This window comes from Streptomyces sp. NPDC007205 (assembly GCF_040634095.1).
In the GTDB taxonomy this organism is placed as follows: domain Bacteria; phylum Actinomycetota; class Actinomycetes; order Streptomycetales; family Streptomycetaceae; genus Streptomyces.
The window spans coordinates 338,049-450,696 of the sequence record NZ_JBEYEW010000001.1 but is presented as its reverse complement, the minus strand read 5'-3'; the positions used below and the strand labels follow the sequence as shown (position 1 = coordinate 450,696).

Genomic DNA, 112,648 nt, shown 5'->3' with positions numbered 1-112,648 from the left:
GGCGACGAGCGTGCCGGCCAGGGTGGTGACGTAGGCGATCGCCAGGGTCCGGGCCCGGCCCAGGACCAGTTCGGCGAGTGCGAAGGCGAGGAACAGCGAGGTGATGCCCGCCCACACGGGCAGGTCGAGCGCGGGGACGTACAGCGACACGGGTGTGCGCAGCAGCGCCAGCCACAGCGGGAGGTCACCGGTGACGCCCCCGAGCCGCTGGACCCACAGCCGGCCGAGCGGGTGCTGGGCGATGTCGTGGAAGAAGATCACACCGAACGCGGCGGCGAAGCCCAGCAGGAGGGCGGACAGTCCGCGCCGCGTGAGGCGGTGCACCGGGTCGACGACGATGGCGTGCCACTCGGCCCGCACCGTCCGCCCGGTGAACCGGACGAGCCGTGCGAGCAGTAAGCGGCACCGGTCGACGCGCCCTTCAGTGGTCATGAGGCACGGCAGCCCATCGCCTTCGGCTCCCCCGTCATGTCCCTCGCCCCCTTCACCCCGCTTCCGGCGGTCAGACCGTGCGGCGTTTTACCGACATTCGACCTGATCGGTGACAGTTCAGCGAGCCGGAAGACGGGCGTCAAGATCCGTTAGGGGGACGCGCGGGTGTGGGAAGACCCACAGGCCCGTGCGGCCGTGAATCCGGCGCCGCGAGGCAACCTCCGCTCCCGCGGACCCGTCCTCCGTAACAAGGCTCCTGCGCCACTCGGCAGGATGCGCTGGCCGGGCCGCCCGAGTCGTCCTCTTCCCGACCAACGACCCGTTCGAGCTGCCCGTACGGCTGGATGCATGGCCCAGCCCGCAGCGCGCCTTGACTTCGAGAGCGCTCCAACTCGTAGCGTCGCGGACGTCCGGCACGTGCCCGAACCCGGCTCCCCCCACGAGATGCCGGGTGCCGCGATCCGTCGCTAGATGGAACCAGGGCCGACCAGGGCCCCGTGCCGTACGGAACGGCGATCGAGTGTGCAGGAAAGGCTGGAACATCACATGCAGAAGCGCAGTCTGCGGGACCTCCAGGTATCGGCCATCGGCCTCGGATGCATGGGGATGTCCGCCTTCTACGGCTCCGCCGACCAGGAGGAGGGCATCGCGACCATCCGGCGGGCCCTGGAACTGGGCGTCACCTTCCTCGACACGGCCCAGGTGTACGGCCCGCTGACCAACGAGTCGCTGGTCGGCGAGGCGATACGGGGACATCGCGACGAGTACGTGATCGCGACCAAGTTCAACTACCGCATGGACGACGCGGTACCCGGCGACATGAGCACGATCGGCCGGCAGGACGGCTCGGCCGAGCACGTGCGCAGCTCGGTGCACGGCTCGCTGGAGCGGCTGGGCACCGACCACATCGACCTGTACTACCAGCACCGGGTCGACCCGAACGTGCCCATCGAGGAGACGGTCGGCGCGCTGGGCGAGCTGGTCGCCGAGGGCAAGGTGCGGTACATCGGGCTGAGCGAGGCGAGCGCGGAGACCATCCGCCGGGCGCACGCCGTACACCCGGTCACCGCGATGCAGAGCGAGTACTCGCTGTGGACGCGGGACGTGGAGGCCGAGGTGCTGCCCGCGTGCCGGGAGCTGGGCATCGGCTTCGTGCCGTACTCCCCGCTCGGCCGCGGCTTCCTCGCGGGCCGCTTCAGCTCGCCGGACGAGCTGGACGAGAACGACTTCCGCCGCGCCAACCCGCGCTTCACGGACGCCAACCTGGAGGCCAACCTGCGGCTGGCCGCGAAGGTGAAGGAGATCGCCGCCGAGAAGGACGTGACCCCGGCCCAGCTGGCCATCGCCTGGGTCCTGGCCCAGGGCGAGGACCTGGTCCCGATCCCGGGCACCAAGCGCCGCACCTACCTGGAGCAGAACGCCGCCGCGGTCGCCGTCCAGCTGACCAAGGAGGACCTGGCCCGCATCGACGCGGAGTTGCCCGCGGCGGCGGGCGAGCGGTACGACGAGGCGGGGATGCGGGCCGTCAATCGCTGAGCGTCTCAGCGGGTGCTCCCGGCATCGCGGCGGGCACGGTCGCGGACGCGGACGCGGACCGCGGTGACGAAGAACGCACCGCGCCTGCCGAAGGATCGGAAGCGGCACACCCGGCGGCCCAGCCCCGCCACCGCCGCAGCACGGTCACGCAGCGAGCGGCGGTGAGGCGCGTCACGTATGCCCGCCTCCTTCCACCGGGGCCTGTGAGGAAGCACACGCGAGGCCCAACAGCTCTACGAATGAGGGGGTTTGGGGCTCGCGGCGCCGCAGCGGCGAGTGCCGTGGCGACCACTGTGCCCTCCCGTCTGCCAGCATGGTCGGCGCCCTGACCGGGGATGGCCCGGCCGCGCAACGCAGCCGGCCCGACGGGTTCCGCCGGTCCCTCTCCCCTCCCTGGTTGTCGAGTACCCCGCCGTGCCCTCTGCTCCTGCCCTGCCCACGTCCGTGCCCTGCTCCGCTCCCGCCTCGCGTTCGCCCTGGCGTTCCTTGCGCCATCGCGGCATGCGCTGGTGGTCGGCCGCGAACTTCGTCTCGAACGCCGGCACCTGGATGCAGCTCACCGTGCAGAACCTGCTCGTGCTGCAGATCACCGGTTCCGCCGCGGCGACCGGCCTGTCGATCTCCGTACAGGCGGCCCCGGCGCTGTTCGTGAGCCTGCTGGGCGGCGCGGCCGTGGACCGCTGGCCCCGGAAGCTGACCGTCGCGGTGAGCCAGGCGCTGCTCGGCGCGGTCGCGTTCACCACGGCGCTGCTGGTGGCGCTGGACCGGATCGACATGCCGGTCCTGCTGGTGCTGGCCGCCGTGACCGGCATCATCGCCACCGTCGACGGGCCGGCCTGTGCGCTGCTCGGCAACGATCTCGTGCCGAGGGAGGACGTGCCGTCGGCGATCGGTGTGGGCGCCCTCGTGCACAGCGCGGGCCGGCTGGCCGGCACCGCGCTCGCCGGTGTGACCGTCGGTTTCCTCGGCACGGCCTCCGCGTACGCCGCCAACGGGCTGTCGTTCCTGTTCGTGGCGTCCGTCGTGCCGTTCCTGCGGCCGGTGCACGGGGCCGTGGCCGAGCCGGCGGGCGAGGCACGGGCCGTTCCGCCGCCCGTGGAGATGAGCGTGCGTGAGGGGCTGAAGTTCTTCGTGCGCCGGCCCCGGCTGGTGGCCCTCGCCGGGATCACCGGGATCAGCTCGGTCTTCGGCCGCAATTACGGCCTCACGCTCGCCGTCCTCGTCACCGGACCGCTCGCGGGCGGTGCCGCGTCCTTCGGCACCGTCTCCACGGTGCTGGCGGTCGGCGGCATCATCGGTGCGGTGCTCGGCGCCCGGCTGCGTAAGCCCTCGGTGCGGACCGTGGGTCTGCTGGCGGCCGTCGGCGCTCTCCTCCAGGTCGTCGCCGGCCTGTCGCCGTCGCTGGCCGTGCTGATGGTGCTGGTGCTGCCCATGGCCGTGGTGGAGTCCGTCTCCGACACCGCCGGTACGGCGGTCCTGCAGACCGACCCTCCCGCCCATCTGCGCGGCCGGGTGCTCGGGGTGTGGAGCAGCGTCGGCACGGTGTGGGGCCTCGGTGGGCCGCCGCTGCTGGGCCTGCTCATGGAGTGGGCCGGTGCGCGCGGCGCCCTGGTCGCCGGCGGTCTGCTGATCGCCGGGTCGATCGGCGCGGGCCTGCTGGTCCGGCGGCGCGGCGGGCTGATGCCGGTGACCGTGACCGCGAAGGACGGCGACATGACCGGCCGCGCGGCCCTGGGCACGGCCGCCTGACGCCCGGCCCGAGCGAGGAAGGGCTCACTCCTGCGTGTGCTGCTCCCCGCCCGGCAGGTGGTACACGTGGAAGGCCTGTCCGATGACCGGCTGGGCCACGTTCCGCACCCGGACGCCGCCACTGGTCATGCCGTGTTCGGAGCCTGCGTGTGCGTGGCCGTGCACGGCGAGGTCGGCGCCGCCGGTGTCGATCGCCTCCGCGAGCAGATAGCTGCCGAGGAAGGGGTAGATCTCCGGCGGCTCGCCGGCGAGCGTGTCCGGCACGGGCGCGAAGTGGGTCAGGGCGATCCGCACGTCGCAGTCGGCCAGCTCCTTCAGGGCGGTGTGCAGACCGTCGGCGCACCGGCGGCTGTAGCGGACGAACTCCTTCATGAGCGGTTCGCCGAACTCCCCGGCACAGCGTCCGACGAAGCCACCGCCGAAGCCCTTCGTCCCGGCGACCCCGATCCGGCTCCCGCCCGCGCCGCTGACGACGGTGGCCTCCCCCTCCAGGACATGGGCGCCGGCGTCCCGCAGGATGGTGGTGACCTCCTCGGGCCGCTCGTCGTGGTGGTCGTGGTTGCCGAGTACGGCGACGACCGGCACCCCGAGATCCTTGATCTCCCGTGCGACGACCGCGGCCTCCTCCGGGGTGCCGTGCCGGGTGAGGTCGCCGGCGAGCAGCAGGACGTCGGCGCACTCGGGCAGCGTCTCGAAGGAGGGGCGCAGCGTGCCCTGGCTCTCGGGGCCCATGTGGATATCCCCGACCGCCGCGACGCGGATCATGTCAGGTCCTCTCCGTGGTCGGGCGAGGAGGTCCCGGCGACGAGGATGTCGCAGTGGACGGGATGCCCCGCCAGTTCCTCCCGGGCCAGGTGGCAGATGTCGTCCCGGCACTGGGCGGACGGCACGGTGCCGGTGAGCAGGACGGCGTCGCCGCGCATCTCCAGTCGTACGCCGAGTTCCCCGAGCGGTCCGGCGGCCAGGTGCTCGGCGAGGTGGGCGACGCGGTAGTCCAGGTTGCCGGCCGTCGGCGGGGGCGGCGGGCTGGTGTCGGTCATGACTGCCCCTCCTGGGGGTCGATCACGTGCAGCCGTTCGAGGAGGAAGAGGAAGGCGGCCGGCATGGGCTCGTCGCCGCAGGTCGCCCGGACCTCCTTCCAGTCGACCTTCTCGCGGACGGCCCGGGCGACCGGCAGTACGGCCCCGAAGTCGCAGTAGTGCTCGGAGAAGGCGCTGAGCAGGCTGCGGATCAGGTCGGTCGGGGCCAGGACGGGCATCAGGACCGAGTCGACCGGCAGGACATGCGCACGCTCGAGCAGGTCCTTGGTGACGGGCTGGTGCGCGAGGGCGAAGATGATGTCGACGTTCTGCCCCCGGCAGGTGGTCTTCAGCAGCCAGTCCTCGGGCGGGGTGCGGACGGCGAGGCCGGCCTCGCGCAGGGTGGCGGCGACCGTCTCGGCGTCGTCGGGCAGGACGCAGAAGTCGGCGTCGTGCTGGAGGTAGCGGCTGCCGCCGTGGGCGTAGACGGCGACGCTCCCGGCGAGCGCGAAGGGGTGGCCGGCGCGTTTGAACAGGGCGCCGATCTCCTTGGCGGCCTCCAGGATCGCCTGGCTGCGGTCGTGCGGCAGGTCGGGCTGTCCCGGTGCGGAGGCGGCAGACCGTTCCGGTCCCTCCTGCGCGAGGTGCAGTTCGGTGACCTCCGGTCGCCGGAGGGGCGCGGCGTCCTCCCGGTTGTGTGTCATGACCTCTCCTTCACGGCACCCGGCGCCCCCGGGGCGGCCGGTCCGGCCCCGGGGTCGTACGGGTACCCGGCGCGACCGCAGCGACACGGCGCACCACCAGGCGGTTGGGGAGGCCGCAGCGGAAGCGCAGGGAGCGGACGCCTTCCCGTGCGACATGCGTCAGGTCCGGGCCGGGAGCACGCTGTAGGAATGAAACCCCGGCTCAGGGTGGCTTCGCGGCAGCCGTGGCAGTCGGCGCACCCGCTCCTGTTGCTCCCGATCGCGCTCATCGTGGTGATCACGGTCGTGGACACGCAGACCCCCTACAGCGTCCACCTGGGGCCGGCCCTGGTGATCGCACCGGCGCTGACGCCCTCCATCGCCGGTCCGCGGACCACCGCGGCCATCGGGGCGCTCGCACTGGCCGCCCAGCTCATCATCGCGGTCACCCACGGCGGCATCGGCACCACGAACCACATCGTGCAGATCATCACCCTCGCCGTGCTCTCGGTGCTGGTGGTGCTCTACAGCGCGCTGCGTGAGCGTCGGCAGGCCCAGCTGGCCCAGGTCCGCACGGTCGCCGAGGCCGCCCAGCACGTGCTGATGTGGCCGCTGCCCGAGCAGATCGGGCCACTGCGGATCGCCTCGCTGTATCTGGCCGCCGAGGACGAGGCACAGATCGGTGGCGACCTGTACGCGGCGACCCGGTGCGACGGCGGGGTACGCGTCCTGATCGGCGACGTCCGCGGCAAGGGTCTGGCCGCCATCGGCGAGGCCGCCCTGCTGCTCGGGGCGTTCCGGGAGAGCGCGCACCGGCACATCCCGCTGGCAGAGCTGGCGGCCGTCCTGGAGCAGAGCATCGCCCGGCACGCCGCGGACCTGGAGCCGCCGGAGGAGGCGGGCGAGCGGTTCGCCACCGCGCTGCTGGTGGAGATCCCGGACCGGGATCCGGTCACGCGGATGACCAGCTGCGGCCATCCGCCGCCGCTGCTGCTGAGTCCCGGCCACTCCGTCACCGTCCCGAGCCTGCACCCGTCACCGCCGCTCGGGGTGCAGGGCGGCAGCGAGCACACCCTGGACGTGTTCTCCTTCGAGCCGGGTGACACCCTGCTCCTCTACACCGACGGCGTGGTGGAGGCCAGGGACGCGCGGGGCCGGTTCTATCCGCTCTCCGAGCGGGCCGTGCGCTGGACCGACGACAGCCCCGAGGCGCTGATGCACCATCTGCGGCGCGACCTGCTCGTCCACGCCGGGGGCCGGCTGGACGACGACGCCGCGCTCATCGCGCTGCACCGCACGGCCGTGGACCGGCGCCGCCACCACGGCCGGGTCTCCGGCACGGACGCCTTCCGGCACGGCTGAGCACGACCGGCATGCGGTATCCGCCGCGAACCCGGACTGTCACGGCAGGCGTGAGTCCCGCCCCGAGTGGGGCGGGGTGGGACCGCACGCCCCCGGTCAGCGGACCGACTTGAGGCCGGTGATCTTGAGGGTCTTCAGGTCGGACTGCACGTCGATGGTGCTGACCTCGGCGTGCGGCCCGTCGCTCCAGGTGAGCGTGACCCGGCTGGTGGCGTGGCCGGCACCGGAACCGGTGTAGGTCACCTTCCACTTCACCGGCACGTTCTGCGCGAAGAGGATGCCGTCGGCGTGCTCCTTCTTCTCGAAGGCCGCCACGTTCTTCTGCGCGGCGGCGGAGAGGTAGAAGGCCCGCAGCGCCTTGGCGGCGTCGCCCGCGGACTTGTCGTCGGTGGACCAGACGGCGTCGATGTAGGCGCCGTAGAAGTCGGCCACGTGCTGGGTGACGTTGCGCGGGTCGCCCTGGCCGGAGGACACGGCGGCGGCGCGGTGGGTGTGGTTCGCGCCGGTGCCCGCGAGTGCGGGCGCCACGGCGGCCAGGGTGAGGCCTCCGGCGAGGGCCACTGCGGTGAGGAGGGTCTTGCGGCTGTGAACGGACATGTGTGTGATTCCCCCGGTTTCGTACGTCCGGGCTGATCCCGGCCGTCGACGGACTTTAAGACCTCATTTCCCTCGCACCGGTTCCGCTTCTCCCGGCATTTTTCCCACTCCCGTCACGGAACATGAGGCAGCCGGAAGGTTGTGCCGGATTCCGGTCGGGTTTCCGCGCCCTTTCGGTCATTCCGCCTCGGGCGGGCGGGAGTTGCGCGCGTCAGGGTGCCGCGCACGCCACCGGCCGGGGGGCCGCCCGTCCCGCCGTGCGCGCGGAGGCGGGGCCGGGGTCCGGGAGGTGGGTGCGGACCCCGGCCCCTGGTCTGTCGGGGCCTGCCGGTCGCCCTGGCAGGGCTTGCCCGATGGCTGGTCAGGGCTTGCGGGCGACGGCTCCGTACATCGCGATGTCCTCGTCGCGGATACCCTTTTCGCCGGTGCCGTCGGGGTGCCACTTGTGCACCTGGACGATGCCCGGTTCGGCCAGATCCAGCCCCTCGAAGAACGCGTGGGCCTCGTCGAGGGTGCGCAGCCGCATCGGCATGTTGCGGGCCGCGTACTCGCGGGCGACCCGGCCCACCTCCTCGGGGGCGAACTCGGCGGTGCCGATGGACATCGCGAGGTGGCTGCCGGACGGCAGCGGCTCCAGCAGCCGGCGTACGACACCGACCGCGTCGTCCTCGTCGAGCATGAAGTGGACGATGGCGATGACCGTGAGCGCGACCGGCTTGTCCAGGTCCAGCGTCTCGCGCAGCTCCGGGGCGTCCAGGATGGCCGCCGGGTCGCGGAAGTCGGCCTCGATGTACGACGTCCGGCCCTCGGGCGCGCTGGCGAGCAGGCCCTGGGAGAGGGTGAGGACGATCGGGTCGTTGTCGACGTAGACGACCCGGGACTCGGGGGCCACGGCCTGGGCGATCTCGTGCAGGTTGGGGGAGGTCGGGATGCCGGTGCCGATGTCCAGGAACTGGCGCATGCCCGCCTCCTCGGCCAGCCAGCGCACGGCGCGGTTCATCCAGTCGCGGTTGGCGCGCATGTGGACCGGGAGCGCGGGCCACTCCCGGGCCATGGCGTCACCCGCCTCCTTGTCGGCGGGGTAGTAGTCCTTGCCGCCGAGGATGTAGTCGTAGATGCGGGCCGAGTGGGCGTTCTCGGTGTCGATCCGGTCGGCCGGCCATCCGTTGTCGGGCAACGCCTTGTCTCCCATTCGGGTCGGAGGGTGGGGGCTTGCGTAGGCACAGGTGGGTGTGTCACAGCTCCTTGCGGATCGCGCCGAGCAGGGCCTCCGTCTTCCTGGCGGGCGCGGCCTGGGCGCCGAGCCGGTCCAGCGCCTCCCGGTACACCACCACGTCGTCGGCCTTGTCGAGGTAGACGGCCCCGACCAGACCGTTGAGGTAGACGATGTCGGGCAGTTCGCGGGCCCGGAAGCGGAAGAGGTGGTAGGCGCCCGCCCGAAGCGCCGGGTGCGGGCCGTTGGCGAACGGCATGAGCTGCAGGGTGACGTGGGGCAGCCGGTTGACCTCGACGAGGTGGTCGATCTGCGCGCGCATCACCTGCGGTCCGCCGACCGGCCAGCGCAGCACGGTCTCGTCCATCAGCACCCACACCCGCGGCGGCGCCTCGCGGGCCAGCAGCTCCTGGCGGCGCATGCGCAGTGCGACCCGGCGTTCGGTGGCCTCCGCGGAGGCGTGCGGATGGTCCGCGGCGAGCAGGGCGCGGGCGTAGTCCTCGGTCTGCAGCAGGCCGTGCACGAACTGGTTCTCGTACGCGCGGATCTGCAACGCGGCCTGTTCCAGGCTGAGATAGGCGGCGAACCAGTCGGGCATCACATCGCGGTAGGTGTGCCACCAGCCGCGCTTGTTGGCCTCGCGCACGGACTGCAGGAAGGTGTCGATCTCGTCCTGGTCGGTGACGCCGTAGACCTGGAGCAGCTTCTCGACGTCCGCGAGCCGCAGCCGGGCCACCTTGGCGGCCTCCATACGGCGGATCGTGGAGTGGCTGACCCCGATGGCGGCGCCCGCCTGTGCGTAGCCGAGGCCGGCCCGGGTGCGCAGGTCCTCCAGCTGCCGGCCCAGGATCATGCGCAGGACGGAGGGGGCGCCGCCCCAGTCGGTCTCCTCGGTCACGCCCCACACCCCCTCAGCAGGTCACAGGGACACCGTCGCACACGATCGCTTCCCCGACCCATTCGATCACGTTCTGGCCGAAGCAGCATGCACTTGGCTACTTGCAAATTTCAACTTGCCGGTTGCGGAGTGTTGTTGGCGGGTGCCACAGTGGACTCACTGCTCCGGCTGACCAAGGAGCGGGCGGCGCGGCCGGGTTGGGGAGACCGGGCCGCACCACGGCCTCGTGGGAGGCGGTGTGTCGTCTGCTGTGCGAACGGCCGGCCACAGGTCCGACACCCCCACGCGAAGCCGGACGAAAGGCGTACGGCGATGGCTCCGCCCTCCCTCCCCCCACGGCTCCACCGACCACCCGGGGACCGGAGACCGCCCCTGGCGTCAAGCCCGCTGCGCCTGCCCCCGGTACACCCCCAGCACCGGCTCACGGCCAGCCCGGTCCACATCCCGCCCCCGGAATTCATGAAGCACCCGCACCGGGACCCTGCCGACGCGCAGCAGACCCACCGGGCCCGGAACGTCACCGACCCGGTACACCGGCTCCCGGCCACGCCCGACGCCCCGCACCACAGCCCTGACACCGCCGACCGGCCACACCACACTCCGGACTCCCTCAACAGGGCACACGCCGTTGCGGACACGGCCGGCCCGGCGCACGAGACTCCACCAAGGGGCGACAGGGCACGCTCCGTTGCGGACGGCGCCGACGCGACACACCGGGCGCCGGACAGCGTCGGTCGGCCAGATCCCGTTCCGGACACCGGCGGCCGGTGGCCGCGTCGGGGTCCGGACCGTGCGGAACAGCGGGGCCGGCGGGCGGACGCGGCGGTTGCCGCGCCGCGACGGGCCCCGGACACCGGGGATCACCCGCTCCCCGCGGCGGACGCCGTGGGACTTCCGCACCGGCCGCCGGCCCCGGCCGGTGTCCACAGACCGCCCGGAGGCGAGCGCCTCGGTCGACTCCCTGGGCCCCTCGGCCCCGACCGGCTCGCCTCCAGGGCCCCGCTGTCCCGCTGCACCGCCGCCTTCGACCTCCCGGCCCAGCCGGCGGCCGTCGGCACGGCCCGCCGTGTCGTGCAGGATCTGCTGACGGCCTGGGACCTGCCCGGAGACCTCCGGGATGACGCGGTCCTGGTGACCTCGGAGCTGGTCACGAACGCCCTGGTGCACACGGCCGGTCAGCGGATCTCCTGCCGGCTGCACGGTACGGCGGCCCGGATACGGATCGAGGTCGAGGACTGGGAAGGCGGCCCCGCGCTACCGGTGGTGCGCCGCCCCGGACCCGACGACCAGCACGGGCGCGGACTGCTGCTGGTCGGCGCACTGAGCCTCGACTGGGGCGTGACGCCGCTGTCCGGCCGGCCCGCCCGAGTCGTCTGGGCGGAGCTACCGTCCGACCACGACTGACCCCACGCCCGTCCCGGACCGTCCCCCACTCGTCCCAAGGATTCCCATGCGCCACACCGCACCCTCGCCCACCCCGTCCGCCGACCCCTCCTGGACCCGCACCCGCCCCAAGCCCGGCTCCCAGGAACACGCCGGCTGAACCCGAACGCCCCACACGTCAGGGCGCTCCACCCAGCCCCGCCCATCTCAACACCCCTGCGGGAGAAGGGCTGTGGACATGGGCGCCGCGCACGACCTTGCCCACCACCCCGACACCGCCGCCCTGGGGCCGAAACACACCCGCCCCTGCCCCGCCCACCCCCGAAGCCCGGTAAATTCACCGCCGGTGCGGGGCGTCCGCATCCGTAGGGGCTCGGGGCCGTGCGGGTTCCGGGTCCGCCACGCGGAGCGTTCCGTCGGGAGTGTGCATGGTCTGGTCGGTGATCCGCCGGAGGCGGGCCTCATCCGGGCTGCCCGCGCCCGGGCGGTGCGAGCCCGAATGCGGCCGGCACGCCCTGGCCACCGAACGGCTGTTGCTGTTCACACCCCGGACCCGGCTCGACGTGGCGGCGGCGCTCGCCGCCAGCGCCGACGCCGAGGCACAGCGCTGGCTCGGCACGCAGGCGGACCAGGTCCTCCCGGATCCCGGGACCCGCAGGGCCCTGCTCGCCTGGCGGCCGGCGGGCGACGACGGCCGCCGGGTGCCCCCGAGGCTGGCGCAGCCGTACGTACCCGGCCCGGACGATCCGCTGCTCCTGGTCTGTGTGCGCCGATCCGACCTCGCCTATGCCGGTGCTCTCGAACTGGAGCACCGCACGGGCGAGATGGGCGGCTGGCTGGCGCCGGCCTGCCGCGGCCAGGGCCTGGGCGCGGAGCTGTTCCGCGCCGGCGCGGCGCTCGCCCACACTCATGCCGGACTGACCACGGTCCGGGCGGGCGCGGAGCCCGGGAACACCGCGAGCCGACGGGCCCTGGCCCGCGCCGGCTTCGTGGCGGACGAGGGACCGCCCCGGCACACCCTGCCCGACGGCCGTGTGATCGACGCCGTCTGGCACCGCCACGACAGCACGGCGGCCTCCCGCTGCCGCTGACCACCCGCTGACCACGCGCTCGCCCGCCCGTCCGGCGTCGCGAGCCATCCACCCCCCACTTTCATGGAGAGCCGACGTGACAGACACCGGATTCAGCCCGGAGCGCATCGACACCGGCAAGCCGCACTCCGCCCGGATGTACGACTGGTACCTGGACGGCAAGGACCACTACCCCGTCGACGCCGAAGCCGCGCAGCGGGTGCTGGAGTTGTTCCCGGGTGTCAAGGACACGGCCTGGGCCAACCGCGAGTTCATGCACCGGGCCGTCCGCTTCGTCGCCCGCCAGGGCATCGACCAGTTCCTGGACGTGGGCACCGGGATCCCCACCGAGCCGAACCTGCACCAGATCGTCCAGACCGTCACGCCGAGCGCCCGCGTGGTCTACGCGGACAACGACCCGATCGTGCTGCGGCACGCCGAAGCCCTGCTCCACGGCACACCCGAGGGCCGTACCGCCTATGTGCACGCCGACGTCCGGGAACCGGAGCGGATCGTGGAGTACGCCCGCGAGCATCTGGACCTCACCCGGCCCGTCGGCGTGTCACTGATCGCGCTGCTGCCGTTCGTCACCGACGAGCAGGACCCGCACGGCGTCGTCCGTACGCTGCTGGACCCCCTGCCGTCCGGCAGCCACCTGGTGCTGTCCCACGGCAGCGGCGAGATCGACCCGGAGGTCCGGGAGCGGGTCGAGGCGGTCTACCGCGCCGGCGGCACCCCGGTCCAGGCACGCTCGCTCGCCGAGGTGACCCGCTTCTTCGACGGCCTGGAGCTGTACGAGCCGGGGATCGTGCCCGCCCCGCACTGGCACCCGGAGCCGGGAATGCGGGTCCTCGGGGAGCAGCCGGTGTACGTCGGGGTCGCCCGCAAACCCTGAGTGAACTCGCGCGCGGAGCTCCAACGCCTGGGCACGCGCGCGCCGTTGTGCCGCGTCGTACGACGGCTTCGGCGCCGCGCCGGAGGGACGCGACCCCCGTCCCCTCACCGGCCGGCGCCACCGGCCCGCACCTTCATCCGTCCGGGCAGAGGATGCTGACGGGCCCGTCCGGCCCTCACGCCTGCGGCATCAGACCCGCCGCGACCGTCGCCCCCAGCTCCCAGCACGCCTGCGTGCCGGCCTTGCCGGGCTCGCCGGTGACGGTCACCGCGTCGGCCGCGCGGCGCCAGCCGAGGCCGGTGGTGACGGCCTCGATGGCGCGGACGGCACCGGTGACGTCATTGCCGCCGTGGACGTAGTAACCGAACGGCCTGCCCCGGGTCTCGTCCAGGCAGGGGTAGTAGATCTGGTCGAAGAAATGCTTCAGCGCGCCGGACATGTAGCCCAGGTTCGCCGGGGTGCCGAGCAGATAGCCGTCGGCTTCCAGGACGTCGGAGGCGGTCGCGGACAGGGCCGCCCGCCGGACGACCCGGACGCCCTCGATCTCCGGTGTGGTGGCACCGGAGACGACGGCCTCGAACAGCGCCTGGCAGTGCGGCGACGGGGTGTGATGGACGATCAGCAAGGTAGGCACACCCGCACCCTGCCGTGCGCCCGTGCCGCTTCGCAAACCGGAGCATGGCAGGCGGCGCGGCGGGGTAGAGGCTGTGCACGGGAAGGACGGGAGGGGCTGCCGTGACCGGTACGGACGCGCTCATGTCCGGTCCTCTCCCGGAGCGGCTGCCGGGCGGCTACCGGTGCCGGCCGGCCGTCCTCGCTGACGCGGACGCGATCCACCGTCTGGCCGCCGCGTGCGAGCGGGAGCGGGACGGCCGCGCCGTGACCGGCGCCGACCGGATCTCCGCAGAACTCACCCTGCCCGGTGTGCGGCCGGAGTCCGACACGCTGATCGTGTACGACGGCGCGGGCGGGGCCGCCGGCTTCGGCTGGGTGCGGGGGCAGCGGGCCAGGGTCCAGGTGCATCCCGCTCACCAGGGGCGGGGCCTCGGCGGTGTGCTGCTCGCCTGGGCCGAGACCCGGGCCCGGGAACAGGGCAGTGACCGGATCGCACAGACCGTCTCCGACACCGATCGCGCCGCCGCCGCGCTCCTGCGGGCCTGCGGGTACTCCCGGCTGGTCATGGAATGGCTGCTGGAGATCGCGCTGCCGGACGAGCCGGAGGTGCCCGATCCACCGGCGGGCATCACCGTACGACCGTTCCGGCACGGCGACGAGCAGGCCGCGTACCGGCTCACCGAGGACGCGTTCGACGAGTGGCAGCCTCGGCGGAAGAGCTACGCGGAGTGGGCCCGGCACACCGTCGAACGCGTCACGTTCCTGCCGGCGGCCTCACCGGTGGCCCTCGCCGGTGACCAGATGGTCGGGGCGGTGCTGTCCCTGGACGCGCCGGGCCATGACGAGGGGTACGTCGAGCGGGTCGCGGTACGGCACGACCACCGCGGCCGGGGCATCGCCCGCACGCTGCTGTGGGAGGCGTTCCGCACCTTCCACCAGCGGGGCAGGCCGGCCTGCACCCTGTGGACACACTCCGGCACCGGCGCGCTTTCGCTCTACGAGCGCCTCGGCATGACGGTCCGGCGCAGCTCCACGGTCTACTGCAAGGCACTCGTCACCGACTGAGGGGGCCGGCCGGTGCGGGAAACGGCGTTCGGCGTTGTCAGTGCCCTCGGTTACAGTGACGCCTCCTGAACAGGGGGGAGAGGGACGTGCAGGTCGGGGTGGGGTCCGTGCGGGGCAGAGTGGTCGTGGCGGTCGCGCTGGCGGCGGTGCTCGGCGGGTGCGCGGAGTCGGCGGACGGTGCCGGGAAGAGCGCTTCCGGCGCGTCGCCGAGCGACCGGAGCGAGGGCGCGACGAGCGGAGGGACCAGGGGCGAGGGGGCCAAGGGGGCGGCGACGGCGAGCGGCGGTTCGATCGGCGCGGCCGGTTCGAGCTGCGAACTGCCCGTCCGTTTCGACATCGCCCAGGGCTGGAAGGCCAAGCCGATCGACGCCGAGAAGGAGCTGTCGAAGTCCTCAAAGTCCTCGAAGGGCTCCGACGGCGACCTGAACGGAGCGCTGGCCGACGCCTTCCTGCGCCAGGGACCGGTCACCACGGCCTGCGAGATCGACGCCAAGCCGGCGGGCCACATCGGCTTCCTGCGCGTGTGGACCGGCAAGCCCGGGGACGCCGACGCGGGCAGCGTGCTGCGCCGGTTCGTCGCCGCGGAGAACAACGTCAGCAAGGAGAAGTACCACTCCGTCAAGACCGGCGGCGGACTGGACGGCGTGGAGGTGGAGTACCTCTACACCAGCAAGCTGCTGGAAGAGACGAAGAAGGAGACCGCCCTCGCCGTCAGCACGCCCGACGGTCCGGTCGTCCTGCACCTCGGTGGCATGGACAGCGAGGAGCACGACGCGATGCGGCCCGCGTACGAACTCGCCAAGCAGACACTCAAGCCGGCCTGATGACACCCGCCGGGCGACGGTGCTGACGGCGGCGGTCAGTGGCGCAGGCGCCTGGCCCGGAGCAGCATGATCAGGCCCGAGAGGGCGAGCAGGGCGCCGAGGGCCGCGGGCCACACATGCACCCCGGTCTCCGCGAGAACGCCCTGCCTGCCCTGCGGTTGGGGCTGCGGCTGCGCGGAGGCGGGCGGAACCTGTCCGGCCGGGGTGGCCTGTGCGGGCGCGGACTGGGTGGGCGGGGACTGGACGGGCGTGGGCTGGACGGGCGTGGGCTGGACGGGCATGGTCGGTGCCGGCTCGGTGGAGCTGCCCTGCTTGGAGGGGATGTGCTGCGTGGTGCCGCCGTTCTGCTGGGAGCGGTGGTCCTGTCGGGCGGACCGGTCCCCCTTGGTGGGCTGACCCGGCTTGGTGGGCTGTTCCTGCCGGGTGGAGCGGTGCGGTGTGGTCGTCGCGTCGGTCCTCGGCTGCTCGGCGGGCTGGGCCGCCGAGGATGCCGGTGCGGAGGTGGCGGTGCCGCCGGGCTGCTCCGTCGCACCGCCGCTCGGGGCAGCCGTAGCACCGTCACCCGGGGCGGCCGTAGCACCGTCGCCCGGGGCGGCCGTAGCGCCACCGCTCGGGGCGGCCGTGGCACCGGAGCCGGAACTCGCCGTGGGTGCCGGCGTCGTACCGGAGCCGTCGCCGCCGTGGCCGCAGGTACGGCCGGAGTTGATGCAGTCGACCATCGCACGCATCAGTTCCTCGTCGAAGACGTTGATGAAGTCGCCGTGATCGGTGACGGGCTTGTGCAGCTGCTCGGGGAAGGAGTCGACCGCGAAGAGCGGCACCGTACGGCCGCCGTCCTGGAGGCTCGGTGCCTTGACGTCGTAGACGATGCGCTGCACCAGCTGCGGAATGGCGCGGAAGCCGGCCGGACAGGAGCCGTCGGGGGCGGTGAAGGCCACATGGGTGCGGTGGTTGGCACTGTCGATGTTGCGGCCGTCCCAGCAGCTCTGGAACCGGAAGGTGCGCACCACGTCGCTGCCCGGCGGACACAGCGGGTACTTGTCCTTCAGCTGCCGGCTCTCGTAACCGGTGCAGCTCCAGGACGCGTTGGCGTTACCGGGCCCGTTGACGAAGGCCTTGGCGTCGCCGGTGATGATGCGCAGGAACCGCGGCATGGCGGTGACCTTGCCGCGCGGGTTGCCCACGAACGTCAGCGTGACCTGCTTGGGCGTGACGATCCGGCCCGCGTTGCCCTCCGTGCCGCCGCCCGGGGACCCGGCGTCGCGTTCCTGAGTGCCGTTCTGCAGGCGCAGCACCGGCCAGTAGTACGTGGACCTGTCACCCTGGTCGGCACAGCTCGTCCCGGCCTTCGCCAGGTCGTCGTCGCTGGCGAAGGCGTTGTTGCCCTGGTTGCCGACGTAGTCGTGGAAGTGGTGGGCGCCGTTGGAGACGCCGGGAGCGACGATGACGTTGTCGGAGTTGAACAGGCCGTTCGCGTTGACGCCGCAGTCGGAGGAGAAGGTGCCGCGCGAGGCGTCGGCCTGCTGGGGCGGGGTCGGCATGTCGGGCTCTGCGGAGGTGATGTCCGCGTAGTCGGAGACGACCGGTCCGTTGCCGCCCTGGCCGGCTCCGGTCTGCTGGGCGCCCCCGGTCGGGGTGGCGGTCGGCTGAGCGCCGTCACCCGCGCCGCCGGCGGGGCGCAGGGTGCAGGCGGCCAGGGCGTCCAGACCCTGCGGGCGCTCCCCCACCCGGTCGATGGCGTCGGCGATCCGTCCGATCGCCGCGGCCCGCTGCTCCTTCAGCGGGTTCATGATCGTGTCCTCGATCGAACCGGAGGCCTGACCCGACGCCTGACCCGAGGCTTGGCCCGACGCCTGACCCGACGCCTGCCCCGTGGCCTGCCCGGTGAACTGCCCCGACTGCTGCTGAAGCTGCCGGTACGCCGCCGCCGTCTGCCGGTCCAGCAGGGCGAGTTCATGGTCCACGTCGGGACGGGCCGCGTCCGGTACGGCGGTCAGCCGGCTGCCGACATCGGGGCAGTAGATCGTCGCCATGCCCGCGGACAGGACGTGGCCGGTTCCGTTCGCGCCGGATCCGTCGCCCCAGCCCTCGGTCGCCGAGGCGTAGACATTCGCCGCGACGAGGCCGCCTCCGCCCAGCATCAGGGCGACCGCTGCGAAGGTCGCGCGTCGTGCGCCGGTCGGGCGTCTGCGAGTGTTGCGTACCAAGGTCGTCCCCTGTGTGGTGTGTGCGCCGGTCGGGCATGGAGCTCCCCGGCCTCATACGCAGAACGGCGGCGTCGTGTTCAACGGCCTCGCGAATTCACCAGTACCTCACAGGAAATTGCGGGCACCTCCCCTTCCCCTCCGAACGTCACCGCGAACATCACAAATACGTATCGGACATTCCACGCCTCAACCTTCACACGAGGTACACACGTTGGCTAGGTTGACGCGAGGCCGCCCGGCGCTCGACGGAGCCGGACGAGACGGCCCAACTGCCCTGCGGGGCAAGGAAGGAGCATGTCTTCCATGGCGCCGGAGAGCCGCGACGAGGTTCCGCAGCGGGACGAGGTCCGGCAGCGGATCAACTCCCTCTACGACCAGGCCGAGAACGCGACCGGGAACTACAACGCGACCCGGGCCATGGCCTCGGTGACGCGCTCGCGGGGCGTTCCGCTGGCCAAACGGTCGGGGCGGCAGCCGGATCCCGCCCTCGACGAGGTCGCCCGGCCGTGGTTCGACCTGGCACGTGCCAGGTTCGGGCCGACCGTCCCCGCCGTACTGCCCGCCGACCGGCTTCCCGCCGGCCCGGCTGGTGCGCGTTCCCGGGAGCGCAGGGGCGGCGGTCTTCCGGACGGCACACCGGACGCACTGGGAACGGGCCTGTCGGCTCGGCCGCCCGAGGCCCTGGAGCGGGCCGCCGACCGCGCGGTGGCCGAGCTGACGGCCGGCCCGGCGCCGGACCCCGAGCAACTGGCCCTGACCGCGCGAGAGGGCGGACGCGCGGCCCTGCCCGCCCCTCGCCGTCCCGAACTACCGGGCGTGGCCGGGGTGACGCCGCCGGGCCCCGCGGCCCTGGTGGGTGCGGAAGCGCAGTCAGTGCCGGCCGACCTCGATGCGCCGCGAGGGATGCCGGGGATTCCCGGGCTCGGTCTTCCGGTGGAACCGGCCGGCCCAGGGCCCGTCGAGACGGCGGCCTTCCCGGTGACCGGGCTGTCCGCGCCCCGGGGCGTCCCGGCCCAGGAACCCTGGACGCTCCCCGGCCCCGCCGCGCCGGGCCGCCCCTCCCCCGCCGCGTCCAAGGCCGGCAACCAGCGCAAGCTCGCCGCCGCCAGCGACGTGATCTCCCGGTACGCCGCCCGACTCGTCGGTTCCCTGGCCGTATCCCCCGCGTCCGCTACGACCGTGCCGCCCACGCCCGCCACCGCCGCACCGCCCGCTGCCGTTTCGGTCGCACCGCCCCCGCCGGTTACGGCCGCACCGCCGACGCCCATGACACCCACACCGGCAGCACCGGTCTCGGCCGCACCGCTCGCGCCCCTCGCGGCCGAGCCGCCCGCTTCCGTCTCGCCCGCACCGCCAAACGCCCTCGCTGCCACGCCCGTCGAGACCGCGCCGCCCGCGCAGCCCCTCTCGGACCCCGGAACCGGTCAGTGGCAGCAGCCGCAGTGGGAGTCACCAGGCGGGGCGGTGACCGCGATGCCGGCCGAGGACACCTGGTCCATGTGGTCCACCACCGGGACCTCCGCGACCGGTACCGGCTCCTTCGCGCCCCTCCCCGAGTCACCCCGGGCCGTGCGGGCCGCCAAAGCCATCGCGTTCGCCCGGGCGCAGATCGGGAAGCCGTGTGTGTGGGGTGCGACGGGGCCGGACTCGTACGACTGCTCCAGTCTCACCCAGGCCGCCTGGAGGGCCGCCGGGGTCACGCTGCCGCGGGCCGCGCACCAGCAGGCGCTCGCCGGTGACCCGGTCACCCTCGCCAGGATCGAGCCCGGTGATCTGGTCTTCTTCTTCGACGGCGACCGGCACGTGGGTCTCCATGTCGGCGACGGCATGATGGTGCACGCGCCGGGCCCGGGATCGTCGATACGGGAGGAGTCGATCTACGGCGCCGGCGAGTCGGCGATCCACCGGATCGTGCGGCCCGCCTGACCGGCCCACGGGCCGGAACAGGGGTCGGCTGCGGCACCGGTGTGCGCGGGAGCCCGGTGCGGGGCAGCCGCGGGCCGCGGGGACGGCGGGTGAGGATGATGCGGGCCATCTCGTGGAACGACGTCATCGTCTCGGCGGCGGCGATGTGCGCGTCGGCCACGTTCCGGACGCCGTCACCGCCAGGCCTCCCCGCATGTCCGTCCGCGCCCGCCATGCCGCTCGAAGGGGCCCCGGGCCATAAGGCGGCACTGGACAAGCCATAAGATCACCTTATGAGGTCATAGACCGGACCCGCGTACCGACTTAGGTCTGCCTTAGTTTAGGCTACTTGATCGAGTCGCCGTTCACGCTCGAAGGGAACCTGATCATGCCGCGCCCCCTGCGGGTAGCCATCGTCGGAGCCGGCCCCGCCGGGATCTACGCCGCCGACGCCCTGCTCAAGTCCGAGGTGGCCGCCGACCCCGGTGTGTCCATCGACCTCTTCGAGCGGATGCCCGCCCCGTTCGGCCTGATCCGGTACGGCGTCGCCCCCGACCACCCGCGCATCAAGGGCATCATCACCGCCCTGCACCAGGTGCTCGACAAGCCGCAGGTCCGCCTGTTCGGCAACGTCGACTACCCGACCGACATCGGCCTGGACGACCTGCGCGCCTTCTACGACGCGGTGATCTTCTCCACCGGCGCGATGGCCGACCGCGAGCTGTCCATACCCGGCATCGACCTGGACGGCTCCCACGGCGCCGCCGACTTCGTCTCCTGGTACGACGGCCACCCGGACGTCCCGCGCACCTGGCCGCTGGAGGCCGAGAAGGTCGCCGTGCTCGGCGTCGGCAACGTCGCGCTCGACGTGGCCCGCATCCTCGCCAAGACCGCGGACGAACTGCTGCCGACCGAGATCCCGCCGAACGTCTACGACGGCCTGAAGGCCAACAAGGCCGTGGAGATCCACGTCTTCGGCCGCCGCGGCCCCGCCCAGGCGAAGTTCAGCCCGATGGAACTGCGCGAGCTGGACCACTCGCCGAACATCGAGGTCATCGTCGACCCCGAGGACATCGACTACGACGAGGGCTCGATCGAGACCCGGCGCGGCAACAAGCAGGCCGACATGGTCGCCAAGACGCTGGAGAACTGGGCGATCCGGGACGTCGGCGACCGGCCGCACAAGCTCTTCCTGCACTTCTTCGAGTCCCCGGCGGAGATCCTCGGCGAGGACGGCAAGGTCGTCGGCCTGCGCACCGAGCGCACCGCCCTGGACGGCACCGGCAACGTCAAGGGCACCGGTGAGTTCAAGGACTGGGACGTCACGGCGGTCTACCGCGCGGTCGGCTACCTCTCCGAGAAGCTGCCCAAGCTGCCCTGGGACCTCGGGACGGGCACGGTCCCGGACGAGGGCGGCCGGGTCATCGAGGAGGGCGGCACCCCGCTGCAGTCCACCTACGTCACCGGCTGGATCCGGCGCGGCCCCATCGGTCTGATCGGCCACACCAAGGGTGACGCCAACGAGACCGTCGCCAACCTGCTGGACGACTACGCGAACGGCCGGCTGCACACCCCCGCCTCGCCCGGCCCGGAGGCCGTGGACGCCTTCCTCGCCGAGCGCGAGGTCCGCTTCACCACCTGGGAGGGCTGGTACAAGCTGGACGCCGCCGAGCGGGCCCTGGGCGAGCCGCAGGGCCGCGAGCGCGTGAAGCTCGTCGAGCGTGAGGACATGCTGCGGGAGAGCGGGGCGTAGGTCCGGGATTCCGCAGGGCTCGCGAGGTAGCGGGCCTCCAGCAGCGTGGTCATGCGTAACCTCACGCGAGTCCGGGTGCGGTGGGGGGTTCGGACCCGGCCGGGCCTTCGGCGGCAGGGCGGACGGCCGCACCGGCCCCGGCGGCCGTCCGCTCGGCCTCCGCGTCCAGGGCCGCGACGCCGCCGTCGGTGAGCCGGTCCAGCACTCAGTAGAACGGGGTCCGCCCCTGAGCGGATGGACGGGCGGGCCCCGTTCGCCGGACCATTCTGGGCGCCGTACGACGGCACGACCACGTGTGAACGACGGCCGGCCGACGCATGCCCCACGCGCCCCGTGTGTACGGCGCGCGTCCCGCGCGCGAGGGCGCGCGAAGTCCGCCACGCGCCGTCTCCCGGCCCCGGACGACGTGACGCACGGGCGAGCGGTGATACTGGGATACGCACCCGCCCCCATCAGCAGATTGGCTCATGTCGAACTCCGCCACCGACCGCGCCACCATCCCGCAGACCCTCTGGGCGGCCCGCGGTCGCCACACCGGTCCCGCCCCCGAGGAGGTCGTCCGCCGCACCCTGCGCCGGCACAAGGAGAACGGGGACATCGACGACTTCGCCGAACCCCCCGCAGGCGAATCCCCGGCAGCCGCATCCCCCGTGGTCCAGGACTCGGACCGGCGGATCTTCGAGGCGCGCTGGCGGGCCGGCGGCACGGTCACCGTGCGGGCCCGGCTCACCCTTGTGGCGCGCGAGGGCCGGCCCCAGGGACACGAGTGGCGGCTCGTCGCGGAGGCCGAGCGCCCGTGGGACGAGGCGTGGCCCTCACCGGCGACGCTGTTCTGGCCCGCCGACGGTGCCGGCGAGGACGGCTCCTGGGACCATCACGCCGCGCTCGCCGGGGTGCGCTTCCAGCAGGTCAACGCGCTGCCCGGGGACGACAAGGAGATGCGGCGCAGACTGCGGGAAGCGGCGCGCGAGGCGTGGTGCGTCAACGTCGTCGTGCACGAGGCGATGACCCCGGACGAGCAGGGCCGCCTGCCGTTGGCCCGGCTGCTGCCGCCGGGCCTCCGGCACCGGGTCGTCGAGCACCGGGCCGCGCCGCACCAGTTCCGTGCCGTCAACTGGGCGCTGAAGGACCTCGGCGTCGAGGTGCCGCGCGGCGGCGCCGTGCTGCTGCCTCCGGATCCGGCTCCGGAGGGCTACGACGGCCGCGAGCACCGCGTGCGCAGCGTCTTCCTGGACGGTTCCGAGCCGGCCGAACTCGTCGCGGCGCTGCGGCACTTCGTCGCTCTGCCCCGGCCGCTGCCGGGCGGGGTGGAGGAGGCGCTGACCGATCTGCGGGAGAACTGGACCCTGCTGACACTCCAGGAGGAGCTGGAGCGTGAGCGGCGGCTGGTCGCCGTGTACGCCGAGGCGCTGGAGGCGATGACGAAGTCCCGGGACCTGTACAAGGAGGCCGCCGAGCAGGCCCTGGAGGCCCTCGCCGCCTACCGTGACGTCCCCGCCCCCGCCCTGCCGCAGCAGCAGCGGCCCGAGTCCCGGACGCCGGGCGCGCTGCAGCCGCTGACGCGGACGTTCGAGCGGCTGAAGTCCGCGGCCAAGGCCCGCCGTCTGCCGCCGTCGGCCCCCCAGGGCCCCGCCGAGGACTCGGCGAGCCACCGCGCCGTGGAGGCCCCGGTGCCGGCCGGGCCCTCGGCGGAGAGCGGCGGCACGGAGACCGCCGACGGAACGGAGCGGCGGTCGTGACCGTCGCTCACGCCGACCGGCGGCTGCCAGGGGGACGGTCAGGACGACGCCCGGGCTCCCCTGGCACGGCACGGTTTGGGGTCGGCAGCCGGCGTACACCCTCTCCGTAGGAGCCGTAAGTCGTCGCAGCCGTCTCTTCGGAGCCGGAAGGAGGAGGCCGGATGGATTCCGCCACCACCCTGCTGGTGATCGGCGCCGTCGTCGCGGCCGTGCTGTTCGTCGTCGCCCTCGGACTGCTCGTACGGCTGGTGCGCGCCCGGCGGACGCTGCGGCGGGCCGGGCTCCCGACGGGACCGCGCTGGGTGTTCTGGGGCGCGGTCGCCTATCTGCTGCTCCCCACCGACCTGCTGCCCGACCCCGTCTACCTGGACGACATCGCCGTCCTGCTGCTGGCGCTGCGCAGCCTGCGCGCCGCCCGGCCGCTGCCGCCCGGTCCGACCGAGCCCTGAACAGCCGCCGTGGGCCTCCATGGTGTCCGGCGCGACCGCGGAGGGGCTGCGGTGGGCCGGCCATCTGTCTCGAGCGGGCCCGGCGGTCGGACGTCGCCGCGCGCCTCGCGGACGGCGTGCGGCGGGGCTGGGCCGGTGTCCACGCCGAGGATGTGGCGATGTGCCTGGAGGCGGACGCCTTTCCGTTCGCCATGGCGGCCGCCCGGGTGGACGGTCGTCCGGTGCTGGGTCCGGTGGACGGTCGTTCGGTGCTGGGTCCGATGGACGCCCGCAGCGTGGTGCCGGGCCGTACCGGACCGGTACGGCCCGGCGGTCTGAGTCAGCCCGCGCCCGCACGGCGGGTGTTGCCCGCTACCAGGGTGCCCAGCAGCACCGCCAAGGCCGCGAGCGCGGCCACCGCTGCCGCCGTGTCGGCGAGCCACGGCGGGGCCAGGGTCGCCTCCCAGGGCCGGGACGGATCGGGCCCGCCGGACCACCTGCCGAGCACCTGTCCGGCGGCGAGCGCCGCCGTGACACCGAGCGCGGCGGTCGCCGTGACGAGCCGGGTCTGCGGCGACCGGGCGGGCAGCGCGAGGGCCAGCAGGACGCACAGGACAGAGGCGAGGACGGCGGCCGGGAGGACACCGTGGGACGGTCCGGGCCAGGAGCGCGGGACGTGGGCCACTCCGCACAGGAAGACCAGCAGCGCGGCGCCACGGACACCCCATGGGGGAGCCACGGCGCTCCAGGCGTCCAGGTCCCGGCCCTTCGCCGGGCGAAGCTGCACCGGCCGGCCGTTGGCGGGCCCGCCCTTCACCGGCCGGTCCGTCCCCGGCCCGCCCCTCGCGCCGGTGGCCGCGGCCGTGTCGTCGGGCGCGGCCACCGGTTCGGCGGCCACGGGTTCGGCCGACGCCGGTTCGGCGGACGCGAGGGCGGCGGGATCGGAGGGCGACGGCTCGGGAATCGGCGTCTCACGCAGCGAGGTGCCGGGCAGCGGGGCGTCGGGCAGTGGTGTCTCGGGCAGCGGGGTCTGGAACAGGAGAGTCTCTTGGCCGGGGCGGTCCGCGGCCAGCCGGGCGATCAGCTCGGCGAGTTCCTCGACGGGCCGGTTGGCGGCCGCGGCCCGCAGCGCTGCCTGACCGCAGTGGGGTTGGACGGATGCGCGGTGCAGCAGCTGCACGAGCCGCGCGACCTCGTCCAGGGGCCGGCGTGCGGCGGCGGCGCGGATCACCTCGTCGGCGCTGTCGGTGTCCCGCGGCGGCTCGGTCAGGAGTGCCACCAGGCGGGCGAGGTCCTCCACGGGCCGGTCGACTCCGATGGCGCGCAGCGCGTCGGCTGTGGCCCGGGGGTGCTCGGGCGAGTTCTCCAGCAGCGTGACGAGCCGGACGACGTCCTCGAGCGGGCGGTCGGCGACGGCCGCGCGGACCAGGCCCTGCAACGGGTCGTCGTACGGAAGATCACCACGGCGCGGCGCGTCGTCGTGCGGGGTGTCAGCGGGCGCGGTGCCGGCGGGCGCGGTGCCGGCGGACAGCTCGCGGGGGCCGTCGGGAGGACTCTCGTCGGGGGATGGGGGGATCGGCTCCGGGGGCGTTGCCGGCCACGTCAGGAGCTGGGGGGACGGGGTGAGGACCGGCACGGAGGGTATGAGGGCGGCGTCCTCGGGACGGGGGGACGGAGAGCGGGTCGTCATCTCGGCTCCAGTCGCAGGGTGCGGGCGCGGCTGCGCCCCCGCACACGGCCGCGGCATTACGCAGTCCATTACTAGGAGCCGGTCGGCGGGCCCGCCACTCCGGTGAGGCACTGGTGTGAGACGGTCCGGCGAGCGGCGCGCTCCCCCGGTTCACCGCTCCCTCCCCCGGTTCACCGCTCCCTCCCAGGTGCGTCGCGCGGTCCTCCAGGCGCATTCTTGCTGTGTCATCCACCCGAAGGCGCACGGGACGAGGCAGGGCGATGGCTGGGAGCGGTGGCGAGCAGGTGGTCCGCACGCGGACCCGGCTGGCCGCGCTGCTGGCCGAGGCCTCGACCGGCGCGCTCGGCGCGGCCGGCGGCCGGGTGGCGGGTGTGTATCTGCGGTCCGGCACCCCCGGCCTGCTGCGTCTGGCGGTGCTCACGGGACTGCCCGGTCCGCTGTTCCGCCCCTGGTGGCGGCTGCACGTCGGCCGTCCCTTCCCCGTCGCCGACGCCTATCGCCTCGGCGTGCAGGTGGTGCTGCCGAACGCCGCCGAGACGGTGCGCCGGTATCCGCAGTTCGCCGCGGGTCTGCCCTTCCCGTTCGGGTCGGTGCACGTCCCGGTGCCGGGCGGGAGCGAACCGCTCGGCGTGCTCACGGTGCTGCGCCCTGCGGTCGCGGACACGGCGGACGAGCTGCTGGACCCCGAGCTGCTCGCCCGGCTGGCCGAAGGACTGGGCGCCGAGCTGCTCGCACTCGCCGACGGGGACGCCGGCGCGGTCGTCTGGGACGGTGAGCCGCTGTGCGTACGGCCGCCCCCGAGCCGGCCCGCGCAGGCGGTCCTGGCGCGGTTCGAATGGGATCCCGGGAGCTGCGCGGTACGCGCGGACGAGCGGTTGTACGGCCTCCTCGGCCTGCGCCCCGGTGCCGTCGTGGCAAGTGACGAGGCACTCGCGGACGCCGTGGCCCCGCACGACGCGCACCGGATCCTGGCCGCGCTGCGCGACACCGCCGCCGGGAAGCCGCCCGCCGCGCCCCTGTGCCTGCGGGGGCGGGACGGCACACCGCGGCTGCTGCACCTGTGGCCGGCCGCCGGGGAAGGGCCGGCGGAGCGGGTCGGCGGGATGGTGTTCGAGCCCGGTCCCGCCGCCTCCGCGGAGGGCGCGGCCGACCTGCTGCCGCAGGGCGTGTTCTGCCTGGACCGGGTGGGTCTGATCGTGTACGCCAACCAGGCCGCGGCCCGGCTCGCCGGCCGGGAGCGCGCGTGGCTGCTCGGGCAGCCGCTGTGGGAGGCGATGCCGTGGCTGGCCGGTCCGCCGTACGACGACCATCTGCGCGGCGTCCTGCTGGCCATGGAGCCCGTGCACTTCCATGCGCGCCGACCGGCCGGCGACCGCGCCGAACCGGGGGCGGGCGACTGGCTCGCCGTGTCGGTGCATCCCGGTGAAGACCTGCTGACCTGCACGCTCGTCCCGGCCAGCCGCATGGACACACCGGTCGAACCGGTCGTCGAGGAGCATGTCCCGGAGGACGCATCGGCGGCCGACCACTCGATGGCCCCGCTGTACCGGCCGATCGCCCTGGCCATCGCGCTGACGGACGCGGTGACCGCCCGGCAGGTGTCGGCCGTGGTGATGCAGGAGCTGCTGCCCGCGTTCGGCGGCCGGCACCTCGCCATCTACCTGCTGCAGGAGCGGCATCTGTACCTCGCCTGGGAGACCGGCTTCCCGCAGGGATTCCTGGCCTCGTTCGAGGGAATCGGACTGGACGCGCGCGTGCCGGGCGTGGAGACCCTCACCACGGGCCGGCCGCTGTTCTTCGAGTCGATGCAGCAGATCGCGGCCGCCTACCCGGGCATCCCGCTGGACGCCGACGAGGGCGCCCGCGCCTTCCTGCCGCTGATCGCGTCCGGCCGGCCGGTCGGCTCCTGCATCCTCGGTTTCGAACGGCAGCGCAGCTTCAGCACCGAGGAGCGTACGGTCCTCACCGCGCTCGCCGGGCTGATCGCGCACGCCATGGAGCGGGCACAGCGCTACGACAGCGAGGCGGCCCTCGCCCGCGGCCTGCAGCAGGCTCTGCTGCCCCGCCGGCTGTCGGCGCATCCGCAGGTGGAGACCGCGGGCCGGTATCTGCCCGGCACACAGGGCATGGACGTGGGCGGCGACTGGTACGACGTGGTCGAGGCCGGTGACGGGCTCGCGCTGGTGATCGGTGATGTGCAGGGGCACGGGGTGCAGGCAGCGGCCACGATGGGGCAGCTGCGCAGCGCGGTGCGCGCGTTCGCGCTGGGCGACCGGCCGCCCGACGAGGTGCTGAGCGGCACCAATCACCTGCTGATCGACCTCGACCCCGGTCAGTTCGCCAGCTGCTGCTATCTGCGGCTGGACCCCGCCACCGGCCGGGCCCGGATCGCACGGGCGGGCCATCCGCCGCCGCTGCTGCGCCCGCCCGGCGGACCGGCCCGGGTGCTGGACATCCCGGGCGGTGTGGTCCTCGGTGTGGACCCGCGGGCCCGGTACCCGGTGACCGAGCTGGTGGTGGAGCCGGACGCGATCCTCGCCCTGTACACGGACGGGCTGGTGGAGCGGCCGGGCGCGGACATCGACGACGGCATCACGGCGCTGCGGCTGGCGCTGAACCGGGCCGGGGCCGCGGCCGGGCGGCGGGGCGGCCGGGCGCTGGCCGGGGTCGCCGACCGGCTCACGGCCACCGCCCGGCATGCCACCGACCGCCCCGACGACGTGGCGCTGCTGCTCGCCGCCCGCCGTTCGGCTCCCCCGCGTCAGCGATGACCCACCGGATCGGGCCGCGCCCATCGGCGGGTGGACCGCAGTCTCGCCTGACGGCGCCGGGCAGTGTAGACATGGGCACATGGTGCGACTGCCCGGCAGGCCTGCGACTCGGCCGCCCCGTCCTTTCGGGCACCCGCGCGCACCGCAGGACCCGCGGCCCGACGGCCCGGCCGGGGACGGCAGCCGGCCCGGGATGCTCCGGTCGGCGGTGACCGGGCGCAGCGTCGCCGGACAGGTGTTCGTCCTGCAAGTGGTGATCGTGCTGCTGCTGGTCGTCTCGGCAGTGGTGGCGCAGGTGCTGCAGGTGCGGCACGACACGGATCTGGAGGCGCGGAACCGGTCGCTCGCCGTCGCCGAGACGTTCGCGAACGCGCCCGGCACGGTCGCCGCGCTGCGCTCGCCCGATCCCACGGCCGTGCTGCAGCCGCGCGCGGAGGCGGCCCGCACGGCCACCGGCGTGGACTTCATCGTCGTGATGAACACCGACGGCATCCGTTACACGCACCCCAAGCCCGACCGCATCGGCAAGAAGTTCGTCGGCACGATCGCTCCGGCGGTGGCCGGGGGCACGGTCACCGAGCACGTCAACGGCACGATAGGCCCGCTGGTGCAGGTCGTGGTACCGGTGAAGGACGCGGGCGGCACGGTGGTGGGCCTGGTGTCGGCCGGGATCACCACCGCGCACGTGGGCGGGGCCGCCGCCCAGCAGCTGCCCCTGCTGCTCGCGGCGGCAGCGGCGGCGCTCGCGCTGGCCACCGCGGGCACGGCCCTGGTCAGCAGACGGCTGCTGCGCCAGACGCACGGCCTCGGACCGTACGAGATGACGCGGATGTACGAGCACCACGACGCGGTGCTGCACGCGGTGCGGGAGGGTGTGCTGATCGTCGGCGGCGACGGCCGGCTGCTGCTCGCGAACGACGAGGCGCACCGGCTGCTGGACCTGCCCGAGGATGCCGAGCTGCGCAGCGTGCTGGAACTGGGGCTGGACAAGGAGACGGCGGCGCTGCTGGCCTCGGGCCGGGTGGCCACGGACGAGGTACACCTGGTCAAGGACCGGCTGCTGGCCATCAACCAGCGCCCCACCGACCTGCGCGGCGGCCCGGCCGGCAGTGTGACCACCCTGCGCGACTCCACCGAACTGCGCGCCCTGTCCGGCCGTGCGGAGGTGGCACGGGAACGGCTGAACATGCTGTACGACGCCGGGGTGGGCATCGGCACCAGCCTGGACGTGGGCCGTACCGCCGAGGAGCTGGCCGAGCTGGCGGTGCCCCGGTTCGCGGACTTCGCGACCGTCGACCTGTTCGACGCGGTGCTGCAGGGTGAGGAGCCGAGGCCGGGCACGGCGCTGCGCCGCGCCGCGTGCGCCGGGATCCGCAAGGACGAGCCCCTGTACCCGGTCGGCGAGCGGATCCGGTTCGTGGCCACCTCGCCGCAGGCGCGCAGCCTGACCACCGGACAGTCGGTGCTGGTGCCCCGGCTGCGCGAGGCGCCCGGCTGGCGCGCGCAGGACCTGGAGCGCACCGACCAGGTCCTGGCGTACGGCATCCACTCGCTGATCACGGTGCCGCTGCGGGCGGGCAGTCTGGTGCTGGGCGTGGCGAACTTCTGGCGGGCGGAGAAGCCGCAGCCGTTCGACGCCGAGGAGCTGGCCCTCGCCGAGGAACTGGTCGCGCGGGCGGCGGTGTCCATCGACAATGCCCGCCGGTACACGCGCGAGCACAGCATGGCGGTCACCCTGCAGCGCAGTCTGCTGCCGCGCAGCCTGCCCGAGCAGGGCGCGCTGGAGATCGCCTACCGTTATCTGCCGGCGCAGGCCGGGGTGGGCGGCGACTGGTTCGACGTGCTGCCGTTGTCCGGTGCGCGGGTCGCGCTGGTGGTGGGGGACGTGGTGGGACACGGGCTGCACGCGGCGGCCACCATGGGCCGGCTGCGGACGGCGGTGCACAACTTCTCCGCGCTGGACCTGCCGCCCGACGAACTCCTCGGGCTGCTGGACGAGCTGGTCGGCCGCATCGACCAGGACGAGACCGCCGCGGACGGCGCCGCCGCGATCACCGGCGCGACCTGTCTGTACGCGGTCTACGACCCGGTCGCGCGGGTCTGCACCCTGGCCCGGGCCGGCCATCCGCCGCCCGCGCTGGTGCACCCCGACGGCCGGGTGGAGTTCCCCGAGGTGCCGGCGGGGCCGCCGCTGGGGCTGGGCGGGCTGCCGTTCGAGACCGCCGAACTGGAGCTGGCCGAGGGCAGCAGGCTGGTGCTGTACACGGACGGGCTGGTGGAGGACCGCGAGCGGGACATCGACGTGGGGCTCGATCTGCTGAGCGACGCCCTGCGCGGCACGCCGGGCGGCTCGCCGGAGGAGACCTGCCGCGCCGTGCTGGACCGGCTGCCGGCCCGGCCGAGCGACGACGTCGCGCTGATCGTCGCCCGTACCCGGGTGCTGGGCGCCGACCGGGTCGCCGAGTGGCAGGTGCCGTCCGAGCCGGCGGCGGTGTCTGAGGTCCGGTCGTCGGTGACACGGCGGCTCGCCGAATGGGGTCTGACGGAGCTGGACTTCACGACGGAGCTGATCCTGAGCGAGCTGGTCACCAACGCCATCCGCTACGCGCGCGGCCCGATCGGTGTACGGCTGCTGCGCGAGCGGACGCTGATCTGCGAGGTCTCCGACCGGAGCACGACCTCACCGCATCTGCGGTACGCGGCGAGCACCGACGAGGGCGGCCGGGGCCTGTTCCTGGTCGCGCAGCTCGCCGAGCGCTGGGGCACCCGGTACACCCCGGACGGCAAGATCATCTGGGCGGAACAGCCCCTGCCCTGACGGTGAGGGTCCGGGGGCGACGGCGCGCAGGGCGCGTGTCGCTCCGCCGGACCCGTTCCGAGTTCTCGGTTCGCCTGAGCGGAGGAGGCGGTCAGGCGCTCAACCGCGAGCGCAGCAGCTGCTTCCCCATCTCGGCGCCCTTGCGGCTGTCGGCCTGTGCCTTGTGGAACAGGTCCACGAGCTCGTTGTCATGCTCCCGTTCGGCGTCCTGGATGTACGTCTCCAGGCGCAGGGCGTTGTCCAGGCACGCCTCGACGTACCAGATCAGGTCGTAGTTCTTGTCGCGCGTGCCGGTGACGCCACCGGTCTCGCTGGTGCTGGTCATCGGGCCTCCTCCTTCTGCGGACCCTGTGTGGATGTAGTCCTTGGCACGCACCGGGTACCCGAGCGACCTGACGGTACACAGCCGAGTCAGCCGAGGGCGCGGTCGAGGTTGAACGCGGCGCTGATCAGGGACAGATGGGTGAACGCCTGGGGGAAGTTGCCCCGTTGCTCGCCGGTGCGGCCGATCTCCTCCGCGTACAGGCCGAGGTGGTTGGCGTAGGTGAGCATCTTCTCGAAGGCCAGCCGGGCTTCGTCGAGCCGCCCGGCCCGCACCAGGGCCTCGACGTACCAGAAGGAGCAGATGGAGAAGGTGCCCTCGTCGCCGCGCAGTCCGTCGGGGCTGGCCTGCGGGTCGTAGCGGTAGACGAGGGAGTCGGAGACCAGGTCCTCGGTGAGGGCGTCCAGGGTGGACAGCCACTTGGGGTCGGTGGGGGCGATGAACTTGGCGAGCGGCATCATCAGCAGGGAGGCGTCCAGCACGTCGCCGCCCTCGTACTGCACGAAGGCGCCGCGCCGCTCCGACCAGCCGCGGTCCATGATCCGCCGGTAGATCGTGTCGCGGGCCTGCCGCCAGCGGGGCAGCTCGGCGGGCAGTCCGCGCCGGTTGGCGAGGCGGATGGCGCGCTCGATCGCGACCCAGCACATCAGCCGCGAGTACGTGAAGTTCTTGCGGCCGCCGCGGGTCTCCCACACGCCCTCGTCGGGCTGGTCCCAGTGGTCGCACACCCAGTCGACCAGGTCGCACACGTCGTCCCACTGGCCGCTGGAGATCGGCTGGGCCCACTTGTCGTACAGGTAGATCGAGTCGATCAGGGCGCCGTAGATGTCCAGCTGGAGCTGGCCGGCGGCGGCGTTGCCGACCCGGACCGGGGCGGAGCCGAGATGGCCCTCCAGATGCGGCAGCACGCGCTCGGGCAGATCGGAGCGGCCGTCGATGCCGTACATGATCTGCAGCGGGGCTGCGGCGGAGCCGTAGCAGGGCGTGATGTTCGTCGTGAGGAACCGCATGAAGGCCTCGGCCTCGCCGGCGAAGCCGAGCCGCAGCAGCGCGTAGACGGCGAAGGCGGCGTCGCGCACCCACACATACCGGTAGTCCCAGTTGCGCTCGCCGCCGAGCTGCTCGGGCAGGCTGGTGGTGGGGGCGGCGACGATGGCGCCGGTGGGGGCGTAGGTGAGCAGCTTCAGGGTGAGCGCGGAGCGGTGCACCATCTCGCGCCAGCGGCCCCGGTAGCGGGACTGGTGCAGCCAGCGGCGCCAGTAGGTGACCGTGGCGTTGAACTCGGACTCGGCCTCTGCGTGGGCGCAGCCGCGGGGGGACACCGCGGCGCCGAGCTGGTCCAGTGCGAACACCGCGGTCTCGCCCTCGGCGAGCTTGAAGTCGGCGCGCGCGTCCCGGGCGTCGCACTCCAGGACGACCGTGGAGGTGAGCGCGAGGGACCGCTCGGCGGACTCGAAGACGACGGTGCCGGCGACGGTGCTCAGGGTGTGCGGGACGGCTCCGTAGCCGAAACGGGGGGCGACCAGCGCCCGGAACGGCACGGTGCCGCGGACGCAGACCACGCGCCGGATCAGCCGGTGCCGCCCCGCCTCGCCCGTGCCGGCCACGCTGTCGGAGGTCACCGGCATGAAGTCCTGCACCTCGCCCACGCCGTCCTCGGTGAAGAACCGGGTGATCAGTACGTTGGTGTCGGGGAAGTAGAACTGCTTGGTGCGCGCGGGTACGGTGGCGGCCAGCTCGAAGCAGCCGCCGCGCTCGGCGTCGAGGATCGCCGCGAAGATGCTGGGAGCGTCGAAGGACGGACAGCAGTACCAGTCGATCGTGCCGTTCGTACCGACCAGGGCCACACTGCGCAGATCACCGATGAGTCCGTGCTCGGCGATCGGCAGATAGCGGGGGCTGGTGCGGAAGTCCTCGGGAAACGGGGTCTCGGCCATCGGCGGCCTCCCGGTGAGCGGTGCGAGATGTTTTCCAGCTTAGGAGCGAGTGCTTCGCGGTGGGCTGGGAAGGCGCTCCTCACCTGCTTCCCGGGCGCCTGAAGATGCAGGGTGCGCGGATGCGGGCAATGGTGAGAGTGTGCCCCGTTCGGCGGCACCGGCACGGATGCGGTCATCCGGACCGAGGAGGAGGCATCATGTCGACATCCGCACCTGACGAGTCCCGGTCGTCCGACGACCACTGCACCCCGGACGCCCTGCTCCACTCCGCTCCCTCCCGGGACATCACCCTGGAGGACCTGGTGATGGCGGCGGGCAGGGACGTCAATCCGAGGAACCTCGCCTGGGCACGCCGCAAGATGGAGAAGGAGGGCCCGACAGCCATCGAGAGGCTGCTGCCGTAGGGCGGTCCGGGGAATACAGAGGGAACTCATCAAACGGGGGCAGAACAGCCGGCCTCAAGGGGCGCGGGGCCGTACTCGACATACGGCTCCGCGCCTCTGGGTGGGACCACTGCCCCGGCCGGCAACTGCCCCCGGGCGGAAACTCAGGTTTCTTCCTCCACCACATGTACGGCCGCCTCTTCGGCGCCCGCCGCTCCCCCGTCGATGCCCACGTCCCTCGCGACCTCCTCCTTGACGGTCTCGGGGTGGGCGCCCTCGTCGGGGGCGACCAGGCGGCCGGCGCGGGACCCGCCGGCCTCGGGGTCGACGGGCTCCCCCTCGCCACCGGGCAGGTCGCCGATCTCGTCGCCGGCTGCCGGCTGGGCGTCCGGCACCTCCTGGGCGAGCCGTTCGTCCAGGGTCTCCCCGGAGTGCTGCTCGGCGGCGGTGGTGCCGTGCTTGGTGACGCCGAGGGGGCGTTCGGGCGGGGAGTAGCCCTCGTCGAGGACGTCGTCGTAGGTGCGCTCGTCAAGGGCGTCCTGGAGGTCCAGGGGGCCGGCGTCCTCCTGTTCCTCGTTGGTGCCGGTGGGCTGGTAGGCGTCGTCCGCCATCGGGGTCTGTTCGGGCTGCCGGTCGCTCATGGTCGCCTCCTCCGGGGCTCGCGGGCGGTCCTCGTCCGCGTTTCCCGCAGCCGGGCCGTTAACCCCGCCGGCGCGCGATCGAGCCGGCGTCAGGCGGAGAGCATGCCCCGGCCCAGCCAGTCCCCGGTGTCCCGGACGCCGGGGAGGGCGAAGAAGTAGCCGCCGCCCGTCGGGGAGATGTAGTCGACCAGGGGCTCGTCGATCAGCCGGGTCTGCACGGCCTCGAACTGGCGCTTGACGTCCTGGTTGTAGCAGCAGAAGACCAGGCCCATGTCGAGGTTGCCGACGTTGTCCACGCCCCGGTCGTAGTTGTAGCCGCGGCGCAGGATGCGGGAGCCGTCGGTCTGCGCCTTGCGCGGGTTGGCGAGGCGGATGTGGGAGTCGAGCGGGATCGCGGTGCCGTGCGGATCCTTGGCGTAGTTGGGGATGTCGGTCTCCAGGGCGCCGTCGAGCGGCGCGCCGGTGTCCTTGCGGCGGCCGAACATCTTCTCCTGCTCGGTGAGCGAGACCCGGTCCCAGAACTCGACCAGCATCCGGATGATCCGGATGACCTGGTAGCTGCCGCCCTTGGTCCAGGCCGGCTCGCCCTGGCCGTCGCCGACCCAGATCAGCTTGTCCGTCTCGCGGGCGGAGGTGACGTCGGGGTTGGCGATGCCGTCCTTGAAGCCGAGCAGGTTGCGCTGGGCACCGGTGGGGCGCGGGGCGTTCTGGAAGCCGTCGATGCGCCACTTGATCTGCATGGCGCCCCGGGTGTGCCGGGCTATGTCGCGCAGGGCGTGCAGCACGGTGTCCTGGCTCTGGGCGCAGATCTGCAGGGAGAGGTCGCCGTGGCACTCGGCGGCGTTCAGGTTGTCGTTGGGGAAGGTCCGCATCGGGGTGAGCCGGGCGGGCCTGGCCTTGGCGAGGCCGTAGCGGTCGTCGAAGAGGGAGGCGCCGACGCCGACGGTCACGGTGAGGTCGTCCGAGGGGACCTCGGGGCCGAGGATGCCGTTGTCGGAGGGCGGCGCGCCGACGCCCAGGTCGGTGGGTGCGCCGCCGGAGGTGAGGAAGCGGGCCCGCTCGGTGATGGTCCTCAGCAGGTCGGTGAGGCCCTTGCGGTCGTCGGCGATGACGTCGAGGGACACGAAGGTGGCTGCGGCGGGTGCCGGGGTGATGATCCCGGCCTGGTGGGCGCCGTGGAAGGGGACCTTGGCGCCGCTGTCCGCGTGGGTGGTCCCGGCCTGGGCCGTGCCGCCGCTCTCGCCGAGGGCGAAGCCGCCGCCGGCCAGGACCGCTCCGGCGGCACCGGCGCCCAGGGCGGTCCGCACGAAGGAGCGGCGGGCGGGGCCTGCGGGGCAGGTCGGCGTGTCGGCGGTCGGCATCGACGGGTTCCCTTCGGGGTGCTCGGGGTGCGGGTGCGCGGTGGTCATCAGGCGGACTTCCGGATCTCGAGGAGGTCCGGGATCGGGGCGAGGTCTTCCAGCAGCTGCCCGGTGGCACCGTCGAGGTGCTGCTTGTCGGCGGCGGCGAGCCTGTCGACGGGGGTCCATTCGGTGCCGTGGTGGGCGGCGTCCAGGAGCTTCTGCAGGCGGGCGATGTCCGTGTCGACCGTCGGGAGCACCCGGGGTGCGCGGGTGGTGAGCAGCGGCTTGAGGACGGTGAGCAGTTCACGGGTGCCGGCGAGGTTGGCGTCGGCGGTGGCGAGGCCGGTGCCGCTGCCCTCGTCGGTGTCGCCGGTCAGCTCGAACTGGAGGGTGTTCTCCAGGATCTCGTGCGCGCGCAGCGGCAGGTCGCCGGGGTCGAAGTCCTGGCTCGGGAAGGCCGTGCGCAGCCCTGCGGCGTCGGCGGCGAGCTGCCGGGCGGGGGCGGTCAGGTCCTTGGCGGACTGTCCGTGCCACAGGCCGTACTCGATGCGCAGGAAGCCGGTGAAGTCCTCGTCCCGCTCGCCGTCCGGGAGCCCGTCGGCGCGGCCGTCGATCTTCTTGTCGTAGTCCTCGAAGGTGCCGTAGGCGGCGCCGAGGGAGGCGTAGGTGCGGTGGGCGGTGAGCCAGTCGGTGCGGGCCTTGTCCAGGTGCCCGTGCTCGATGTCGTCGTCGAGGGTGTGCGTCTGGGTGACGAGGGTGCTCAGGCCCTGCTCGACGTACGTCTTGTACGCCTTCAGGGGTGCGGCGAGGTCCTGCTCGGAGACGGGGACGACCGGCTTGCCCGCGCCGCCGCCGCTCACGGTGACCGACTCGGAGGTGACGGCCTTGCCGCCGGTCGGGACGCAGCGCCAGGCGTAGGTGCCGCCGGCGACGGTGGCGACGAGGTCACGGGTGGTGCCCGGGGCCAGGCCCTCGATCTCGCCGTAGACGGCGTTGCTGGACGGGTCGACCAGGTACACCTCGGAGGTCTTGCCGCCGGTGTTGTGCATCTGGAAGGTCTGCCGGCCCGGCTTGGGCGCGGTGAAGCCCTTGCCGCACTCGGTCTCGGAGACGGCGACCGTCTGGTCGCCGGCGGGCTTGGGGCGGGCGAGGACGACGACGAGTCCGGCGATCACGGCCGGTACGGCGACCACGGCGGCCGGCACCACCCAGGCCGGCCGGCGCCGCTCGGACCGGGCGGCCTCCGGCTCCCGCTCGGCGTGTTCCTTCGCCGGCTTCGGGGCCGTGGCCCGTACGCCGCGCACGAACAGGGTCATCACGACGGCCAGGTAGGCGACGTAGGCCACCACCTGCAGCCAGGTCATGGTCGGGGTGAGGTTGAGGACGCCCTGGACGAGGGTGCTGTACCAGGAGCCGGCGTCGACGCTGCTCGCGAGGTCGACCGCGTAGGCGGTCCTGCCGGGCAGCACGCCGCCCTCCTGGAGGTCGCGCAGGCCGTAGCCGAGGACGCCGGCGGCGATGACGATCAGGACGACGCCGGTGGCGGTGAAGAACTTCGTCAGGTTGATCTTCAGGACGCGCCGGTACAGGCCCCAGCACAGGCCCGCCGCGAGGACGAGGCCGATGCCGGCTCCGGTCAGCGGTCCTGCCGACTCGCCGGCCGCCTGCGCGGTGGTCCACAGGAACAGGGCCGTCTCCAGGCCCTCTCGGCCGACCGCGAGGAAGGAGGTGAGGATCAGCATGCCGGAGCCCATGGCGAGGGCGCCGGTCACCTTCTGCTTCAGCTCGCCGGAGAGGTTGCGGGCCGAGCGGCGCATCCAGAACACCATGGCGGTGACGAACGCGACGGCGATCACACTGAGGGTGCCGCCGAACGCCTCCTGGGCGGTCTGCGGCATGGACGCGGCGGTGAAGGTGAGCACCGCGCCGAAGCTCATCGCCACGGCGACGGCGGCCAGCACACCGGTCCACACCTGGGGCAGCCGGGAGCGCGCCTCGGCCCTCACCAGGGTGGCGACCAGGATGGAGACGATCAGTCCGGCTTCGAGTCCCTCCCTGAGTCCGATCAGGAAACTCGGAAACGCGTCGTCCCACATGCCCTGCTGCCCTCCCTGGCACTTAGTGAAGGCATACCTTACCTTCGCGGACCATCATGACGACGGCCGTGTAGTCAGCCGGTCATAAAGCGGCAATGGACAGGCAAAGGCCGGGGACTATCGCCACTCTCGGTTCGTCTGTAGCCCGGTACAACGTCTACAAATGTGTAGTCGTATCTTGTCGCAGTCGAAGGAAAGGGCGTACGGCGATGACCGCTTCCCCCCACCTGGCGTCGCAGCTCGCGGTCAACGTGCTCGACGCCCACTCCCTGCTCGCCGCCTTCGGCGTGCTCGGCGTCGGCGTGGTGCTCTTCGCGGAGACGGGCCTGCTGATCGGGTTCTTCCTGCCCGGAGACTCCCTCCTGTTCACGGCGGGGCTGCTCTGCACGGGAGCGTCCGACCAGGGGTTGCACCTGTCGCTCGGGCCGCTGCTCGTCGCGGCGGCCGTGGGCGCCCTGGCCGGTTCGCAGTGCGGATTCCTGCTCGGCCGTAAGGCGGGCGGCGCGCTGCTGGCCCGCAGCCGGTCGGCGAAGCTGCGCGAGGGCGCGCGCCGGGCCGAGGAACTGCTGGAGCGGTACGGCCACGCGAAGGCGATCGTGCTGGCCCGGTTCGTCCCGGTGGTGCGCACGGTGCTGAACCCGATGGCGGGCGCGCTCGGCGTCCCGGCGCGGACCTTCACTCTCTGGCAGGTGGCGGGCGGGCTCGTCTGGAGCCTCGGCCTGACGCTCGCCGGATACGCGCTCGGCTCCTCGGTCCCGAACATCGACAAGTACCTGCTGCCGGTGATCGCACTGATCGTCCTCGTGTCCCTGCTCCCGGTCGCCGCCGAGGTGCTGCGCTCCCGCAGGGCGGCCAAGGAGGAGGCTCGCGGATGACGTACGCCCTGTCGGGCTCGTCGGTCGACGGGTCGCTCTACACCGACGTGGTGGATCTCGCCCACCGCTCCCCCGCCTGGCTGGACGACACGGTCTCCGTCTGGTCGGCGTACGGTCTCGCGGTGTTCGCGCTGCTCATGGTGGTGGGCTGGTGGCGGGCCCGCCGGGACGGGGCGGCCGCGGCGCTGACGGCGTTCACGGTGCCGTTGGCGGTGGTGGTGGCGTTCGGGGTGAACAGCGCCGTCAAGCCGCTGGTGGCCGAGGACCGGCCGTGCCGCCGGCTGGCCTTCCGCACGCTGGAGGCGTGTCCCGCGCGGGGCGACTGGTCGTTCCCCAGCAACCACACCGCGATAGCGTTCGCCGCCGCGGTCGCCCTGTTCTTCGTCTCCCGGCGCCTGGGCACAGTGGCATCGGTGTGCGCGGTCGCCATGGCAGCCTCCCGGGTGTGGGTCGGGGTGCACTATCCGCACGACGTCGTCGCGGGGGCGGCGCTCGGCGGGCTGGCGGGTCACCTCGCGATGACCGTCCTGGGGCGGTGGCCGACGGGTCTCGCGGACCGGCTCTCGGGCACCTGGCTGCGTCCGCTGCTGGTGTCGGGACCGGCATGAGGCCCGGCAGGCTCGCGGACGCGGCCGGCACGGCGGCCCTCGGCGCCTGGATGGCGTTCGCGGTGCTGACCGCGCTGGTGGTGAGCCATCAGGGCGGCCCGCTGTATCCGGACCGGGCACTGCTGTCCTGGTCCGTCGGGCACCGCCCGCCGGGGGCGGTGGCCGTGGGGCGTGCGCTGACCGCCACCGGCACCGGGGCCGTGCCGTACGTCCTGGTGGTCCTGGCGGGGCTGATCGCGGGCCGCTCCGCGCGGCAGCGGCTGGTGACCGTGCCGCTCGGCGCCCTCTGCCTCGGCGCGGGCCAGGCGGTCCGGTACGGCGTGATGGACCTGGTCGCACGGGCCCGGCCGCCGAGCCGGGACTGGCGGACCCACGCCTCCGGCTGGTCGTTCCCCTCCGGTCACACCACCACGGCCGCCCTGACGGCCGGACTGCTGATCCTCGCCCTGTGCCTGCGCGCCCCGCGCGGCCGTATCCTCCTGTGTCCGCTGGTCGCCTGCTGGGGAGCGGGCGTCGGGCTGACCCGGGTCTACCTCGGTGTGCACTGGTTCACCGACGTGGTCGGCGGCTGGCTGTTCGCCGTCGGCTGGCTCGGCGTTCTCGTCTGCGCGGCGGCCCGGTGGCCGGCCGAGCGATACATCCCCCGTGCCCCCGAGCACGGCACGTCCCACCCGAGCGATACGGCCGACGGGCCGGTGGAGAGACATGCGCCCCAGGATCCTCATCGTCGAGGACGATCACGCCCTGCGTGACGTGCTCCGCCGTGGACTGCACGACGAGGAATTCGACACGGTCTGCGCCGGCGACGGCGCCACCGCCCTGCGGCTGGCGACACCGGACGTGTCCGCGGTCGTACTGGACGTCGGACTGCCCGACGCCGACGGCCGCGATGTCTGCCAGGCGATGCGCGCGGGCGGCTTCCTCGCCCCGGTCGTCTTCCTGACCGCGCGGCAGGGACTCACGGACCGGCTGTCGGGCTTCTCGGCCGGCGGCGACGACTATCTCCCCAAGCCCTTCCACCTAGCCGAGCTGGCCGCCCGGCTGCGCGCCGCCCTGCGCCGGACCGCTCCTGCCGCCTCCGCCGCCTCCGTCGCAGCGGGCGGACTGGTGCTGGACGCCGTCCGGCACGGCGCCACCGTGCACGGCAGGCGCATCGACCTCACCCCGACCGAGTTCCGGCTGCTGGCGGCGCTCACCGCGGCCGGCGGGGATCTGGTACGGCGCCGCGATCTGCTGCGCGCGGGCTGGCCCGAGGGAGCGCAGGTCAGCGACAACACGCTGGACCAGTACCTGACCCGGCTGCGCCGTAAGCTGCGCACGGCGGGAAGCGAACGGACGATCGCCACGGCACGCGGGATCGGCCACCGCCTGACATGACCTTCACCGACCACACCCGGCCGCTGCCCGGACCCGGGAGGCCGCCGCTGCCCCGCACCCGTCCTGCCGCCCTTCTCGCGCCCCGCACCCTGCGCGGCCGGCTCTCCCTGGTCGCGCTGACCACCGCCGCGCTGCTGATGGTGATCCTCACCGTGGTGTTCAACACGGTGGTCCGCCACCGCCTCCAGCGGGAGGCGGACGACGAGCTGCGCACCCGCGCCGCGGCCGTCGCCACGACGGTCGACACCCGCCACGGCCGGGTGCGGGTGCTGGAGACCTCCGGTGACCGGCTGCTGGACACCAACGCGTGGATCTACGCGGGCGGCCGGCTGCTGGAACAGCCTCCGTCCGGGGGCGGCGCGCTCACCCGCGCCGCCGGTGCCCTGGCCGGCCGCGGCCGACGGGGCTGTGCCGTGGTGCACGGCCCCGACACGGTACGGCTGTGCGCGGAGCCGGTACCCGGTGCCGGGTCGCGGGCCACCGTCGTCACGGCGCTGGACCTCGCGCCGTACCGGAACTCGGCCGAAACACTGCTGCTGGGCTCGTTCGCGCTGGACGCGGTGATGCTCGCCTGCACCTATGCGCTCACCCGGCTCGCGGTGGGGCGGGCGCTGCGTCCGGTGCGCGCGATGACGGAGCAGGCGACGCAGTGGAGTGCCGTGGGCTCCGAGGAGCGGTTCACGGGCCGCGGCCGGCCGGCCGAACTGGCCGCGCTCGGCGCCTCGTTGGACGCCCTGCTGGACCGGATCCGGGCGGTGCTGCGGCACGAGCGGCAGCTGACCGGCGAGCTGTCGCACGAGCTGCGCACCCCGCTCAGCCGGATCGTCGCCGAGCTGGACTGGTGGTGCTCCCGACCGCGGTCCGCCGCCGAGACCCGGGCCTCGCACGAGGTCATGGCCGAGGCCGCGCAGTCGATGCGCACCATCTGCGACACCCTGCTCGACGAAGCCCGCGAGGGGGTTCCGACGGCACCCGGCACCGCCGACGTACCGGCGGTGCTGCACCACCTGTCCGCAGCCCAGGACGCCCCGGATGCGGTGCGGATCGTCGTCGCGGGCGCACCCGCGCCGCTCACGGCCGGGGTCCAGCCCGCGCTTCTCGAACGGATGGTCAGCCCTCTGCTGGCCAACGCCGTGCGCTATGCCCGTACGACGGTCACGCTCACCGCGTGCCGGACGGACGCCGGTGTACGGATCGACGTCACCGACGACGGCCCGGGCGTGCCCGGCTCCTTCACGGACCAGCTGTTCCAGCCCGGCAGGCGGGCCGATCCCGGGGACGGGCACGGCGGGGCGGGCCTCGGGCTGCCGCTCGCGCGGCGCCTGGCCCGCTCCGCGGGCGGCGAGGTGTGCCACGACCCCGGGCACGGGACCGGGGCGCGGTTCGTGGTCACCGTGCCCGCCGGATGACCGCCGTCAGCGCGTCCGCCGGTCCGGCCCCTCGTCGGTGACGTCCTTGCGGGTCACGATCAGGAGCACAGCACCTTGATCACCCAGAAGTAGACGGTGACCTCGGGCACCTTGTTCCAGCGCGTGCGACGGCCCGGCGTGCCGGCGCCGGTGACGGCGACCGTGGTCGCAGAGGTCTCTGATGTAACGGGGAAGATGCGGCGGTTCAGGTCGGGTCCGCCGGTGGCCGAGTCGTCGTACAGCGCCTGGAGCGCGGCGAGGGCGGCCTCGCGGCGGGTGAGGCCGGGCCGGTACAGCTTCTCGGAGCCGCACCATGTCGACGGCGAAGGCGACGGCCGTGAAGTCGTCGGCGGGATGCACCTTCTCCAGGTCGCGCTGGGCGATGAGGTTGCCCATGGTGGCCCGGCGGTCGCCGGCTATGAGCGCACACCGTCGCGGTAGGTGAGGGCGGGCACGGTGGTGCCGTGCGGGAACCGGTCGGGGGCCATGCGTACGCCGTCGGGCAGCGAGCGCGCGGTGGGCAGCAGCCCGGGCCGGTGCGCGGCCAGGAACTCGGCGAAGGAAGACGTCCCCGGCGTGAAGAACGCCTCGCCCGGCAGCCCTGCGGTGTCGTTCCCCAGCATGTTCCTCCCCCTCGTGTGACGGCACGTGACATCGACTCCTGCCTGCGGCGGGCGCGCGGGAAACTCGCCGTGGCTCACAGGGCCTTGCGCCGCACCAGCACCCCCAGCACGCACAGTCCCGGCAGCAGCGGCAACCACGCGGTCAGCAGCCGGTAGCCGAGCACGGCGGAGGCGGCGGCCACCGTGGGGGCGCCGGAGACGGTGAGGGCGAGGGCGAGCGCCGCGTCGAGGGAACCCAGGCCGCCCGGGGTGGGCAGCAGTGCGGCGGCGCTGCTCGCGGCGAGGTACAGCAGGGCCACCTGAAGCGGGGGCAGCGGCAGTGCGACCGCCCGGGTGACGGCGATGAGGACCAGACAGTGCAGCGCGGCGAAGGCGAGGGAGCCGCCCCACAGGGCCGCGGCTCGTACGGGGCTGATGTGCACGGCACGGATGTCGGCCAGGACGGCCGACAGGCCCCGTCGGCAGCGTCCCCACCAGGGGCTCGCCGGCAGGGCCGCGAGCAGGACGAGGACGCCGACGGTGACGGCGAGGGCGGTGGGGCTGATGCGCAGCAGACGCAACAGGCGCAGCAGGCCCGGGCAGGCCGGGGTGAGCACGGCGATCAGCGCCAGGCGGCCGGTGGCCCCGGCGGTGGCCTTGACGACGAGGGCGCTGGCCGCGCGGCCCGCGGGCAGTCCGCAGCGCATCAGGAACCGCAGGTTGACCGCCCCCGCACCGAGCCCGGCGGGCAGCAGGTGTCCCGCGGCGGAGGCGGCGAACTGGGCGGCGACCAGCCGGCCTCGGGGCAGCCGGCGTACGACCGCGCCCTGCTGGGCGAGTGCCGAGGCCGCCCAGGTTCCGACGGCCGCCGCCGCACCGGCCAGCAGCCAGCCCCGGTCGGCGCCGGCCAGCCGCCAGGCCCCGTTCTCGAGTGCGGGCCAGTGCCGGCGGACCAGGTACAGCCCGCCGAGCAGGACGGCGAGCAGCACGCCCGCGTGCCAGCAGGCGCGACGCCGGCCGAAGGAGACGGCGAGGTGCGCCGGTGAGGTCATCGGCCGCTCTCCGGCACGGTGAAGTACAGACGCCCGCCGTCGAAGGGCTCGGCCGGCCAGTCGCGGGCGTACCCGGGCGGCCCGGAGCCGGCGGGCACCAGTGCGGCGACCGGGATCCTCCGGGCGGTGCCGGCGATGCCGTTCTCGGTGGTGTTGGCGTTGTGCCCGCTCGTCGCGGCCGAGGCGCAGCCGGCGTAGAACGCGATCGGAATGGCCTCGTTCCCGGTGAGCAGACAGGGCGGGCGGACACCGAGCCGGTGCAGAGCGGCGGCCGTGCGGGACCAGCCGCGGTGCTGCGCGGTGGTGGTGTCCACCGTGTGCGCCAGGACGGCCAGTTGCACGGTGAGGTGGACGGCGAGCCCCAGGGCGACAAGCGTGGCGACGACCGGACGCCAGGGCCGGCGCGGTGCGCTGACCAGGTGGGCCAGAGCGTCGGCGACCGGCAGCGCCAGCATGGCGTAGGCGGGCAGCAGGAAGCGCGGGGCCGCGTAGTCGATGAGGAACAGGTAGGGGAACGCGGCGGTCGCCGCACAGGCGAACGGCAGCAGCGTGGCCGCCGTACGCCGGGCGCGGACGGCGACGGTGAGCCCGAGCACGGCGAGCAGGGGCAGGACGAACCACCAGACGACGACCACCGGGTGGGGCAGGTCGCCGGTGCAGGGCCGGCACAGGGTCCGGCCGCCGAGGCTGCGCAGCTGGTCGATGACGGCGAAGTGCGCCCCCAGGCCGCCCTGGATCGCCGAGGCGTCGGCCAGGCGGCGCAGCAGGCCGCCGTAGCCGACATAGGCCTCGATGATCCACTCGGCGGCACCGGCCGCGAGTCCGGCGAGCAGTACCGCGAGTGGCCGCCAGTGGCGGCGGGCGAGGCCGAGGGCGAGCAGCGGCAGCACCGCCCAGACGGCGTCCATGGGCCGCATCCAGGCCATGAGCGCGGCACTCGCCGCCAGGCCCCAGTACGGGGAACGCCCCTGGCCCGCGCGGGCACGCAGGAAGCAGGCGACGGCGGCCAGGGCACCCACGGCCACCCAGTAGTTGGGCATGGCCTGCGGGCCGTAGAACAGGGTCACCCACAGGGAGGCGAACAGGGCGCCGGCGAGGGCGAGGACGCGGGCCGGGAACAGGCCGCGCCAGGCGCGCAGGGCCAGGAACAGCGCGAGCCCGGACAGCACCGCGAGGTAGATCCGCAGCAGGGGCGTCGAGGACGACCAGGAGGCGACGGGCGCGACGAGCAGGGAGACACCCCGGGCGCGGGGTGCGCTGAAGAAGGCAGCGGGGGCGTGTGCGCCGACCTGGCTGACGTAGACCGTCTCGTCCCAGCCGAGGCCCATACCGGGCCGGACGAGGAGCAGTTGGGCCAGGGTGAAGGCCGCCGCCACGGCCGCGAGCGCACCCGTGCACCGCGTCCGCCGGGCGCCGCCGGACGTACGGTGCGAGCGCTCGCGCCGCAGCCCCCCGAGTGTGGCGTGCGCGCTGCCGGCCATCTTCACCCCTGTCCCTCGGCGTGCGGAACTCTGTCACTCCGCAGGGAAAACACCGCCAAACTATCCCAAAACCGAGGGGTAAGCCGGGCAGACGACGCCATCCGGCCGACGGCACTACGCGCTGTAAGGTTGGGGCATGGCTGGCACAGGGTCCCGCGGCAGGGCGGAGCGGCGCAGCGCCGGTGCGCTGGAGAACGAGGTGCTCGCCGCGCTCTGGGCCACCGAGCGGCCGTTGACCCCGGCGGAGATCCAGGCCGGGATCGACGGCGCACTCGCCTACAACACCGTGCACACGATCCTCAAACGCCTCTACGACAAGGGGCTGGTGCTGCGGGACGCCGACGGGCGGCGCGGCGCGTACCGTCCGGCGAAGAACGCGGCCGAGCTGACCGCCGAGGCGATGCACGAGGCCCTGGACCGGGGCCCGGACCCGATCGCCGCGCTCCGGCAGTTCGTCACCGGCCTGAGTCCCGAGGAGGAGCGGGCGCTGCGCGAGCTGCTCGCCGGAGGCGGCGTCTGACGTTCGACGGGTACGGCCCGCCGGTGCTGTCCCTGCGGGTCGCTCCCGCGCGCGCCGCGCGTGCTCCCCGCGAGGACGGGCGCCCGCTCACCGACCGGGTGCCCGAGGCGATCGGGCTCGCCGCGTGTCTCGCGCCGGTGCCGATCGCCCTCTGCTGCGGCGGGCCGCACGCCCGCACCGCGCACCCGGCGGGCGAGCCGATCGCCGACGCCGCCGAAAAAGGCGTTCGCGATCCCGGGCCGTTCGGACCGCTGGTGACGGCGGCCAACCCGCTGCCGGATGGGGTGAGTTCGGCCATCACCCTGCTCGGGGAGCGTGGGGCGTCGAGCGCCTGGCTCAGCCCCCGTTCGGGGCGCGATGCGGCGGCTGCTCCGGCGTCGGGCGGCGGACCACCGGTGGTACGGCCCGCACCGCCGGCCCGTCCGTGCTCACGGTGAGCGGCTCGCCATGATGCCGCAGGCTCAACGGCGGCCCGTCCAGCAGCGCGTACGTCGCCTTGTCCGCGCCGATCTCCACCCGCAGCCGCCGGCCGCGGAACTCCACGTTGAAGGCGAGCCGGCTCAGCCGCTCGGGCAGGCGCGGCGCGAACCGCAGCCGCTCGCCGTCGCGCCGCATCCCGCCGAAACCCGCCACCAGCGCCATCCAGGTACCGGCGAGCGAGGCGATGTGCAGCCCGTCACGGGTGTTGTGCTCCAGGTCCTGCAGATCCATCAGCGCCGCCTCGCTGGTGTAGGCGTAGGCGAGGTCCAGATGGCCCACCTGGGCGGCGATGACAGCCTGGCAGCAGGCCGACAGGGACGAGTCCCGGACGGTCAGCGGCTCGTAGTAGGCGAAGTTCCGGGCGACCTGCTCCGCGCCCTCCGCGCCGTCCTCCCCGTACTCCTTCTCGAAGAAGTCGCCGCACGTGTACAGGGCCAGGATCAGGTCGGCCTGCTTGACGACCTGCTTGCGGTAGAGGTCGAAGTAGGGGAAGTGCAGCAGCAGCGGGTACTGGTCGGCGCGGGTGCCGGCGAAGTCCCAGCGCTGGTAGCGGGTGAACCCGGCGTGCTGTTCATGGACGCGCAGTTCGTCGTTGTACGGGATGTGCATGGCCTCCGCGGCATCCCGCCAGGACGCGGTCTCCTCCTCGTCCACGCCGAGCCGGGCCGCCTCGCGCGGGTGCCGTTCGGCGGCGTCGGCCGCGGCGAGCAGGTTCTGCCGGGCCATGAGGTTGGTGTACGTGTTGTCGTCGGCGACCGCGCTGTACTCGTCGGGGCCGGTGACGCCGTCGACGTGGAAGACGCCGCGGGTGTCGTGGTGGCCCAGCGAACGCCACAGCCGGGCCGTCTCCACCAGCAGCTCCACGCCCACCTCGCGCTCGAAGACGGTGTCGCCGGTGGCCTCGGCGTAGCGGACCACGGCGTCGGCTATGCCGGCGTTCACATGGAAGGCGGCGGTGCCGGCCGGCCAGTACGCCGAGCCCTCCGGTCCCGCGATGGTCCGCCAGGGGAACGCGGCGCCGCCGAGGCCCAGTTGGGCGGCGCGCTCACGGGCCTCGTCGAGGGTGTTGTACCGCCAGCGCAGCGCCTCGGCGACGGCCGCGGGTGCGGTGTGGATGAGCACTGGCAGCACGAACATCTCGGTGTCCCAGAAGGCGTGCCCGTCGTAGCCGGAGCCGGTCAGGCCTTTGGCGGGTATCGCGCGCTGCTCGGCGCGCGCCCCTGCCTGCAGCACGTGGAACAGCGCGAAGCGGACGGCCTGCTGGACCTCCCCGTCGCCCTCCACCTCGACGTCGGCGCGGGCCCAGAAGTCGTCCAGGCAGGCCCGCTGGTCCGCCAGCAGGCCCTGCCAGCCGTCGTGCGCGGCGGCGGCGAGCGCGGCGTCGACCTGGTCGGCCATCGCGGGCAGCGAACGGGCGCCGGACCAGCCGTGGGCGACCAGCTTCTCGACCCGCAGCGTCTGCCCGGGTTCCAGCACCGAGGTGACGGTCAGCCGGGCCACGTCGCCGCCGCTCTCACTGCGGGTGGTGGTGCGCTCCGGGCCGCTGACGACGTGGTCGGCGGCCACGGCCACCCTCAGGCCGCTGCGCCGGGTGCGGTGCACCAGCCGCAGCCGGCTGCCGGAGGCGAAGTGGTCCTCCTGCTCCAGCGGCGACTGCAGCGCCATGGCCGCGCGCGGGTCGCCGTCGGACTCGGGCAGGGACTCGTTGGCGACCAGCTCGGACTGGATCACCACCCGGCTGCGGCCGCCGACGGCCTCCACCTCATAGGCGATCGCGGCCACCGCGCGCTGGGTCAGCGACACCAGCCGGGTCGAGCGGACCCGGACCGTGGAGCCCGCCGGGGAGGTCCACTCGCAGGTCCGCTCCAGGACCCCGCGGCGCAGGTCGAGGACCCGCTCGTGGGCGACGAGCCGGCCGTAGCGCAGGTCGAACGGTTCGTCGTCCACGAGCAGCCGGACGATCTTGCCGTTGGTGACGTTGATGACCGTCTGGCCCGACTCCGGATAGCCGTAGCCCGCCTCCGCGTACGGCAGCGGATGCACCTCGTGGACACCGTTGAGGTAGCTGCCGGGCAGGCCGTGCGGTTCCCCCTCGTCGAGGTTGCCGCGCCAGCCGACATGGCCGTTGGCCAGTGCGAACACCGACTCGCTCTGGGCGAGGACGCCGAGGTCGAGGGCGGTCTCGCGGACGGCCCACGGCTCGACGGCGTACGACCGGTCGGTGATCACTGCTTGCCTCCCAGCTCGGCGAGATCCTTGACGACGACGCTCGCGCCGTGGGCGTACAGCGCGTCGGTCTGCCCGACCCGGTCCACGCCGACGACGTATCCGAAGCCGCCCGCGCGGCCCGCGTCCATGCCGGCCAGGGCGTCCTCGAAGACGGCCGCGTGCTGCGGCTCGACGCCCAGGTCGTGGGCGGCGGCGAGGAAGGTGTCGGGGTGCGGCTTGCCCGGCAGATGCCGTTCGGCGGCGACCACGCCGTCGATCCGTACGTCGAAGAAGTGCTCGGCGCCGACGGACCGCAGCACGTCCTGGCAGTTGGCGCTGGAGGAGACGATCGCCGTGCGCAGCCCCCCGGCGCGGACCGCCGCCAGATAGCGCAGGGTGCCCTCGTAGGCCTCGACGCCGCCGGTGCGGATCTTCTCCAGCAACAGGCCGTTCTTGCGGTTGCCGAGGCCGTGCACGGTGCGCGTGTCCGGTGGGTCCCCGGGGGTGCCCTCGGGCAGGTGGATGCCGCGCGAGTCGAGGAAGGCGCGGACGCCGTCGGCGCGGGGGCGGCCGTCGACGTACTCGTCGTAGTCGGTGACCGGGTCGAAGGGCCGCCCCCGCTCCCCCTCGTAGTCCCGCAGGAACGCGTCGAACGTCTCCTTCCAGGCGGCGGCGTGCACGACGGCGGTCTTGGTGACGACCCCGTCGAGGTCGAAGAGACAGGCCTGGATTCCGTCGGGAAGACCGAGCTGAGTCATACCCTGCACTGTTCCCCATGGGGCGCCGTCCAGTGAGTGGCGCACGCCACACAGTGCGCGAACTCCTGGTGACACACTCTGCTGTGTGCCGCTGACCTTCGACGATCTCCTCGCCCGTGCCCGCGCACTCCCCCGGGACGGCCGGCGCGCCCTGCTCGGCATCGCGGGCAGCCCCGGTTCGGGCAAGACCACCCTCGCCGAGCATCTGGTGCGCGCCCTGAACGCCGACGGGCCGCCGTACGCGGCGCATGTCCCCATGGACGGCTTCCACCTCGCCGACGCCGAGCTGGACCGGCTCGGCCGCCGGGCTCGCAAGGGGGCGCCGGACACGTTCGACGCGGCCGGGTACGCGGCGCTGTTGCGGCGGCTGCGGGAGGACGCCGACGACGTGGTGTACGCGCCCGGTTTCGAGCGGGTGCTGGAGCAGCCGATCGCGGGCGCCATCCCGGTGCCGCCGACGGCCCGGCTGGTGGTGACCGAGGGGAACTACCTTCTGCTGACGGAGGGTTCCTGGGCGCGGGTACGGCCGTGTCTGGACGAGGTGTGGTTCTGCGAGACGGACGAGGACGAGCGGATCCGCCGACTGGTCGCACGGCACGAGGAGTTCGGCAAGGACCACGAGACGGCCGTGGCCTGGGTACGGGCCACGGACCAGCGCAACGCCGAGCTGGTGGCGACGACGCGGGGGCGGGCGGACTTGGTGGTACCGCTCGCCTGAGCGCCTCCGGAGGGCGCGTCTCCGTGCCTCGTGCGCCCCGCGTTCCTGGATATTCAGGTCACACCAACGCCTTCCGTCACCGAGGTGAACTTCGGCCGGCTGCGGGCCGTACCCGTGTACACGGCAGAACGTCTGTCGGTACGACTGGTGGAGCGGTGACGCCTGCGGCGGCGGGAGCGGTGCGACAGTAGGGCCATGATCCGGCCCGCTGCCGTTCCCGCCACCCCTCGGCCGGTGCCACCGCGGGGCGGATGATGGCGCACACACAGCACCTGGTTCTCACCCGGGAAGCCCCGGCCGAGGGGTCGTCCCAGCCGTCCCCCGGCCGCCCGTACGCCCGGCTGCGCCGCCACCGGCGGTGGCTGGTGCCGCTGCTGGCCGCGCTGCTGCTCGCGCAGATGGCCGCGGCGATGGTCACCACGGCCGTCCAGCAGACCCCGACGATCGACGAGCCGGTGTACGTCGCGACGGCCACCGACTATCTGCGTGAGCACCGGATCCGCTACAACCCCGAGCATCCGCCGCTCGGCAAGCTGCTGATCGCGGCCGGTGTGGCGGTGGCCGGCCCGCACTACGACCCGTCGTACACCGGCACCCAAGGGGACGTGGGCCGGCATCTGCTGTACGAGTCCGGCAACGACCCCTGGCGGCTGATGCTCTGGTCCCGGCTGCCGGTGATCGTGCTGACGCTGCTGTTCGGGCTGGTCGTGTTCGCGTTCGCCCGTGAGCTGACGGGCACGGCGGGCGGTGTGGTGGCGCTCGCGCTGTACGCCTTCTCACCGGACCTGATCGCGCACGGCTCGCTGGCCACGCTGGACGTGCCGATGGCCGGGTTCGTCCTGACGTCGGTCTGGCTGGTGTGGCGGGCCCGGCGGCGGCCCCTGCCGTACCTGCCGCTCGCCGGCGCGGCGCTCGGTGCGGCCGTCGCCACCAAGATGAGCGCACTGCTGGCGGTACCGGTGGTGATGGGCCTGGCCGCGCTGTCCACCCTCGCCGCGGGCCGGAGCCGCGAGGTGTCGCCGAGGGGTGGACCGGGGGCGAGCAGGGGCCCGGGACGCGGTGTGCGGTCCGCGCTCGCGGCAGCACGCGAGGCTCGCCGGCGCACCTCCCCGCGCCGCCGGGAGGAGGGAGCCGAGGTCCCGCTCGTGCTTGCGGGGCCGGGCGGCGGGCGGTGCCGGAAAGCGCTGTCCGCGATCGCGGGCGGGCGGTATCGGAGAGCGCCCTGGGCGATCTCCGGCGGGCGGCGGCGGAAAGCGCTGTCCGCGCTCGCCGGGGCGGGTGTCGTGCTGCTGGTGGCGGTCGGTGTCGTCTGGGCCGCGTATCTGGCCGTCGATCCGCGTCTGCGGTTCACGCCCGCCGAGCCCGTACCGGTCGTGCACGGGCTGCGCGGGCGTCTGGTGGACCTGCTGCCGGTGCCGGGCGCGTACCGGGCGGGGATGCGGGTGCAGTTCGGGCTGGAGTACCAGCCGTGGCAGGGCTATCTGTTCGGGCACCTGTACACCGGCGCGCTCTGGTACTACCTGCCGGCCGCCCTGCTGGTGAAGACGCCGCTCGGGCTGCTGGCGCTGGGCGTGGCCGGAGCCGTGACGGTCGTGGCACTGCGGCGGCTGCGGCCCTCCGCGCCGTATCTGCTGCTGCCGCCCGGGGTGTTGCTCTCGGCGGCCATGACGGGGTCGCGGGACTTCGGCACGAGGTACGCGCTGTTCGTACCGGTGTTCCTCGCGGTGGCGGCGGCCTGTCTGCCGCGGCCCGGCCGGCGGTGGACGGCAGCCGCGACAGCCGCGCTGGCGCTGTTCACGGCCGTGAGTTCGGCGCGGACGTTCCCGTACTACCTGCCGTACTCCAACGAGGCGTTCGGCGGCCCGGCGAACACCCATCGGCTGCTGCACGACTCCAACGTCGACTGGGGACAGGATCTGGGCCGGCTCGCCGAGCGGCTCCGGCAGCGGCATCCGGGCGAGCGGGTGTGGCTGGTGTACAAGGGCAGCGGTGTGCCGTCGTACTACGGCATCCACGCCGCCGATCCGCGCACCGTAGCGCCGCAGCGGGTGCACGGGCTGCTGGTGGTGTCGGACTCCGCGCTCGCCAAGGCGCGCGGACGGCTCGCCGAGCTGGTCGCAAGCAGCAGGCCGGCCGGTGAGGTGGGGCATTCGATCAGCCTCTTCCGGCGCTGAAACCTCCTGCTCAAGCCCCTGTTCACCACGGTCGGTGAGCTATGTTGAGTGCTTGTGGCAGACAAAGGAGGCGGACCGGTGCCCTCGCCGCAGCAGGCCCGCGCGCAGGCGTCAGCGATCACCTCGGGCAAGGCCGTGCCCGAGACCGAGGCCGCACCGACCTCCCGGTTGCGGGAACTGTTCGACGGCCCGCGTCTGTCGCCGGGGCAGCGGCGCATCGCCCAGTACCTGATCGAGCACATCACCGAGGCCGCGTTCCTGTCCATCACCGAGCTGGCCGACCGGGTCGGGGTCAGCCAGCCCTCCGTCACCCGCTTCGCCGCCGCCGTCGGCTTCAGCGGTTATCCCGCGCTGCGCGAGAAGCTTCAGGCGATCGCGCTGAGCACCCTGGCCGGCGGGCCGGGCGAGGAGGACCGGGCCAACGAACTGCAGGCGGCCGTCGACGCCGAGATCGAGAACCTGGAGAACCTGCGGCGGGACTTCGCCGACCCGGACCGGGTCATCCGGGTCGGCCGCGAACTGTCCCGCTCCACCCCGCTGACCGTGCTGGGCCTGCGTATCTCGGAGTCGCTGGCCGAGTACTTCGGTTACGCCGCCCGCCGGATCCACCCCGACGTGCGGCTGGTCACCCGGGGCGGCAGCGTGGCCTACGACGCGCTGCTGCAGTGCCGCGAGGCCGGCGGCACCTGGGTGCTGGCCTTCGCCATGCCCCGGCACTCCCAGGAGACGCTCCAGGCGGTCCGCGTGGCGCGCGGCGCCGGTCTGAAGGTCGCCCTGGTGACCGACCTGGCGCTCGGACCGCTGGCCGACGAGGCCGACGTCACCTTCGCCACCGGCACCGGCTCCCGGCTGGTGTTCGACTCCTACGCCGCGCCGGGCATGATGGCGGCCGCACTGCTGCAGGCCATGACCGACGCCGACCCGGAGCGCACCCAGGCCCGCCTGGAGAAGTACGAGCAGCTCTCCGACCAGCACCAGTTCTTCATGAAGGACTGACCCCGGCAGTTCGTGCGCCCGTGCGCCGGATGCGGTGAAGATCCTGCGGTCCTCCTGCCATGGACGGGGATCTTCCACGACAAATCACGCATGAATGTTTTCATACGTCTTGCAAAGCGAACGGCATATATAAATACTTCACCAGCGGACTCACCGCTTGCCCACCGCCCCGAGAAAGCCGACGGACCGCCCATGCGCACGCACGTCCCCACGCAGCGCCGGTTCCCGGCACCCGGGGCCCCCGCACGGACACCCCCAGCCGCCGTCTCCTACCCACGTCGGCGCCAGGGGTGTACCGGGGCGTGTCGTCTGCGCGACGCGCCCGTGGCGGCCCCGGCCATCCCCTAGGCCGGGGCCGCCCCGCACCCGTCGGACCACCCTCACGACGCCGCCCACCGGAAGCGATGATCATGCCTCTGACCAGCACCCGTATCAGCCACGACTGGCCCTGTCAGGTCAAGACGCCGGGCTCGTACGACTGGGAGCGCTCGGCGGCCAAGTGGCTGCGCGAGCTGATCCCCGCGCGCTACGCCAGCTATCCGGCCCTCATCCGCCACCCCGTCCTGCTCGCCCGGCACGCCCAGTTGCAGGTCCAGCAGGAGATCCGGGTGGCCCGGACCGCGCTGCAGACCGCACGGGCCGAGCTGCCCATGCTCGGACTGCCCGAGTCGGTCATCGAGCACACGATCAAGCTGTACGCCGCCGAGGTCCTGCAGCTCCAGCACATCGCCCGCAGCGTCCGCGCGGTCAGCGAGGCACTGGCCACAAGGGGGACGGGGCGCTGATCCGCGGTCCGTGCGGACTCCGTCGGTCAACGGCACGTAAACGGTTTACCCACTTTCGTGTGAACGGCCTCCGGGTGCCGCCCGGCGGCAGCCCCGTATGACCCGTTGCACGAAGCCCGTGTCAAGCTCATGTGAATCCGGACCCGGCAGACGAGTGATCGAAGGGGCCCGAATGTGCCATGCTCGTCGCGTGACGAGCGAGCCCGTGCACCCGCTTGACCCCACCGGTGCCGATCCGGCGGCGCTGGCCAAGGTCGTGGCCCGGCAGCGCGCGGAGATGGAACGGCTCCGGGACCTGGCCGCCGCATCGGCGGTCCTGGAGCGGGCCAAGGGCGTGCTGATGGCCGTCACCGGGTGTACCGCGGAAGCCGCGCACGAGGAGCTGCTGCGGCGCGCCGAGGACGGCCACCGCACGCTCCTGGAACAGTGCTGGCTCACCCTGGGCGCCCTGCTGCCCCCGAAGGAACAGCCGCTCGCCCCACCACCGGGCCCCACCGCACCGCCGGCCGCCGGCGCCCGGGAGGTCGCGCCCACCGGCACGGCGGACCTGGCGAAGATACTCGGGCGCATCGGCCGGGACCTGGTCCGGTCCGGCACCCCGCACGAGCTGGCCCAGTGCCTGCTGGACCATGTGGCACCCGAGACGGACGCCGACGCCGTGATGCTGTACGAGCGGCTGCCCGAGGGCGGCCTCGAACTGATCGGCCACGCCGGAATCGACGCGACCCTCGCCGCGCAGTGGCGGTACGTGCCCCCGGTGACCGGTGTGGTCCCGCTCGACGCCCTGCGGTGCGGTGAGCCCCGCTGGCTGGAGGACCTCGCCGCGGAGGGCGACCGGCTCCTGCTGATCGGGGGGTCGCCGGAGCGCTGGCCGAGCCGGGCCTGGCTGCCGGTGCCCGCCGGGAACACCGCGTATGCGGCCCTCGGCGTGCTGCGCCGGCGCGGCGGGCCGTTCGCAGCGCGGGAACGCGAGCTGCTGCGGGCCGTGGCCCGGCTGTGCGCGGGCCGGCTGCGCGCCCTCGACGCCCCCCAGGAACACGCCGGCGACGGTCTCGCCCAGACCGTGCAGGCGGTGTTCGACGCGCTGCCGGGCGCGGCGATCCTGCTGCTGCCGCTGCGCGCCGCCACCGGCGAGGTGGAGGACTACCGGATCGAGGCCGCCACCCCGGAGGCGGTCGACGTGTTCGGCCGGACCGGCCGGCAGATGGTCGGCAGGCACGTCCTGGAGAGCTACCCGTCCGTCGCGGGCGAGCCGCTGTGGCACGGCTATCTCGAGACCCTGCGGACGGGCGTGCCGTTCGAGAGCGAGCCGTTCGTCTACCAGGACGTGGTCGGCGACGTACCCGTGACCGCCATCTACTCGGTGCGGGCCGCGCCGCTGGGCGGGGGCCTGCTGGTCACCTGGCTGCGGCACGACCGCGCGGACCGGCAGGAGCAGCGCCTGTCCGACGTGCAGCGGCTCGGCAACCTCGGCTGGGCCAACTGGAACCTGATCACCCAGGAGATCTCCTGGTCCGAGCAGACCTACGCCGTCCTCGGCCGGGCCCCCGAGCGGCAGCCGCTCGGTCTCGAACAGCTGCCGGACCTGGCCCTGCCGGAGGACGCGGGCCCGCTCGCCCACGCGATCGCCGAACTGCTCCGCCACGCGCGGTCGCTCGATGTGCCGTTCCGCATGGACGCACCCGGGGGTGTCCGGCATCTGCGGCTGGTCGCGGAGGCCGTCACCGCGCCGGACGGCACCACGGTCGAGGTGCACGGCTTCGTCCAGGACCTCACCCCGCAGCGCAGCGCGGAACTGGCGCTGGTGGAGAGCGAGCGGGCGATGCTGCTGCAGCGCGGGATCCTGCAGGCCGAACGGGCCCTGGCCGCCCGGCTGCAGCACGCCCTGCTGCCACTGCCGAGCAAGCCGGTGCGGCTGGCCGGGCTGCGCATCGAGGTGGCGTACCTGCCCGCGCAGTCCGGCATCCACGTCGGCGGCGACTGGTTCAGCGCCATCGAACTGCCCGACGACGACGCGCTGTTCGTGGTCGGCGACGTGGCGGGCCACGGCATCGGCGCGGTGGCCACGATGGCCCAGCTCAGATTTATCGCGAAGGGCATGGTCACCACCGGCTCCTCGCTGACGGGGGCACTGGCCCGGCTCAACTACCTGCTGCTGCACTCCCGCGACAGCCAGAGCACCGCCACGCTGGTGCTCGCCCGCTACAACCCCCGTCGGCAGGTCCTCACCTGGGCGCAGGCCGGCCATCTGCCGCCGCTGCTCGTGCGCCACGGTGAGGTGCGCTACCTCGACCGGCCCGGCGGCATGCTGCTCGGCGCGACCGCGGCCCCCGCCTACGAGTCGGCGGAACTCCACCTGGAACCAGGGGACCGGCTGCTGCTGTACACCGACGGCCTGGTCGAACGCCCCGGCGAGGGCCTCGACACGGGCCTGGAACGGCTGGCCGAGGCGGTGCGCGTCCATGGCTGCGGCGAGGCGGGCTCCCTGGACTCGCTGCTCGCCACGATGCTCGCGGACGAGCGGCGGGACGACGTGTGCGTGCTGGACATCAGAATGCCGCTGGAGGGCGTGGCCGACGGGGCGGAGGCACCGGAGACGGACGCGTAGCGGCGGTCACGGGACCGGTGCCGGTGTTCGGGTGGCGGGCGGTGTCCGTCGTCCGGTCAGTCGTCGTCCCGGTGGCGCCAGTACCAGCACACGCCGACGACCAGCGCCAGCAGAAAGATGGCGGGCACGAGCAGGCCCGGGATGCGGGAACCGGTCATCGCTGGCTTTCGGTCGTGGTACGGCGGAGCACGCGACCGTCGGCCGCGGGCTGACCAGGATGGGGCCGGGCCACCGCTCCCATCGGTGACTTTCCCGAAGTGTTGCCCGCCGTTCGAATCCGGTCAGTCCACGGGGTGACCGGCGTCGATACCGGCCGCGTCGGACAGCCGCAGCAGCGGGCCGTCCCGCCCCTCGCCCCACTCCACCGGGTCGAGGACGAAACCGACGTGGTCGCCGCCGTCGGTGCGGTGCAGGATGGTGCCCACGAACCAGGCCGCCGCCTCCCGCAGGACCACCGCGCCGCCGTACCCCTCGGCAAGGTCCAGGTGCGCGAACTTGTCGATCTCGTCGCCGGTCTCGCCGCCGAAGAGTTCCGCGAGGTCCCGCTGGTCGCGGGTGAGCAGGTGGACGGCGAGGTGCTGCGCGGCCCGGGCGACCCGGTAGGTGTGGTTGGCCTTGGACAGCCAGACGGCGAACCGGGGCGGCCGGATGGAGCACTGTGAGGCGAAGCCGACCAGACACCCGGCCCGCTCACCGTCGGCCACGGCCGTGACCACGCACATGTCGGGATTCAGCCGGCCGAAGAATCCGTCCATGCCGGCCCTGCCGCCCGTCGTACCGTCCACGTCCGCCATGGCACCGCGCTCCCGTCCGCCGCTCCGGCCCGGCCTCGGCGTACGCGGCGAGGGCCGGGCGCGGCCCGCGCTACCCGGTGTTCCCGCGTGCCGCTCACGCATCGTCGCCGGGGCCGGTCCGTGACTCAAGCGCGCGGCGCGTGTCGTCGCCGTAGACGCCGGTCTCGTCGCCGCTGATGCCGTACCAGAGCTGGAACCGGGCCACGGCCGCGGTGAGGGTGGCGTCATAGGTGCCACTGGTCGAGCCGTCGCGGTAGACGTCCGGGACGCGCAGCAGGCGCCGCTGCAGGTCGGTGACCTCGGGGCCGGTGTCGCCCTGGCGGAGGGTGCCGGGGCCGTCGGGATCGGTGGTGGCGGTGGGCGCGCGGGTCGGGGTGGGGGTGGGGGCCGGTGCCGGCGTGGTGGCGGGCGGTGACGCCGTGGCCGCCGGCCGGGACGGACGCGCGCTCGCGGCGGCCTCGTGGCGAGCGGGGAGCAGCAGGGCGCAGCCGAAGCCGAGGAGCGCGGCGGCTGCCACGGCCCCGGCGACGACCGGCAGACGCGGACCGCGGGCCGGGCGCGCGGCACCGGAAGGGATGGGGGCCGGCGGTACGGGCGGCAGTTCCTGCGTCTCGGCCTCGTCGGTGTGCTCCGCCGGCGCCGGGGCGGTCTCCATCTCGCGCATGAGCTCCGCGAGGGCGTCGAAACGGCGGAGCCGCACCACCCGGACGGGTTCCAGGACCCGTCCGGAAAGCGGCCGTTCAGGATCGAGCGGTGTCGGCACCTGGCTCTCCTTCCGTCCCGTACGAGCGGGACTTGCGAGCTCCCCGTGCTGAGATACGGTCCGGGCGGCGACCCCGTTCAAGCCCGCAAGGACTATTGAGCGGTTGAGAAAGCGCGTGCTAGAAAGCGCGGTCATGACGACTCCTTGGTCACGCCGTGGTTTTCTGACCGTCTGCTCGGGAAGTGCGCTCGCCCTGGGTCTCGGCACCCGGGCCTCCGCGGCGTCGGACGAGTTCGCGACGCTCCGCGCGAGGTGGCGCACCCTGATCCTCGGTGAGGGGTTCAGCGCCCTGACCGAACCGTTCCGGAGCCGGCTCGCCGACCTGGGGACGACGGCGAGCCGGTACCGGGCCACGATGGCCCCCACCGCCGGCTCCCTGTGGCCCGACCTGGTCTACGCCGACCCGGATCCGGACACCGACCCGGAGTCGGTCGGCCACTCCGGGAACATGAACACCAGTTACACCCGGCTGAGCACGCTCGCGCAGGCCTACTGCCAGCCGGGCACCGGCCTGACCGGCGACACGGGACTGCGGGACGCGATCCTCACGGGCCTGGAGCATCTGCACGACGACGTCTACAACGCGGGCCGGACCTGGTACGGCAACTGGTACAGCTGGCAGATCGGCGCCCCGCAGGCGCTGCTGGACGTGTGCGTGCTGATGTACGACGCCCTGCAGGGCGCGCGGATCGCCGGCTGTCTCGCCGCCGTGGACCACTTCGTGCCCGACTCGGCGGTGGGCAGCTACAGCGGCACCAGCACGGGCGCGAACCGCGTCGATCTGTGCCGGGTGCTGGCGCTGCGCGGGGTCGTCGGGGCGAGCGCGGCGAAGGTGGCGCTGGCCCGCGACGCCCTCTCCCCCGTGTTCCCGTACGTCACCTCCGGCGACGGGCTGTACGCCGACGGCTCGTTCGTCCAGCACACGACGGTGCCGTACACCGGCTCGTACGGCTCGGTCCTGCTCGGCGGTCTCGGGCTGCTGTTCGCGCTGCTGGCGGGCTCCAGCTGGGAGGTGACGGACCCCGGCCGGCAGATCGTGTTCGACGCGGTGGAGCACGCCTGGGCGCCGTTCCTCTACAACGGCCTGGTCATGGACGGTGTCGCGGGCCGGGCGGTCAGCCGTGGGCTCTCGGCGGCGGACCCGAAGCAGATCCAGCAGGACGATCACGTGCGCGGTCATTCGGTCCTCGGGTCGATCGTGCTGCTCGGGCAGGGTGCGAGCGCGGCCGAGAACGCCCGCTGGCGCGCTCTGGTGAAGGGCTGGATGCGGCGCGACCACTACAGCCCGCCGCTCGCCGACCCGGTGCTGAGCCTGCCGCATCTGGCCCGGCTCAAGGGAGTGCAGGACGACGGGTCGGTGACGGCGGTGGCCGAGCCGACCGGGCACCGGCTGTTTCCGTCCATGGCGCGGGCGACCCACCGCAGGCCCGGCTGGGCGGCCGCGCTGAGCATGGCCGACAGGAGGATCACGTACTACGAGACCGGCAACGGCGAGAACCTGCGCGGCTGGCACACCGGTTCCGGGATGCTCTACTGGTGGGGCGACACCTTCGGCAACGGCCAGTACAGCGACGCCTTCTGGCCCACGGTCGACCCCTACCGGCTGCCCGGTACGACCGTCTCGCGCAAGGCGCTGGCCGACGCGGCGGGCGGTGACTGGGGTGCCCCGAAGCCGGACGTGAGCTGGGTGGGCGGGGCGACGGACGGGCGGCGGGCCGCGGTCGGGCAGTACCTCAAGGGCCTGCAGTCGACGCTCGTGGCGAAGAAGTCGTGGTTCTTCCTGGACGACGCGGTCGTCTGTCTGGGCGCGGGCATCACGTGCACGGACGGCACGGCCGTGGAGACGACGGTCGAGAACCGCAACCTCGGCCCGGCCGGCGGCGCGCCGTTCACGGTGGACGGCAGGGCCGCGCCCGCCTCCTCCCCCTGGTCGGCCACGCTGACCGGGGCGAAGTGGGCGCACATCGGCGGGCACGGCGGCTGTGTCTTCCCGGGCGGGGCCACGGTGCGCGCGCTGCGCGACGCCCGCGACGGCAGCTGGGGCACGATCAACAAGGGCGGTTCGGGCACCGTCCTGAACCGCACGTACCTGACGCTGTACGTCGATCACGGCACCGACCCGGCGAACGCGTCGTACTCCTATCTCCTGCTGCCGGGTGCCACCGCGGCCCGTACGCAGGCGCGGGCCTCGGACGCCAACTGGCTGACCGTACTGGCCAACACGAACAACCAGCAGGGGGTGGCCGTCACCTCGCTCGGGTTCACCGGGGTGAACTTCTGGCTGGGCGGAACGGTGGGAACGCTCACCGCGAGCGATCCGTGCTGCGTGATGATCAGCGAGAGGCAGGACGGCACGGCCGTGATCGCCGTGAGCGACCCGATGCGCATGCGCACGAGCCTCACCCTGACCTGGCGGCGGGCGGTCGCCGCTGTGACGTCCGCGCCGGCCACGCTCGCCTCGGCGGCCACCGGCACCTCGCTGACACTGGCCTTCGGCGATCTCACGGCCACCGCGGGCGCCACCCAGCGGGTCACGGTCGGGCTGGGCTGAGCGCTCCCTGCACGAACCGGTCCAGGGACGCCGTGAACGCGGTGACGAAGGCGTCCCTGGCCTCCTCCGGCAGGGCATCGAGGGACAAGTACGGGTTCAGATCCTCCAGTTCGACCAGCAGGAGGCCGCCGTCACGGGTGCGGCAGGCGTCGACGCGCTGGATGCCGGTGCCGAGGTCGTTCCAGTCGACGAAGCGGCGGGCGAACTCCAGGTCGGCGGCGGTGGCCGCATAGGGCTCCAGCTCCCAGCGGCGCTCCGGGTCCGGGGCGTACAGGGCGTACTGGAAGTCGTCGTCCACGAAGTAGAAGGACACTTCGTGGACGAAGTCGACGCAGGGCTGGATCAGCACCTGGCCGGTGGCGAGCGCGGCGACCTGACCGGCGGTGGCGGTCCGCAGGCCGAGGGAGTCCGCGCCGAGCACCGGCTTGACGACGTACCGCTCGGCGGCCGGCAGCAGGTGCAGGTCCTCGGCGCGGCCGACCGTCGGGATGACGGGGAAACCGGCGGCGCTCAGGTCGAGCAGGTACTGCTTGCCGGCCATGTCCGCCTTGCCGGTGAGCGGGTTGTACACACGCGTGCCGGTGCTGAGCGCTCGGGCACGGAAGGCGTCGTACGCGCGCTGATGGGCGAGGACGGGCCCGCTGTTGCGGACGACCACGGCGTCGAAGCCGTCCATCAGTGCCGCGGCGTCCCGCGGATGGCACAGGGCGAGGTCGAACCGGGCGCGGAGCCGTGAGGTGAGGAAGATGTCCTCGTCGCAGTAGCGGCGCCCGCGGGCCTCGTACGCCAGGTCGGTGACGTAGAGCAGGCGGGGACGGGCGGCGGGCATGGGGCATCTCCTCGGGCGGTGCGCCGGTGTCGGGGCGGCCGGTCGCCCGGCGCCCGGAGGCGGGGCCTGCCGGCACGGGCCGGTCCCGGCACGGTGGAGAAAGGTTACGGCGCAGGGCGGGCGGCGGGGTCGGGCGGGGTCCGGTGCGGCCGGCGCGGGCCGTTGGTGACGTGGTGGAGGACGGAGTCGGCCGCGGCTACGACGGCGTGCAGCGGGGACTGCCCTGGCCGGTACCCGCCTCCATAGCACTCAGTTCCCTCACAGCCTCCCTCGGACTGCACTGAGTGTCATGATCCCGGTCCGGGTGCTACGTTCCCCTCCATGAGCTCCAGCAGCGCGGCGACGGCCGCGAAGCCGCCGATGCGGGAGGCCCTCGTCGCGGCGGCCTTCCAGCTCTTCCTGGAACGCGGGTACGAGCAGACCACCGTGGACGACATCGTGGCCCTCGCCGGAGTCGGCCGGCGTTCGTTCTTCCGCTACTTCCCCTCCAAGGAGGACGTGGTCTTCCCCGACCACGAGCGCTGCCTGGCCGACATGACCGCCTTCCTCGCCGCAGGCGGCGAGGAGCACGAACCGGTGCGGCGGGTGTGCGACGCGGCTCGCCTGGTGCTGCGGATGTACGCGGAGAACCCCTCGTTCTCCGTGCAGCGCTACCGCCTCACCAAGCAGGTGCCGGGCCTGCGCGCCTACGAGCTGTCGGTGGTGTGGCGCTACGAGCGCGCGCTCGCCGAGTACCTGCGCGGGCGGTTCGCCGGACGGCCCGACGGGATGCTGCGGGCCGACGTCGTCGCGGCTGCGGTCGTCGCCGCGCACAACAACGCCCTGCGCTCCTGGCTGCGTTCGGACGGCCTCGGCGACGCGGGCGCGGCGGTGGACCACGCGCTGGGGTATGTGCAGAAGGCGTTCGGAGGCGCCCCCGGGCCCGCCGCACGGCCCGCCGTGATCGGTCCGCTGCCGGGCGGCGACCCGGAGGGCCGGCCCGACGACGTGGTGGTGCTGGCCTGCCGCCGGGACGCGCCGCTGTGGCGGGTGGTCCAGGAGCTGGAGGCGGCACTCGGTCGCACGTGAGAGCATCCGTCCGCGAATTAGGGGTACGGAGTGCCTTTACGAGTGACACTGAGTGCCATACCCTGTCGGCGTGCACGGTGGCACGGCTGCCGCGCACGCGTGTGCCCGGTGCGCCCCGGACACGCGGGATTCCGGCCGAGCGCAGGGAGTTGACCAGCGTGTACCACCACTCAGCAAACGCCTCGCATCCGGCGGCCGGCGCCGCGGCGGGAGTTCTCGATCCCGTCTCCGCGGACTCCAAGGACGCCATCCTCTTCCAGCGGTGCACCTGGTGCGGCACCGCGATGTACCACCGCCTGCTGTGTCCGGTGTGCCAGGGCAGCGAGCTGCGCACGGAGCGCAGCGAGGGCGTCGGCACGGTCCGGCACTCCACCGTGGTGCACCGCAACACGCCCGCGGCACGCAATGTCTCGCTGATAGAGATGGCCGAGGGGTTCGTCGTACGGGGCCGGGTCATGGGTCCGCCGGTCGGTATCCACAGCGGAGACCGGGTCCGGCTGTCCACCGCCCAGGATCCGGTGCGCGGCGAGCCGGTCTTCCAGCTGCTGGACGAGTCGTACCGGAGCGCCTGGACCTGACCACGGGCCCCGCGGCGTATACCGTCACCGGCGCCGGAGCCCCGGCACCACCTCCCTGACGACGACCGGATGCCCGGTCTCGAACGCCCGGTTGGCGCCGAGGCCGACGGCGAGGGCGAGGGCGAGGGCGAGCGCCCCGTCGCGTTCGGTGGCCGCCGGCACGCAAACCGGACCGTCGGCACGGTCGCCGTCCCCGTCCACCGGTCCGAACAGGGCGGCCGCAGCAGGCGCGGGTCCGGGAGTGGGCCTGGACCGGATCCGGGTTGTCCGGTCACGGCCAACGAGGCCCTGGCCGGGGCGGTCGCGGCGCGCGGCGGTCTGGTGGTGCTCGGCGCGTCCGGGGTGTCCCTCGGGTCGCCGGGGACCCGGTGACGGGCGTGGGCTGTCCGGCCGGGTTCCTCCCGGCGTCCACCGTCGTGCCGGCCGGAGGAAACGGCACTCGCCCACCTGCCGGCCGCCTTCGCCGGAGCGGAGGCATGCCGGGTCATCGGCTCACGGGTCGCCGGGCGGCCGATGGCCGCCGGTGGGCCGCTGCTGGGCCGCTGACCGGGCCGCTGACCGCAGGGACATCGGTGCCACGCTCGCCCACGAGGTGGCGCATCGGCTCGGTGCACGTGATGGTCGCACACTCCGCCGTCACGCCGGCTCCGGCGATCGGCCGGCTGGTCGCGGCCGAGATCGCCACCGGGCGGCCTCCCGCGCAACTGGACCAAGTCCGGCCGCCGTTGGCGTAGTGGCCCGATGTGATCGATCACGTGTCCTTCACAGGCAACCCACAGACTGCCCCTTCCGTCCTCCGGGGACGAGGGGCTCCCGGGACGGACGGGACGCCCGAGGTCGGGGGCTGAAGGAGGAACAGTGGTCCGTGCCCGGCGCATATGGGTGACCGCCGCCGCGTTGCTCGCGGTGGCGGGGGCATCCCCAGGGGCGGCAGTAGCCCAGGCTCAACCACCGTCAGGACCAGGCGCGTTGACCTCCTCGGAGGACGGAACGCTGCCACCGGGGTGGCGGATCGCCGGCGGCCGGTCGGCGCCGCAGCTGGTGTGGCGGTCGGACCGGCCGGTGCCGATGGGTGACGCCCGGGTCGAATTCCGGTCGGACGGGCGGCTGTGGGGAGTGCCACGGCCCGACCCCGACGGGCGTACCTTCCGGATGCCGCTGGACGGCCGCCAGGCCACGGGGCTGCGGGGGCCGGCGGGACTGCAAGTGTGGTCCGGTGGACGCCGGTTGGACGCGCGGACCGCCACCGGCGCGCACGACACGCCCGGGGCCTCGTCCGCGCCCCGGCCACCGGCCCCGCTGCCCGCGAACGAGGTCGATCCCGGCAAGCCCGGTCCGTACCGGACCCGGACCGGCGAGTACAGCCTGAAGCCGGTGAAGCTGCCGGGCCTCTCGGCGCCGGTGGAGATGCGCGGGGTGGTCGTCGCCCCCGTCGGCGCGTCCGGCCGGCGTCCGCTCGCGCTGTTCCTGCACGGCCGCCACTTCACCTGCTACAAGGGCCAGGAGATCACCGGCGACTGGCCGTGCAAGGCCGGCATGGAGCCCGTGCCGAGCCACCGCGGTTACCTGCGCGACCAGAGACTCCTCGCCTCCCAGGGCTATGTGACCGTCTCGGTCTCCGCCGACGGGATCAACGGCCAGGACGACGCCGCCGAGGACAGCGGCGCGCAGGCCCGTTCCTCGCTGGTGCGGCTGCACCTGGCGCGCTGGGCCGACTGGGCCGCGCACCCCGGGACCGCCCCGCCGGCCGTACGCCTCTCGCCCCGCGCCGACCTGTCGCGCGTGCTGCTCGTCGGGCACTCCCGGGGCGGCGAGGGCGTCGACCGGGCGGCCCTGGACAGTCTGTATCCACCGCCCGCCGACCAGGACGCCTACCACGGCCCGGTCCGCTGGACCATCCGAGGCACGGTCCTCATCGGTCCCACCGTCTTCGGTCAGAACCCGGTGCCCGACGTGCCGTCCGTGACGATCCTGCCCGGCTGCGACGGTGACGTCTCCGACCTGCAGGGCCAGGTCTACGTCGACGGCACCCGCGCGGTCAGCAACGGCAGCGCGCTGCACAGTGCCGTGTACGTCATCGGCGCCGACCACAACTTCTTCAACTCCGAGTGGACGCCGGGCCAGGCCGCGGCGCCCGCCGAGGACGACTTCTCCGACGACCCGGACCACCCGGACCCGGTCTGCGGCAAGCACGCGGCGACCCGGCTCACCGCCGACCAGCAGCACCGGGCCGGCTCGACATACATCGCGGCCGCCGCGCGGCTGTTCCTCGCCGGCGACGACCGGGTGCGGCCGCTGCTGGACGGCTCCGGGAAGCGCGCCCCGTCCGCGGACCCGGCGCGGGTGCTCAGCCACGCGGTGGGCGGGCGCCGTGGTGCCGGGTTCCTTCCCGACGGCGGGCTGACGGTGACCGGCGCCCGGCTGTGCGACGCGGTGGATCCCAGCCCGGCCAAGGCCTGCATGGGGCAGGGCGCCAAGGGCGCGTCGCCGCACTTCGCGCGGTGGGAGACCGACCGGGAGACCGGCCGGCAGGCGATCGCGCTGCGCTGGACGCGCGCCGGTGCCCCGGCACGCGTCAGCCTGAAGCGGCCCCTGTCGCTGTCCGGCGCCAAGGCGCTGGCGCTGCGGCTGTTCGTGCCGCCGAACTCCCGGGGCACGCGGCTGGACGTGTCCCTCACCGACGCCTCCGGCCGTACGGCGAGGCTGGGCCGCATCAGCGCCGACGGGCTGCCCGGCAGCGAGCGGACGACGTCCTACTGGGCGCGCGAGTTCCGGGTGCCGCTGACGGCTGCCACCCGCGCCGGACTCAAGCTCGGCTCGGTCAAGTCGATGGAACTGACGGCGCGTTCGGCGTCCGGGCAGGCCTGGCTGATGGACGCGTGGCGCTGGCGGCCGGGGACACCCGCGGCGCGGGCGGCGGCGCTGCCCCGTGTGGACGTCGGCCGCCGCACGGTGGCCGAGGGCGACTCGGGCGTACGCACCTATCGCGTTCCGGTCCGGGTGTCGGGCCGCGGCAGCGGGCAGGTCCGGGTGTACGTCGTCGACCCGGCCACCGGGAAGGCGAAGGACCGGCTGGTGACGGTGCACCCCGGCGGCCACGACATCGACGTACCGGTCGAGGTGAAGGGCAACACGCGCTACGGCACGGACGTGTCGTACGACGTCCTGGTCAAGGCGGTCCACGGTGCGGTCGTCGGCTCCTACCGGGGCGGGATCACCGTCCACGACGACGACCCGGCTCCGGCGATGACCGTCACGCCGGTCGCCGGCCGGGTCACGGAGGGGCAGTCCCTGAAGTGGCGGCTGTCCCTGTCGCAGGCGGTCGACGTCGACATGAGCGCGATGTTCGCGGTGGTGCCGGCCACCGCGCCGGAGCTGTCCACGAAGGACGTCCCGGCGCGCTGGCTGCAGGAGACCTCCGGGGCGAAGCCCGACCCGGAGCGGCCGCTGTCGAAGGTCGGCGGTCTCACCCTGTGGGTCGGCATCCCGGCGGGGCGGACGAGCGCGGACATCACCGTGCCGACGGTCACGGACGGGGTGAGGGAGCAGGCGGAGTCGGTGCGGTTCCAGCAGGTCGACATGCAGACCGGTGAGCCGCGCCCCGACGGGCTGGTGCTGTCCGGATCGGTGCTGGACGCGTCGTAGCGGGCCGGATGCGGGTGGCCCTCACTCGGTGAGGGTCACCCGGATGCCGACCGTGCCGTCCAGGCCGCGCCGCAGCCTGCTGCCGAGCAGCGTGAGGCGGCCGACGATGCCGTACTTGCGGGCGATGAGGTCCCGGTAGCGGGCCGTGGTGGCGGGGTCCGTGATCTCCGCGGTGCCCGGCAGCTGGTCGCCGGTGGGGTTGCCGCGCAGGTCGCAGGGGCCGACGAGGACGTCCGGGCGGCGCCGGATCCGCTTGACCTTGAAGCTGTCGGCGGCCGTCCACACGCCGAGGCCGGCACCGTCGCGGACCACCCACACCGGGGTGGCGACCGGGGTGCCGTTCTTGCGGTAACTGGTCACCAGCAGGTACTTGCCGGAGCCGAGCCGGTCCAGCCGCGTGTCGTCCATGCCCGGCAGTCTAGGAGGCCGGCGCGTTCCGGACCGGCCCGGTCACGTCAGGGCCGCCGCCATGCGCCGTACGCCCTCGGTGAGGATCTCAGGCGAGGTGGCCAGGTTCAGCCGTACGTGCCCCGCGCCGCCGGTGCCGAAGGGCGGGCCCGAGCTGAGGGCGACCCGGCCGCGGTCGAGGAAGACCTGTGCGGGGTCGTCGCCCAGGCCGAGGGCGCGGCAGTCGAGCCAGGCCAGGAAGGTGGCCTCGGCGGGCTGCGGGCGGATCGCGGGCAGGTGCTCGGTGAGCAGGGCGGCGAGCAGGTTCCGGTTGGCGTGCAGCCCGGCCAGCAGGGCGTCCAGCCAGCGGGTGCCCTCGCGCAGGGCGGCCGTGTGGGCGATGACGCCGATGTGGCTGGGGCCGTGGCCGACCTCCTCGGGAAGCCGGGCGAGGTCGGCGGCTGCCTTCGGGCCGGCGAGGGCGAGCGCGGCCTTGAGACCGGCCAGGTTCCAGCCCTTGGAGGCCGACATCAGGGACAGCCCGCTCTCGGCTCCGGGGACGCTCAGGTACGGCACGAAGGGGACGCCGGGCGTGACGAGCGGGGCGTGGATCTCGTCCGCGACCACCCGGACGCCGTACCGTTCGGCGAGGGCGGCGACGGCCGTCAGTTCGGCGGCGGTGTGGACGGTGCCGGTGGGGTTGTGCGGGCTGCACAGCAGGAAGGCGGCACGGCCGGAACCGGCGGTCGCCCGCCGGAACGCCTCCTCCAGCGCGGCCGGGTCGATCCGCAGACCGGCGCCGAGCGGGGCTTCGACCACCCGGCGGTCCATGTGGGTGATGAACTGGAAGAACGGCGGATACACCGGCGGGTTGACGATCACGGGATCGCCGGGCCCGGTGACCAGTTTGATCATCTCGACCACGCCGAGCATCACGTCCGGAACGATCGCGGTGCGCTCGACGGCCATCCCGTCCCAGTTCCAGCGTGCGGCGGCGAACGCGGCCAGCGCCTCGGCGTAGGCGGTGCCGGCCGGGTACCCGGTGTCGCCGAGGGTGAGCGCGTCGCTCACGGCGCGGACCACGGGCTCGGCGAGCGGTACGTCCATCTCGGCCACCCACAGCGGCAGCACGTCCTCGGGGTAGGTGCGCCACTTCATGCTCGTACGACGGCGCAGCTGCTCCAGGCCGAGGGCGCGCAGCGGGTCGCCTTCGCCCGGAGTGTCGTGCGGGATGCCGGTCATGGGCTCACGATAGGCGCTGCGGGGGCAGGGGGCACGGGCGGAAATCCGGGGACGTGCGGCGGAGATCAACTCGGGCGTCTAGATTGCGTCTTGCACGGTGTATCCCTCGTCAGGCATCTCATCCGCATCCAGGAGCTGACCCACGTGACCGACAACCCGGCAGCCACCGACGACGTGGCCGTGTCGCTGCGTGCCCGTATCACCACCAGCCAGCCGCACACCGCCCGGATCTGGAACTACTGGCTCGGCGGCAAGGACAACTACGAGGTCGACCGCGCGGCCGGCGACCAGATCCGCCAACTGCACCCGGGCATCGGCGAGTACGCGCGCGCCGACCGGCTGTTCCTCGGCCGGGCCGTGCGCCACCTGGCCGGTGAGGCCGGCATCCGGCAGTTCCTGGACATCGGCACCGGGCTGCCCACCGCCGACAACACGCACGAGGTCGCCCAGCGCGTCGCGCCCGAGTCGCGGATCGTGTACGTCGACAACGACCCGCTGGTCCTCGCCCATGCGCGTGCCCTGCTGACGAGCACACCTGAGGGCCGTACGGACTATCTGGACGAGGATCTGCGCAACGTCGACGCGATCCTCGAACACGCTGCGAGGACACTGGACTTCAGTGAGCCGGTGGCGCTGATGCTGCTCGGTGTGGTCATCTTCATCGGCGACGACGAGGATCCGTACGGTCTGGTGCGGCAGTTGACGGACCGGCTGCCGGCGGGAAGTCACCTGGTGCTGTCGCACACCGTCACCCACCCGTCGATGCCGGACGTGGACGAGGCGGTGAGGTTCTGGAACGAGCACGGCACACCGAAGCTGACCCAGCGCACCCCCGAGGACGTGGCCCGGTTCTTCGACGGTCTGGAGCTGCTGGAGCCGGGTGTCGTGTCCTGCTCGCGCTGGCGCCCCGAGCACGACCACGGGGCCGAGCCGGAGGAGGTCGCGATGTTCGGCGGGGTGGCCCGCAAGAACTGAAGTCCGGGCAGTGGACGTCCCGGCCGGCGGTGAACGCCTCGGCCGCGGGCCGCGTATGGAGGTGCGGGCTCTCGACGACCCGAGGGCCTCGCGCCGCCGTTGACCGGCGGGGCGCGTTCGGTTCGGCTTCGGGAGCCCTGCATGCGGCACGCACGACGACGGATCGTCAGGCGGGTGACACGCCTGGTGGCGGTCGGCGGACTCCTCCTGGGGGGAGCGATGGTCGCCCAGGCGGCCATGGCGAGCGAGACGCCTCCGGCCGCCGCCAGACCCTTCGCCTCGGTCACCGGCGGTGCGGACCCCGGCGCCGCGCTGGTGGCGCGGCTCGGCACGGCGCGGACGGCGGGCAACTGGATCGGCGCCGACGGCCGGCCGGTCGTGGCGGTGACCGACGAGGCGGCGGCGCGGGAGGTACGGCGCGCGGGAGCAGCGGCGAAGGTCGTGTCGCACAGCATGAACGAACTGAAGTCGGCCACGGCCGCGTTGCGTGCGGCGCCGCGCGTGGCGGGTACCGCGTGGGCGGTGGACTACCGCACCAACCGGGTCGTGGTGCGCGCGGACAGCACGGTGTCCGCCGGTGACTGGTCCCGGATGAGCCACGTCGCCGCGAGGATCGGCGGCTTCGTGCGGATGGAGCGCATGAAGGGCACGTTCACCACACGGCTGAACGGTGCGCAGCCGATCCTGTCGACCGGTGGCCGCTGCTCGGCGGGGTTCAATGTGACCAACGGGCAGAGCGACTTCATTCTCACCGCCGGTCACTGCGGGCCCGCGGGATCCACCTGGTTCGCCGACAACCAGGGCAACCAGCAGCTGGGCCGGACGGTGAGCAGCGCCTTCCCCGGCACCGACTTCTCGCTCGTGCAGTACGCCTCCGGCAAGGCCGGGGACGGCGCCGACGTCGTCGCGATCGGCGGCGGCAACGGGGTGCGGATCACGGGTGTCGCCGATGCGGCGGTGGGACAGCGGGTGTTCCGCAGCGGCAGCACCAGCGGCCTGCACGACGGGACGGTCACCGCGCTGAACGCGACCGTCAACTATCCCGAGGGCACGGTCACCGGACTCGTCGAGACCAATGTGTGCGCCGAGCCCGGCGACAGCGGCGGACCGCTGTTCTCCGACGGGATCGCGCTCGGTGTCACCTCGGGTGGCAGCGGTGACTGCAGGACAGGCGGGACGACGTTCTTCCAGCCGGTGACGAAGGCGATGGCGGCGCTGAACGTCAAGCTCATCGTGTCCGCGCAGAACGCCGGCGGCGCCGCCCGGCAGGGCTCCTCCTCCCCCGCGCCGTCCGCCCCGGCCGCACAGGGCGCGGTCGCACCGAACGCGGCCTCGCCCGGCTCCTCGGCACCGGTGACGGGCACGGCGGGGCAGACGCTCCTGGCTCGGCTGACGGACACCCGGAACGTCGGTCCCGGGCTGCTGGTGATCGCGGGCAGTCTGATCGCGCTGGTCGCGACCCGCTACATCCGGGCGGAGCAGGACCGCAAGGCGTATCAGCGGTACTACTCGGCGACCTGGGGCTGAGGAAAGCCCGGGGGGTGCTACGCGAAGGGCACCCGTGTGCTCACGGGTGCCCTGGGTGGATTTCGGTGCGGTCCGCGCGAGGTCGGTCAGGCCGCCCGGTGCGACCTCGGGGTCGCGGCGGCCCACTCCATCACGAGGCGCTGGTACTCCGTGCGCTGCTCGGTGGTCAGTGTCCCGCCCGACCGGCGCCACAGGGCCCTGATCTCCTCGTTGACCTCCGCGGCCGATCGCTCGGTGGCGGCTTCAAGAGTGGTGGACATGCTGTGAAGCATATGCCGGTCGACGTGAAGACGCTGTGAGCAAGGACACCCGATACGGACATTCCGGACCGTGTTGCTCATCACGTCAATCTGTCAACCCTGACTGCTCAGGTGCCCGGCTTGCGGCCGTAGACGAAGACGTCGTCGCCCGACCTCAGCAGCGACCAGTACGCCTTGGCGTCCTTGGTGGTCATGTTGACGCAGCCGTGCGAGCCCGGCGGGTTCCACATGCTCAGGTTGACCGAGTGGAAGGCCTGGCCGCCGTCGAAGAACTGGCTGTAGGGCATCGGCACGTCGTAGAGGTTCGAGACGTGGTCGATGTCCCGCCAGTAGATCTTCTTCAGGCCGGTGCGGGTGGTGTAGCCCTTGCGGCCGGTGCGCACGGGAACCGGGCCGTAGACGAGCTTCTTGCCGTCCTGGACCCAGCTGAGCTGGAGTGTGAGGTTCACGCAGGCGATCCGGCCCTTGTTCACCGGGCACGCGCCGTCCTTGCCGGGGTTGTTCCCGGCGGCCTTCTGCCTGTTCATGAGGTCCACCACGCCCCAGGTGACCGGTCCGGCGTAGCCGATGGCGGGCGTGATGCCGTGCCTGTTCTGGAAGGCCTGGATGGCCGTGCAGTCGGCGGCGGACTGCTTGCCGTCGACCGGCCGGCCGAGGAACCTCTCCACCTGCTTCTGGTACGGCCCCGCCTGCGTGGTGCAGCTCGCGGCCTGGGCCGGTGCCGCCGCGGTGAGGGCCAGCGTGAGCGGCGCCACCAGTCCCGTGACGCCGAGCGCGGCGACACCTCGTCCGCGTACATCCCCCATGCGCATCTTCTTCTCCCCTTGTCGCCCGGGGCCTGCCCCGGGTGCCTCCCTGCGCGATTCCCGCAATGCCGGACTCCTAGACCTGCGCGGAGGCGTGGGGGTTGTGGTTCCGGTCAGGCTGTGACGAAACGGTGAACTTCGTCACCGCGCAGCCGCCCGGCGGGGAGTCCGCGGCCGTAGGCGGCCAGCAGCAGGTCCTGGCCGCGGCCGTACAGCGGCGCGCCCGAGCCGAAGGGCCAGCCGAGGTCGTCCGCGCACAGCCGTACGCCGGTGAGGCCGGCGCCGAAGACGGTGTCGCGGTCCTGGCCGAGGGCGCCAGTGACGGGCGCCGGTGACGTCCAGGCCACGGCCGTGCCCGGACACCCCTGCTCGTCGAGTACGAACGCGCCGATGCCGTCCGCCGGCGGTCCTGCGCGGGTACCGGCTGATCGGTCTGCCGCGCGGAACCGCGCTCCTGTCGGGACTTCCGGCGCGTTCTCAGTGGCCGCGCCGGATCCATTCCTCCAGGTGAGGCGCCTCGGCACCGATGGTGGTGGCGTCCCCGTGCCCGGTGAGGACCTTGGTCTCCGGGGGGAGGGTGAGGAGCCGGCCGCGGATGGAGTCGATGATCGTCGGGAAGTGGGAGTAGGAGCGTCCGGTGGCGCCGGGGCCGCCCCGGAAGAGGGTGTCGCCGGTGAAGACGGTGCCGAGCCCGGGGTCGTACAGGCAGACGGCGCCGGGGGCGTGGCCGGGGGTGTGGAGCACGGTCAGGTCGGCGCCGGCCGCCTCGATGACCTGGCCGTCGAGGAGATGCCGGTCGGGGTCGCGGTCGGGGTGGGTCTGTTTCCACAGTGGCAGGTCGTCGGTGTGCAGCCAGATGGTGGCGCCGGTGCGGTCGGCGAGCGCCGGTGCGGCGTTGACGTGGTCGTTGTGGGCGTGCGTGCACACGATGGCGATCAGCCGCCGGTCGTCGACGGCGCGGGCGATGGCCTCGGCGTCATGGGCGGCGTCGATGACGATCACCTCCCGTTCGTCGCCGACGATCCACACGTTGTTCTCGACGTCCCAGGTGCCGCCGTCGAGGCTGAACTGCCCGGAGGTGACGAGTCGTTCGATGCGTACGGTCATCAGAGCACCACCACCGAACGCAGCACGTCGCCGTGGTGCATCCGCTCGAACGCCTTCTCCACCTCGTCCAGTTGGACGGTCTCGGTGACGAACGCGTCGAGCGGCAGCCGGCCCTGCAGGTGCAGGTCGATCAGCATGGGGAAGTCACGGGAGGGCAGGCAGTCGCCGTACCAGCTGGACTTCAGGGCACCGCCGCGTCCGAAGACGTCCAGCAGGGGCAGTTCGAGTTTCATCTCGGGGGTGGGAACCCCGACGAGGACGACGGTGCCGGCGAGGTCACGGGCGTAGAAGGCCTGCCGGTAGGTCTCCGGACGGCCGACGGCCTCGATGACGACGTCGGCGCCGAAGCCGCCGGTCAGCTCGCGGATCGCCTCGACCGGGTCGCTCTCCTTGGAGTTGACGGTGTGCGTGGCGCCCAGGGTGCGGGCCTTGTCCAGCTTGCGGTCGTCGATGTCCACGGCGATGATCCTCGCCGCACCGGCGAGGTGCGATCCGGCGATGGCCGCGTCGCCGACGCCGCCGCATCCGATGACCGCGACGGAGTCGCCCCTTCCGACGCCCCCCGTGTTGATCGCCGCGCCGATGCCGGCCATCACGCCGCAGCCCAGCAGGCCGGCGACCGCCGGGGAGACGGCCGGGTCGACCTTGGTGCACTGGCCGGCGGCGACGAGGGTCTTCTCGGCGAACGCGCCGATGCCGAGGGCCGGGGAGAGCTCCTGCCCGGTGGCGGCGAGGGTCATCTTCTGCCGAGCGTTGTGGGTGTTGAAGCAGTACCAGGGCCGGCCGCGCAGACACGCCCGGCAGTTCCCGCACACGGCACGCCAGTTGAGGACGACGAAGTCTCCGGGTGCCACATCGGTCACATCCTCGCCGACCGACTCCACGACACCGGCGGCCTCGTGGCCGAGCAGGAAGGGGAAGTCGTCCGAGATGCCGCCCTGCTTGTAGTGCAGGTCGGTATGACAGACTCCGCAGGCCTGCACGCGCACCACGGCCTCGCCGGGTCCCGGATCCGGCACCACGATCGTCTCGACCCGTACGGGCTCGTCCTTCCCCGGTGCGATCACGCCGCGCACTTCCTGCGCCATGGTCTGACCCCTTCCTCGGTTGCATTCCCCGCCGACCCTACGCGCGACCGAACGGCAGCGGGACGGACCACGGCGGCGATCGTGGATCTTTCCGGCCGCCGGACGAACGGACCGGGTCCTCACTTCGCGGCAACGATTCGAATTACGTAAGAATTTGACCGAATAACGTCATTCTATGATGGCAATCTTTTTGCAGGCTGCGGGAGTTTGCCTGGTGTGTGCACCGGACCCGGGCGTGCCTCAATGGGGGCATGTCCCTCGACGGCCGCACTGGACGTACCGCATTCCTGTTCTCGGCCGGCGCCGCCTCGCGGCCCGGTACGGCGCGTGAACTCCGGGACATGTTCCCGGTGTTCGCCGACGCCCTCGACGAGATCTGCGCGCGCCTCGATCCGTATCTCGAACTCCCGCTGGAATGCGTGCTGTCCGCGGCCGACGGCACGCGTACGGCCGCGCTGCTGGACCGGGAGTCGTTCGCGGGGCCGGCGGTCTTCGCCATCCAGGCGGCGCAGTACCGGCTGCTGCACAGCTGGGGCGTCCGGCCGGACGTGGTGTTCGGGCACGCGTCCGGGCGGATGGCCGCCGCGTACGCCGCGGGTGTGTTCTCCCTGGCGGAGGCCTGTCACGCGGTCGGCGCCCTTTCCCGCCTGCTGGGCGGCCTGCCGGTGCAGGGGCCGCGCGCCGCCCGGCCGGACGGCGTCCTCGCCGCCTACGGCCGTACGCTCGCCACGCTCCACCCGCGTGTGCCGCGCCTCCCCCTGGTCTGCGACGTCACGGCCCGCCCCGTGGGTGCCGAGACCGCCGACCCGGAGTTCTGGGTGCGGCGCGCCCCGCTGCGCCTCGCGGACACCGTCGGCCTGCTGCGCCGCGACGGGGTCCGCACCTGGCTGGAACTGGGCCCCGCGGACCAGCTCACCCGGCTGCTCACGGACTGCCTCACGGACGGTACGGCCGCGGCCTTCGCGCTGTGCCGGGACTGGGCGCTGCTGCGGTCGGGACCGAGCGCGGGCCCACAAGGCTCCTGACCGGGCGGAGGCATAGGTCTGCGCTTGCCGTGGCCGCCGGGCCGGAGGAGCCTCGAAGGGTGGGGGTCCGCGTGGTCCGCGCCCCGCCGGGCCGCGGGCGCCCGAAGGAGGTCACCATGGGCACCGCCGCGACAGGTTCCGCCTTCGACACCGAGGCACTGCGCCGGGGCATAGAAGGGAACACCGGGAACACCCTTCTGTCGCTCTACGCCGACGACGCCGAGATCCGCATCGTCGACCACAACCACCAGCCCAGCCGCCCCACCGTGCTGCGCGGCCGGGGTCAGATCGCCGAGTTGCTGGACGACATCTACAGCCGCGACATGACGCACAAGCTGGACCAGTGCGTGGTGCAGGGCGACCACGCCGCGTTCACCGAGTCCTGCCAGTACGGGGACGGCACCCGGGTCCTCGCCGAGTCGATGGTCACATTGCGTGACGGCAAGATAGCCAGCCAGTTGCTCATCCAGGCCTGGGACGAGTAGACGAGTAGGCGCACACACCGGCTCGACGGGCGGCGGAAGGAGATTCGCCAGGGTCCGGGTCACCTCACAGCTGAGCTGGACCTTCCGGGCGCGGGCGGGCCAGGACCGGCTTCCGCGGCAGGTCCGCCCGTGCGCGCCGTTCTGTGTACGCGTGATCCAGGTCGCAGGGGTGCTCGGTTACGCTGTTCCCGGGCCGTGACTGGCGCTGAGGTGGAGTACCACCGGGGAGCGGTCCGTGTTGGATGCCGCGCGCCTGGGCAAGAGAGTCGATCCAGCTCAGGAGTGTGCAGCATGACCCAGGCCCGTCTCATGGACGGCACCGCCCTCGCCCGCCGTATCGTCGAGGAGACCGCGAAGAAGGCCGCCGACCTCACGGCACGGACCGGTACCGCGCCCTGTCTCGCGACCGTGCTCGTCGGTGAGGACCCGGCGTCCGTGACCTACGTCCGCATGAAGCAGAACCGCTGCCGCAAGGCCGGTATCGAGTCCCGGCACGTGGCCCTGCCGGCCACCACAACCACCGGCGAACTCGTGGGCACGCTGCGGGAGTTGTCGGCCGACCCGGCCGTGCACGGCATCCTGCTCCAGCACCCGGCCGGCGAGCACATCGACGAGCGGGCCGCGTTCGAGGCGATCGCACCGGAGAAGGACGTCGACGGCGTCACCTTCGCCTCGTTCGCCACGATGAGCTTCGGCCTGCCGGGCTTCGTGTCCTGCACGCCCGGCGGCATCCTGCGGCTGCTGGACGAGTACGGCGTCGATCCCGCCGGCAAGCGGGCCGTGGTCGTGGGCCGCAGCGCGATCCTGGGCAAGCCGGTGGGCATGCTGCTCCTGGCCCGGGATGCGACCGTGACGTACTGCCACTCGCGGACGGCAGACCTGTCGGCGGCTGTCCGGGAGGCGGACGTCGTGGTCGCCGCGGTGGGCCGGCCGCGGCTGATCCGCGGGCAGGACATCAAGCCGGGCGCCGTGGTGATCGACGCCGGCTACAACCCGGGGAACGTCGGCGACGTCGACTTCGACTCCGCCGTGGAACGGGCCTCGCTGATCACGCCGGTGCCGGGCGGTGTCGGCCCCATGACGATCGCCACGCTGCTGGAGCAGACCGTCGAGGCCGCCGCCCGGCAGCTCGGCGCCTGAGGTCAGCGCATCCAGGCGCTGTAGCCCATGACGTCCCCGGCCTTCACGCCGTACTCGGGGTCGTTCTTGCGGAAGGTGGCCTCCATGCCGAGGACAGCGCCGGTGCGCGGTTCCAGGATCAGCATGCGCCGGACGGTGCCGGCGTCATACACGTAGGCCTGGCCGGCGCGGCCGAGCCGGTCGGTCACCTGCCCGGCCGGCCGCAGCCCGCGGGCCTGCGCGAACACCCGGACGAGAGCGGCCGACTCGTGGGCACCGAGGGTCCAGTTGTCGAGCATTTCCGCGACGGCGTCGAAGAGTTCGACGGTGCTCAGCGGGGCCGTGCCGCGGTTCACCCCGGGGCGGGCGATTTCGGTGAGGTAGGCGCGCAGGGCCGCCGCGGTGTGCGGCGGGGGTGCCTCGGGCGGGGCGTCGCTCCAGCTCGGCGGGTAGGTGGTCCGGCTGAGCACATGGCCGTCCGCCACGAGGCGTGGCTCGTCGCCCTCGTCGGTGAGGACCGGGCGGCCGGGTGTGCGCGGGTCGGTCGCCACGACGAGTTCGGTGTGGCTGGCGTCCGCCCGCCAGCGCACCACCCGTTCCTCGGGGAGTGTGACGGGCGGCTCGTCGTCGCTCATGCCGAGGGCCCACACCTGCACATGCGTCCCTTTGCGCAGGCCCGGCGAGCCGTCCGCCGCAGCCGCGTCGGCCAGGGCCGTCATGTCCTTCAGGGGTACGGGGGTGGAGTGAACGTGGACGGCAAGCGGGCGCGGCGCGGCGACGGCCGCCGGAGTGCCCGCCCCGCCGAGCAGCGCCGTGAGGGCGGTCACCAGGACGACGGCGGTGGCGGCGAGGCTCCAGGCCAGCCGGGCGCGTGGGGTACGACCGTGCAGCGGCGCAAGCAGCCGGACGCGGCGCGGTGGGCGTTCCTCGCCCAGCAGCCGCTTGAGATGCCGCTCGGCGCGGTGGTCGAGCGGTCCGTCGCCGAAGTGAGGGCCGTCGGCCCGTACCGGATTGGCGCTACGCAGGAGTTCGAGGTCGTCAGGCATGTCGGTGGTCCTTGCTGAGGTACGCGCCATGGACGCTCGCCGCGCGTGGCGGGCGCGGGCCGTGACCGTGCTCCTGCGCGGGCGTCGCACGGTCGGTGGTCTCGGCGTGCACGGTGTCGGGTCGTCCGTCGGCCGGCAGCGGCCTCTCGACCGGTGGCCGGTCGGCCTCCGATGCGGGGCGTATCCGGTCGATCTGGACACGGAGGCGGTTGCGGGCCCGGTGCACACGCATGGCTGCCGCCCGGGTGCCGCAGCCCAGGACGACCGCGATCTCGTCGGTGCCGAGTTCCTCCCATGCCGTGAGGCGCAGCACCTCCTGGTCCGCCAGGGACAGCCGGGCCAGCGCCTCGTGCACCCAGGCGCCGGGGCCCTCCGCATCGGGGCTGTCCACGACGTGCCGGCCGCGCGCGGCCTCGTCGTTGCCCAGTCGGTCCACCAGCCGTCGCCTGCGGCCGTAGCCGCGTACCGCGTTCGCCAGGCAGTTGCGGGCCACCCCGTACAACCAGGGCAGCGGCGCGTCCGGCAGGTCGCGCCGCCGTCGCCAGGCGACCGTGAACACCTCCGCCACCACTTCCTCCACCTCGTCGGCCCGCCCGGGCAGTCGCCGCGCGACATAACGGCTGACCGCCCAGTAGTGCTCGCGATAGGCAGCGGCGAAGATCTCGTCGTTGCTCATGTTCCGTTCGTGTCCAGCACCGCCTGGATCGTCACACCCTTCTTCCGTGATGCTCATCGCGTCGTCCGAGTGTGACCGGTGGGCGGGGCGCGGACACGGGGCATCGATCTGGCCGACGGCGGAGCCGCGCCGGCCATCGCTACGCCGCCAAGACGACAGTCGGCCCCTGGACCCGAGTACGCCTCAGACGGGCCGGCCTGCCTGTCGGTCGGTCGGCCCGTCCGGGGTTCACCAGGTGACCGGCAGGCTCAGCGGGAAGCGGCGGATGGTATCCGTGTCCCATCGGATGTCGTCGGGGTCGCTGTCGAGGCGCAAGTGGGGGAAGCGGGTAAGCAAGCCGGTGACCGCGCTCTCCAGTTCCGCCCGCGCGAGCGGTGCGGCAAGACAGTGGTGCCCACCCCAGCCGAACGTCATGTGCGGATGCGCCGGCCGTTCGAGGTCGAGCGTGTGCGGGTCGGGGAAGACGGACGGGTCGCGGTTGGCGGCCAGGTAGGACACGTGCACGTAGTCGCCGGCGCTGATGGCGGTTCCCTCGACCTCCACGTCCTCCAGCGCGATCCGTGGGATGCCCACGCCCTTGCGGAACGGGATGAACCGCAGGAGCTCTTCCAGCGCGCCGGGGAACCGGTCGGGGTCGCGCACGAGCGCGGCCCGCTCTTCGGACCGGATCAGCAGCAGGTAGATGATGTTGCTGATCTGGCAGGTCGCGGTGTCGTTGCCGCTGAGGATGAGCGTCACGGCGAGAACCGCCAACTCGTCGTCGCTCAGGGGCTCCTCGCCGGACGGCACCGGAGCGGTGGCCATCGCGCTGAGCAGGTCCTCGCCCGGCGTCTTCCGCCGGGCCGGGACCAGTTCGGCGAAGTACGTACGCAGGCAGGCCTTGGCCTCGGCCGCGTCCTGCTGAGCGTCCGGAGAGGTGGCCAGGAGCCGCATGGTGTACGCACGCAGCTGCTCGCGGTCGGCCTCGGGGACGCCGAGCAGCTCACAGATCGTCAGGTGGGGCAGCGGAACCGACAGACGGGTCACCAGATCCGCAGGGGGCCCCGCCTCGGCCATCGCTGTGAGCAACCCGGCCACCACCCGGTCCACGGCCGGCCGCATGCCGGTCACCCGCTCCCGGGTGAACGCCTGGGCGGCCACGTGCCGCAGCCGGGTCACGTGCGGCGGATCCGTCACGTTGATCGATTCCGGCGAGACGATGGGCTCGGGCGTCATCCTCGGATAGTCGCGTCCGATGATCGCCGCCCGGCTGAACCTCGGATCGCACGTCACCTGACGGACTCCGGCGAAGCTGGTCACCAGCCACGCCTCGGCCTCGCCGTAGGGCAATCGGATCCGGCTGACCGGACCGCGCTGCGCCAACGAGGCCAGCGAGGGGTCGAACTCCAGCGCGTGAGCGAAGTCGAAGGGGCAGTCGAGCACTGTCGGGTCGTGGAACGACATACAGCCTCCCTTGTGCGCCCTGGGCACGTCACTTCCTGCAGGGCGCCGAACTTCCAGGGTGTCGGGTTTTCCCGTGCCGGCCGTCCAGCGTGGTCGCGGCGGCGGCATGCGGGCTGAAGGTGTTGTCCAGGCAGCTGTACAAGCGGGAGTTCGACGGGCTGATGTCACCGGACACCGACGTCCGGATGTCTGTCCGTCACCGTGCCGAAGACACCGCCGATCGGCCCCCCGGCGTCCTCGGCCGGCCGTGTGCGGGCGCTGTGTCGGGGATCGCCCCGCTGGGAGCCGGCCGGTCCAATAGGACGGGGAGTTCTTCAGCAGCTTTCGCGGCGATGCGAGAAAGCGCTTGCCCGGTCAGCTCTGCCGCCTGGGTGACGAATGAGGCCACCTGCTCCAATATGCGGTAGTTCGACTTGCCTCGCAGAACAGGCGCTTCGGGCAACGAACTGGCCTTCCCGGGCACCGCCGGGGAACGCAACGAGTTCAGCCGCCGGCGGGTGTGTCAGTCGGGCACGCAGCCAAACCAGTTCACCGTGTCGTGGCTGGAGGTGTAGCCCAGGCATCTGATGGTTCTGTCATGCAGGGTCTCGGTCCGATCCGCCCTTTCGTTCAGGTACTCCGTCCTGTAGTGGGGCTGTACGAGGGTGTCGATCTCGACGGTGTACCAGCGGCGCTTGTCCTCCGGCATGCTGCAGCCGTGGCCGGTCACATTGCGGCTGGGATCGTCGATCCATATGGGCCGTTCGGCGCGGGCACAGTGCGCACTGTCCGTGGCGCCGGCGGCGCCGACGCCCGTGCCGAGCAGAGCCGTGGCGCCCGTGGCCACCGCGGCGGCGGCGCCGAGCAGGCGCCTGAGAGCAAGGTTCATCGATTGGTCCTCCTGTCAGCTGTGGTGACGGTCTGGAGTCGCCATGTCACCTGAGGTGATAGTCACACCTAACCGGGATGTCCCGCCCGGCGGACGGCGGCGCAGTCCCCCGACCCGGTGACGTCTCTGATGCCAATACAGCAGGCCGCCACCACACCCCGGCCGGGCCCGGAGCGAGCCTCGTCGCGTGCCGCGTCGCACCGCCATTCCGGTGATCGACAGCTCCTACGTCCGGTCCCTCGGCGTCGCCGCCGCACCGGTCGGCCTTGACGAAGTCGAAGCCCCACGTGGAGACCTGGGGCATGTCCTGGTCGTAGCGGCCCTCGCTGCCGGCGTCGGGGGCGGCGGGGCGGCCGGTCGAGTAGGAGCCGCACCCGTTCCTGCCGGAGTCGGTGAGATGCCGGCCTTCAGGCCCTTGCGGGGCCGTCGCGGCGCGGGCCGGGGCCGGCCGGGCGACGGGGTGGGGGTGCATCGGCGCCTCCGCGTGCGGAACGGACTCCGCTACGATCGGTATTTCGGATGCAGATCGGTCCACCGAACACGCCGTGGCCGACCCTGGAGCCGGCGGCGGGAAGTCAACGCGACTGGGACAGACGTGAACCCGCCGTGGTAGACGGGTCGTTGGGCCCGCGTACGGCGCGGAACGGGGCCATACTGGCCGTTGTGCGCGTTGCGATCATGACGGCGGGATCCCGGGGTGACGTGGCCCCCTACACCGGGCTGGGCCATCGCCTGGCCCAGGCCGGGCACGAGGTCACCCTGGTCACCCATGCCCGCTTCGAGCCGCTGGTGGCGGGCTCCGGTGTACGGTTCCACGCACTGCCGGTCGATCCGCGGGCGGAGCTGGAGTCCCCGCGCGGCCGGGGTCTGCACCGCAGTGCCAGCGGCGCCGGGAAGCTGCTGCGGGTGGTGGGCCTGGCGCGACGGCTGGTCGGGCGGATGACCGAGGACCTGCTCTCGGCGGCCCGGGACGCCGAGGTGCTGTTGCTGTCCTCCTCGCTGGCCCCGCTCGGGCACGCGATCGCCGAGGGACTGCGCGTGCCGAGCATAGGTGCCTATCTCCAACCTCTCGCGCCCACGCGGGAGTTCGCGCCCGCCGTGCTCGGTGGCGGCCAGTGGGGAGGGACGACCAATGGGCTCGCCGGACACGGGGTGAGCCTCGCCGTGGAGCATGTCTTCGCCGCGACCGTACCCCGGGTGCGCGACCGGCTCGGGCTGCCGCCGCTGCGGGCCGGTGCGGCGCGGCGGGCCCGGGAGCGGCGGCACTGGCCGGTGCACCACGGTTTCAGCCCCCTGGTGGTGCCCCGGCCCCGTGACTGGCGGCCGGGCCTCACGGTGAGCGGCTACTGGTGGCCGTACGACACCCAGGCGCAACTGCCCGACCGGATCCGGGAGTTCATCGACGCCGGTCCGGCTCCGGTCTTCGTCGGCCTGGGCAGCGCCACCGTGCCGGACGCCGGCCGGCTCAGTGCCCAGGTGGTCGCGGCGCTGCGGCGGGCCGGGCTGCGCGGGGTGGTCCAGCGCGGCTGGGGCGGGCTCGCGGCGGACGGCGACGACATGCTGACCATCGGCGACGTGCCGCACACGCTGCTCTTCCCGCGGATGGCCGCCGTGGTCCATCACGCGGGTGCGGGGACGACGGCGGCGGGGCTGCGCGCCGGGGTGCCGGCCGTGCCGGTTCCTGTGCAGTTCGACGCCGGGTTCTGGTCCGCCCGGCTGGTCGCCCTGGGGGTCGCCCCCGACGTCGTACCGCTGCGCCGGATGACCGTGGACGCCCTGGCCTCCGCCCTGGTACGGGCCACCCGTGAGCCGGCGTACCGGGAGCGGGCGCGACCGCTGGGCGCACGCATCCGCGAGGAGGACGGCGCCGCCCCGATACTGACGGCCCTGGACCGGCTCGGCGGCTGACGCGCCGGCCGGGTCGGCTTCGGGGCCAAGCGGTCGGTCCGCAGCCATCGCCGCATTTCAGTGGCACGCCCACGCTGTTCTGCCAGCGGTGAAACCCGGACCGGCCGGGCTCGACGATCACTACCGTCCGGTCCCATGACGACGATTACGACGCGCACGGTGGAGTACCCGGCCGACGGCCTGACGATGACCGGGCACCTCGCGCTCCCGGCCGGTGTCGACCGCCGGCCCGCGGTGCTGGTCGGACCGGAGGGCCCGGGGCTCAGTGACGTCGAGCGCCGCCGAGCCGATGCGCTCGCCGAGCTGGGATACGTGGCGCTGGCCTTCGACCTCCACGGCGGGCGCTATCTGGGCGGCCCCGAGGAGATGCTGGCCCGTTGCATGCCGCTGCTCGCCGACCCCGACCGGATGCGGGGCATCGGCCACGCGGCGCTCGACGTGTTGCGCGCCGAACCGCGGACCGACCCCGACCGGATCGCCGCCGTCGGCTACGGCACCGGCGGCGCCATCGGGCTGGAGCTCGGGCGCGACGGCGTCAACCTGCGCGCGATCGGTACAGTCAACGCACTGACCACGGGCCGACCGGGCGAGGCGGCGCGCATTCGCTGCCCGGTGTGGGCCGGGGTGGGGTCGGAAGACCCGATCATGCCGCCCGCGCAACGGGACGCGTTCACCGCCGAGATGCAGGCGGCGGGCGTCGACTGGCGCCTCGTGGTCTACGGCGGAGCCCTGCACGCCTTCCACCACCCGCCGGTCGACCACACCGTGCGCCCCGGCGTCGGCTACCACCCGCAGCACGCGCAGCGAGCCTGGCGCGACATCGTCGACCTGCTCGCCGAGTGCCTGCCCGTAACTCAGTGAGACGAGGTGCTCCGCGAGGGCTTCCCCACTCGGCGGCGGGGATCAGCAGGGGACATCCCCCCTGCAGCGCCACCGCACATCATGCGGGTACGCGTGTGCGTTGGGTGAGAGCTGGTGTGCGACCCAGTTCTGCGTGTCACCCAGCGCGAGGAGACCGTCGGCCTGATAGGCAGCTTGCGTACGGTCGACGGCGCAATCTGCCGGTTCGGTCACGTGGCTGTCATGGGCGGGAACGGTGCCGTGCCACAGACCGTCGGCCTTCCGGCATGAGTGATACTGCCCGGCCCGGACGTAGCTCAGCCTCGCGGTGACCTCGACGGGCTTCGGTCCGAGATTGGTGACCTTGAGGGCGAAGAGCACTCTCTCGTCTTCGACCCTCACACACGCGCGCAGCGACACGTCGGCGCTTCCGGAACGGGCAGGACTGCAACGGCTCTGCGGCCCGAGGGGGTCGACCTGAACCTGGCCGGCTTGCTCGTCCCGCGCCTGGGTGGAGGACGAGCTGCCGGAGGACCGCTCCGGAAAGGCGGAACCGGCCTCCGCTGATCCCGGCCGAGCCAGGTTCTTCCCGGTCCACACAGCCAGGCCCAGCAGGACCAACAGGCCGGTCACGGCGAGACCCTGACGGCCGCGCCGTCCGGGCACCTTTAAGCCGCGGGGCGCGGAGGACGCGGAGGGAGGGGCGCTGGCCGGCTCTTCGTCAAGGGCACTGTCGGCCCCCGGGGGCGGCTTGAGTTCGGCCTCAAGCTCCTGCCGCAGCACGGTCCACTCCTCGATCGCGGCGGCCACCTGGTCGCTGCCGGTCTTCGCGTACTCCAGGCAAGCGCGCACATACGCCAGCGTGATCGCCAAAGAGGGCGGTGCCTGTCCGCCGGCCGCGCCGGACAGAGCCGAGGACGAGTACGGCGCGTGTCTCTGCATCTCCTTGTAGGTGGGGCTCCCGCACTTCTTACGCAACTCCCGGAGCCGCGAGGCGAAAGACTCCACGGGGCCGTCATCGGGGTTGATCGGCCTCTCTTTACGCCCCTGTCCGCTCGCCATCCAAGTCCTCCGCTCAACAGCTTGATGACCAGTTCGATGACCAGCCCGCCGAAGCGTGCAGGTCATCAAGTGCCGGGCCAAGCTTCGGGCACCGAGCCGTCCGGCCGCCAATCGGGCGCCGGAGACCGGTGACAGAGCGAAAGGAAGTTCGATGAACAGCATGCGCAGGCGCCTCACGCAGGCGGCGGTGTCGACGGCAGGAGCAGTCGCGATCTTGACAGGGGGTGTCGTGGCGACTCCTGCTCCCGCACAGGCAGGGCCGGCCGTCTGGGGCCGGGTGTGCATGTTCAACGCCCCGACCGCCGTGCCCAAGGCGGGCCATGTCGCCTGGGCCGTCAAGGTGCGCGGGGAGAACGACCACTGGATCTGGGGCTCGTTCAACCGGAACGAAGCGTGGATCCACGGCGGTGCCTGGAAGGACGTGCGGGCGTCGTTCAACCCGAGCGTGGGCTACGCCCGCTACCGCTGCACCTACACCCGGGACGGCAACGCCCGTAACGCCCAGGCTGCCTACAAGGCCATCCGCAGCAAGGGCTACGACTTCGTCACGAACAACTGCCTGCACATGTCGATGGCGGTCTTCAAGGGATACAGCGCCGTCCTTCGACGGGACCCGCGTCTGCCCTCGGCAACGGCGGGAGCGGGGACCACAGGCCGTCCCAACGACTACTTCTCCCGAACCCTGGGCAACGCCCGCTGGGAACAGATCCACTACCTGCCCTGACCAGCCGCACCGGAGAGAAGGGAGGAATCGGATGGGTGAGCTGCTTCGGGTCGCGGCCCCAGTCGGGTCCTGCGTCGCTGCTGTCGCGGCTGTGGTCGTCACTGTTCTCGTCTGGCGCAGATCACGCCTGAACGCCCGGCTCGAGATCGTGCGCGGCCTTCATTCGGAACTCATCAGCGCATCGGCGTCCAAGGACAGGCACATCCTGGGGTCGCTGCACTGGCAGAACCGCGAGATCAACCCCGACGGGGCAGAGCGCGGCGAGGTCATGCGCGCGTACTTCGCGATGCTGTGGCGTTTCGAGCAGCTCCACGCCGGCCGGAACGTGCTCCTCAAGGAAGTGGACGGGCGGCGGGACGTCGCGCTGAAGATGCTGGACGAACAGGTGTACACGCACGTAGCCGAGTACGTGTGCACCTTCCCCGTCATCAAGGAAAAACTGACCGAGTCGAACAGGGCGGACACGGTGTTCGACGGCGCCTACGTCAAGACCTTCCGCCGGCTTCGGGCCTCCCTCGCGGACAGCTTCGAGGACCCGGAGAAGAAGGCACGACTCGGGGCGCACACGAACAACACCGAGAAGTGCGGCTGCAAGTGCCACGAGGTGTCGGCGAAGCCGCCCCTCCCCCCGCAGCGCCCCTACGGCGCCCAGGTGTAGGCGGCACGCAACCGGCCCCGTCCACGCATCGCGGACGGGGTTTCGGCGTGCGGACTCAGCCGTTGCTCAGCACCATGCGGAAGCGGGCCTTGCCGGCAAGCATCTTCTGATAGGCCGCGTTCGCGTCGCCCAGCGGGACCGTCTCGGTCATCGGGCGGATTCCGTGCAGGGCGCTGAAGGCCATGGTGTCCTCGACGTCCTGCGAGGTGCCGGCCGGGTGACCGCGTACGACCCGGCCTGCCATGAGCAGCTGGGCCGGGTTGATGCCCATCGGCTCGACGTCCGCTCCGATGACCACCAACTCGCCGCGCGGCGCCAGGCCGTCCACGGTGGCCGTGATGGCCCCGGAGTTCCCGGCGGTGGCCAGCACGACGTTCGCACCGCCGAGGGACTGCAGGGCCTCGGCGACCGGCGTGCCGGAGGTGCTGTCGACATAGTGGTGGGCGCCCAGCCGCTTGGCGAAGTCGGCTTTCTCCGGGCCCCGGGCGATCCCCACGGTCTCGTAGCCCAGCGCCACCGCGTACTGCACCCCTAGGTGTCCCAGCCCGCCGAGGCCGAGCACCGCGACCCGGTCGCCGGACCGGGCGGAGCTGCGCCGCAGCCCGTTGAAGACGGTCACGCCCGCGCAGGCCATGGGCCCGGCGTCGCTCGCCGCCAGCGCGTCGGGAATCCGGGCCAGGGCGTCGACCGGCGCGAGCACCTTCTCACTGAAGCCGCCGTCGTAGGCCCAGCCGGGCACCGTCAGGTTCGGGCACACGATGAAGTCGCCCCGGCGGCAGGGCGTGCAGTGGCCGCAGCTGCCGCCGAACCAGCCGACCGCCACCCGGTCGCCGACCTGCCAGCCCTTTTCCCGCGTGCCCTCGCCGAGCGCCTCCACGCGCCCGGCGATCTCGTGCCCGGGGACCTCCGGGAAGGTCACGCCCGGCAGAGCGGCGTTCACGAAGAGCGCGTCACTGTGGCAGATGCCGCAGGCCTCGACGGCGATCCGCACCTGACCGGGACCGGGCTCGGGCACCTCCCGCTCGACCAGCTCGAACGGGCCGCCCGCGGCCGTGACCTGTGCGACTCGGTAGGTACTCATCTGGTTCTCCCGTAGGTGTCGGCGTGCGTCGGCCGGATGTCCGGGACACGGGTACCACGCCCCCGCACCCAGCAGACCAGCTCCCGGCCCGTCGCGCGCGCCGAGCCGCCCGGAACCGCCCTGACCTGCGTCGATGGGCTCGGCAAGCCGCCGGTCAGCCGGTCGCGGGACGCTAGCCCTCCGGCCGGAGCATGCCGAGCAGCAGCCGCACCAGTTCGTCCACCACCTCGTCCAGCGTGGCGTCCACCCAGCCGGCGCTCCAGTCGTGCAGCAGGCCGTTGACACTGCCGATGAAGGCTGTCGCCGCGAGGCGGTAGTCGCGGGGTGCCGCCTCTCCGCGCCGCACGGCCGCGTCCGCCTCGGCGCGGATCAGGTCGATCCAGCGGGCCCGGCGGGCCAGGCGCTGTTCCTCCAGGCGCGGGCTGACGCCGACGATCTCCATGAAGGCGATGCGGACGCGGCGCGGGTCGGAGGTGACGTCGCGGGCGTAGGCCCGGAAGAGCACGGCGGCCCGCTCGGCCAGCGGCAGCCCGTCCGCCGTCGCGAGGGCGTCCAGCACCGCGTGTTCCGCCCAGCCGTTGACCTCCAGGTGCAGCGCGGCGAGGACGTCCTCCAGGGTGCGGAACTCCTCGTAGAACTGGCGGGTGGACAGGCCGGCGGCCTGGCTCAGCGCGGCGATCGTCGTGCCCCGGTAGCCCGGGCTGCCGCCGAACAGTTCCAGGGCCGCGTGCAGGAAACGGCGACGCCGCTCGGCCTGTCGTTCCTCGGCGGACCGGCCGCCGTAGCGGCGCGTCGGCGCCTTGAGCCTGCCCGTCACGTGTCCCCCCTCCGTCCACCGACCGCTCCCCCAATCTTGTCGTGCACACATCTTGTCCGGCAGACGGTTCGATCCTTACTTTTCAGTAAGTTCACTGTGAACGCGCACGTGTTCAGATTCCCCGCCCCTCTTCCGAGGAAAGAGAGCAGTCATGCCTGCCTCCAGAACCAGGCACCTGTGCTCCGTGGCCGCCGCCCTCGCCCTGACCGTCGCCGGCCCGGCCACCGCCGCCTCCGCCGCCCCGGGCGGCACGGCCGACGGCCTGCGCGAGGTGCTGTTCGTCGGCAACAACTGGGACGGCACCGCCGACGTCATCCGCTCCTCCGGCGACTTCGCGAAGATCGGCCGGATCAACGTCATCCCGGACAAGGCCGAGCGGCTGGCGGAGATCGACGCCGACCCGATCAAGTGGATCTACTACACGGCCGTCCGCAACGAGGTCGGCGAGGGACACGACCAGTACGTGGACGACATGTACTCCACGCCCGACGGAAGGTACGTGGTCGTCTCCCGGCCCAGCTTCGCCGACGTCGTCTCCATCGACCTGGCCACCGACAAGGTCAACTGGCGCTTTCCGGTGGCCGGTTACCGCGCCGACCACATGGCGGTCTCGCCCGACGGCAGCCGGGTCGCGGTGTCGGCCTCGACCGCGAACAAGGTGCAGGTGCTGGACATCGACACGGGGAAGGAACTGGGCGAGTTCGGCACCGGCGACAAGCCGCACGAGAACTTCTTCACGAACGGCGGCAGGTACATCTGGAACATGTCCATCGGCGAGGTGACCACCTCCCTCGACGCCCCGGGCTGGGACTGGACCAAGGGCGACCGGCACCTCACCGTCGTGGACGCGACCACGTTCAAGCAGGTCAGGACCATCGACATGCGGCAGCGGCTGGACGCGATCGGGCTGAAGGACTTCTCCGACGCCGTCCGGCCCGCCGCCTTCACGCCCGACTGGTCCAAGCTGTACTTCCAGGTGTCGTTCTTCAACGGCTTCCTGGAGTACGACGTCGCCGCGGACAGGATCACCCGGGTGAAGACACTGCCGGAGAACCCGGCGACCAACCCGGACCGCACCACCTGGCTGCTGGACTCGCGCCACCACGGCATCTCGATGAACCCCGAGGGCACCAAGCTGTGTGTCGCCGGGACGATGGACGACTACGCGACCGTGGTCGACCGGGCGTCCTTCGACGTCGGCCCGCTCATCACCGCGTCGACGCCGTACTGGGCGACCGTGAGCGGCGACGGCAGGGACTGCGTCATCTCCGAGGCCGGCGCCGACCAGGTCACGGCCCTCGACTTCGCCACCGGACAGAAGGTGCTGTCCGTCCCGGTGGGCGACCATCCGCAGCGCGTCCGGCTGGGGCACGTCCAGGCCGACTGGACAGGCCCCGCCCGGAGTTGAGCGCCGTACGGCCTCCGGGGTGACCCCACTCCTCCCGGGGGCCGTACGGCTTGTGCGGTGCCCTGTTCACAAGTGCGCCGCCGCCCACGCGGCCAGCTCGGACCGGGCCGCGGCCAGCAGGTCCGCCGAGGGCGCCGTGGCCCCGTTGGTCACCAGCGCGAAGTGCCGGACACCGGAGTCCTGGTCGGTGAGCAGCAGGCGGCGGCTGCCCGTGCCGCCCGGCTCGGGAGCGACGGCGACCGGGGCGGAGGCGCTGTAGGCGGGCGGGGCGTACGTCGCGCCCAGGTCGGAGACGACGGTGGTCGACGCGGTGGGGAAGGAAGCGGGCAGGTGCAGTTCGGTGGGCGCGCTGCCGTCGCCGGAGCGCCAGACCAGCAGCCCGTACTGGCCGGAGCCCACCAGTCGGGAAACGTTCGGGAGAGAACGCGGCACCGGGTTCCAGGTGAGGGTCGTCGAGCCGTCGCGGGAGCGGTCCTCGTAAGTGAAGGCGAGGGGCGCGCCGGCCGTGGCGCTCGGGTAGAGGCGGTCCAGCAGCCGGGCGTCCTGGCGCAGGGCGGCGTTGCCCGAGTCGTCCAGCCGTACGGCGGACAGGTCCTCGTCGTTCCAGGCGTCTTTGGAGGTGAGCACCTTGCCGGGGTTGCCGTTCATCAGCTCGTGGTGCCGGCCGTTGTACAGGTCCCACTGCCACTGGGTGCCGGAGAGCACCGGGCCGGAGGCCGCCGGGTCGCTCCACCAACTCGCGCCCGGCAGGCGGGAGTCGAGGGCCTGGTACATGGCCTTGAGCACGGTCGGCGCCTTGTCGGACACCGTGCCGGACAGGGGGTGGCCGAACTCGCTGACCACGGCGGCGGTGCCGGCGGCCGCGGCGCGGTCGCGGACGGCGGCGAAGTCGGAGGCGTACTGGCCGTCGGCGGCCTTGCCCCACATCAGGATGCCGGAGATCGCCTTCTGGTCGTAGAAGTGGGTGTTGAAGACATACCCCTGGCCGAGCGTGCCCGCGTCCAGCAGGCCGCCCTCCTGCTTCTGGGTGGAGATGTCGGCGTTCCAGAAGAGGTTGGGCTCCACGAAGGCGGGCTTGTCCTGCCAGCCGGCGGCGTCCATACGGGCGCGGAACTTCTCGTAGAACGGCCACAGCAGGTCCTTCTCCCAGGTGCGGGAGGTCTGCCCGGAGTCGTAGGAGCCCGCGTAGGGCTCGTTGTACGGGTCGAAGCCGGCGATGTCCGCGAACTCCACGGCGCTGAGGTGCTGTTGAAGATAGGTCATGGTCGTCTGGGCGGTGGCGAGAAAGGCGTCCTGGAGGCCGTGGGCATCGTGCCAGAAGTCTCGCTGCGCCTGCTGCACGGCCGCGTTCTGGGTGATGTTCTGGCCCCAGAAGAGACAGATGCCGCAGGACTCGGCCGGGTAACTGCCGGCACTCACCGCCCACTTGGGGGAGCCGTCACCCGTGTACCAGCTGCCGCCGGTGAAGAGGTGGCGGGAGTACAGGTCCTGGTGGAAGTCGGGGAAGACGCGGATGCCCGCGTTCAGGAAGGCGCGCATCTGCTCGGTGACGGCGGCGAGGTAGCCGGTGTCGACCTGGCCGTGTGCGGGTTCGGCGTGCGCCCAGGAGAGCAGGAAGCGGACCGTGTTCGCGCCGCCGAGGGCACGCAGCGCGGTCGCGGACTTCCGGGCGTCGGCGACCGAGGCGAAGGGCAGGCCGCCGTTCTCCTCCAGCTTGGTCTCGCCGGAGACGTTGAAGCCGCGCAGGACGATCTCACGCCCCTGGCCGTCGGTGAAACGGCCGCCCTGCACGGTGAGCGGGGCACCGTCGAACCAGAGGGAGTCGGCGGGGCGGGCCGGGGTGGCGGCGAGGAGGGCCGGGGTGGCGGTGGCGGGCGGGAGGCCCGCCACCGTCGGGAATCCGCAGAGGACGACCAGGACAACCAGCAGACGCACCCGGATATTCGGCATGTCCACCACAGTCCGGCGCCGTCCGGACAGCGTCAATACCACCTGACTCGGAAGTAAGTTGACTGTCAGCCGGCTCACTTGGCTCAGTCGGCCACCCTGCGCACCACGTTCAGCAGGTACTCCTTCCGGTTCAGCGGGTTGTGGTCGGTCCGCGGCCGCTCGGGAACCGCGCCCCGGGCGACCGGCGCGTAGTGGTCGAAGGCCGTCTCCAGCTCCCCCTCGCCCCGGGTGAGACCGGGTAGCCGCTGCTCCAGCTCGTGCACCCGGGCAGCCGGCACCGTGCCCTCCAGCACGACGGCCGTGCCGGGTGCGGCGGTGGACTCCGGTACGGCGGTGGTCTCCGGTACGGCACCGAGCCGGGCGAGCACCGGGAGCAGCGCGCCGAGTGTGTCGGCCGGGGCTTCGAGCCGGAAGCGGTGCAGGGGCTCGTGCACCAGCGTGCCGGCCCGGCGCAGCGCCTCGGACAGGACCAGCGGGGTCAGGCCCCGGAAGTCGTAACCGGTGCTCGACATGCTCTTGTCGAAGCCCTGATGGGCGTGGCTCTGCCGGGGCGAGTAGCCGGAGTGGGTCATGGTGACCGTGCAGTCGGGGACCTGCCAGCCGTGCAGTCCCTGGCCGAGCGTCTCGCGGACGGTGTCCTCGACGGCCTTGAAGAAGGCGTACGGCATCGAGCCGAGCTCCACCTCCAGCCGGAACCGCACGCCGGAGCCGGGCGGTGCGGGCTCGACGCGCAGGCCGACGGTGGCCAGGAACGGGTTGGCGTCCTTCTTGTTGAACTCCACGGCGTGCCCGGTGCCGGCCGGCCGTTCGATGCACAGGGTCGTCGTCTCGCGGAAGGTGACGCCCAGGCCGTACTCCTCGGCGAGGGTCGCCTGGATGACCTCCTTCTGCACCTCGCCGTACAGGGACACGGAGGTCTCCCCGCGCAGGTCGTCGTGCCGTACCGCGATGAGCGGGTCCTGCTCGGCGAGCTGGGTGAGGGCGAGGTGCAGGGAGCGCCGGTCCGTGCCGGGGCCGGGGACGACGACGGTCTCCAGGGTGGGCGGCGCGAAGTGGTGCACGTACGCCGGCCTCGGCCGGCCGAGCGCGTCGCCGATCCGGATCCCGCCGAGTCCCCACACCTTGACGATCCGCCCGGCACCGGCGCTGTCCCGGCGCACATCGGTGCCGCCGTCGAACACGCTGAGCCCGGTGACGCGGCCCACGGAACGACGCCGGGCACCCCGGCCCGCCGCCGGGCCGTCGGCACCGCCGACCTGCGGGCGGCCTCTCCGCCGACCGCCGGCCACCTGCGCAACCGCACGTCTACGGCCGTCGCCGGGACGGCCCTCGACCGGCCCGTCGCAGGCATGCCTTCCCACCGGACCATCGGCACCCTCACCCCCCGGACGCCCCTCCCCCCGACCGCCGGCGGCCCGCCCCAGGCCTTGCCCTCGGCCGTCCGCGGTGCGCCCCGGCTCGCGATCGCCGGTGGTCCGGGCCGCCGTACGGCCGTCGGCGTCCCGATCAGGGGCAGCGGTGGCCGCCTCCTCCTCTGCGCCCTCGCCGAACGGGATGCGGTCGCGGACGTGCAAGGTGCCCGAGAAGACGCGGGCGTAGGCCACCTTCTCCCCCGCCGGGCCGCGTTCGACCTTGAAGACCGTGGCCGACAGGGGGCCGGCGGGGTCGCCGTCGGCGGTGGGCAGCAGGTGTTCGATGCCGGCGATCAGCTCCGGCACGCCCGCGCCGGTGATGGCGGAGCCGAAGTACACCGGATGGACCAGTGCGCGCCGGGTCTGCGCGGCCAGCGCGGCTCGCAGGCGGGCCGCGGGCACACCGCCGTCGAGGTATGCGGCGAGCAGGTCGTCGTCGTGGTCGGCGAGCGCCTCCGGCACGGCCGGGCCGAGGCCGGGTACGAAGCGGGCGGCGCGGGTGCCGAGACCGGCGGCCCGGCCCGTCGGAACGAGCGGTACGGCCAGCCGGTGGGCCATCTGGCGGAGCACCGCCTCCTCACGGGCACCTCGCCGGTCGATCTTGTTGACGAAGATCAGGGTGGGGATGCACAGCCGGCGCAGGGTGCGCATCAGCACCCGTGTCTGCGCCTGGACGCCCTCGACGGCCGAGACGACCAGGACGGCGCCGTCGAGCACGCCGAGCACCCGCTCGACCTCGGCGATGAAGTCCGGGTGACCGGGGGTGTCGAGGAGGTTGACGGTGACGCCGTCGAGCGGGAACGACACGACGGCGGACTTGATGGTGATACCGCGCTGCCGCTCCAGCGCGAGCGTGTCGGTGGTGGTGCTGCCGGCGTCGACGCTGCCGAGCTCGTCGATCACTCCGGCGGTGTGCAGCAGCCGTTCGGTCAGGCTGGTCTTACCGGCGTCGACATGGGCGAGGATTCCGAGATTGAGCAGATGCACTGAGCGTGATGTCCTTCGGCACGGAGTGGGTTCCTTCCTGGGCGGACATGCACGCAGCGCGCATCGCTGGTCCTCTCTGTGTGACGACGGGTGACGGCCAGTGCAGCAGACACCGGCACCCGACAGCAATGGATTAACGCTCAACAAGCGCCCGGGGTGCAGCACTCGCCCCGTCCGGGGCGCGGTCGTAGGGTGACGTACATCACGCCAGGTGGCTGAAAAACCCTCTTCCGCACGACCTGGAGGGCCCATGACCCGCATCTCGGTGAACGTGGACGGCACGACCTACGAGGACGACGTGGAACCCCGTCTCCTCCTGGCCCACTACCTCCGCGACCGCCTCGGCCTGACCGGCACCCCGATCGGCTGCGACACCTCCAACTGCGGAACGTGCACGGTCGACCTGGACGGGGCGAGCGTGAAGAGCTGCTCGGTGCTCGCCGTGCAGGCGGACGGGTGCGAGGTGACGACGATCCAGGGGCTCGCGCAGGACGGTGAGTGGACACCGCTGCAGCGCGCGTTCCACGAGAAGCACGGCCTGCAGTGCGGCTACTGCACCCCGGGCATGATCATGGCGGCGCGCGATCTGCTCCGCGAGAACCCGCACCCCGGCCCGGAGGAGGTCCGCAAGGCCCTGGAGGGGAACCTCTGCCGCTGCACCGGTTACCAGAACATCGTCCGCGCGGTGCTCGCCGCGTCCGGACAGCAGGACACTTCCGGACAGCAGGACACCTCTGGACACCAGGTCACCGAGGAGGTCACGGCATGACCGACCAGGCCGTCGAACGCGAGGTCGGCCGCGCCCGCCTGCGCAAGGAGGACGCCCGGCTGATCACCGGCCAGACCAACTGGACCGACAACATCCAGATGGCAGGGCTCCTGCACCTGGCGATCCTGCGCAGCCCGATGGCCCACGCCCGCCTCACCCGCGTCGACGTCTCCCCCGCCCTCGAACGGCCCGGTGTCGTCGCGGCGTTCAGCGGCGCCGACCTCGCCGAGGGGCTGGGCTCACTGCCGTGCGCCTGGCCGGTGACCGAGGACATGGTGCTGCCCGACCATCCGGCCGTCGCCGTCGACGAGGTCCGCCACGCCGGCGACCCGGTGGCGGTGGTGGTGGCCCGCGACCGGTACGCCGCCGCCGACGCGCTGGAGGCCGTCGAGGTCGACTACGACCCGCTGCCCCCGGTCCTCGACCCGGAGGCCGCGCTCGCCGAGGGTGCCCCGCTGGTCCATTCCGACAAGGGCACCAACCGCTGCTACACCTGGCCGCTCGCCACCGGCGAGAGCTTCGACGCGGTGCGGGAACGCGCCGAGGTGACGCTGAAGCGCCGCTACCACCAGCAGCGGCTGATCCCCAACGCGATGGAGCCGCGCTCGGTGGTCGTCACCCCGCTCGCCGCCTCCGGCGAGTACACGGTCCACTCGGCGACCCAGATCCCGCACATCCTGCGGATCATGCTCGCGACCGTCACCGGCATCCCGGAGCACAAGCTGCGGGTGATCGCCCCGGACGTGGGCGGCGGCTTCGGTTCCAAGCTCCAGGTGTACGGCGAGGAGGTTCTCGCCCTCGCGGTCGCCCGCAAGCTCGGCCGGCCGGTGAAGTGGACCGAGTCCCGCTCCGAGGGCGCGCTCGCCACCCACCACGGCCGCGGCGTGATCCAGGACATCGAGATCGCCGCCACCCGCGAGGGAAAGCTGCTCGGGCTGAAGGTGGACCTCATCGCCGACATGGGCGCCTATCTGATGCTGGTCACCCCGGGCATCCCGATCCTCGGCGCCTTCATGTACCCGGCGATCTACAAGATGGACGCCTACGAGTTCACCTGCACCGGCGTGTTCACCACCCGCACCCCCACCGACGCCTACCGCGGCGCCGGACGCCCCGAGGCGACCTTCGCCATCGAGCGGATCATGGACGAGCTGGCGGCCGAACTGGGCCTGGACCCCGTCGAGTTGAGGCGCCGCAACTGGATCCGGCACGAGGAGTTCCCGTACACCACGATCGCCGGACTGACCTACGACAGCGGCAACTACGAGGCGGCCACCGAGAAGGCGCTCGCCCTGTTCGGCTACGACGACCTGCGCGCCGAACAGCGGGAGCGCACCGAGCGCGGCGACCCGGTACGGCTCGGCATCGGCGTGTCGACGTACACCGAGATGTGCGGTCTCGCGCCGAGCCGGGTGCTGCGCGACCTCAGGTACGGGGCCGGCGGCTGGGAGGCGGCGAGCATCCGCATGCTGCCCACCGGCAAGGTCGAGGTCGTCACCGGCACCAGCCCGCACGGACAGGGCCACGAGACCTGCTGGAGCCAGATCGCGGCCGATGTGCTGGGCGTGCCCTTCGAGGACGTCGAGGTGCTGCACGGAGACACCAAGGCGGTCCCGCAGGGCATGGACACCTACGGCTCCCGGTCGCTGGCCGTCGGCGGCGAGGCCGTGCACCGCGCCGCGAGGACGGTCGTCGACAAGGCCCGGAAGGTCGCCGCCCACCTGCTGGAGGCCAGCGAGCAGGACCTGGAGTTCAGCGGCGGCGTGTTCTCCGTCAAGGGCTCGCCGGAAGCACGTAGGACCATCCAGGAGATCGCGTTCGAGGCGTTCACCAACCACGACCTGCCCGACGGCGTCGAGCCCACCATCAACGCGGAGCACGTCGTGGACCCGGAGAACTTCTCCTACCCGCACGGCACCCACCTGTGCGCGGTCGAGGTCGACACGGAGACCGGGAAGACCAGGATCCGGTCGTACGTCTGCGTCGACGACGTGGGCCACGTCGTCAACCCGATGATCGTCGAGGGGCAGGTGCACGGCGGACTCGCGCAGGGCATCGGGCAGGCGCTGTACGAGGAGGCCGTGTACGACGCCGACGGCAACCTCGTCTCCGGCACCCTGGCCGACTATCTCGTGCCGTCGGCGGCCGACCTGCCGGACTTCACGACCGACCGGACGGAGACACCGGCGACGTCGAACGCCCTGGGCGTCAAGGGAGTCGGTGAGGCGGGGACGATCGCGTCGACGCCCGCCGTGGTCAACGCCGTCGTGGACGCGCTCAGGCCGCTCGGCGTGCGGGACGTGCGGATGCCGTGCTCGCCGCACCGGGTGTGGCAGGCGATTCAGCAGGCCCGGTCCGGTGGGGCCGGCGGGACCGGTGCGACCGGCGGCACGGGTCAGGCGCAGTCCGGGCAGTCCGGACAGGCCGCGCAGTCCGGCGAGCTGGGTCAGTACGGTCAGCCCGGTGAGGAGGGTTCGGCATGATTCCCCCCGCGTTCGAGTACACCCGTCCCACGAGCGTGGACGAGGCGGTCCGCGCACTCGCCGACGCGGGCGAGGAGGCGAAGGTGCTGGCCGGCGGGCAGAGCCTGCTGCCGCTGCTGCGGCTGCGGCTGGCCTTCCCGGAACTCGTCGTGGACGTCGGCCGGATCCCCGAGCTGCGCGGGGTCCGCGAGGACGGTGACACGCTCGTCATCGGCGCGCTGACCACGCACCACGAGGTGGTCCACGACCCGCTGGTGCGCGAGCACGCCGGGCTGCTGGCCGAGGCGACGGCCACGGTCGCCGACCCGGCCGTCCGGCACCGGGGCACCCTCGGCGGCTCGCTGGCGCACGCCGACCCGGCCGGTGACCTGCCCGCCGTGGCCCTGGCCCTGGACGCCGACCTGGTCGTGACCGGTCCGGGCGGCCGGCGCACGATCCCGGCCCGGGAGTTCTTCGTCGACTACCTCCAGTCCGCGCTCGCCCCCGACGAACTGTTGACGGAGGTGCGGATCCCGAAGACGGACGGCTGGGACTTCCACTACGAGAAGTTCCACCCGGTCGCCCAGTCCTGGGCCATCGTCGGCGTCGCCGCGCTGGTCCGGTGCGACGACGGGCGCGTCACCGAGGCCCGCATCGGACTGACCAACATGGGCTCCACCCCGCTGCGGGCCACCGCGGCCGAACAGGCGCTGTCCGGCGCCGACGGCCCCGAGGCCGTGGCCCGGGCCGCCGAGGCGGCGGCCGAGGGCACCCGGCCCTCGCAGGACCTGGCCGCCTCGCCCGAGTACCGCCAGCACCTGGCCCGGGTGCTGACCCGGCGGGCGGTGCTGACCGCCACCGGAATGGGGTGAGCGCCGATCATCCGGATCGACGACCCGGAGCAGGTGCGGGCCCTCCTGGAGGAGACGGGGTACCTCGTCGACGAAGGGCTCGCCGTCACCTGTTACCTGGCCCTGAGGCTGCACCGGCCGCTGTTCTGCGAGGGCGACGCGGGGGTGGGCAAGACCGCGCTCGCCGCCGCCCTGGCCCAGGCGCTGGGCGCGCCGCTGATCCGGCTGCAGTGCCACGAGGGCATCGACGCCTCGCAGGCCCTGTACGACTGGGACTTCCCGCGTCAGCTGCTGCACCTGAGAGCCGCCGAGGCGGCCGGGGTGACGGACGCGGAGCGCCTGGAGAGCGAGCTGTACGACCGCCGTTTCCTGATCGCCCGGCCGTTGCTCCAGGCCCTCCAGACCCAGCCGTCGGTGCTGCTGGTCGACGAGATCGACCGGGCCGACGACGAGTTCGAGGCGTTCCTGCTGGAGCTGCTGTCCGAGTACTCGGTCACGATCCCGGAGCTGGGCACGCTGCGCGCCGAGGACCCGCCGGTCGTCGTCCTGACCTCCAACCGGACCCGGGAGGTGCACGACGCGCTGAAACGGCGCTGCCTGTACCACTGGTTCGACCATCCCTCCTTCGCCCGCGAACTGGCCATCGTGCGGCGCCGGTTGCCCGGGGTGTCGGCGCGGCTGGCCGAGCAGGTCACGGCGCTGGTGCAGGCGCTGCGCGGCGCGGACCTGCTCAAACCGCCCGGCGTGGCCGAGACCCTGGACTGGGCCGAGGCCCTGGACGCGCTGGGGGCGAGCGAGGTGGACGCGGAGCTGGCGGTGGCGACGCTGGGCTCGGTACTGAAGTACCGGGAGGACGCGGACCGGGCACGGGGGCTCGATCTCGCGGCGGTTCTCGCGGCCCGGGGCGGGTGAGGGCGATGGCCACGACCGGGAGCGGCGCGAACCTTCCGCCGGGAGCGGACGCGGTACCGCACGTCACCGGCTCACGACCGCACCCCACCCCTGCGGATCTGCGCGGGACACACGCCGAACGACTCCCAGCGGACGCAGAACGGCTCGGGAACGACCCCGACCGCCCCGGAACGCACACCGACCCGCCCGGGACGGACACCGAACGGGTTGGGGCCGGCGCCGAGCGGCTTGGGGCGGGCGCCGAACAAGCCGAGACGGACACAGACCCGCCCGGGACAGCTCCCCGCCGACTCGGGGCCGACGCCGAGCAGCTCGGGGCGGATGCCGTGTTGCTCGGGTTCGTGCGGGCGCTGCGGGCCGCGGGTGTCGACGCGAGCAGCGAGCGTCTGTACGCGTTCCTGCGTGCCGTGAGCGCACTGCGGCCGGGGGTCCGCGCGGACGTGTACTGGGCGGGGCGGGCGACGCTGTGCGGCGGGCACGACGATCTGGAGCGGTACGAGCGGGTGTTCGCCGCCTACTTCGGGCCCTCCGGCGAGCCGGCCCCACGCCCGGTGCGCGCCACTGCCCCGCCCCGGCTCCGGCTCGTCGGCCGGCAGGCGCCGTACGGCCCGCCCGCACCGGGCGAAGGGGAACCGCCGGGACCGCCGGTCGCCGCGCTCGCCAGCTCGGCCGAGGTGCTGCGGCACCGTGACATGGGCGAGCTGGACGCCGCCGAGCGTGCCCAACTGCGCCGTCTGCTGGCTGCGTTCGCGCTGCACGGGCAGACCCGGCGCTCGGCGCGGCGCAGGCCCGCCCGGCGCGGCGAGGTCGATCCGCGCCGTACCGTACGGGAGTTGCTGCGGCGGGGCGGGGAGCCGGCCCGGCTGCGGCGGCACACGCGGGTGCAGCGGCCCCGCCGGGTGGTGCTGCTCGTCGACGTGAGCGGCTCGATGGCGCCGTACGCCGACGCGCTGCTGCGGTTCGCGCACGCGGCGGTGCGCGCGGGCCGCACCGAGGTGTTCACCATCGGCACCCGGCTGACCCGCGTGACCCGGGAACTCTCGCACCGCGACCCCGACCTGGCGATGGCGGCGGTCGCGGCGGCCGTGCCCGACTGGCGCGGCGGCACCCGGCTCGGCGAGCTGGTGCGCGAGTTCCTGAACCGCTGGGGGCAGCGCGGGATGGCGCGCGGGGCGATCGTCGTGCTGCTCTCGGACGGCTGGGAGCGCGGCGATCCGGAGCTGCTCGGGCAGCAGATGCGCCGCCTGCACGCCCTGGCCCACCAGGTGGTCTGGGCGAACCCGCGCAAGGCGCGCCCCGGTTACGCGCCGCTGGCCGCCGGGATGGCGGCGGCCCTGCCGAGCGTGGACGCGTTCGTCGAGGGGCACAGCCTGGCGGCGCTGGAGCGGCTGGCGGCGGTGGTGCGCGGTGCTCGGGCCGGTGCGGGCCCGGTGGTCCCGGTGGTCCCGGTGGTCCCGGTGAGAGGAGCGGATGGTGCGTGAGATCCTGCCGGCGCTGGCGCGCTGGCACGCGGCCGGTGTTCCGTTCGGGCTGGCCACGGTCGTCGCGGTCAGCCGCAGCGCGCCGCGCGGCCCCGGCGCCGCCATGGCGGTGGGCCCGGACGACGAGGTCCTGGGAAGCGTGTCCGGGGGCTGTGTGGAGGGCGCGGTGTTCGAGCTCGCCCAGGAGGTGGTGGCGAGCGGCGAGGCCCGTCTGGAGACGTTCGGCTACAGCGACGAGGACGCGTTCGCGGTCGGGCTCACCTGCGGCGGTGAGATCACCCTGCTGGTACGGCCGGTGACCTCGCGGTCGGACCCGGAGTTCGGCGCGATCGCCGCATCGGTCGCCGGGGGCGAGCCGGTGACGGTGGCCACGGTGGTGGACGGACCCGCGCCGCGCGGCGCCACGCGCGCCGTCTGGCCGGACCGGGCAGCGGGCACGCTGGGCACGAGCGGCCTCGACGTCGCCGTCACCGCCGACGCCCGCGGTGAGCTGGCGCTCGGCGCCTCGCTCCTGCGGCACTACGGTCCGCACGGCGAGCGCCGCGAGGACGCCGTGACCGTGTTCCTCCAGTCGTTCGCGCCGCCGCCGCGCATGCTGGTCTTCGGCGCGATCGACTACGCCGCCGCCGTGGCCCGGATCGGCGACTTCCTCGGCTACCGGGTGACCGTGTGCGACGCGCGCCCGGTCTTCGCCACGCCCAAGCGCTTCCCGGCGGGCGTCGAGGTCGTGGTCGACTGGCCGCACCGCTATCTCGCCGGCACACAGACCGACGAGCGCACGGTGATCTGTGTCCTCACCCACGACCCGAAGTTCGACGTGCCGCTGCTGGAGGAGGCGCTGCGCCGGCCGGCCGCCTACATCGGGGCGATGGGCAGCCGGCACACCCACGAGGAGCGCCGCGAACGGCTCACGGAGGCCGGCCTGTCCGAGGCCGAGCTGTCCCGGCTGCGCTCGCCGCTCGGGCTCGACCTGGGGGCCCGTACGCCCGAGGAGGTCGCCGTCTCCGTCGCCGCCGAGATCGTCGCCCTGCGCTGGGGCGGCAGCGGCGCGCCCCTGACGACGACCGCCGGGGCCATCCACCCGACCCCCGTCTGACGCGTCCGCAAGGAGCAGGTCATGGAGCTGCACCACGAGTTCACCGTCCCCGTCCCGGTCGACGACGCCTGGCGCGCGCTCCTCGACATCGAACGGGTCGCGCCCTGTCTGCCGGGCGCGGTGGTGGAGGACTACGACGGCGAGAAAGTGACCGGCTCGGTGAAGGTCAGGGTCGGCCCGGTCACGGTCGCCTACCGGGGCACGGCGGTCTTCGAGGAACAGGACGCGGTGGCGCACCGCATGGTGCTGGTGGCGAGCGGCCGGGAGACCCGGGGCCAGGGCACGGCCCGCGCGAAGGTCACCGGCACGCTCACCGAACACGACGGCGCCACCACGGTGTCGGTCCGCACCGACCTGACGGTGACCGGGCGCCCGGCGCAGTTCGGGCGCGGGGTGCTGGCGGAGGTGGGCGACCGCCTGGTGAGCCAGTTCGCGACCTGCCTGGCGGGCCGGCTGGCCGAGCGGACACCGACACCGGCCGCCGCCGAGGAGGAACCGCAGCAGTGGGAGGAGTCAGAGCCGGAGCCGCTGGACCTGCTGCGCACGGCCGGCCTGCCGGTGGCCAAACGGGCGGCGGCCCTGACGGCGGCAGTGGCCGTACTGGTATGGGCGGCGGCGCGGCTGTGGCGGAGGAGGGGGCACCCGACCCGGCGCCGGTGCCGACAGGGCCCAGGGGCGCGGGGCTGTGTCGAGTACACCCGGCACTGACCATCCCCGTGGGCGGTTCATGCCACGCCCGCTACCGCTGTGGCAGCCGGTGCAGGGTCACGTCGGTGAGCGCGCCGTCGGCGACGGCCGCCGTGAGGTAGGTGCAGTGGGGCTGGCGGCGCCGGTCGGTGGGTGAGCCGGGGTTGAGCAGGCGCAGGCCGGTCGGGGCGGTGGTGTCCCAGGGGATGTGGCTGTGGCCGAAGACCAGGACGTCGAGGTCCGGGAAGCGGGCGGCGCAGCGGGCCTCGCGGCCCTGGGCGGGGCCGGTCTCGTGCACGACGCCGAAGCGCAGGCCGCCCAGTTCGGCGTACGCCACCTCCGGGAGCCGGGCCCGCAGCTCCGGGCCGTCGTTGTTGCCGTAGACCGCGACGAGCCGGCGGCTGCGGCTCTCCAGCAGGTCGAGGGTGGCGGTGTCCACCCAGTCCCCGGCGTGGAACACGACGTCGGTGTGCGGGAGTTCGGCGAGCAGCGGCTCGGGGAGCCGCCTGGCGCGCTTGGGCAGGTGCGTGTCGGACATGAGCAGGAGGCGCACCCTGTCAGCCTAGGTCGTCCGGGAGGCCAGCCGGCGGATGCCGCTCACCGCGCCGAGTACGGCGGCGCCGGTGCCGAGGGCGGTGGCGGCGGGGTGCCGGACCAGGGTCTCCTGCCAGGAGCGGGCGTGGGCGCTGTCGTCGAAGGAGCCGTGGGCGCCCTGGTCGTCGACGCGCTCGGTGTCCACCGGTTCGAAGAGGTTGTCCAGGCCGGCCGGCGGGATGCGGTCGGTCTGCTGGGAGTCGAGGCCGGTGCGGGCGAGGTAGCGGTCGAGGAGGGCCGGGACCAGGCGGTTGGCCCAGATGGTGGCCACGGTGGTGGCGCCTACGTAGTACTGCTTGCGGCGCGGATGATCGGCGGCGTAGACCACGCCCCGCGCGGCGACCTCCGGCTGGTAGATCGGCGGCACCGGCATCGGGTGCTTGGACAGCCGGGAGCGCACCCACTCGAACTGGGGCGTGTTGACGGCGGGCATCTGGGCGACGGTGACGTGGACGTTGCTGCCGCGGTGCAGCAGCTCGGTGCGCAGGGAGGAGGTGAAGCCGTTGATGGCGTGCTTGGCGCCGCAGTACGCCGACTGCAGCGGGATCGACCGCTCCCCGAGCGCGGAGCCGACCTGCACGATCGTGCCCCGGTCGCGGGGCAGCATGCGCTTCAGGGCGGACCGGGTGCCGTTGACGAAGCCGAGGTAGGTCACGTCCGTGATCCGCTGGAACTCCTCGGGCGTGATCTCGTCGAACGGCGCGAACACCGACGAGAAGGCGCAGTTGATCCAGATGTCGATCGGGCCGAACTCCTTCTCGGCGGCGTCGGCGACGGCCTCCACCCGGGCCGGGTCGGCGACGTCGGCCGCCTGCACGAGCGGGCGTCCGCCGAGCGCCGCGACCTCGTCGGCCGCCGCCTCCAGCCCGCCCTCGCCGCGCGCGACCAGCACGACGTTCGCGCCGCGCCGGGCGTACAGGCGGGCGGTGGCGCGGCCGATGCCGGCGCTGGCGCCGGTGATGACGACGGTGGGGGGCATGTTTCCTTCTCCTCCTACTGCGTTCGGTACTGCCGGGCCCGCTCCTCCGCGAGGGTCAGGCCCAGTCCGGGTGCCCCGTCGGCGCCCGGCGTGATGCTGCCACCGCCGGGATCGAGGACGCCGTCGAACAGGAGCCGCTCGATGCGGACGTGGTCGTGGAACCACTCCAGGTGGCGCAGGTTGGGTACGGCCGCGGCGGCATGCGCGTGGGCGTGCGGGGCGCAGTGTCCGGAGACGTCGATGCCGCGCGCGTGGGCGAGGGCGGCGGCGCGCAGCCAGACGGTGATGCCGCCGCAGCGGGTGACGTCCGCCTGGAGGCAGTCGACCGCGTGGGCGGCCAGCATGTGTTCGAAGTACGGCAGGGTGTAGCCGTACTCGCCGGCGGTGACGTCCATCGGGAGGCGGCTGCGGAGGTCCGCGAGCAGGGTGAGGTGGTCGGAGGAGACCGGTTCCTCGTACCAGGTGACGCCGTGGTCGGCGAGCGCGTCGCCGATGCGCAGGGCCTGACCGCCGGTGTAGCCGCCGTTGGCGTCCACGTACAGCTCGACCGCGTCGCCGACGCTCGCCCGGGCGCGGGCGACCCGTTCGAGGTCGCGGGTCTCGCGGCTGCCCCACGACTCAGCGATCTTGATCTTGACGCGGGGGATGCCCTCGTCCTCGGCCCAGCCGCGCAGCTGACGGTCCTGGCGCTCGGCGTCGTAGGTGGTGAAGCCGCCGCTGCCGTAGACGGGCACGTCGTCGTGGGCCGCGCCGAGCAGGCCGACCAGGGGCAGGCCGAGCAGCCGGGCCTTGAGGTCCCACAGGGCGATGTCGACGGCGGCGATGGCCTGGGCGGCCACGCCGGGCAGTCCGGCGTTGCGTACGGCCCGGCACATCCGCTCGTTGGCGCGCGGCACGTCGAGTGCGGTCAGGCCGGTGACCGTGCCGGCGAGGAGTTCGCGGACGACGTGGGCGGTGGCGGCCGGGGCGTAGGTGTAGCCGAGGCCGGTGGTGGTGCCGGAGCGGACGGTGGCCAGGACGAGGGTGGTCTTGTCCCAGGCGAGGGTGCCGTCGGCCTCGGGGGTGTCGGTGGGGACGGTGTAGACGGCGGTCTCGACCGCGTCGACGGTCGGCTGGTCGCTCATGACGCCTCCTCAGCTCCGGCGCCGCAGCAGCCGCAGCCCCAGTGCGGCGCCCGCGGGCAGGGCCGCCGCGGCGGCGGCCGTCGTCCAGCGGGCCGTGCGGGAGGGCTCGGGCGGGCGGGCGGCCAGGCGTTCCGGGTGGTCGCTGGGCAGGGTGCCGTCGAGGCCGAGCGCGAGCACCTCGGCGAGATGCAGGGCGCGGCGGCCGGTGCCGCCCTCCTCGATCTGGGTGCGGCAGCTGAAGCCGTCGGCGAGGACCAGGCTGTCGGGCGCCGCTCCGCGTACGGCGGGCAGGACGCCCTGTTCGGCGACGGCCATGGAGACCTCGTGGTGGCCGCGTTCGAAGCCGAAGTTGCCGGCGAGGCCGCAGCAGCCCTCGTCGAGGACCTCGGCGTCCAGGTGGGCGCGGCGCATGAGTTCGCGGTCGGCGTCGAACTTCATGATGGCGTGCTGGTGGCAGTGGGTCTGCACGGTCGCCTGCCGGGCGAGCTGCGGTGGCTGCCAGTCCTCGGGGGCGTGGTGGACGAGTTGTTCGGCGAAGGTGCGGACCTGTCCGGCCAGCCGCTGCACGTCCTGGTCGGCGGGCATCAGCTCAGGTGCGTCGGCGCGGAAGACGGCCGTGCAGGAGGGTTCCAGGCCAATGATCGGGGTGCCCGCCTCGAGGTAGGGGCGGAGCACCGCGAGGGTACGGGTCAACACCTTCTTGGCGACCGCGAGTTGGCCGGTGGAGATCCAGGTCAGGCCGCAGCACACCGGCTCGGTGGGGACGGCGACGCGGAAGCCCGCGTCCTGAAGGACCCGTACGGCCGACTTCGCGATGGCGGGGTGGAAGTAGGTGCTGAAGGTGTCCGGCCACAGCACCACGGTGCGCGGGTCGGCCGGGTCCGGCTCCTCCTTCTCGTGGGCCTGCCACCACTGGACGAAGGACTTCTCGGCGAACACGGGGGCCGAGCGGGCCTCGTCGATGCCGGCGACCCGCTTGCCGAGGCGGGCCAGGCCGGGCGCGTGGAGCGCGGAGTTGACCACGGAGGGGGCGAGCCGGGAGAGCCGGGCCCACACCGGCAGGTAGCCCATGGAGTAGTGAGCCATGGGCCTGATCCGGCCCTCGTAGTGGTGGGACATGAACTCCGCCTTGAGGGTGGCCATGTCGACGCCGGTCGGGCAGTCGGACTTGCAGCCCTTGCAGGCCAGGCAGAGATCGAGAGCGTCGCGTACGGCGGTGGAGCGCCAGCCGTCCTTGATCGCGGAGTCGGCGTGTCCGTCGAGCATCTCGAACAGCAGCCGGGCCCGGCCGCGGGTGGAGTGCTCCTCCTCCATGGTGGCCCGGTAGGAGGGGCACATGACGCCGCCGGAGTGGGCGCGGCAGTTGCCGATGCCGACACAGCGCATCACCGCGCGGTTGAAGGAGTGCTCGTCCTCGGGGAAGTCGAAGTGGGTCGAGGGGGTGGCCGGCCGCCAGGAGGGGCCCAGCCGCAGCTGGCCGTCGACGGGGTTGGGGTGGACGACCTTGCCGGGATTCATCCGGTTCGTGGGGTCGAAGAGCGCCTTCAGCTCACCGAAGGCGGTGACGAGCCGCTCGCCGAACATGCGGGTGAGCAGTTCGCCGCGGGACTGTCCGTCGCCGTGCTCGCCGGACAGGGAGCCGCCGTAGGAGGCGACGAGGTCGGCGGCGCGCTCCACGAAGCGCCGGAAGTGCGCCACACCTTCGGCGGTTCGCAGGCCGAACGGGATGCGGGTGTGCACGCAGCCCTGGCCGAAGTGGCCGTACAGCGACGGGTGGTCGTAGTCGAACTCGTCGAACAGGTTCTTCAGGTCCCGCAGATAGTCGCCGAGCCGGTCGGGCGGTACGGCGGAGTCCTCCCAGCCCTCCCAGGTCTCGCGGTCGTCCGGCGGGCGCGCGGTGACGCCGAGTCCGGCCTCGCGGGCCTTGAGCATCTTCTGCTCGCGTTCGGGGTCGTCGGAGAAGGCGATGGTGCTCTCCTTCTCGTCGCGGCCGATGGCCCGGAGCAGCGCGTGGGCCTGCTCGTCGACGTCCTCCTGGCTGTCGCCGCTGTACTGGACCATCAGCCAGCTGTCGCCCTCGGGCAGCACGTTCAGGGAGTCGAGGTAGGCGCCCTCCTCGCGCATCAGCTCGGCCATACGGCCGTCCAGCGCCTCCAGCTGGCTGGGCGAGCAGTGCTCCAGCAGCCGGGGGACGTCGTCGGCGGCGGCGCAGATGTCGTCGTAGCCGAGGACGAGCAGCGACTGGTACGGCGGCACGGGGACGAGGTCGAGTTCGGCGCGCAGGACGGTGACCAGGGTGCCCTCGCTGCCGACGAGTGCCTTGGCCACGTCGAAGCCGTTCTCGGGCAGCAGCGAGTCGAGGTTGTAGCCGGAGACGCGGCGCGGGATCTTCGGGTAGCCGCGGCGGATGTCGGCGAGGTACTCGGTGGCGATGCGGTCGAGACCGGCGTAGATCTCGGCGAGCCGCCCGCCGCCGCTGACGATCCGGTCGCGTTCGTCGGGCGGGGTGGGGCCGACCCAGGCGCGCTGGCCGTCGTAGGTGAGGATCTCCAGGCGCCGGACGTTGTCGACGGTCTTGCCGTAGGCCTGCGCGGAGGCGCCGCAGGAGTTGTTGCCGATCATGCCGCCGAGCGCGCAGTGGCTGTGGGTGGACGGTTTCGGCCCGAACTGGAGCTTGTGTCCGGCGAGTTGGCGGTTGAGTTCGTCGAGGACGATCCCGGGCTCCACCACGCAGGTGCGCCGCTCGGGGTCGACGGAGATCAGCCGGGTGCAGTACTTGCTCCAGTCGATCACCACGGCGGTGTTGGTCGACTGGCCGGCCAGGCTGGTGCCCCCGCCCCGGGAGAGGACGGGGGCCTCGAAGCGTGCGCACACCGACAGCGCCCGGGCGCCCGCCTCCACCGTGCGGGGGACGACGACGCCCAGCGGGACCTGCCGGTAGTTGGAACCGTCCGTGACGTAGGCGCCGCGGCTGCCGGCGTCGAAGCGGACCTCGCCGTCCACCTCGGCGCGCAGCGCCGCCTCCAGGCCGGACATGTCCGCAGGGGTCATCTGGGCTCCCTTGAGTTCACCGACGTGCTGCCCTGTCCGAGGCGGACGAGTACCCGGCAATTCCTCAGGCAAAACTGAACAGTCTGGGCTGGACAGTTCTGGCTGCCGGTCCTAGGGTGGGCGCCATGGCCGACATCTCCGACTCCGCCGCCCGCACCGCGCGCGATCTGCGTGTGGTGTTCAGCCGGCTGCGGCGCCGCATCCGCGAGGTCGCCCAGGACGCCGACCTCAGCCCTTCCCAGGAGTCGGCGCTCACCCTGGTCGGCAAGCACGGCGCCGCCACGGCCAGCGCGCTCGCCGCCGCCGAGGGCGTACGCCCGCAGTCGATGGCGACCACACTGGCGGCCCTGGAGCACCACGGGCTGATCCGGCGCGCTCCCGACCCGGACGACGGCCGCCGCCAGCTGGTCACCCTGACCGACGCGGGCCGGGCCCGTATCGAGGGCAACCGGCAGATCCGCGAGGAGTGGCTGGCGCGTGCCTTCCAGGACCGCTACACCGAGGAGGAACGGCAGACCGTCCGCACGGCGCTGGAGCTGATGGAACGGCTGTCGCGGCCGTGACACCGGGGCTCACCGGCCACACCGGGAAGGCCACCCGCCGCGCCTCCCTCACCACCGTCGCCCGGGTGCGGATCGGTGTCGCCTCACAGGCACCGCCCGCCGAGCCCGCCCGGCCGGTCCCGGCGCACTGTCCGGCCAGGGCCGTCGAGCAGCCCGTCATCGGCCGCCTGGCGGGCGCCCTCACGCCTTCACCGGGCGTGCTGCGGCGCGGGTCCTGCTGGGCTCAGAGACGTCGGCGGCGGTCTGCCGGTGCGGGGCTCGGCGGTCGGCGTGCCCTGTTCACCGTCGACATGCCGCTCCCGGCGGTCTGCCTGGCGCCTGGGCACCCTGCGGCTGCCCCGGTCGGGGACCCGGCGGCGCGCCGTCGACCTGCCCGGCATGGCACTGTTCGCGCTGCTGCTGGTCGCGCTGGCGCTGTTCCTGAGGCCCCCCGCGCCGACCGCTGGCGCCTGCCGGTGCTGTCGGCCGCCGCTGCCACCGCTTCCACGGCGCGGAAACTGCGGGCGCCGGACCCGCGCCCCGGACTGCCGCGGACCTTCATGTACATCGGCCGCCGCTGCCACCGCTTCCACGGCGCGGGAACTGCGGGTGCCGGACCCGCGCCCCGGACTGCCGCGGACCTTCATGTACATCGGCCGCCGCTGCCACCGCTTCCACGACGCGGAAACTGCGGGCGCCGGACCCGCGCCCCGGACTGCCGCGGACCCTCATGTACATCGGCCGCCGCTGCCACCGCTTCCACGGCGCGGGAACTGCGGGTGCCGGACCCGCGCCCCGGACTGCCGCGGACCTTATGTACCTCGGCGCGCTGGGCGCGTCCGCCGCCACCGCGGCGTTCTGCCCGCACCGCGCCGGCACGGCCGGGCTGCACGGCCCGGCCCTGTTCACCTCGCCGGCTCACCTGCTGCCGGCGACAGCCTTGCCGGACCGCTCGCTCGGCCGGCTCACCACCGTACGGACGACCACCCCTCGAAAGGTCTGACCCACCCATGGCGCTCACCACGCTCGACCCCCGTACCGCCCTCGTCGCGATCGACCTGCAGCACGGCATCGTCGGCATGCCGGTCCAGCCGCACTCGGCGGCGGACGTCGTCTCCCGCACGGCCGAGCTCGCCGACGCCTTCCGCTCACGGGGGCTGCCCGTGGTCCTGGTCCGCGTCTCCTTCGCGCCCGACTGGGCCGACGCGGTCCCCGGCCGTACCGAGCACCAGGCCCGCGGGCTCGCCTTCCCGGAGGGGTGGGACGTCCTCGTCGACGAGCTGTCCGGCCATGCCGGCGACATCCACGTCACGAAGCACAACTGGAGCGCCTTCCACGGCACCGACCTGGACCTGCAGCTGCGCCGCCGCGGCGTCACGCAGATCGTGCTGACCGGCATCGCCACCAGCATCGGCGTGGAGTCCACCGCCCGCGACGCCTATGCCCACGGCTACCACGTCACCCTCGCCACCGACGCGATGGCCGACGCCGTCCCCGAGGCGCACGCGAACAGCGTCGAGCGGATCTTCCCGCGGCTCGGTGAGAGCGGTACGACCGCCGGGATCCTGGAGCTGCTCGCCAAGACCCCCAACTGACCGGCCGGCCCGGTCTCTTCGCGGGTATCCGCCCACCCGCGAGGGGGCCGGGTTAGCATGCGGCCACGCGCGCCGTGCCACGGACGCAACGGCCGGCGGACAAAGGGAGCACGGCGCCCTTTCCAGCCGGTGCGGCTGCCGGACGAGGCAGGGAGAACGCCGACGACCACGACACGGAAGGCATGAGGGCGTGCGACAACTGGGGATAGGGGGTGCCTGGGTGCTGGAGCCCCAGGTCTTCCCGGACGGGCGGGGCAGCTTCCACGAGTGGTACCGGGGCGCGGACTTCCGCGAGACCACCGGTTACGACTTCGGCCTCGCCCAGGCCAACTGCTCGGTGTCCCGGCGGGGTGTGCTGCGCGGCATCCACTTCTCCGACGTACCGCCCGGTCAGGCCAAGTACGTCACCTGTGTGCGCGGAGCCGTCCTCGACGTGGTGGTGGACATCCGCGTCGGCTCCCCCACCTACGGACAGTGGGAGGCGGTACGGCTGGACGAGCAGACCCGGCGCGCGATGTTCCTCGCCGAGGGCCTCGGACACGCCTTCATGGCGCTCACGGACGACGCCACGGTGGTGTACCTGTGCTCGACCGGGTACGCGCCGGAGCGTGAGCACGGGGTGCACCCGCTGGATCCGGCGCTGGGCATCGCCTGGCCCGAGGGGATCGAGCCGGTGTTGTCGGACAAGGACGCCGAGGCGCCCTCGCTGGCCGAGGCGGAGCGGTCCGGGCTGCTGCCCGCCTACGCGGACTGCTCCGCCCACTACGAGCGGCTGCGCTCGGCGGACTCAGCGGCTGACGGCTGACGGAGCCGGCGCTTGGCGCTCGGCGCTCGGCGCTCGGCGCAGAGACTGCGGGCCACGGGACGTTTCGTGCCCCGGTCGTGGGTCGGGGAGGCGGAACTCCGCGGCGCCGGCCGGCCCGAACACCGCGCGCGGCGCGCGTGCGCTCGGTCGGCTCAGTCCTCGCCCCGCACGATGTTCTCCTCACAGGCGGTGCCCCGCTGTTGCGCCGGGCCGCGTTCCAGGATCGCGGGGAGACAGGTCCGCACTCCCCGGCCTTGCCGCCGGCGGGCCTTCGCCCAGCCGGTCTCGGCATGGGACAGGGCGGGTTTCTCACTGGGATGCGCGGTCACGTCGTCCATCTTCCTTCTGCGTTCCTGCGCCGGCCTGGGCCGGTCCGCCGGCCCCGCGCGGGACAGTGTGCGATCCGAGGCCCACCGGGGCCTGTGTGCGATGTGTGCCTCACCGGGTCCCCGGGGCGCCGCTCCCGCAAACACCACGGCCCTCGCGTCCGCGGCCTCTCAGGTCCGGCCGCCGCCCCCGCCGCCGAAGGACCCGCTGGAACCGGGCGACCAGCGCGGGCGGCGCTGGTCGTCGGCGCGCCTGGAGCGGACGTTGCCGATCTGGTAGGGCGTCAGCCGCTCGCCGTCGTCCCCGGCCTGGGGCAGCTCGTCGGGTTCCCGCATCTCGAGGGTCTCGTGGACCGGGCCGGACGGGGGCATCGTGGGATGCTCGTCGGGTCGCGGCGGGGCCGGTTCGCGCTCGCGTACCTTGAAGCCGAGCCGGACGGCCCAGATCAGTCCGGCGACGCAGGCGACCCCGACCAGCAGGATGAGGACGTACCCGAAGACCTGAGCACCCGCTGCTGCTACATACATGGCGACGTTCATGGGACGCCGGGTACCCGGCCGAGCGGCGGATACGACCCCCGATGCGAGGCGTGGCGCGCCGGAGGCCGAAGGTGACGCCGAGTAGCGTCACCCGGGATGACGGAACTACCCGAATTGCCGGACACCGACGAGATCGCCGCCCGCTACACGGCACCTGCCCCGCGTCCGGGCCGGGCTCTGCTGCGCTGGCTCTCCACCGCCGACCACAAGGTGATCGGCCGGCTCTACATGGTCACGGCGTTCTGCTTCTTCCTGCTCGCCGGGCTGCTCGCCCTCGGGATGCGCGCGGAACTCGCCCGGCCGGGTCTGCAGTTCCTGAGCGAGCACGGTTACGACGAGTTCTTCACGGTCCACGGCACCATCATGATGCTGCTGTTCGCCACCCCGATGTTCGCCGGGTTCGCCAACGCCGTGATGCCGCTGCAGATCGGCGCGCCCGACCTGGCCTTCCCCCGGCTGAACGCGCTGTCGTACTGGATGTACCTGTTCGGCGGCCTGATGGTGGTCTCCGGCTTCCTGGTGCCCGGCGGGGCGGCGGCGTTCGGCTGGTTCGCCTACGCACCGCTGAACAGCGCCTACTACTCCCCCGGCGCCGGCGGCGACCTGTGGGCCATGGGGCTGGTCGTCTCGGGTGTGTCGACAACGCTGACCGCGGTGAACTTCATCGCCACGATCCTGTCGCTGCGCGCGCCGGGCATGACGATGTTCCGGATGCCGATGTTCACCTGGAACGTGCTGTTCACCTCGATCCTGATCCTGCCGGCGTTCCCGGTGCTCACGGCGGCGCTGCTGGCGCTGGAGGCGGACCGGAAGTTCGGGGCGCACGTCTTCGACGCGGCGAACGGCGGCGCGCTGCTGTGGCAGCACCTGTTCTGGTTCTTCGGGCATCCCGAGGTCTACATCGTGGCGCTGCCGTTCTTCGGGATCGTCTCGGAGATCATTCCGGTGTTCTCCCGCAAGCCGCTGTTCGGCTATGTGCCGATGATCGGGGCCACGATCTCGATCACCATGCTGTCGGCGGTGGTGTGGGCGCACCACATGTTCGCCACCGGCGCGGTGCTGCTGCCGTTCTTCTCGATCATGTCGTTCCTGATCGCGGTGCCCACAGGCATCAAGTTCTTCGCGTGGATCGGCACGATGACCAACGGCTCGGTCTCGTTCGAGACCCCGATGCTGTGGTCGATGGGCTTCCTCGTGTCGTTCCTGCTCGGCGGGCTGAGCGGGGTGCTGATCGCCTCGCCGCCGCTGGACTTCCATCTCACCGACACCTACTTCATCGTGGCGCACCTGCACTATGTGCTGTTCGGCACGGTGGTGTTCGCGATGTTCGCCGGGTTCTACTTCTGGTGGCCGAAGTTCACCGGGAAGATGCTCGACGAGCGGCTCGGCAGACTGCACTTCTGGCTGCTGTTCCCGGCGTTCCAGCTGACCTTCCTGGTGCAGCACTGGCTCGGCGAGGCCGGGATGCCGCGCCGGTACGCGGACTATCTGCCGGCGGACGGCTTCACCCTGCTCAACACCCTGTCGTCGGCGGGCGCGTTCCTGCTGGGCGTGTCCACGCTGCCGTTCCTGTACAACGTGTGGCGCACCGCCACCAAGGGCGAGAAGGTCACCGCCGACGACCCGTGGGGGTGGGGACGGGGCCTGGAGTGGGCGACGTCGTGTCCGCCGCCCCGGCAC

Annotated in this window: 97 protein-coding genes, 2 pseudogenes and 1 riboswitch (2 of these 100 only partly in view); of the genes and pseudogenes, 52 read left to right on the top strand and 47 right to left on the bottom strand. The window is 73.1% G+C overall.

The features are described from left to right. Window positions 1–432, bottom strand: a pseudogene (locus tag ABZ624_RS02030) (hypothetical protein) (its annotated part extends 258 nt beyond the left edge of the window); the annotation flags it as partial. 546 nt (window positions 433–978) lie between these two features. Here ABZ624_RS02030 and ABZ624_RS02025 point away from each other — a divergent pair. Continuing rightward, window positions 979–1,968 (top strand): aldo/keto reductase, encoded by a 990-nt coding sequence (locus tag ABZ624_RS02025; protein ID WP_360081631.1) that lies wholly within the window; start codon window positions 979–981, stop codon window positions 1,966–1,968. A 444-nt stretch (window positions 1,969–2,412) separates the two neighbouring features. Then, entirely contained in the window at window positions 2,413–3,717 is a 1,305-nt protein-coding gene (locus ABZ624_RS02020; RefSeq protein ID WP_360082161.1) for an MFS transporter, read from the top strand. Window positions 3,718–3,741: 24 nt separating this feature from the next. Here the strand turns inward: ABZ624_RS02020 and ABZ624_RS02015 are convergent, their stop codons facing one another. Genes ABZ624_RS02015 through ABZ624_RS02005 form a run of 3 tightly spaced genes read right to left on the bottom strand, consistent with a single transcriptional unit; the run spans window position 3,742 to window position 5,440 of the window. Further along, window positions 3,742–4,482 (bottom strand): metallophosphoesterase, encoded by a 741-nt coding sequence (locus tag ABZ624_RS02015; protein ID WP_360081630.1) that lies wholly within the window; start codon window positions 4,480–4,482, stop codon window positions 3,742–3,744. Continuing rightward, entirely contained in the window at window positions 4,479–4,757 is a 279-nt protein-coding gene (locus tag ABZ624_RS02010; RefSeq protein ID WP_360081629.1) for a BON domain-containing protein, read from the bottom strand. Before ABZ624_RS02010 ends, ABZ624_RS02015 begins: the two co-directional genes overlap by 4 nt. After that, a complete protein-coding gene (locus ABZ624_RS02005) occupies window positions 4,754–5,440 on the bottom strand; it encodes a hypothetical protein (protein ID WP_360081628.1) in 687 nt (228 codons plus the stop codon). The genes ABZ624_RS02010 and ABZ624_RS02005 overlap by 4 nt, the downstream gene beginning before the upstream one ends. Window positions 5,441–5,629: 189 nt before the next feature. On the opposite strand from ABZ624_RS02005, the gene ABZ624_RS02000 reads away from it, so the two are divergent. After that, a complete protein-coding gene (locus ABZ624_RS02000; RefSeq protein WP_360081627.1) occupies window positions 5,630–6,781 on the top strand; it encodes a PP2C family protein-serine/threonine phosphatase in 1,152 nt (383 codons plus the stop codon). 96 nt (window positions 6,782–6,877) lie between these two features. Here ABZ624_RS02000 and ABZ624_RS01995 read toward each other — a convergent pair whose 3' ends face one another. From ABZ624_RS01995 to ABZ624_RS01985, 3 genes are all read right to left on the bottom strand, one after another. After that, window positions 6,878–7,378 carry a hypothetical protein gene (locus tag ABZ624_RS01995; RefSeq protein WP_360081626.1) on the bottom strand — a complete coding sequence of 167 codons (501 nt, stop codon included), beginning with the start codon at window positions 7,376–7,378 and terminating at the stop codon, window positions 6,878–6,880. A gap of 361 nt (window positions 7,379–7,739) precedes the next feature. After that, window positions 7,740–8,555 (bottom strand): SAM-dependent methyltransferase, encoded by an 816-nt coding sequence (locus ABZ624_RS01990; protein ID WP_360081625.1) that lies wholly within the window; start codon window positions 8,553–8,555, stop codon window positions 7,740–7,742. A 58-nt stretch (window positions 8,556–8,613) separates the two neighbouring features. Further along, window positions 8,614–9,489: a helix-turn-helix transcriptional regulator gene (locus tag ABZ624_RS01985; protein WP_360081624.1), complete on the bottom strand. Its 876-nt coding sequence runs from the start codon at window positions 9,487–9,489 to the stop codon at window positions 8,614–8,616. A gap of 885 nt (window positions 9,490–10,374) precedes the next feature. On the opposite strand from ABZ624_RS01985, the gene ABZ624_RS01980 reads away from it, so the two are divergent. The 3 genes from ABZ624_RS01980 (at window position 10,375) to ABZ624_RS01970 (ending at window position 12,837) form a co-directional block, all read left to right on the top strand. Continuing rightward, a complete protein-coding gene (locus tag ABZ624_RS01980) occupies window positions 10,375–10,893 on the top strand; it encodes an ATP-binding protein (protein WP_360081623.1) in 519 nt (172 codons plus the stop codon). 407 nt (window positions 10,894–11,300) lie between these two features. Further along, on the top strand, window positions 11,301–11,963 hold the full coding sequence (locus tag ABZ624_RS01975) for a GNAT family protein (protein WP_360081622.1): 663 nt from the start codon (window positions 11,301–11,303) through the stop codon (window positions 11,961–11,963). 76 nt (window positions 11,964–12,039) lie between these two features. After that, entirely contained in the window at window positions 12,040–12,837 is a 798-nt protein-coding gene (locus ABZ624_RS01970; protein ID WP_360081621.1) for an SAM-dependent methyltransferase, read from the top strand. 175 nt (window positions 12,838–13,012) lie between these two features. Here ABZ624_RS01970 and ABZ624_RS01965 read toward each other — a convergent pair whose 3' ends face one another. Next, window positions 13,013–13,471, bottom strand: a complete 459-nt coding sequence (locus tag ABZ624_RS01965; RefSeq protein ID WP_360081620.1) for an NAD(P)H-dependent oxidoreductase — start codon at window positions 13,469–13,471, stop codon at window positions 13,013–13,015. Window positions 13,472–13,593: 122 nt separating this feature from the next. Between ABZ624_RS01965 and ABZ624_RS01960 the strand changes: the two genes are divergently transcribed. Then, a complete protein-coding gene (locus ABZ624_RS01960; protein ID WP_360081619.1) occupies window positions 13,594–14,517 on the top strand; it encodes a GNAT family N-acetyltransferase in 924 nt (307 codons plus the stop codon). 86 nt (window positions 14,518–14,603) lie between these two features. Further along, window positions 14,604–15,341 carry a lipoprotein gene (locus tag ABZ624_RS01955; protein WP_360081618.1) on the top strand — a complete coding sequence of 246 codons (738 nt, stop codon included), beginning with the start codon at window positions 14,604–14,606 and terminating at the stop codon, window positions 15,339–15,341. A gap of 35 nt (window positions 15,342–15,376) precedes the next feature. On the opposite strand, the gene ABZ624_RS01950 is transcribed toward ABZ624_RS01955, so the two are convergent. After that, window positions 15,377–17,482 carry a DUF1996 domain-containing protein gene (locus ABZ624_RS01950; RefSeq protein WP_360082159.1) on the bottom strand — a complete coding sequence of 702 codons (2,106 nt, stop codon included), beginning with the start codon at window positions 17,480–17,482 and terminating at the stop codon, window positions 15,377–15,379. Window positions 17,483–17,842: 360 nt separating this feature from the next. Here ABZ624_RS01950 and ABZ624_RS01945 point away from each other — a divergent pair, with 360 nt between their 5' ends. Continuing rightward, window positions 17,843–19,474, top strand: a complete 1,632-nt coding sequence (locus ABZ624_RS01945) for an NlpC/P60 family protein (protein ID WP_360081617.1) — start codon at window positions 17,843–17,845, stop codon at window positions 19,472–19,474. A gap of 367 nt (window positions 19,475–19,841) precedes the next feature. Beyond that, the gene (locus ABZ624_RS01940) at window positions 19,842–21,206 is read left to right on the top strand and encodes an FAD-dependent oxidoreductase (RefSeq protein WP_360082157.1); all 1,365 of its coding nucleotides are present in this window, start codon (window positions 19,842–19,844) and stop codon (window positions 21,204–21,206) included. Window positions 21,207–21,267: 61 nt separating this feature from the next. Here the strand turns inward: ABZ624_RS01940 and ABZ624_RS01935 are convergent, their stop codons facing one another. Continuing rightward, window positions 21,268–21,411, bottom strand: a complete 144-nt coding sequence (locus ABZ624_RS01935; protein ID WP_360081616.1) for a hypothetical protein — start codon at window positions 21,409–21,411, stop codon at window positions 21,268–21,270. Window positions 21,412–21,673: 262 nt separating this feature from the next. Between ABZ624_RS01935 and ABZ624_RS01930 the strand changes: the two genes are divergently transcribed. Next, window positions 21,674–22,945 (top strand): hypothetical protein, encoded by a 1,272-nt coding sequence (locus ABZ624_RS01930; RefSeq protein ID WP_360081615.1) that lies wholly within the window; start codon window positions 21,674–21,676, stop codon window positions 22,943–22,945. Window positions 22,946–23,106: 161 nt separating this feature from the next. Beyond that, a complete protein-coding gene (locus tag ABZ624_RS01925; protein ID WP_360081614.1) occupies window positions 23,107–23,394 on the top strand; it encodes a DUF1232 domain-containing protein in 288 nt (95 codons plus the stop codon). Between the two features lie 319 nt (window positions 23,395–23,713). Here the strand turns inward: ABZ624_RS01925 and ABZ624_RS01920 are convergent, their stop codons facing one another. Then, window positions 23,714–25,063: a hypothetical protein gene (locus ABZ624_RS01920; RefSeq protein ID WP_360081613.1), complete on the bottom strand. Its 1,350-nt coding sequence runs from the start codon at window positions 25,061–25,063 to the stop codon at window positions 23,714–23,716. 260 nt (window positions 25,064–25,323) lie between these two features. On the opposite strand from ABZ624_RS01920, the gene ABZ624_RS01915 reads away from it, so the two are divergent. Then, window positions 25,324–27,834, top strand: a complete 2,511-nt coding sequence (locus ABZ624_RS01915; RefSeq protein ID WP_360081612.1) for a SpoIIE family protein phosphatase — start codon at window positions 25,324–25,326, stop codon at window positions 27,832–27,834. A gap of 193 nt (window positions 27,835–28,027) precedes the next feature. Further along, window positions 28,028–30,652 (top strand): SpoIIE family protein phosphatase, encoded by a 2,625-nt coding sequence (locus ABZ624_RS01910; RefSeq protein WP_360082155.1) that lies wholly within the window; start codon window positions 28,028–28,030, stop codon window positions 30,650–30,652. A gap of 91 nt (window positions 30,653–30,743) precedes the next feature. On the opposite strand, the gene ABZ624_RS01905 is transcribed toward ABZ624_RS01910, so the two are convergent. Together ABZ624_RS01905 and ABZ624_RS01900 are read right to left on the bottom strand one after the other, a co-directional pair. Next, window positions 30,744–30,977, bottom strand: coding sequence for a hypothetical protein (locus ABZ624_RS01905; RefSeq protein ID WP_360081611.1), 234 nt, complete (start codon window positions 30,975–30,977; stop codon window positions 30,744–30,746). A gap of 86 nt (window positions 30,978–31,063) precedes the next feature. Beyond that, window positions 31,064–32,911: a glycoside hydrolase family 15 protein gene (locus ABZ624_RS01900; protein WP_360081610.1), complete on the bottom strand. Its 1,848-nt coding sequence runs from the start codon at window positions 32,909–32,911 to the stop codon at window positions 31,064–31,066. A 197-nt stretch (window positions 32,912–33,108) separates the two neighbouring features. Between ABZ624_RS01900 and ABZ624_RS01895 the strand changes: the two genes are divergently transcribed. Next, the gene (locus ABZ624_RS01895; RefSeq protein WP_360081609.1) at window positions 33,109–33,315 is read left to right on the top strand and encodes a hypothetical protein; all 207 of its coding nucleotides are present in this window, start codon (window positions 33,109–33,111) and stop codon (window positions 33,313–33,315) included. Between the two features lie 143 nt (window positions 33,316–33,458). Here ABZ624_RS01895 and ABZ624_RS01890 read toward each other — a convergent pair whose 3' ends face one another. The 3 genes from ABZ624_RS01890 to efeU all read right to left on the bottom strand — a co-directional run bounded on the left by ABZ624_RS01890 (window position 33,459) and on the right by efeU (window position 37,374). Next, complete coding sequence (locus tag ABZ624_RS01890; RefSeq protein WP_360081608.1) at window positions 33,459–33,935, bottom strand: DUF5709 domain-containing protein; 477 nt, start codon at window positions 33,933–33,935, stop codon at window positions 33,459–33,461. An 89-nt stretch (window positions 33,936–34,024) separates the two neighbouring features. Next, window positions 34,025–35,296, bottom strand: a complete 1,272-nt coding sequence (efeB, locus tag ABZ624_RS01885) for an iron uptake transporter deferrochelatase/peroxidase subunit (protein ID WP_360082153.1) — start codon at window positions 35,294–35,296, stop codon at window positions 34,025–34,027. Window positions 35,297–35,343: 47 nt separating this feature from the next. Continuing rightward, the gene (gene efeU / locus ABZ624_RS01880; RefSeq protein WP_360081607.1) at window positions 35,344–37,374 is read right to left on the bottom strand and encodes an iron uptake transporter permease EfeU; all 2,031 of its coding nucleotides are present in this window, start codon (window positions 37,372–37,374) and stop codon (window positions 35,344–35,346) included. A 209-nt stretch (window positions 37,375–37,583) separates the two neighbouring features. On the opposite strand from efeU, the gene ABZ624_RS01875 reads away from it, so the two are divergent. From ABZ624_RS01875 to ABZ624_RS01855, 5 genes are read left to right on the top strand one after another with little or no spacing between them, the layout of a single operon-like run. Then, window positions 37,584–38,249 (top strand): DedA family protein, encoded by a 666-nt coding sequence (locus ABZ624_RS01875; RefSeq protein WP_360081606.1) that lies wholly within the window; start codon window positions 37,584–37,586, stop codon window positions 38,247–38,249. After that, complete coding sequence (locus tag ABZ624_RS01870) at window positions 38,246–38,857, top strand: phosphatase PAP2 family protein (protein WP_360081605.1); 612 nt, start codon at window positions 38,246–38,248, stop codon at window positions 38,855–38,857. Before ABZ624_RS01875 ends, ABZ624_RS01870 begins: the two co-directional genes overlap by 4 nt. Next, window positions 38,854–39,609, top strand: coding sequence for a phosphatase PAP2 family protein (locus ABZ624_RS01865; protein ID WP_360081604.1), 756 nt, complete (start codon window positions 38,854–38,856; stop codon window positions 39,607–39,609). The genes ABZ624_RS01870 and ABZ624_RS01865 overlap by 4 nt, the downstream gene beginning before the upstream one ends. Then, window positions 39,563–40,234, top strand: coding sequence for a response regulator transcription factor (locus ABZ624_RS01860; protein WP_360081603.1), 672 nt, complete (start codon window positions 39,563–39,565; stop codon window positions 40,232–40,234). The genes ABZ624_RS01865 and ABZ624_RS01860 overlap by 47 nt, the downstream gene beginning before the upstream one ends. Next, entirely contained in the window at window positions 40,231–41,643 is a 1,413-nt protein-coding gene (locus ABZ624_RS01855) for a HAMP domain-containing sensor histidine kinase (protein ID WP_360081602.1), read from the top strand. The genes ABZ624_RS01860 and ABZ624_RS01855 overlap by 4 nt, the downstream gene beginning before the upstream one ends. A 179-nt stretch (window positions 41,644–41,822) precedes the next feature. Here the strand turns inward: ABZ624_RS01855 and ABZ624_RS01850 are convergent. From ABZ624_RS01850 to ABZ624_RS01840, 3 genes and pseudogenes are all read right to left on the bottom strand, one after another. Continuing rightward, window positions 41,823–42,266, bottom strand: a pseudogene (locus ABZ624_RS01850) (hypothetical protein); the annotation flags it as partial. A gap of 74 nt (window positions 42,267–42,340) precedes the next feature. Then, on the bottom strand, window positions 42,341–43,297 hold the full coding sequence (locus tag ABZ624_RS01845; RefSeq protein ID WP_360081601.1) for a lysylphosphatidylglycerol synthase domain-containing protein: 957 nt from the start codon (window positions 43,295–43,297) through the stop codon (window positions 42,341–42,343). Next, window positions 43,294–44,778, bottom strand: a complete 1,485-nt coding sequence (locus tag ABZ624_RS01840; RefSeq protein ID WP_360081600.1) for a hypothetical protein — start codon at window positions 44,776–44,778, stop codon at window positions 43,294–43,296. The genes ABZ624_RS01845 and ABZ624_RS01840 overlap by 4 nt, the downstream gene beginning before the upstream one ends. 136 nt (window positions 44,779–44,914) lie before the next feature. On the opposite strand from ABZ624_RS01840, the gene ABZ624_RS01835 reads away from it, so the two are divergent. Beyond that, window positions 44,915–45,298: a BlaI/MecI/CopY family transcriptional regulator gene (locus ABZ624_RS01835; protein ID WP_360081599.1), complete on the top strand. Its 384-nt coding sequence runs from the start codon at window positions 44,915–44,917 to the stop codon at window positions 45,296–45,298. Between the two features lie 336 nt (window positions 45,299–45,634). Here ABZ624_RS01835 and ABZ624_RS01830 read toward each other — a convergent pair whose 3' ends face one another. Continuing rightward, window positions 45,635–48,007: a glycosyl hydrolase family 65 protein gene (locus ABZ624_RS01830; protein WP_360081598.1), complete on the bottom strand. Its 2,373-nt coding sequence runs from the start codon at window positions 48,005–48,007 to the stop codon at window positions 45,635–45,637. Further along, a complete protein-coding gene (locus ABZ624_RS01825; protein WP_360081597.1) occupies window positions 48,004–48,744 on the bottom strand; it encodes a beta-phosphoglucomutase family hydrolase in 741 nt (246 codons plus the stop codon). Before ABZ624_RS01825 ends, ABZ624_RS01830 begins: the two co-directional genes overlap by 4 nt. 85 nt (window positions 48,745–48,829) lie before the next feature. Between ABZ624_RS01825 and ABZ624_RS01820 the strand changes: the two genes are divergently transcribed. The 5 genes from ABZ624_RS01820 (at window position 48,830) to ABZ624_RS01800 (ending at window position 56,025) form a co-directional block, all read left to right on the top strand. After that, a complete protein-coding gene (locus tag ABZ624_RS01820) occupies window positions 48,830–49,462 on the top strand; it encodes a nucleoside/nucleotide kinase family protein (protein WP_360081596.1) in 633 nt (210 codons plus the stop codon). A 251-nt stretch (window positions 49,463–49,713) separates the two neighbouring features. After that, a complete protein-coding gene (locus ABZ624_RS01815) occupies window positions 49,714–51,636 on the top strand; it encodes a phospholipid carrier-dependent glycosyltransferase (RefSeq protein ID WP_360081595.1) in 1,923 nt (640 codons plus the stop codon). 78 nt (window positions 51,637–51,714) lie between these two features. Further along, entirely contained in the window at window positions 51,715–52,632 is a 918-nt protein-coding gene (locus ABZ624_RS01810) for a MurR/RpiR family transcriptional regulator (protein ID WP_360081594.1), read from the top strand. 404 nt (window positions 52,633–53,036) lie between these two features. After that, on the top strand, window positions 53,037–53,417 hold the full coding sequence (locus tag ABZ624_RS01805) for a hypothetical protein (RefSeq protein ID WP_360081593.1): 381 nt from the start codon (window positions 53,037–53,039) through the stop codon (window positions 53,415–53,417). 172 nt (window positions 53,418–53,589) lie between these two features. After that, entirely contained in the window at window positions 53,590–56,025 is a 2,436-nt protein-coding gene (locus ABZ624_RS01800) for a SpoIIE family protein phosphatase (RefSeq protein WP_360081592.1), read from the top strand. A 281-nt stretch (window positions 56,026–56,306) separates the two neighbouring features. Here ABZ624_RS01800 and ABZ624_RS01795 read toward each other — a convergent pair whose 3' ends face one another. Together ABZ624_RS01795 and ABZ624_RS01790 are read right to left on the bottom strand one after the other, a co-directional pair. Continuing rightward, window positions 56,307–56,819 carry a flavin reductase family protein gene (locus ABZ624_RS01795; RefSeq protein ID WP_360081591.1) on the bottom strand — a complete coding sequence of 171 codons (513 nt, stop codon included), beginning with the start codon at window positions 56,817–56,819 and terminating at the stop codon, window positions 56,307–56,309. Window positions 56,820–56,913: 94 nt separating this feature from the next. Then, the gene (locus ABZ624_RS01790) at window positions 56,914–57,582 is read right to left on the bottom strand and encodes a peptidoglycan-binding domain-containing protein (RefSeq protein ID WP_360081590.1); all 669 of its coding nucleotides are present in this window, start codon (window positions 57,580–57,582) and stop codon (window positions 56,914–56,916) included. Window positions 57,583–57,715: 133 nt separating this feature from the next. On the opposite strand from ABZ624_RS01790, the gene ABZ624_RS01785 reads away from it, so the two are divergent. Next, window positions 57,716–60,133 (top strand): polysaccharide lyase 8 family protein, encoded by a 2,418-nt coding sequence (locus ABZ624_RS01785; RefSeq protein ID WP_360081589.1) that lies wholly within the window; start codon window positions 57,716–57,718, stop codon window positions 60,131–60,133. Here ABZ624_RS01785 and ABZ624_RS01780 read toward each other — a convergent pair. Further along, entirely contained in the window at window positions 60,114–60,962 is an 849-nt protein-coding gene (locus ABZ624_RS01780; protein WP_360081588.1) for a hypothetical protein, read from the bottom strand. The two genes, ABZ624_RS01785 and ABZ624_RS01780, sit on opposite strands and share 20 nt — an antisense overlap. Window positions 60,963–61,283: 321 nt before the next feature. Between ABZ624_RS01780 and ABZ624_RS01775 the strand changes: the two genes are divergently transcribed. Then, entirely contained in the window at window positions 61,284–62,030 is a 747-nt protein-coding gene (locus ABZ624_RS01775; protein WP_360081587.1) for a TetR family transcriptional regulator, read from the top strand. Window positions 62,031–62,188: 158 nt separating this feature from the next. Further along, window positions 62,189–62,608, top strand: a complete 420-nt coding sequence (locus tag ABZ624_RS01770; protein WP_360081586.1) for a zinc ribbon domain-containing protein — start codon at window positions 62,189–62,191, stop codon at window positions 62,606–62,608. 24 nt (window positions 62,609–62,632) lie between these two features. On the opposite strand, the gene ABZ624_RS01765 is transcribed toward ABZ624_RS01770, so the two are convergent. Beyond that, a complete protein-coding gene (locus tag ABZ624_RS01765; RefSeq protein WP_360081585.1) occupies window positions 62,633–62,770 on the bottom strand; it encodes a hypothetical protein in 138 nt (45 codons plus the stop codon). A 696-nt stretch (window positions 62,771–63,466) separates the two neighbouring features. On the opposite strand from ABZ624_RS01765, the gene ABZ624_RS01760 reads away from it, so the two are divergent. Continuing rightward, window positions 63,467–66,253, top strand: a complete 2,787-nt coding sequence (locus ABZ624_RS01760; protein WP_360081584.1) for a hypothetical protein — start codon at window positions 63,467–63,469, stop codon at window positions 66,251–66,253. Between the two features lie 21 nt (window positions 66,254–66,274). On the opposite strand, the gene ABZ624_RS01755 is transcribed toward ABZ624_RS01760, so the two are convergent. Together ABZ624_RS01755 and ABZ624_RS01750 are read right to left on the bottom strand one after the other, a co-directional pair. Continuing rightward, window positions 66,275–66,661, bottom strand: a complete 387-nt coding sequence (locus ABZ624_RS01755) for a PPOX class F420-dependent oxidoreductase (protein ID WP_360081583.1) — start codon at window positions 66,659–66,661, stop codon at window positions 66,275–66,277. A 42-nt stretch (window positions 66,662–66,703) separates the two neighbouring features. Further along, on the bottom strand, window positions 66,704–67,882 hold the full coding sequence (locus tag ABZ624_RS01750; protein ID WP_360081582.1) for an aminotransferase class I/II-fold pyridoxal phosphate-dependent enzyme: 1,179 nt from the start codon (window positions 67,880–67,882) through the stop codon (window positions 66,704–66,706). 144 nt (window positions 67,883–68,026) lie between these two features. Here ABZ624_RS01750 and ABZ624_RS01745 point away from each other — a divergent pair, with 144 nt between their 5' ends. Together ABZ624_RS01745 and ABZ624_RS01740 are read left to right on the top strand one after the other, a co-directional pair. Further along, window positions 68,027–68,857, top strand: a complete 831-nt coding sequence (locus ABZ624_RS01745) for an SAM-dependent methyltransferase (RefSeq protein ID WP_360081581.1) — start codon at window positions 68,027–68,029, stop codon at window positions 68,855–68,857. Between the two features lie 141 nt (window positions 68,858–68,998). Continuing rightward, window positions 68,999–70,384 (top strand): S1 family peptidase, encoded by a 1,386-nt coding sequence (locus tag ABZ624_RS01740; RefSeq protein ID WP_360081580.1) that lies wholly within the window; start codon window positions 68,999–69,001, stop codon window positions 70,382–70,384. A gap of 86 nt (window positions 70,385–70,470) precedes the next feature. Here the strand turns inward: ABZ624_RS01740 and ABZ624_RS01735 are convergent, their stop codons facing one another. From ABZ624_RS01735 to ABZ624_RS01715, 5 genes are all read right to left on the bottom strand, one after another. Next, entirely contained in the window at window positions 70,471–70,656 is a 186-nt protein-coding gene (locus tag ABZ624_RS01735) for a hypothetical protein (protein ID WP_360081579.1), read from the bottom strand. Between the two features lie 95 nt (window positions 70,657–70,751). Next, a complete protein-coding gene (locus ABZ624_RS01730; RefSeq protein WP_360081578.1) occupies window positions 70,752–71,450 on the bottom strand; it encodes a L,D-transpeptidase in 699 nt (232 codons plus the stop codon). Window positions 71,451–71,563: 113 nt separating this feature from the next. Then, on the bottom strand, window positions 71,564–71,797 hold the full coding sequence (locus ABZ624_RS01725) for a hypothetical protein (protein ID WP_360082177.1): 234 nt from the start codon (window positions 71,795–71,797) through the stop codon (window positions 71,564–71,566). Window positions 71,798–71,927: 130 nt separating this feature from the next. Next, window positions 71,928–72,557, bottom strand: coding sequence for an MBL fold metallo-hydrolase (locus ABZ624_RS01720; RefSeq protein ID WP_360081577.1), 630 nt, complete (start codon window positions 72,555–72,557; stop codon window positions 71,928–71,930). Continuing rightward, window positions 72,557–73,645: an S-(hydroxymethyl)mycothiol dehydrogenase gene (locus ABZ624_RS01715; protein ID WP_360081576.1), complete on the bottom strand. Its 1,089-nt coding sequence runs from the start codon at window positions 73,643–73,645 to the stop codon at window positions 72,557–72,559. Before ABZ624_RS01715 ends, ABZ624_RS01720 begins: the two co-directional genes overlap by 1 nt. A 251-nt stretch (window positions 73,646–73,896) precedes the next feature. Here ABZ624_RS01715 and ABZ624_RS01710 point away from each other — a divergent pair, with 251 nt between their 5' ends. The 3 genes from ABZ624_RS01710 to ABZ624_RS01700 all read left to right on the top strand — a co-directional run bounded on the left by ABZ624_RS01710 (window position 73,897) and on the right by ABZ624_RS01700 (window position 76,295). Further along, window positions 73,897–74,670: an acyltransferase domain-containing protein gene (locus ABZ624_RS01710; protein WP_360081575.1), complete on the top strand. Its 774-nt coding sequence runs from the start codon at window positions 73,897–73,899 to the stop codon at window positions 74,668–74,670. A 116-nt stretch (window positions 74,671–74,786) separates the two neighbouring features. Then, window positions 74,787–75,155 carry a nuclear transport factor 2 family protein gene (locus ABZ624_RS01705; protein WP_360081574.1) on the top strand — a complete coding sequence of 123 codons (369 nt, stop codon included), beginning with the start codon at window positions 74,787–74,789 and terminating at the stop codon, window positions 75,153–75,155. Between the two features lie 185 nt (window positions 75,156–75,340). Then, window positions 75,341–75,421, top strand: a riboswitch (ZMP/ZTP riboswitch). Window positions 75,422–75,446: 25 nt separating this feature from the next. Then, a complete protein-coding gene (locus tag ABZ624_RS01700; RefSeq protein WP_360081573.1) occupies window positions 75,447–76,295 on the top strand; it encodes a bifunctional 5,10-methylenetetrahydrofolate dehydrogenase/5,10-methenyltetrahydrofolate cyclohydrolase in 849 nt (282 codons plus the stop codon). A gap of 2 nt (window positions 76,296–76,297) precedes the next feature. Here the strand turns inward: ABZ624_RS01700 and ABZ624_RS01695 are convergent, their stop codons facing one another. From ABZ624_RS01695 to ABZ624_RS01680, 4 genes are all read right to left on the bottom strand, one after another. Further along, window positions 76,298–77,320: a CU044_5270 family protein gene (locus ABZ624_RS01695; protein WP_360081572.1), complete on the bottom strand. Its 1,023-nt coding sequence runs from the start codon at window positions 77,318–77,320 to the stop codon at window positions 76,298–76,300. Continuing rightward, window positions 77,313–77,996 (bottom strand): sigma-70 family RNA polymerase sigma factor, encoded by a 684-nt coding sequence (locus ABZ624_RS01690; RefSeq protein ID WP_360081571.1) that lies wholly within the window; start codon window positions 77,994–77,996, stop codon window positions 77,313–77,315. The genes ABZ624_RS01695 and ABZ624_RS01690 overlap by 8 nt, the downstream gene beginning before the upstream one ends. Before the next feature lie 228 nt (window positions 77,997–78,224). Further along, window positions 78,225–79,439, bottom strand: coding sequence for a cytochrome P450 (locus tag ABZ624_RS01685; protein WP_360081570.1), 1,215 nt, complete (start codon window positions 79,437–79,439; stop codon window positions 78,225–78,227). A gap of 502 nt (window positions 79,440–79,941) precedes the next feature. Next, on the bottom strand, window positions 79,942–80,307 hold the full coding sequence (locus ABZ624_RS01680; RefSeq protein ID WP_360081569.1) for a hypothetical protein: 366 nt from the start codon (window positions 80,305–80,307) through the stop codon (window positions 79,942–79,944). A 678-nt stretch (window positions 80,308–80,985) separates the two neighbouring features. On the opposite strand from ABZ624_RS01680, the gene ABZ624_RS01675 reads away from it, so the two are divergent. Continuing rightward, window positions 80,986–82,215 carry a glycosyltransferase gene (locus ABZ624_RS01675; RefSeq protein WP_360082151.1) on the top strand — a complete coding sequence of 410 codons (1,230 nt, stop codon included), beginning with the start codon at window positions 80,986–80,988 and terminating at the stop codon, window positions 82,213–82,215. Between the two features lie 135 nt (window positions 82,216–82,350). Then, window positions 82,351–83,076: a dienelactone hydrolase family protein gene (locus ABZ624_RS01670; protein ID WP_360081568.1), complete on the top strand. Its 726-nt coding sequence runs from the start codon at window positions 82,351–82,353 to the stop codon at window positions 83,074–83,076. A 42-nt stretch (window positions 83,077–83,118) separates the two neighbouring features. On the opposite strand, the gene ABZ624_RS01665 is transcribed toward ABZ624_RS01670, so the two are convergent. Continuing rightward, entirely contained in the window at window positions 83,119–84,117 is a 999-nt protein-coding gene (locus tag ABZ624_RS01665) for a hypothetical protein (protein ID WP_360081567.1), read from the bottom strand. A 229-nt stretch (window positions 84,118–84,346) separates the two neighbouring features. On the opposite strand from ABZ624_RS01665, the gene ABZ624_RS01660 reads away from it, so the two are divergent. Next, window positions 84,347–84,841: a hypothetical protein gene (locus tag ABZ624_RS01660; protein ID WP_360081566.1), complete on the top strand. Its 495-nt coding sequence runs from the start codon at window positions 84,347–84,349 to the stop codon at window positions 84,839–84,841. Window positions 84,842–84,872: 31 nt separating this feature from the next. After that, complete coding sequence (locus tag ABZ624_RS01655; protein WP_360081565.1) at window positions 84,873–85,499, top strand: hypothetical protein; 627 nt, start codon at window positions 84,873–84,875, stop codon at window positions 85,497–85,499. Between the two features lie 55 nt (window positions 85,500–85,554). Here the strand turns inward: ABZ624_RS01655 and ABZ624_RS01650 are convergent, their stop codons facing one another. Then, window positions 85,555–86,580: an alcohol dehydrogenase gene (locus tag ABZ624_RS01650; RefSeq protein ID WP_360081564.1), complete on the bottom strand. Its 1,026-nt coding sequence runs from the start codon at window positions 86,578–86,580 to the stop codon at window positions 85,555–85,557. Window positions 86,581–86,752: 172 nt separating this feature from the next. Next, window positions 86,753–87,397 carry a TetR family transcriptional regulator gene (locus ABZ624_RS01645; protein WP_360081563.1) on the bottom strand — a complete coding sequence of 215 codons (645 nt, stop codon included), beginning with the start codon at window positions 87,395–87,397 and terminating at the stop codon, window positions 86,753–86,755. Window positions 87,398–87,548: 151 nt separating this feature from the next. Between ABZ624_RS01645 and ABZ624_RS01640 the strand changes: the two genes are divergently transcribed. Continuing rightward, window positions 87,549–88,805, top strand: coding sequence for a YncE family protein (locus ABZ624_RS01640; protein ID WP_360081562.1), 1,257 nt, complete (start codon window positions 87,549–87,551; stop codon window positions 88,803–88,805). A gap of 66 nt (window positions 88,806–88,871) precedes the next feature. Here the strand turns inward: ABZ624_RS01640 and ABZ624_RS01635 are convergent, their stop codons facing one another. Then, on the bottom strand, window positions 88,872–90,755 hold the full coding sequence (locus tag ABZ624_RS01635; RefSeq protein WP_360081561.1) for a cellulase family glycosylhydrolase: 1,884 nt from the start codon (window positions 90,753–90,755) through the stop codon (window positions 88,872–88,874). Between the two features lie 83 nt (window positions 90,756–90,838). Then, entirely contained in the window at window positions 90,839–93,154 is a 2,316-nt protein-coding gene (locus ABZ624_RS01630) for a translation factor GTPase family protein (RefSeq protein ID WP_360081560.1), read from the bottom strand. A gap of 250 nt (window positions 93,155–93,404) precedes the next feature. On the opposite strand from ABZ624_RS01630, the gene ABZ624_RS01625 reads away from it, so the two are divergent. The 7 genes from ABZ624_RS01625 (at window position 93,405) to ABZ624_RS01595 (ending at window position 101,433) form a co-directional block, all read left to right on the top strand. Continuing rightward, window positions 93,405–93,923: a (2Fe-2S)-binding protein gene (locus ABZ624_RS01625; RefSeq protein ID WP_360081559.1), complete on the top strand. Its 519-nt coding sequence runs from the start codon at window positions 93,405–93,407 to the stop codon at window positions 93,921–93,923. Continuing rightward, window positions 93,920–96,406, top strand: a complete 2,487-nt coding sequence (locus tag ABZ624_RS01620; protein ID WP_360081558.1) for a molybdopterin cofactor-binding domain-containing protein — start codon at window positions 93,920–93,922, stop codon at window positions 96,404–96,406. Before ABZ624_RS01625 ends, ABZ624_RS01620 begins: the two co-directional genes overlap by 4 nt. After that, window positions 96,403–97,257: a xanthine dehydrogenase family protein subunit M gene (locus ABZ624_RS01615; RefSeq protein ID WP_360081557.1), complete on the top strand. Its 855-nt coding sequence runs from the start codon at window positions 96,403–96,405 to the stop codon at window positions 97,255–97,257. Before ABZ624_RS01620 ends, ABZ624_RS01615 begins: the two co-directional genes overlap by 4 nt. Before the next feature lie 6 nt (window positions 97,258–97,263). Next, window positions 97,264–98,148, top strand: coding sequence for a MoxR family ATPase (locus ABZ624_RS01610; RefSeq protein WP_360082149.1), 885 nt, complete (start codon window positions 97,264–97,266; stop codon window positions 98,146–98,148). Window positions 98,149–98,474: 326 nt separating this feature from the next. Further along, window positions 98,475–99,629: a VWA domain-containing protein gene (locus ABZ624_RS01605; RefSeq protein WP_360082147.1), complete on the top strand. Its 1,155-nt coding sequence runs from the start codon at window positions 98,475–98,477 to the stop codon at window positions 99,627–99,629. Continuing rightward, on the top strand, window positions 99,622–100,725 hold the full coding sequence (locus ABZ624_RS01600; protein ID WP_360082145.1) for an XdhC/CoxI family protein: 1,104 nt from the start codon (window positions 99,622–99,624) through the stop codon (window positions 100,723–100,725). The genes ABZ624_RS01605 and ABZ624_RS01600 overlap by 8 nt, the downstream gene beginning before the upstream one ends. A 21-nt stretch (window positions 100,726–100,746) precedes the next feature. After that, entirely contained in the window at window positions 100,747–101,433 is a 687-nt protein-coding gene (locus ABZ624_RS01595) for an SRPBCC family protein (protein ID WP_360081556.1), read from the top strand. Between the two features lie 31 nt (window positions 101,434–101,464). Here the strand turns inward: ABZ624_RS01595 and ABZ624_RS01590 are convergent, their stop codons facing one another. Genes ABZ624_RS01590 through ABZ624_RS01575 form a run of 4 tightly spaced genes read right to left on the bottom strand, consistent with a single transcriptional unit; the run spans window position 101,465 to window position 107,160 of the window. Further along, window positions 101,465–101,965 carry a metallophosphoesterase gene (locus tag ABZ624_RS01590; RefSeq protein WP_360081555.1) on the bottom strand — a complete coding sequence of 167 codons (501 nt, stop codon included), beginning with the start codon at window positions 101,963–101,965 and terminating at the stop codon, window positions 101,465–101,467. Between the two features lie 9 nt (window positions 101,966–101,974). Further along, window positions 101,975–102,985, bottom strand: a complete 1,011-nt coding sequence (locus ABZ624_RS01585; protein ID WP_360081554.1) for an SDR family oxidoreductase — start codon at window positions 102,983–102,985, stop codon at window positions 101,975–101,977. Between the two features lie 14 nt (window positions 102,986–102,999). Beyond that, window positions 103,000–104,109, bottom strand: a complete 1,110-nt coding sequence (locus tag ABZ624_RS01580; protein ID WP_360081553.1) for an enolase C-terminal domain-like protein — start codon at window positions 104,107–104,109, stop codon at window positions 103,000–103,002. 9 nt (window positions 104,110–104,118) lie between these two features. Further along, a complete protein-coding gene (locus tag ABZ624_RS01575) occupies window positions 104,119–107,160 on the bottom strand; it encodes an FAD-linked oxidase C-terminal domain-containing protein (RefSeq protein WP_360081552.1) in 3,042 nt (1,013 codons plus the stop codon). Window positions 107,161–107,285: 125 nt separating this feature from the next. Between ABZ624_RS01575 and ABZ624_RS01570 the strand changes: the two genes are divergently transcribed. The 4 genes from ABZ624_RS01570 (at window position 107,286) to rfbC (ending at window position 110,102) form a co-directional block, all read left to right on the top strand. Continuing rightward, a complete protein-coding gene (locus ABZ624_RS01570) occupies window positions 107,286–107,723 on the top strand; it encodes a MarR family transcriptional regulator (protein ID WP_360081551.1) in 438 nt (145 codons plus the stop codon). 793 nt (window positions 107,724–108,516) lie between these two features. Further along, entirely contained in the window at window positions 108,517–108,705 is a 189-nt protein-coding gene (locus ABZ624_RS01565) for a hypothetical protein (protein ID WP_360081550.1), read from the top strand. A 7-nt stretch (window positions 108,706–108,712) separates the two neighbouring features. Beyond that, window positions 108,713–109,297 (top strand): hydrolase, encoded by a 585-nt coding sequence (locus ABZ624_RS01560; protein WP_360081549.1) that lies wholly within the window; start codon window positions 108,713–108,715, stop codon window positions 109,295–109,297. A gap of 190 nt (window positions 109,298–109,487) precedes the next feature. Further along, complete coding sequence (gene rfbC / locus ABZ624_RS01555) at window positions 109,488–110,102, top strand: dTDP-4-dehydrorhamnose 3,5-epimerase (RefSeq protein WP_360081548.1); 615 nt, start codon at window positions 109,488–109,490, stop codon at window positions 110,100–110,102. A gap of 152 nt (window positions 110,103–110,254) precedes the next feature. On the opposite strand, the gene ABZ624_RS01550 is transcribed toward rfbC, so the two are convergent. Next, window positions 110,255–110,440, bottom strand: coding sequence for a hypothetical protein (locus tag ABZ624_RS01550; RefSeq protein ID WP_360082175.1), 186 nt, complete (start codon window positions 110,438–110,440; stop codon window positions 110,255–110,257). 159 nt (window positions 110,441–110,599) lie between these two features. Next, window positions 110,600–110,968 carry a DUF6479 family protein gene (locus ABZ624_RS01545; RefSeq protein ID WP_360081547.1) on the bottom strand — a complete coding sequence of 123 codons (369 nt, stop codon included), beginning with the start codon at window positions 110,966–110,968 and terminating at the stop codon, window positions 110,600–110,602. Window positions 110,969–111,064: 96 nt separating this feature from the next. Between ABZ624_RS01545 and ctaD the strand changes: the two genes are divergently transcribed. Further along, a protein-coding gene (gene ctaD / locus ABZ624_RS01540; protein ID WP_360081546.1) for a cytochrome c oxidase subunit I crosses the window boundary here: on the top strand, window positions 111,065–112,648 show its 5' portion. Its footprint extends 99 nt past the window's final position; only the first 1,584 of its 1,683 coding nucleotides appear in the window; the start codon lies at window positions 111,065–111,067; its stop codon lies off the right edge, out of view.

Bases quoted from the DNA above. Each gene is read 5' to 3' on its own strand.
- ABZ624_RS01680 (WP_360081569.1), bottom strand. From the start codon at position 80,307: ATGAACCTTGCTCTCAGGCGCCTGCTCGGCGCCGCCGCCGCGGTGGCC.
- ABZ624_RS01615 (WP_360081557.1), top strand. From the start codon at position 96,403: ATGATTCCCCCCGCGTTCGAGTACACCCGTCCCACGAGCGTGGACGAG.
- ABZ624_RS01950 (WP_360082159.1), bottom strand. From the start codon at position 17,482: ATGCTGGGCGGAGGCGGCCTCGTCGCGGCGAATGTCTACGCCTCGGCG.
- ABZ624_RS01620 (WP_360081558.1), top strand. From the start codon at position 93,920: ATGACCGACCAGGCCGTCGAACGCGAGGTCGGCCGCGCCCGCCTGCGC.
- ABZ624_RS01710 (WP_360081575.1), top strand. From the start codon at position 73,897: ATGTCCCTCGACGGCCGCACTGGACGTACCGCATTCCTGTTCTCGGCC.
- ABZ624_RS02005 (WP_360081628.1), bottom strand. From the start codon at position 5,440: ATGACACACAACCGGGAGGACGCCGCGCCCCTCCGGCGACCGGAGGTC.
- ABZ624_RS01870 (WP_360081605.1), top strand. From the start codon at position 38,246: ATGACGTACGCCCTGTCGGGCTCGTCGGTCGACGGGTCGCTCTACACC.
- ABZ624_RS01700 (WP_360081573.1), top strand. From the start codon at position 75,447: ATGACCCAGGCCCGTCTCATGGACGGCACCGCCCTCGCCCGCCGTATC.
- ABZ624_RS01920 (WP_360081613.1), bottom strand. From the start codon at position 25,063: ATGACGACCCGCTCTCCGTCCCCCCGTCCCGAGGACGCCGCCCTCATA.
- ABZ624_RS01705 (WP_360081574.1), top strand. From the start codon at position 74,787: ATGGGCACCGCCGCGACAGGTTCCGCCTTCGACACCGAGGCACTGCGC.
- ABZ624_RS01715 (WP_360081576.1), bottom strand. From the start codon at position 73,645: ATGGCGCAGGAAGTGCGCGGCGTGATCGCACCGGGGAAGGACGAGCCC.
- ABZ624_RS01670 (WP_360081568.1), top strand. From the start codon at position 82,351: ATGACGACGATTACGACGCGCACGGTGGAGTACCCGGCCGACGGCCTG.
- ABZ624_RS01650 (WP_360081564.1), bottom strand. From the start codon at position 86,580: ATGAGTACCTACCGAGTCGCACAGGTCACGGCCGCGGGCGGCCCGTTC.
- ABZ624_RS01835 (WP_360081599.1), top strand. From the start codon at position 44,915: ATGGCTGGCACAGGGTCCCGCGGCAGGGCGGAGCGGCGCAGCGCCGGT.
- ABZ624_RS01675 (WP_360082151.1), top strand. From the start codon at position 80,986: ATGACGGCGGGATCCCGGGGTGACGTGGCCCCCTACACCGGGCTGGGC.
- ABZ624_RS01815 (WP_360081595.1), top strand. From the start codon at position 49,714: ATGATGGCGCACACACAGCACCTGGTTCTCACCCGGGAAGCCCCGGCC.
- ABZ624_RS01925 (WP_360081614.1), top strand. From the start codon at position 23,107: ATGGATTCCGCCACCACCCTGCTGGTGATCGGCGCCGTCGTCGCGGCC.
- ABZ624_RS01635 (WP_360081561.1), bottom strand. From the start codon at position 90,755: ATGCCGAATATCCGGGTGCGTCTGCTGGTTGTCCTGGTCGTCCTCTGC.
- ABZ624_RS01960 (WP_360081619.1), top strand. From the start codon at position 13,594: ATGTCCGGTCCTCTCCCGGAGCGGCTGCCGGGCGGCTACCGGTGCCGG.
- ABZ624_RS02010 (WP_360081629.1), bottom strand. From the start codon at position 4,757: ATGACCGACACCAGCCCGCCGCCCCCGCCGACGGCCGGCAACCTGGAC.
- ABZ624_RS01755 (WP_360081583.1), bottom strand. From the start codon at position 66,661: ATGGACGACACGCGGCTGGACCGGCTCGGCTCCGGCAAGTACCTGCTG.
- ABZ624_RS02025 (WP_360081631.1), top strand. From the start codon at position 979: ATGCAGAAGCGCAGTCTGCGGGACCTCCAGGTATCGGCCATCGGCCTC.
- ABZ624_RS01910 (WP_360082155.1), top strand. From the start codon at position 28,028: ATGCTCCGGTCGGCGGTGACCGGGCGCAGCGTCGCCGGACAGGTGTTC.
- ABZ624_RS01775 (WP_360081587.1), top strand. From the start codon at position 61,284: ATGAGCTCCAGCAGCGCGGCGACGGCCGCGAAGCCGCCGATGCGGGAG.
- efeU (WP_360081607.1), bottom strand. From the start codon at position 37,374: ATGTGGGACGACGCGTTTCCGAGTTTCCTGATCGGACTCAGGGAGGGA.
- ABZ624_RS01735 (WP_360081579.1), bottom strand. From the start codon at position 70,656: ATGCTTCACAGCATGTCCACCACTCTTGAAGCCGCCACCGAGCGATCG.
- ABZ624_RS01640 (WP_360081562.1), top strand. From the start codon at position 87,549: ATGCCTGCCTCCAGAACCAGGCACCTGTGCTCCGTGGCCGCCGCCCTC.
- ABZ624_RS01785 (WP_360081589.1), top strand. From the start codon at position 57,716: ATGACGACTCCTTGGTCACGCCGTGGTTTTCTGACCGTCTGCTCGGGA.
- ABZ624_RS01750 (WP_360081582.1), bottom strand. From the start codon at position 67,882: ATGACCGGCATCCCGCACGACACTCCGGGCGAAGGCGACCCGCTGCGC.
- ABZ624_RS01855 (WP_360081602.1), top strand. From the start codon at position 40,231: ATGACCTTCACCGACCACACCCGGCCGCTGCCCGGACCCGGGAGGCCG.
- ABZ624_RS01625 (WP_360081559.1), top strand. From the start codon at position 93,405: ATGACCCGCATCTCGGTGAACGTGGACGGCACGACCTACGAGGACGAC.
- ABZ624_RS01550 (WP_360082175.1), bottom strand. From the start codon at position 110,440: ATGGACGACGTGACCGCGCATCCCAGTGAGAAACCCGCCCTGTCCCAT.
- ABZ624_RS01685 (WP_360081570.1), bottom strand. From the start codon at position 79,439: ATGTCGTTCCACGACCCGACAGTGCTCGACTGCCCCTTCGACTTCGCT.
- ABZ624_RS01565 (WP_360081550.1), top strand. From the start codon at position 108,517: ATGTACCTCGGCGCGCTGGGCGCGTCCGCCGCCACCGCGGCGTTCTGC.
- ABZ624_RS01865 (WP_360081604.1), top strand. From the start codon at position 38,854: ATGAGGCCCGGCAGGCTCGCGGACGCGGCCGGCACGGCGGCCCTCGGC.
- ABZ624_RS01930 (WP_360081615.1), top strand. From the start codon at position 21,674: ATGTCGAACTCCGCCACCGACCGCGCCACCATCCCGCAGACCCTCTGG.
- ABZ624_RS01825 (WP_360081597.1), bottom strand. From the start codon at position 48,744: ATGACTCAGCTCGGTCTTCCCGACGGAATCCAGGCCTGTCTCTTCGAC.
- ABZ624_RS01875 (WP_360081606.1), top strand. From the start codon at position 37,584: ATGACCGCTTCCCCCCACCTGGCGTCGCAGCTCGCGGTCAACGTGCTC.
- ABZ624_RS01895 (WP_360081609.1), top strand. From the start codon at position 33,109: ATGTCGACATCCGCACCTGACGAGTCCCGGTCGTCCGACGACCACTGC.
- ABZ624_RS01575 (WP_360081552.1), bottom strand. From the start codon at position 107,160: ATGACCCCTGCGGACATGTCCGGCCTGGAGGCGGCGCTGCGCGCCGAG.
- ABZ624_RS01995 (WP_360081626.1), bottom strand. From the start codon at position 7,378: ATGTCCGTTCACAGCCGCAAGACCCTCCTCACCGCAGTGGCCCTCGCC.
- efeB (WP_360082153.1), bottom strand. From the start codon at position 35,296: ATGCCGACCGCCGACACGCCGACCTGCCCCGCAGGCCCCGCCCGCCGC.
- ABZ624_RS01860 (WP_360081603.1), top strand. From the start codon at position 39,563: ATGCGCCCCAGGATCCTCATCGTCGAGGACGATCACGCCCTGCGTGAC.
- ABZ624_RS01975 (WP_360081622.1), top strand. From the start codon at position 11,301: ATGGTCTGGTCGGTGATCCGCCGGAGGCGGGCCTCATCCGGGCTGCCC.
- ABZ624_RS01890 (WP_360081608.1), bottom strand. From the start codon at position 33,935: ATGAGCGACCGGCAGCCCGAACAGACCCCGATGGCGGACGACGCCTAC.
- ABZ624_RS01805 (WP_360081593.1), top strand. From the start codon at position 53,037: ATGATCATGCCTCTGACCAGCACCCGTATCAGCCACGACTGGCCCTGT.
- ABZ624_RS01795 (WP_360081591.1), bottom strand. From the start codon at position 56,819: ATGGCGGACGTGGACGGTACGACGGGCGGCAGGGCCGGCATGGACGGA.
- ABZ624_RS01665 (WP_360081567.1), bottom strand. From the start codon at position 84,117: ATGGCGAGCGGACAGGGGCGTAAAGAGAGGCCGATCAACCCCGATGAC.
- ABZ624_RS01730 (WP_360081578.1), bottom strand. From the start codon at position 71,450: ATGGGGGATGTACGCGGACGAGGTGTCGCCGCGCTCGGCGTCACGGGA.
- ABZ624_RS01780 (WP_360081588.1), bottom strand. From the start codon at position 60,962: ATGCCCGCCGCCCGTCCCCGCCTGCTCTACGTCACCGACCTGGCGTAC.
- ABZ624_RS01800 (WP_360081592.1), top strand. From the start codon at position 53,590: ATGTGCCATGCTCGTCGCGTGACGAGCGAGCCCGTGCACCCGCTTGAC.
- ABZ624_RS01585 (WP_360081554.1), bottom strand. From the start codon at position 102,985: ATGCCCCCCACCGTCGTCATCACCGGCGCCAGCGCCGGCATCGGCCGC.
- ABZ624_RS01720 (WP_360081577.1), bottom strand. From the start codon at position 72,557: ATGACCGTACGCATCGAACGACTCGTCACCTCCGGGCAGTTCAGCCTC.
- ABZ624_RS01845 (WP_360081601.1), bottom strand. From the start codon at position 43,297: ATGACCTCACCGGCGCACCTCGCCGTCTCCTTCGGCCGGCGTCGCGCC.
- ABZ624_RS01900 (WP_360081610.1), bottom strand. From the start codon at position 32,911: ATGGCCGAGACCCCGTTTCCCGAGGACTTCCGCACCAGCCCCCGCTAT.
- ABZ624_RS01595 (WP_360081556.1), top strand. From the start codon at position 100,747: ATGGAGCTGCACCACGAGTTCACCGTCCCCGTCCCGGTCGACGACGCC.
- ABZ624_RS01580 (WP_360081553.1), bottom strand. From the start codon at position 104,109: ATGAGCGACCAGCCGACCGTCGACGCGGTCGAGACCGCCGTCTACACC.
- ABZ624_RS01915 (WP_360081612.1), top strand. From the start codon at position 25,324: ATGGCTGGGAGCGGTGGCGAGCAGGTGGTCCGCACGCGGACCCGGCTG.
- ABZ624_RS02015 (WP_360081630.1), bottom strand. From the start codon at position 4,482: ATGATCCGCGTCGCGGCGGTCGGGGATATCCACATGGGCCCCGAGAGC.
- ABZ624_RS02000 (WP_360081627.1), top strand. From the start codon at position 5,630: ATGAAACCCCGGCTCAGGGTGGCTTCGCGGCAGCCGTGGCAGTCGGCG.
- ABZ624_RS01690 (WP_360081571.1), bottom strand. From the start codon at position 77,996: ATGAGCAACGACGAGATCTTCGCCGCTGCCTATCGCGAGCACTACTGG.
- ABZ624_RS01940 (WP_360082157.1), top strand. From the start codon at position 19,842: ATGCCGCGCCCCCTGCGGGTAGCCATCGTCGGAGCCGGCCCCGCCGGG.
- ABZ624_RS01945 (WP_360081617.1), top strand. From the start codon at position 17,843: ATGTCTTCCATGGCGCCGGAGAGCCGCGACGAGGTTCCGCAGCGGGAC.
- ABZ624_RS01740 (WP_360081580.1), top strand. From the start codon at position 68,999: ATGCGGCACGCACGACGACGGATCGTCAGGCGGGTGACACGCCTGGTG.
- ABZ624_RS01655 (WP_360081565.1), top strand. From the start codon at position 84,873: ATGGGTGAGCTGCTTCGGGTCGCGGCCCCAGTCGGGTCCTGCGTCGCT.
- ABZ624_RS01695 (WP_360081572.1), bottom strand. From the start codon at position 77,320: ATGCCTGACGACCTCGAACTCCTGCGTAGCGCCAATCCGGTACGGGCC.
- ABZ624_RS01905 (WP_360081611.1), bottom strand. From the start codon at position 30,977: ATGACCAGCACCAGCGAGACCGGTGGCGTCACCGGCACGCGCGACAAG.
- ABZ624_RS01840 (WP_360081600.1), bottom strand. From the start codon at position 44,778: ATGGCCGGCAGCGCGCACGCCACACTCGGGGGGCTGCGGCGCGAGCGC.
- ABZ624_RS01570 (WP_360081551.1), top strand. From the start codon at position 107,286: ATGGCCGACATCTCCGACTCCGCCGCCCGCACCGCGCGCGATCTGCGT.
- ABZ624_RS01560 (WP_360081549.1), top strand. From the start codon at position 108,713: ATGGCGCTCACCACGCTCGACCCCCGTACCGCCCTCGTCGCGATCGAC.
- ABZ624_RS01545 (WP_360081547.1), bottom strand. From the start codon at position 110,968: ATGAACGTCGCCATGTATGTAGCAGCAGCGGGTGCTCAGGTCTTCGGG.